The sequence below is a fragment of the Mesorhizobium sp. B2-7-2 genome (assembly GCF_006440775.1).
Lineage (GTDB): Bacteria > Pseudomonadota > Alphaproteobacteria > Rhizobiales > Rhizobiaceae > Mesorhizobium.
The window spans coordinates 1-105,653 of sequence record NZ_VFTZ01000019.1; the positions used below are offsets into that span (position 1 = coordinate 1).

Genomic DNA, 105,653 nt, shown 5'->3' on the forward strand with positions numbered 1-105,653 from the left:
AGCCACTTTGGTCTTTTGTTTTCTCGCAATTCCGGACGGAAAACCGCCGCACACTTTTCCTGGAATTGCTCGGTTGCGGCGCTGCTCGCATTTGTGGCCGCCACATCCGCGCAAGCGCATAGCGGATCCTCGGCCCCGCCTCCTCCCGGCATCCAGATCCCCGGCCTGACCCACGGCCAGATGGCCGTCATCGCGCGCTATCGCGGCGAGATCCTCGACCTCGCCCAGCGCCAGACCGCGACCGACCCGACCTTCCGCCGGCTCTACAATCACGGCAATCTGCAATTCACCTATTGCCTCTGGGGCTTGATGCCGGGCAGCCTCGGCGGCGAGGAAAGCCCGTTCAACGAATGCAGCCACGCCTATCTCGCCGCCGCCAAGGCGCTGCTCACCTATATGGCCACGATGCCTTCAGCTGAACGGGGTGCGAAGGCGCTGATCTCGGACATCGATGCCGAGATGGTGCGCAGCGGCGCGTCGTGGATCCTGTGCCAGTATAGCGGCGAGGCCTTCAGCACCGGCGCGGTCGTCGAGCCCAGATGGCGCGACATCTTCTTCCACTTGCCGAGCCTTGCGGTGATCCTCGCCATGGTGGCGGCGCTCGGTGCCGCCGCATGGTCGATTGTCGGCGCGCCGCTCGCCCGCGTGCGCTAACCGGCTTCGGCCGGCTGATGTCCTCAGGATACCAGGCGACGTAACGCGGCTCGTTTTGCTCCCGCAGATCGCGTCTGGCAGCGCGATTACTTCGAACTCATCCCATAGGCGGCAAGGAACGCTTCGACCGAGGCATCGGCGTGCCGCTCAAGGTCGGCTTTCGAGCGCGGATTGCGTCCGGTGAACATGGCTTCGTTCATCGGAATCCAAAGCAGCATTCCAAAGAAATGGCTGGCCGCCAAACGGGGATCGTCGGTCTGCAACAGGCCTCGCCCTGTGAGCTTTTGAAAACAAGCCGCTACCGAGGAAAGCATGCGCTCAAAGCCTTTGTCGTACCAGCTGCGGCCAAGCTGCGGCATGCGATCGGCATTGGCAATAATCAGACGCCGGAGCCTCAGCAACTCGTCGTTCATCAGCGTGGTGACCAATCGCCGGGCAAGCTGCTGCAGGCCGCCCTCCAGGAATTTCGCTTCGGAAAGCAGCATCGTCACGGACTCGACAACGTCGTTGGTCTGGGACGCGGTGGACTCCACGACTTTGCTGAAAAGCGTCTCCTTGTCCGTGAAATGCTTGTAGACGGTCTGCTTGGAAGCGCACGCTCTGGTGGCGATCTCCTCCATGCTGGTCCCATCATAGCCGTTGGCGATGAACGCCGCCGTCGCCGCCTCAATGATTTCGCGATCCTTGCGAGCCGATCTGGTCTCACCGTCAATTTTCATAACGCCTCTCGACCGGTACTAGACGGTACGGTTCCGTCGTGATAGCCATCCGTTGCAGTACTAGACTGGCTAGTACCCGGCAACGAAGGTTCAAACTGATGACGCAAATGCTTTTCCTCAATCTGCCGGTACGCGACCTGCAGGCAGCGACCAAGTTTTATCTCGCGATCGGCGGCACGCTCAACCCACAGTTCTCGAACGACCAGGCCAGTTCGATCATGTTCTCCGAATCGATAGGAGTCATGTTGCTGACGCACCAACACTACAGCCAGTTCACAGCCCGACCGATCGGCGACGCCAAGCGCGAGAGCCAGATGCTGATCGCGCTGACCGTCGATAGCAAGGACGCGGTCAATGGGGCAATCGAGAAAGGCGTTGCGGCGGGCGGCCGCGCTGATCCCAACCCGGCGCAGGATCTCGGTTTCATGTTCAACCGCCACATTGAAGATCCGGACGGCAATGTCTGGGAGTTCCTGTGGATGAACCCCGCAGCCATGCAATAGACCATCTGTATCGCAATCCCGACGTCGGAACGACATCCGAGAAAGCGACGGGCAGCCGTCGCTCTCATGTCGGGCAATGCCTGCCATCGCCTTCGACCGATCTTGTTATCCCGATATCCGCTCAGACATCTGGCGCGCTACCGCCCTTCCGCCCAGCAATCTCGGCGAGCTGGACTCCGGAACTGTGCACCAGCCAGCCATGTTCGCTCCCGAAGCGCTTGCCTGTATCAGCCATGCGCGCGCTCGTGATGGTGGCCTTCCGGTTCGGCCATGGCGAAGGGCAAATCCTCGGTGTCGGGACCGGCCGCCAGTTGCAGCCTGGCGCTGAATTCGTGCGGTTCGGCAGGTGCGACCAGGCTCTGCAAATAATGATGGTCGCCGCCGACCGGAGACAGCGGCAGGCTTTCGACCGCACCGTCCATCCTTTCAATAGCGACGTTCGCCCGCAGGCCCTCGGCGTGACGCGACAGGCGCAGCCGCATGCGCTCGCCCTGCGGCGTGCCGACGATTTCGAGCAGCCCGCTGGCTAGCTTGCGGTCGACAAGGAACGGATCCGGCGCATGATGGTGGCCAGCTTCCGTCTCCGGCTCGGCAAAGCGCACCGTGGCAACGTCGAGTGCCGGGATGTGCGCGAAGAGCTCGGCCTTGAGCGATGCGGCGATGTTGTTCGCGGCGGCAAGCAGCAGGCCGTCATTGACCGCGATCTCGACATCGACATGCAATTTGTGGCCAAGCCAGCGGGCCTTGACGTCGGCCACCCTTTCGATCCCGGCGACATGGTCGGCGGCGTGATGAATCTCGCCGACCAGGCCGGGCTCGACGCCGTCCAGCATGCGGGTCAGCACCGAGCGCGCCGATTGCCAGACGATAGCGAAGATGGCGACGGTGATGAGCAGGCCGATGATCGGATCGGCGAGCGGAAGGCCGAGCCAGACGCCGGCCGCGCCTGCGACCACGGCAAGGCTGGTGAGGCCGTCGGTGCGGGCGTGATAGCCGTCGGCAACCAGCGCGGCGCTGTTGATCTGGCGACCGACGCGGATGCGAAAAACCGCCACCGCTTCATTGCCGAGGAAACCGATGACGCCGGCGACGGCCAACCAGCCAAGGAAACGCACCGGCTGCGGATTGAACAGGCGATTGATCGCCTCGTATCCGGCCACCAGCGCGCTGGCCAGGATGATGAGCACGATGATGATGCCGGCGAGATCTTCGACCCGGCCGAGGCCGTAGGTGAAGGCCCTTGTCGGTTTGCGGCGCACGAGTACAAAAGCGATCCAAAGCGGGATAGCGGTGGTCGCGTCGGCGACGTTGTGGATGGTGTCGGCAAGCAGGGCTACGCTACCCGAAAGCATCACGACGACAATCTGGAGCGCGGCCGTGACCGCGAGAATCACGAACGACCACTTGACCGCCCAAATGCCGCGGTCTGTGGTGGCGATGGTCGCGTCGATCACGCCATGAGTATGGCCATGCGGCCCATGATCGTCGTGGCCGTGGCCGCCATGGTCATGCCCGTGCACGCCGAAGCCGAACCAGTCGAGCGCTTTTTCCCACATCGCCGCCTCACAGATATTTGGTGAGCTGCTTCAGCTCTTTGAGCGTGTCCCTGGTCGGTTCGCCGCCTTCGACAAGGCAATGCTCCATATGGTCGTGGATCAGCTCGCGCTTGGCATTGCCGACCGCGCTTTCGACGGCGTGGAGCTGTTGCGCGAGGTCAAGGCAGGACCGACCCTGCTCGAACATGGTGAGCACGGCGGCGAGATGGCCATGCGCTCGCTTGAGCCGGGCGATGATATCGGGATGGGAGCTGTGTATCGTCATGGCAATATCCTATCCCCCAGGGTAGGATATTGCCAACAGACAGTATGCCTCGAACTCTCGAGGCTAGCCTCCTGCAGCGGCTGGACTCGCCACCCGGCCGAGCGTGGCAACTGGGCACTTTCCCCGGAATTGCCTGATGCGCCTCCGCACTGGCATAGCGTCCGGGCGGCCGGCCGGCATGGCGGCTGAAGGCGCTGAAGGTGCTGGCCGAGCCGTAGCTGACGCGCTCGGCGACCTCGCCAATGTTGCCCCCGCCGGCGCAGCCGGTTCTTGCCTGCGGGGCAGTATCTGCCGCGAAATCCCGGCTTCATGTGATCGATCGGCTGCAGCGACCGGCAGCCCCGCGGCAACCAAATGCTTGGTTTGCCGTTTATTTTAGCGGTTGCCGCCACCCACCGTGGCGCCAGCCGGCTCCAGTGGCCTGAGACCGCGCGGGGCTGAAAGGAGGCCGCAATGACACGGCCCGCAGTGGAGATAGGCGACCGGGTGGCTATCATCGCCACCGTGATCGAGCGCATCAAGGACCGCGTGATACTGAAGCTCGACGGCGACGGCCATAATTATTCGATGGCCGAGCCCAATGCCAAGGCAGGCGACAAGCTCAGACTGGAGGGCGACGTCGTGCATGTCGACGAGGATCTCGGACGCACGACCGTGCAGGTGCTGGGGCGCGTGACCGTCGACACCAACTCGGTCGAAATGGTGACGAGACGTTGCGACCTCGACCATATCGGCTCGAATGTGCCCGGCCACCCTCGCCCGCGCACCCCGCCGACGCCGCATGGGTGAAACCGGCGGCTGAGGCGCGATCCTCCTCCCCGCGAAACGGTGGATTGCTTAGTGGCGCTTGAAATACTGCACTTCGCGCTCGTGCTTTTCCGCCGCTTCGCGGGACTTGAAGGTGCCCAGATTGCGGCGCTTGCCGGTTCTGGGATCAATCTTGCGCGAATAGAGCCGGTATTCACCGGATTTCAGCTTGCGGATCATGGCGGTCTCCTTGTGAACCGGGACTTTAACCCGCCTGGGGCCTTCGCGGTTCCGAGCAGGCCATGCCGCCCGATCGTGGCCCGCCGGCAAAAAGCGCTCCTGTCGGTGAACCATTTCACGGACGGAAACGACCCAATGTTGGAAGCGACACCGTAACGACACGATTGAGTCGGATTATTTGTGTTCAAATGACTTTCGCGACGCTATGCGGATGTCGCTGAAGTGCCGGATCTGAGGAGGGTGCGATGGTTACGGCGAAGCTTCACGGCGTTGAACTCGTCAGGGGCCAGAAGTGGACGGTGCGCGTCACCGCCTACGGCACGACGCTGATCTTTCCATTCGAAGCCGAGCAATATGCGCGCTCCTATGCCGATGGCCAGGCCTTCCGCCTCGGCGTCGAGGTTGTCGAACTGAAGGATTGCGCCTGAGAGGCTGGGTCGGCGATCGCTTAATGGCCTCAAGACCCGCACAGCTGTATAGAATAGGCGCATGTCGGCTTTCGACTCGGCAAAGCAATGGGCGCGAGGGATCAAGCGCGATGTGGTGGCGCTCTGGATTGCGGCACGCGATCCGCGTGTGCCCTGGTACGCGAAAGCCACCGCGGGCGCCGTCGCTGCCTATGCGTTGAGCCCAGTCGATCTTATTCCGGACTTCATCCCCATCATCGGCTATCTGGACGACTTGGTGATCGTGCCTGTCGGCATAATGCTCGCGGTCAAGCTGGTTCCGGCCGATCTGATGCACGAATTCCGCGAAGAGGCGGTGCGACGCGAGAAGCCGGTGAGCAAGGCCGGGCTCGCCTTCATGATCGCGCTCTGGGTGCTGGCGGCGCTGGCGCTCACTTGGCTGTTCTGGCCAGAGCCGGCCTGAATGCTTCGGGCCCCGACCAGACGGCGTCGATTGCATTGGCCTGTCGCGGCCCATCTTTAGATTAGCGACATCTTGTATTTGTTGTAAATCAGGGTCATGCTTTTGGCACGCGCGAAACGACATGCGCAGTGTGCAGGGTCAAAAGGGTCAGGCGTGATGCAATTCGCAGTTTGCTACGACCACAGCGGGTTCGATCTGGCGCGGTCGATCCTCCTCGATGTCACGGTATTCCTTGCGCTGATGGCGCCATTGGCGATCGCGCGACTGATCGAGATATCGCGACAGGACGCCGCCCGGCTACAGCCCGCCTGAAGCCTGAAAGGCACGGAATTCCTAACCGTCGCGAGCGACCTTTCGAATCGGCAGGTCGCCGAGCAATGCTGAACAGTCGATCACCTCCTGGAAGTGAGCCTGCGGATCGAGCACGAGCCATGAAGCGTGGGTGTGAAGATCCTTCAGCCTGGCATTCATTTGCGCACGCGCCAGACGCTCCGCTTCGGAAGCCTGAAAAGGCTTTACGGCCTTGCGATGGTGAGGAGTCCTCGACATCGCGGCGGAAAACGCGCCGACTCCGCTTTTCGTTTCACGAAAGCGGATGACCCTCTGCGCATTGCAATGACCCGTGGGGCCAGGGCTGCCGGCACCGGGCAACGCTGCAACTGGTGCGACAAACGAGCGGAAAGTGCCGGATCGGCGGTTGGGGTAGCCCGGCTTGCCTTGGCGGTAAAAGAGTACGGCTCTTTGACAGGCAAGCCGGGCTGAAGCGCCGACCTTGGGTTTCCTTGGGGGGAGCCGGCGCAGGGACAGAGTGTCCGTTTCCCGCCGCGCCCACAATTGTTGCTGAAGTCCGATGCGCCGGCGCAATGGTCCGACCGGTTGGAAGCCGCGATGCCGCAACTCCAAGGCTGAAAAACGCGCAGACTTCCCTCGAATTGCTCCAGGCGCCCGAACGCTTAAACTCGTGTAAGACGGCCGTCTCCTTGAAGCGCTCTTTTGACGAAAAGCTCGGCGTGTTGCGCCCATTCCGCTTCCGCGACGTCATTCTCGCGAACGGACTGCCTGAAAGCTTCCCGCAGTGCCTCGAGCTCAAAAATCGACAGCCGCTGGTTTCTTTTTTGCTTTTTTTTGCCGACGTCCATACTGCGTTGCCAACAGCGTGATGAAGCCCATTGTATATGCGGCGGTTGTTCGACCCATCAACAGCTTGATCCTGACTTCTTTTGGGGGCAAATTTTTGCCGCGACGTCCGCGGTTCATGTCGGGAAAGAGCGGCCCCGGCCGCCGATATGGGCGGGGTTGCAAGCTGGGCCGCCCGAGAGGTCGCCGCTATATGTCTACATCCACAACGATCGATGAAGAGACCTGGCCAAGCCAAGGCATCAGCGATGTGGCGCTATATCCCGCGGGGCATATGCCGTTGGTCTGGAGCCGGGGCTTGATTGGTGGTTGTGTCGGCATTGCAAAAGAACCTGTAATTTCAGATGACAGCCGGCCTGCGTCTTCTCCGTCAACAGGAATGGCGCTGGCTTTGCCGCCCAGGAGAGCAAGCAGCCTCCTCGCTTGCGAATCAAAGCTCGCCCGTCGGCGTGCGCCCAAACCTGCTCTGCCATTAACCTTCCCCACGGGCACGGACCAAGGTCGGTGTCGCAATTGCCTCCCCTCACCTATACTGTCGCGGACGGGTGGGTGAATGGTGCCGATGGTTGGGAGGTATTTAACACGACCTGCACGAGTCTGGAGCGGGCTCTCTCTGGCCTGGCAGTTCGTGATCGCGGGCGGCATCGGCCTTCTGGCGGTGATGCTCGTGGTCGGGCTGTGGGTGACATCGCAGATCCGTGACGGGGTTCTGCACAATTCCGCCGCCACCACCGCGCTCTATGTCGACAGCGTGATCGCACCCTTGCTGCCCGATATGCGCAAGAGCCAGGAGCTCGACGACACCGTCAAGCGGGCGCTGGACGAGACGCTGGGCCAGGGCGCACTCGGGAAAAGGCTGGTCTCGTTCAAGCTGTGGCGGCGCGACGGAACGATCCTCTACTCCAAGGATGCCAGCCTGATCGGCAAGCAGGTCAGGCCCAACGCCAACCTCACCGCCGCTTTCGCCGGCAATGTCATGGTCAAATACAACAGGCTCGAGGACGAGGAAGACGACAAGGAGCGGTCGATGGGCGTTCCGCTGCTCGAAATCTACAACCCGGTGCGCGAGCCGTGGTCCGGCGAGGTCGTGGCTGTCAGCGAATTCTACGAATTGTCCGGCGATTTCGAGGAATCGCTCCACTCGGCCCTGCTGTGGACATGGCTGGTGGTGGCGGCCGCCACCGCCGCGGCGCTCGCCCTGCTCTCCGGCATCGTTTTCCGCGGCAGCCGCACCATCGTCACGCAGCAGGCGGCGCTCGAGGCGAAAGTTTCCGAATTGCAGACGGCCCTGGCGCAGAACTCGTCGCTGCGCCAGCGCGTTCAACGCGCCTCGCGCCGCGCCACCGCGATCAACGAGCGGTATCTGAGGCGCATCGGCGCCGACCTGCATGACGGACCGGCGCAACTGGTGGCGCTTGCCGCGCTGAGGATGGACAGCCCGGCGCTGGTCGACCCGGCCACGTCGAGCACGCTGCGCGAAGCCGAGATCGCCGGCATACACAAGACGCTCGGCGAAGCGATGCGCGAGATACGCGGCATCTGCAACGGGCTGGTGCTGCCGCAGATCGAGGCGCAGGCCATCGCTGACATTTTGCGGCTTGCGGTAGCCGAGCATGAGCGGCGCACCAGCACCAAAGTGTTGCTAACCCTGCCTGAGCGCTTGCCGGAACTCGGCACCTCGGAAAAGATCAGCGTCTATCGCTTCGTGCAGGAAGGCCTGAACAACGCCTTCCGGCATGGCAAGGGCAAGGGCCAGCAGGTCAGAGCCACGACGAAAGGCGGCAAGCTTTTGGTCGAGGTGATGGATAGCGGTCCCGGCTTCGACCCGGCCCGGAGCGAGGGCCTTGGGCTTGCGGGCCTCAGGGAACGCATCGAAAGCATAGGCGGGCAGTTCGAGACGCTGTCCGGCCCGGAAGGAACAAGACTGGTGATTGCCTTGTCTGTCGAGGAGCAACCGTGAGCACATCCATCCGCATCGCAATAGTGGACGACCACCCCCTGTTTCGCGAGGGCGTGGCGCGCAGCCTCGGCGAAATAGGCGGCTTCGAGCTTGTCGGCGAAGGCGCCAGCGCCGAGGACGCCGAAAGGCTGGCGCGCGCCAGCACGCCCGATATTCTCCTGCTCGACATCAGCATGCCAGGCGGCGGCCTCAACGCGCTCGCCGGCATCCTTTCAGCGATGCCCGAACAGAAGATCGTCATGCTCACGGTGTCGGAGACCAATGCCGACGTCGCCCAGGCGCTGAAGGCCGGCGCGCGCGGCTATGTGCTGAAAGGCGTCGGCTCCAAGGCGCTGGCCGAGATCCTGCGCGATGTCGCCAACGGCCAGAGCTATGTATCGCCGAGCCTTTCGGCCAGGCTGCTCTCCGACCTTTTGCAGCCCACCGGCAGCAAGCCTGATCCGCTCAGTCAGCTCACCGGCCGCGAGGCCGAGATTTTGAAACTGGTCGCCGAAGGATTGAGCAACAAGGAGGTGGCCGCCCGGCTGTCGCTGCAGGAGAAGACGGTCAAGCATCACATGACCAGGGTGCTCGCCAAGCTCAACGTGCGCAACCGCACCGAGGCGGCGCTGCTGATGCATGAGGCGAGGGAAAGGCACTAAGGAACTGGGGAACTGGGGAACTGGGGAACTGGGGAACTGAAGAGCCCTCTCTTCTTTAATTCTTCAATTCTTCAATTCTTCAATTCTTCAATTCTTCAATTCGTCAGTTCTTCAGTTCCTCATTTCCCCAGTTCCTCAGTTCTTCAATTCCCCAGTTCTTCAATTCTCAACCCTCACAAGTTCAGCAGGCGCGACAGGTCCTCCTCCGTCGCTTGCCGTTCGATGATGGTGCGGCCTTGCGCATCCGTCATCTCGAAACGGCCGTTCCGGACCTGCTCCTTCATACCGTTGCGATGAATGACGGTGACCTTATCGCCGTCGATCGAAAGCGTGTCGCCGGTCGCGGCGTTGGTGTAGCTATTCTTGCCGCCGGGATTGGTGTTGCCCTTGCCGCTGTTGTTGCCCGGCCCGGCATTGGGGTTGCTCCCGCCGGCATTGCTGTTGCCGTTGTCGCCCTGGCCATTGCTGTTGCCGTTGTTGCCACTATTGCCGGAATTCGAGCCGCCGGCCGATCCCGAATTGCCGCCGTTGCCGCTTCCACCACCGCCGTTCCCCCCGTTACCGCCGTTGCCGTTGCCGGCGGCGGTGGCTGCGGCAATCCTCGGCGCGCCGTCAAAGGTGATGTGCCAGGGCGCAAACGTCAGCGCCAGCGCGCTAAACACACGCAGCGCGAGCCAGGCGAGCCTGCTGAAGGGGCGGTTTCGCATATCTTCTCTTCGTTCCGGTCCCACTTCCGCATGGCTGAAGCTCCGCTCACGGCACAGACGAGGCGGAACCGGTGTCTTGACCTGGGCAAGAATTCATATCCGGCGGGGCGACGAAAGCGGCCCACGACCCTTGCCCCCACCCGTCGGACCATTTTCAGGCGCCATGGCTGACCAATGTCGCAGCGGACAGGCTTTGCCGGCGCAAAAAATTACCCCCGCACGAAGGCGGGGGCAAGGTGAGTAGCCAAGTTCTATCGCAAGACGATCAGGACCGCAGAGACGAAGCAAAAGGTGGCAACCTGATTTTGCAGCGCTGACCTTCGGTCCCTTAAGATCTAATCCGGATAAAACCTCACTCCCACAAACTCTGTCTCACAAATTCTTCAGGCGATTGAGATCGGCCATGGTGGCCCTGCGGTCGACGATGGTGCGTCCGTACTTGTCTTCCATCCTGAACCGGCCGTTCTCGATCGTCTCCTTCATTCCATTGCGGTGCGTGACCTGGATGCTGCTGCTGGTGGCCTCGACCTTGTCGCCAGTAACGGCGTTCACATGGCTATCGACATCCGCGGTGCTTGCCGCGCCGGCGCTGCTGCTCGTGCCGTTATTGCTCTTGCCGTTGTTGCCGCCGCTATTGCTGTTTCCGTTGTTGCCGCCGCTATTGCCGCCACCGTTGCCGCCGCTATTTCCGCCACCGTTCCCGCTGTTGCCGCCGCCGCTTCCGTTTCCACCACCGCCGCCGCCATGACCACCGCCGCCTTTGTCGGCATAGGCCTTGGCCACGACGAGACCATCGACGGAGAGACTGACAGGCGCGACGACAAGCGCCAACGCAGCCAGCGCTGGCAAGACTAGCCTGCAGCCCCCGCGCGATGCGCGCATTCGGTTCTCCCCATGCCAGCCCTTCAGCCCGTCGGCCAAACTACCCACCGGCAATGTCGCAGCATAAGCATCCCCAATCAGCAGCGCATAAGGAAGTGGCCCACGACCCTTGTCTTGTCCACTCGGACCTATTGTAATTTTGTTATAGGACTTAAGTCGTATTTCAACCACCGGATGCGGTCGGATGTTGCCCGCCACGGGGGTGTTTTTGCGAAGCCAACCAATCCCTTAACGAGCTGCGGGTGCCGAAGCGGTTCACCGTTTCACGGAAACGGCAAACCATCGCACGTCCTTGCTTCGAAGCAGCTCAGGATGGATTACGGCGGCGAGGCGCCGAGCCTGCCGTTTCGCGCATTTTCCGAGATTGCCCCGGTCCGAAAGATGGATTCAGGCCGGCAAAGGCACCGGCCGCCGCGCCGCGACCGCCGTGCCGAAGGCGGCGGCAATGACAGCGGCGACGCCCGCGCATTGCAAAAGGTTGAGCTTCTCATGCAGAAACAGGAAGCCGGTCAGCGCGCCGCCCGCCGGCTCCAGGCAAACCAGCATGCCGTAGACCTTGGCCGGCATGCGCGCCAGCACCAGCATTTCCAGATAGAAGGGCAGCGCGCTGGAGAACAGGCCGACCACGGCCGCGCCCGCCATGATGTGCGGGTCGGTGAGATAGGGTTGAGCGGCGCTGAAGCCGAAAGGCAGCGCCAGCATGGCGGCGATCGCCATGCCGTAGGCGGAGGTGCGCACGCCGAGCTCGGCGCCGGCCTTCTGCGCGAAGATGATGTAGAGCCCCCAGCAGGCGCCCGCTGCGAGCGCCAGCACCACCCCCAGCGGATCGAGCCCGCTTCTGGCATCGGCAAAGGGCGAGAGCAGCACGATGCCGGTTATCGCCAGCGCCACCCAGACGAGGTCGAGCAGGCGCCGGGAGCCGAGCATGGCGACGAACAGCGGCCCGGTGAATTCGAGCGCCACGCAGATGCCGAGCGGAATGCGCTGGAGCGCCGCGTAGAACAGCATGTTCATGGCACAGACCGTGATGCCATAGGCGGCGAGCCAAGGCAGGGTTTTCCGCGAGGGCAGCACCTTCCAGGGCCTCAGCACCGCCGCCAGCATCAGCGCGCCGATGGCGAGCCTCAGCATGGTCGTGCCTTCCGAGCCCAGCACCGGGAACAGCCCCTTGGCAAAGGCGGCGCCGACCTGAACCGACAGGATGGCGCCGAGCAGCCCCAGGACGGGCATTGCGCCGACGTGGGTTTCCGGCTTCGCGGTCTGCGTCGAGGTCAATCCTGGCTCCATCCCTGGTTCGGGAATGGAGATAGGGCGCGGGCACCGCGCTGTCGTGAGGCAGTGCGGGGCGGATGGTGGGACAAGAGAGTGAGGTTTATCGCTTTGGTCATCCTGGTGCGGAGCAAGGAGCGAAGCGAGCAGGCCGAGGGTCATGCCATAGCGCTAAAGCCTTGCAACGCGTATGGAGTTCTGTACCGCCGCGCTCCAAGTCGAAGGCAACGGCGTGGATCCTGGGGTCAAGCCGAGGATGACGAAGCGTTGGCGCAGGCCTCCACTCCGGCCGCAGCGCGGCCACCTCTCCCCCGCCTTTGGCGAGGGAGAGAAAATGCGCCGGCGTTATCCCGCCATGGCGAGCGGCGCGGCGCTCTTGTTGGGGATCTGGATGTCGATCTCCAGCGTCGACATGGTCGCGCCGCGGTCCATCGAGACCTGGAGGTAGTCCTGATCGATCTGCACATGCTTGGCGATGACCGCCATGATCTCCTCGCGCAGGATGGAGACGAGATCCGGCTGGCCGCGGCTCTGGCGCTCATAGGCGAGCAGCAGCTGCAGCCGCTCGCGCGCCACCGGCGCGCTGGTGCGCCGCTTGAAGAGATCGAGGATGCTCATGCGGCCCTCCTTCCGAGAAGCCGGTCGAGGAAGCCCTTGCGTTCGAAGGGGACGACCACCGGCAGGTCCTCGCCTTCCAGGCGTCTTGCCGCTTCGAGGTAAGCCTTTGCGGCACCATTGAGCGGCTCCGAGAGCGTGACGGGCGAGCCGAGATTGGAGGCCCGCAGCACATCCTGGCTTTCCGGGATGATGCCGAGCAGCGGCGTCGAGAGTATCTCCAGCACGTCGTCGATCGACAGCATCTCGCCGCGCGCGGCGCGCGCCGCGTCATAGCGCGTGACCAGCACGTGTTTTTGCACCAGCTCGCCTTGCTCGGCCTTCATGGTGCGGGCGTCGAGCAGGCCGATGATACGGTCGGAGTCGCGCACCGACGAGACTTCCGGATTGGTGACGATGACCGCCTCGTCGGCGAAGCGCATGGCGAGCTGGGCGCCGCGCTCGATGCCGGCAGGGCTGTCGCAGAAGACATAGTCGAACACCGATCGCAGCCGGGCGATGACTTCCGCCACGCCCTCTTCGGTCAGCGCGTCCTTGTCGCGCGTCTGCGAGGCGGGCAGCAGATAGAGCGTCTCCAGCCGCTTGTCGCGGATCAGCGCCTGCGAAAGCTTCGCCGTGCCCTGGATGACGTTGACGAGGTCGAACACCACGCGGCGCTCGGCACCCATGATGAGGTCGAGGTTTCTCAGGCCGACGTCGAAATCGACCAGCGCCACCTTCTTGCCTGTCCTGGCCACGGCGGCGCCGAGCGCGGCCGTCGAGGTTGTCTTGCCGACGCCCCCCTTGCCCGATGTGACCACGACTACCTTGCCCATATATCCAGCCTCCATTGGCGGTTTTTATTCTCTGGCCGTGCCAGGCACGGCGGGATCTTTCGCTTTTGGTGCATGCCGTTCTCCCAAAACCGCTGCACTTTGGGGCGACATGCACCGATAACCTTCGCACGCGAAACCGGTCCGAAGCTTGCGGCCAAGAACTCAGCCGAGCGGCACCACGCACAACGCATCATTGTCGAGGAAGGCCTGCACGGCCTTGCCGCGCGACACCCCTTCCATCTCCTCGGCCGTGGTGTACCAGCCGTCGACGGCAAGCAGCTCGGCCTCGTTCTTGCGGCAGAAAATGCGCGCCGAAATATTGCCTTCCGAGCCGGCGATCGCCCGGCCGCGCAGCGTGCCATAGACATGGATCGAGCCGCCGGCGACGATTTCCGAGCCGGACGCGACCGAGCCCAGCACGATCACGTCGCCATGCGGATGGAAGACCGACTGCCCGGAGCGGATCGGCGCCTTGATCATCAGCGTGCCGGAGGCAGGCGCCGGCACGGCGCCCTGCCCTGGCTTTTCCGGTTCGGCCTGGGCCGGCTCGATCCTGACCGCTTCCAGCCTTGCCAGTTCGGGATCCACCGGCTCATCGCCGGTCGCCTGCAGAACCTCGGCAGGCGCCGCCGCCTGGATCGTTTCCCGGGTCACCTCGGCCCGCTCCCCGGCGGCGGCCATTTCCAGCTCTTCCGCCCGCGCCTTGCGCGCGGCCCGGCCAAGCAGGCCCTCGGCGGTCGCCTCCTTGGCGCCGGCCAAGAGCGGCGGCAATTCGGACCCGAGCTCGGCGCCTTCGAGCTCGATGGCATAGACGCGGATGCCGCGCGAGCCGAGCACGCCGACAAGTGCTGCGATCTCCTCCGGCCCCGGTTGCAAGGTGTTCAAATCCAGCACCACCGGGCGCCCGTTGAAATAGCCGGGCGAATTGGCGATCCAGTGATCCAACCCCTCCAGCCAGTCGGCGATCGGCGCTTCCGGCGTCAACGTGAAAGCGACGAAGGAACGGGCGCGAAAGCGGATCGATTTGTTGTGCAAAGGGGCGGCGAAGGTCACGTCCGAGCGAATCCTTACTCAATGATTAAAGGGTGCCGGGCTAATGGTTAACAAAAGGTTAATTTCGCGGGTGGCGACCGTTAAGGATATGGCGCGGCTAAGTTTTGTGGCGGGGCGGTCACAGGCTCCGCGTGGGCGGTCGCGAATGCTGGCAGCGCCATGCGCGGACGAGTCGGGCGTGTGAAGCGGCTAATATACGCAGATATGAGCAGCGGGCATCCTCCGGACCGAGACTTTCTACTCTTTCCAAGCCAAGGGGGATGAGCATGGGCTTCAATCGGCAAGACAGCAAGCGAGCAGGCGCGACAACCGCGACAATGGCGGCGCTGATGCTGCTTGGAGGATGCATGACGCATTCGCCGAGCGGACCAGCGGTCAGCCGCGACGAATGGCTTACAACGTCCGATGCGGACAAGGTGGTCAGCGCGATGAGCGCCAAGGGAATGATGCCGGCGACCATCGACTGCCGGTTCGACAACACCGCGCCAGGCCAGGTGGCCTACCGCTCGAAATTCACCTGGAAGCAGGCGCCTGCCAACACGCGCTACCACTGGGAAGTCGGCGACCCGACCTACCTCGCAAGCAAGGACGTCGCATCCAACAGGGCTGGTCTGAGGCGGGTGTTCGCGAAGACCGTGCGGGATGCGGCGACGGGACAGAAAGTCGGCTGCTCGATCTGGGCGAGCAGCAGCTAGAGAGAAGCGACTTGCCGATTGGCGATCGAACCTCTGCACAAGTCGCGGTCGGCAGCTCAACGGCTCTCATTTGCTGCGGTTTCGCTGGCCAGACAGGAAACAAAGGCGCACGATACGATCTCGCTGGTGCGGCGAGGACAGTCCGGCTTGATCTCTTGCTGAATAGGTCGGGCTGTCCAGGAGCCTCTCCTTGGTCTTGCATGCGAACGGAGCTTTTGCTTGCGGCTGGTTTCCCGCCGGCTGCCTAGACATCGCCCATTCAAGCCACTTCCCGTTCGCCCACCCGTTCGCCCACAACAAACAGTGCTTGCTATGTTGCGCGCCCCGGCCTAAGCGCAGTGATGGCAAATGAAAAATTCGACCAGTCGGTGACGATCATCGTTGATCCGGCCGGCGGACGGGAGGCAATCGGCGATGCCGCCGCCTGCCTGGATTTCCTGCTTCGAAGATGGCGCGGCAAGCGAAGCGACAAGCACCGTGCAGCCATTCAGGCCTGCACGGATGTAAATAGCGGGCGCCGACCGGCTTCATTCGCGCGCAAGGCGTTCATAGCGGCCGCCCGCGAGGCGGCCATTCTTGTGACGCCTTAAGGCTGCTCGCGCGGTCTGAAATTCTTGCTTTCGATGTCGATGATCTCGCCGCAATTTTCACACTCCATCTGGGTGTGAGTGCGTATCCAGCCCACACGCGTTTTCGCCTGGTGATGGCACCGCGGGCACTCCACATCGATTTCGAAGTGATCGGACTCTCGTTGTGTCATTGCGGTTCCAAGGCCGGCCTGCCTAACGCGACATCATCGGTTGTCAGCGCTCCCCTCCCGCTCGTCTTCCGGATCCACCACTTTCTCTTTCGCCACCTTGGCCGCGAGCTTCGCCTCTTTCTTTGCCGCCTTCGCCTGATCGCGTTTGCTGCGCTCGTATCGGTAGTTGGGTTTCATCGCCATGGTGTTTCTTCCGGTTTAGGCAATTTGCGCCTTGGGATTGGACATGCCCAGGAGCGGGAAAGACAGTTCGCGAGACACAAGGCCCAAAATAAGAGGCACTTGTCAGGTGGCCATCATGTCAAATGAGGCGATTGCGTTCTGCGATCTGACGTGCCCGCCGCAAGGTGCCGTCAGTGTCGGCGAGCTTGCGCCTTGCTGCCTCGTCCTTCCTGACCGTCAGCCGCGCGGATATGATGGTTGAGGACCTGACGATCGGCTTGATCACGGCGGACGGCGTCTCGGGGGTTTTCATGGAACGCATCGGCATTATCCTTTCTTGTAGCAGCCAGGGCTAAGGCTATTCGCGGCTGCGCGCTTTCCCTACGACATTGGCTTCCTGCCTATCGGAAGCCGGAAGCCGTGAGCGTGTAGGAGTTTCGGCGCTCGCGCGCATATGCTTTGCTGGCGGCATCCTGGATGGAGCTGCGCAAGGCGTCGAATGCCGAAAGGTATGCCATCTCGGCCGTTTCCTTGCTCCCAGCATCGCCAAATGTCCCAAGGACCTCGACCTCGACGAAGAAGCGGACCTGGAACATACCGTCATGGCCAATGAAGCAGACGGCGCGGCGCGTTTGATCGAAACTCCGGCTGGGATTTGGAAAGGCGAGCGTCATGGGTGGCCCACCCGTGTTTCAGCGTATTCAGCTGCTGCCGGCCGGGTGCTATTCCATTCCTTTCGAGCCTCGACGTTGCGACGGTTGAGATCCAGCATGCTCGTCGTCGCATGCGCACGTGTCAGCCCGACCATCGGTGCGCCGTCGACATGCGCCGGAATTCCAGTGAAGACATGGTAGACGGTCCAAGAATGATCCACTTCGACGCGGCGGCCGTATTGACGATCCCTGAAGGCGTGGCCCGACCAGCTTCTGGTGTTTGGCGAACAGCCGGATACGGCCTTGTGGCCCGCCTCGGTCTCGCCGTTGGCCATGGACCTGTTCATACCTGTCTTTCCTCGCCTTCCTGCGCGGCGATAATCTCCGAATAAAGCGCCGCGCCGTCAGCTTCGGAGATCGTGACCGCATCCGGCCACTGCGGCATGTTCAGCGTCCTCGCCAGAAGCCGCGCAATCTCGATTGCATCCTCGAGACCCGTTGCCAGCACCGTCTCGCGGCCGATGACGGCATGCGCGTCATCGCTGACGCGCGTGCGATAGAATTCGATCACGACCTTCATCGAAACCAGCGCAATGGCATCGAGCCCTTCGCGCTGAGGCCGGCGCCTTGATTGAACAGGCTCTCAGGCCTGGTCGGAATTCTTCCCTGCTTCCGCGTCCTCATCTCGCGATTGGAGCGCTGCCGTCTCTTGGCCATGTCCGAACGTCCTTTCGATCAGCATCAGGCCAGGGTCCGAGGCCGGGGTTCCGGCCGATTCCAGCCTGTCCTCGGTCACCACGCGCTCATGCGGTTCGGTGTCGCTGCGGATGCGGTATTGCGGCGAGTTTTCTTTTGGCGGCAGCGTGCCGGTGACGTGGTAGACCTCCGCGGTCAACGTCCGGAAATCTCCCTTCAGACGGACCGCCTGTCCGATGTCGAACAAGCGCGGCGGGGCGCCGTGCCGTATCGGCCGTGTGTTGCGCTGCATAAGGCTTGTCATGATTGTCTCCGGTCGTCTTCGAGCGCCGCCTCGAGAGAGGCCGGTTGATGCTTTTTACCGTGCGAACCATTGTGCGGAGGATCGCCGGCAGGTGAATGAAAGAGGCCGCGTCGCGGGAAAGGCCCCTCCAGGCCTCCTCGTCGAGATCGGTAAGATACCCTGCGGTCGCGGCGCGCCTGAAGCGCGACAGCACCAAGGAGAGCCGAAGCAGACGACGACGGTGGACGCAATGCGAATGGCCACGATTGCAGCTTTCCCGTGAAAACATGCTAGGATGGACTTCCGCGTTATTTCAGTCGAACCGCTGGAACGATTTGCGGTGCTGCCAGTACATCCGTGGTCAGCGCCCTGCGTCGTTCCAGGGTTCAAACGAGCAAGCTGCCGCGCCGGACCGGCGCAACGCTTCGCTATCGAAAATTCGGAAAGGATTGGCGCGGCTCCGACGGGGCGAAAGCCAAACTCAACCAAATCAACACTTTTTGTATGCGCCTCAATTGCGCTCAAAGCAAGACTTACGCGCCTGATATTTTTTTCCCGGGTAAATAGAAATCTCAGGTCCGGGCCTGAAACAGCGGTAAATCGATTTGCGGGCGCTGACCTAGTTCCTGAAATCTTCCGATTATTTTACCGAAGCATTTTTGGGCTTCCCGGCAGTTAGCGGCGACCGGGAGGAATGCAAGCATGACAAACCGCTACGCACTGACGATGGATAAGCCGAACAGCTGGACCGTTTTCGACGTCTTTAGCGGCCAACCTGCCGAATTCAAGCAGAAGCCGACAGTCGCGCGCTGCTTCGCGGCAACGCGGCGCTTCACCTACTCGCACTGGCGGCGCGGGCCGCCGTCGAAGGGCTGGTAGGTGTTGTCCTGCGGATCGTAGGAGCGGTAGCGGCTGAAGCAATCGTCGACGTGGGCGGCCGAGATCTGCCGGCCCTGTGCCCGCACGGCCCCAGCCTCGGGCGAGATCTCTTCCGGCGGGCCGCCATAGGTGGTGGCGTAGCCGTCGCCCGACGGGGCGTAGCCTTCCATCTCGGCCTGGTCGTCGCTCGTCTGATCATCGGCCGCGGCGGTTTGCCGATCGTTCCCGACGGCTTGGCCATCCCGGCCTTGCCGATCGTTTGAGCCGGTCGAGGCGGTGGGGTCGCCCATCGGATCGTAATAGGGTGAGATGCAGGGGCGCAGCTCGCCGCTGTAGGAGCGGTAGCTGTTTTCCGCCGGACGGTAGCTGCGATAGCGTGCCGAGCACCATTGCAGATGGGCCACGGGCAATTGCTGCTGGGCCTGCTCATCGGCCGGAGCCGGTTGGGAAGGCTGGATCGCGTCAGGCTCGGCTGCGGGCTGGTTCGGCTGAGCGGTCGTGGGCTGCAACTGCTGCGGCTGCGCGGGTGCTGTTGGAGCCGCGAGCGTCGCCGTCTGCACTGCGCTGTCGGTCTTGGCCGGCTCGCCCCCTGGGGCGGGCGCGACGGCAGCCTGCTGGGCAGGAATGCGCTGAAGATTCTGCTTTTGCGGATCGACCGGCTGAGCGTCCTTGGTCCAGAGCTCGGAAACGCCGATCGCAGGCGTCAGCTGGCGCACCGGCTTGGCAGCGAGTAGCCAGGTGGCGAAGGCGAGCCCGCTGGCGAACACGGCAAGGGTCAGCACGAAGCCGCCGACGATACCCAATAAAGCCTTCATGCCGCGCTCCTTTAGTCCCCGCTGATAGAATGCGGAGCGTGGAATCCGGTTCCCACAGGAAGAGGGCGATGTTGCGACCCGGTGGTAACAAACGAACGGCCCCGCGTGCTCCGGGGAGGAGCACGCGGGGCTTCGAGAGGATCGCTAGGTGAACCCAGCTGGGGACTAGGCAGCTAAGGACTTTACGATGATCCAAACGGATCGATGACAGTGTCGCCCCTTTGGCAAGACGCCGCATCGTGCAAACAGAGGAATAAACGCAGGTCGTTCACATGGCAGTCCCAACGCCTCGGACCGATGTTTGTCGCAGCCGGCGGCCACAAACTCCCGTCGGTCAGGCCCGGCAACCGGCTGATTGTCCCCAACGAGACGGCCGGGCCGCGCTTGAGCGACCTGCGGGCGCTCAGCAGTCCGCCACCACCTCGCTGTAGCTCCTCGCCTTCCCGTCCTGGCCGCGAATGCGCCAAGTCTGGCCGTCCCGCCCTTCGATATGGCTCGCTGCCAGCGGCACCTTGCCGCCGCCGTCCGGCAGGTCGATGACGTAGGTCGGGTTACAGATGCCGGAGAGCCGCCGGCGCAACTCCGCGACCAGCGCCTGGCCTTGGGCAATCGTCGTGCGGCGGTGCGCCATGCCGCGCGCGAGGTCGCCGTGATGCAGGTAATAGGGTTTTACGCCGAGACGGTACATCAGCTCGAGGCAGAGCTCCTCCAGCACCTCGACCGTGTCGTTGACGCCTTTGAGGAGAACGCTCTGGTTGAGCAGCACGAAACCCGCCAGGCGCATCGTGCGGCAGGCCGCCTCGGCTGCGGCGGTGAGCTCGCGCGGATGGTTGAAGTGCGTGACCACCGTCACCATCAGCCGGCCCTGCAGCGCCTCGATCATACCGGGCGTGACGCGCGACGGCAGCACCACCGGCACGCGGGTGTGGACGCGCAACAGCCTGAGATGGGGGATCGCCTCCAGCCGGGCGCGGATATCGGCCAGCGCCTTGTCCGGCAGCGACAGCGGATCGCCACCGGTCAGGATCACCTCGCGGATTTCCGGGTGCCCGGCTATGTAGGCCAGCGCCGGCTCCAGCGCTTCGCTGGTGTAGCCGCGGCCGATCGAGGTCAGCGATTCCTTACGGAAGCAGAAGCGGCAATAGACCGCGCATTGATAGGTCGGGAACAAAAGCACGCGGTCGGCATGGCGGTGCGTCAGGCGCGGCACCGGGCCGAAGGCATGATCGCCGATCGGGTCGTCGAGCTCGCCTTCGGTGGCGACGAGCTCGCCCGGCGACGGGATCACCTGGGCGCGGATCGGATCGTTGGGGTCGCTCCAGTCGATCAGGTCGAGATAGGGTTTGGGCACGCGCACCTTGTGCGCCGCCGCGGCTTCTTGCATGACGGCGCGCTCGGCGGCCGAAAGCGGCAGGGAAGCGAGGTCGCGGACATGGCGCACGCCGGCGCGGACTTCGGCTTGCCAGGCGGCGTCGGGGGCGGCCGGTTGTTTGAGATCGGTGGTCATTGCGGTTCTCTGGTTCGCCGTCCCTATCGGCCGGATGGTCGATGCGGTCAACCGCATACCGCGTTGGGAATTTGGAGCACCCTCACCGCTCGAATGGCTGGAAAGGCGTTGAGCGGCGAAGCTTGCGTTCCTTCGCGCAACCGTCGTCGCCTGACTCACTCTCGACTTTCGCGGCAATCGACCAGCGCCGTCTTTTCAGGCAATCTCGTGCCAACGGCGATCATGGGGAGATGGTCTGCCGGCGAGGGAGGGTTGTCATGACCAAGACGCAGGCGCTGCCGCGCTATGAGGATGCCGTTGCGCAATTCCGCATCGAGGACGAGATCGCGCGCCTTCATGGCGATCCGGCGACCGGCATCAACGCCTATGTCGAATGCTGCGGCCGCTATACCGGCGACAACCGGCTGGCGCTGCGCGCGATCTCGGCTGCCGGTGAATTGCGCGAATACTCCTTCGACGATCTGGCCGACATGGCGGGCCGCGTCGCCACCTTGCTCAAAAGTCTCGGCGTCGGTCCCGGCGACGTCGTCGCCGGCATGCTGCCGCGCATCCCTGAACTGGTGGCGCTGATCCTCGGCACATGGCGGGTCGGCGCGGTCTACCAGCCGCTGTTCACCGCTTTCGGGCCGAAGGCTATCGAGCATCGCCTGAGCTACAGCAAGGCGAAGCTGGTGGTGACCAACCCCGCAAACCGCGCCAAGCTCGACGAGGTGGAAAACCATCCGCGCATCGCCACCATTCTTGGGCCCGGCGACACGCTGCCCGCCGGCGACGTCGATTTCCGCGCGGCGCTCGCGGCTGCCTCCCCCGACTGCCAACCGGTCATGCGCAAGGGCACCGACCTGTTCATGATGATGTCGACCTCCGGCACGACCGGGCACCCAAAGGGCGTGCCGGTGCCGCTCAGCGCACTGCTGGCCTTCGGCGCCTATATGCGTGACGCGATCGGGCTTCGGCCCGACGACATCTTCTGGAACATCGCCGATCCCGGCTGGGCCTATGGGCTCTACTACGCCATCACCGGGCCTTTGCAGCTCGGCATCGCCACCACCTTCTACGAAGGCGCCTTCAACGCCAAATCGACCTACGACCTCATCGAGCGTCTGGGCGTCACCAGCCTGGCCGGCTCGCCGACAGCCTATCGCCTGCTGATGGCGGAAGGGCCCGAGGCGGCCGCCCGCGTCAAGGGCAGGCTGCGCGTGGTGAGCAGCGCCGGCGAGCCGCTCAATCCGGAGGTGATCCGCTGGTTCGACGCGCATCTTGCAGCGCCGATCCACGATCATTACGGCCAGACCGAGAACGGCATGATGGTCAACAATTATCATGGTCTGGCGCATACGGTCCGCGCCGGCTCGGCCGGCTTTGCCATGCCCGGCTACCGCATGGTGGTGCTGGACGAGGCAGGCAACGAGCTCGGCCCCAACCAGCCTGGCGTGCTGGCGGTCGATATCGCCAGATCGCCGCTGCGCTGGTTCGACGGCTACCACCAGGCGGATACGCCGGCGATCGCCGGCGGCTACTACCGCACCGGCGACACGGTGGAATACGAGCCGGACGGCTCGGTCTCCTTCATCGGCCGGGCCGACGACGTCATCACCTCGTCCGGCTACCGCATCGGACCGTTCGATGTCGAAAGCGCGCTGATCGAGCATCCGGCGGTCAACGAGGCGGCGGTCGTCGGCGTGCCCGATCCGCAGCGCACCGAGATCGTCAAGGCGTTCGTGGTGCTGGCGCCCGCCTTCAAGGGCAGCGAGGCGCTGGCCGAGGAACTCGCCCAGCATGTGAAGCAGCGGCTTTCGGCGCACTCCTATCCGCGCGAGGTCGAGTTCGTCAGCGAACTGCCGAAGACACCGAGCGGCAAGATCCAGCGGTTCCTGCTGAGGAAGGCCGAGGTGGAGAAGCTCAAGGCGGAATAAAGATTTGGCTCTCCATGATTTCCGCCACGCAAAAGCCGCCAAGTCGGGCGATGGCTCCCAAGGGCTTTGATCGCTAATTGGGGTTGCAGCATGCGGTTGGTCTTGACGCTTCTCATTGCGCTGGCGGGCAGCGCGGCATATGCCGCCTCGCCGGAAGACGATTATATCGCCGCGCGCGACAAGGCGATCGCCGATATCACCGCGCAGGAAAGCGCCAATACGGCGATCGAAACCATCGATGCCCAGAACGACAAGGCGCTGGCCGACCTCCAGCAGCGCCTCGCCGCCATTCTCGGGCCGCTTTCCGTCAAGGATTTCCCGGCGACCGGCACCTTCAATGTTCAAAGCCTCAACGCCTCCGATATCGGCTACGGCATGCTGGACGGGCTGCGATATGCGCAGAGCGACGACGGCCCAAGCATTGTCGCCTCGACGCGCGGGTTGACCGAGCGCTGGCTCAAGTCCAAATCGAGCGAGGCGGAAGCGGATTTCAAGCTGCCCGCCGACATCGGCGCGGCGTTGAAGCTCGACAGTTTCTACACCCAGGCCATCGGCAGCGACGCGGCATTCTCGGGCACGCTCGACTTTTCGCTGAAAAAGCCCGACGGCGCCGATGCGGTGGTCGCGCGGCTCGGTGGCTGGACCCAGGATGTGGGACCGATCTATGATCAGCACCTCGTCGTGGCAGTCGTGAAAGGCGACCGCGTGCTGATCGCCGAGGCACCCGCCTCGCCCGCCGTGCCGAAGATCGCGGCTTGCGATTCAATCTGGGCAGCCGCCGACGCCGCCGCGCAGAAAGCCCAGCAGGCCGATCAGGGCTCGGACCAGGACGATCCGCAGGCGTCCGATCCCGCCAACGCCGCCTGGGAAAAGGGTGATGCCGACTACCGCGCCTGCATGGCCCAGCGCCTGCCCGGCGACCCGTCCTTCCCGGCGCTGCTCAAGCAGGCGCAGGACCTTGCCGACGACATGGCTGGGAAATAGTCCGCCAGGGCAATTCCAGGAAAGCGCAGCGGCTCTCGAAGTGGAACGGCTTCAAAACACGGAGATAGAGCGGGCCGGCGCTGTCGAAGCCGAGCCGCTCGAAATCCTCAGCCTCCGTTCGCCCGCATGTTGCGCCGAGAAACGCGCCGTGCGACGGGGCGCGCCGCTTCCGCGATGATCCCGTTGGTTTGAGGCGCGGCATCCTTGCGCGACCTTGCGTCGGTCACCCGATGCAGGCGCTCGTAAGGCAGCAATTCCCGGATGCGGGCGTTGAGCGCTTCGACTTCGGCGTGCAAATCCTCGCATTCCTGCTTCTGGATATCGAGCTGGATCTGCTCCGACGCCTGCTGCAGCGAAAGCCGTGAGAAATTGGTGCTGACCTCGGACAGGTTCTTCTTGTCGGCTTCGCTCTCGTCCTTGAGAACGGCGAGCCTTTTCTCGGCAATCTGGCGTTCGGTGACGGCGTCGTTCAGCTGCGCCTTTAGCCTGGTGATCTCGGCCGTGGCTTCGCCATTGTCGGTCGAGACCTTGTCCAGACGCGACTGCAGGTCCTGGATCTCGGCACGCAAACCGCGCATTTCCGCCTGGCTGCGTGCCAATTCGGCGGTGCTGTCGCTCTCGGCGATCCGCGCCGCCTCGGTTGTTTCGGCAAGCCTGGCCTGCGCTGCCTCGAGGGCTTTCTGCAGCCGGGTTTCTTCCTTTTCGTGGTTGCCGATTTGAGCCATCAGCTCGGCGATATGGGCGGTTTCGCTGGCGTGGGTTGCCGCGAACTCGTCGAACTTGTGCCGGGCCTCCGCCTCGCGCTTTTGCGCCTGCTCCAGATCGACAGAAAGGCCGACCTGCTTTTCGCGCAGCAGCTTGTTCTCGGCGCCGCGCCTGTCGACTTCGACGGTCTTGGCCGTCAGGGCTTTGACGATCTCGCCGAACTCCGTCTCGCGCCTGGCGGTCTCATTGCCCATCTCCACCAGCTCCAGGCGCACCGCCGCAAGGGCCGAGCGCAGCTGTTCCCGGTCCTGGACGAGGTTCGCCTCGCGCTGCTGCCACGCTTCGGCCGCGCCGTCGCGTTCGCGCTGCCGGCGGGCGGCGTCAAGCAATTGTTCCGACAACGTTTTGTGTTCGGCGGTGAGAGCGAGGTTTGCCAGCTCCAGCTCGTTGGAGCGCAACACGTCGCGATGGAAGACGTTGAGGACTTCGCGCGTCATGTGATGCGCAGTGGCGATCTCCGCCAGCTTTGCCTCGATCTCCTGCAGATGACCCTGCCCGTCCCGGAAAAGCCCGGTGACGGCCTCCAGGGCGGCCAGCCGCGTCTGGGTATGCGGCGTCAGCCGCGATGCCGTTGCGTCGGACGGCTCTTCGGCCGGCGGATTCTCGTCGCTTGCCACCAGTTCCCGGCCGGCGACGGCATCGTCTTCCGACGGCGGCTGTTCGTCATCTTTGAGAACGTCCTCGAACGCCTCCGCCAGATCCGATTGGAGTTCCTGAAATTCCTTATCGACGTCCTCGGCCCGCTTGATCAGAGACTTGAAATTCATCACGGCACATCCCTTACGCTCGACGACACATCTTTTACGCTCGCCCCCGGGCGTACTTAACGAATTGCTAATCTATCGCGTTACCTTCCGTTCGGGAAGCCTATGCAAAGGAAACCATAATTAAGGTTATCGCCGGTCCCAACCTTATGCGGATCCGCCCTAGGTGGTCCCTTCTTCGGTTCCTAACATATGTTAGTTTTCTCTCTGGGTAGGTGTTGAAAGCATGCGCAGCAGAAGGGAAAGACAGCGAGCTGCTTGTCATCATTCACATGAGCGATGCGAAGACTTCTGGACGGAAAAAAGAAGCTCCCGCCGTATAAATTTTCTCTTCCTCGGCCGCCCATGATCGATCGAGTGGAGTTGCTTGCGCGAGCATCGGGTTGCCGTGCCTCTATGGGAGTCGACGCGGGAGGCGGATCGGCCGACCTCCCGCGTCGATGCATCAACTCTTGATGTCGATGCGCTTGACCTGCGACTGCGCCTTCTCGCTCTTCGGCAAGGTGACGGTCAGCACGCCATTCTTGAAGCGGGCATCCGCCTCGTCTTCCTTGACCTCGTAGCCGACCGGGATGCGGCGCTCGAAGCGGCCGTAATAGCGCTCGGAGAACTGCCTATCCTTGTCCTCCGTCTCGGAGCGCTTCTCGCCTCTCAGCGTCAGCACGCCGTCGTCGAGCAGGACCTCGATGTCTTTCTGTTCGAGGCCCGGCACCTCGGCCATCACCTTGATCTCCTTCTCGCCGTTGGAGATCTCGACGCTCGGCCAACCGGCGCCGAGGGAGGAGACCCCGCCAAAAGACGGCAACCGGCTGTCGAAGCCGCGGAAAACGTCGTCAAACAGGCGGTTCACCTCGCGATGCAGCGACAGGAACGGATCGCGCTCACCGTCACACTCATGGTTTGCTCCTTTCTGTTCATCGGCTCGAAAAGCTCCTACGCGCCGGGCAGTGCCCGGCGCATAGCGCGGATGCGCTCACAAGAAGCCCTCAGGCGGCGTGCTTCTCGGCTTCGATCTTCTTTGTCGTGCCTTTGAGCGTTGCCTTGTCGGCTGCGATCTCGATCCGCCGCGGTTTCATCTCTTCCGGGATTTCGCGCTTCAGATCGATCGTCAGCAGCCCATTGACCAAGCTGGCGCCAACGACCTTGACGTGGTCGGCAAGCTCGAAGCGGCGCTGGAATGCACGGCCGGCGATGCCACGATGCAGGTACTCGCCCTTGTCCTCGCCGGCTTTCTGGCCAGAGACCATGAGCATGTTCTGCTCCTGGGTAATGGCCAGTTCGTCCTGCGAGAACCCAGCCACCGCCATACTGATGCGGTAGTCGTCTTCCGCGGTCTTGGCGATGTCGTAGGGTGGCCAATTATCGACGGTCTCGATCCGGCTCGCCGTCTCGAGCGCGTTCAACATTCGATCGAAGCCGATGCTCGACCGGAACAGGGGACTGAAGTCAAACGTGGTTCTCATAGCTACATCCTCCACTGAGCAACATAGATACGAGGGGCGCCAAGGAAGCGGTGCCCCTTGACCTTGCCGGTCTCTCTCAAGCACCGGCGTAATCGATCTGGGAATTCAACACGGGCACGTCAAGGTCCCGCTCCGAAGCCGCCTTCACGGTCGTGAAAGTCAGCCCCTTCGTCTGCATGCAGGCCAGGCAAATCATGAGTTGGAGGCGGCCGCACAACCACGACCGCCTCGGGGAGCTGATCTTCAATGGATCGCGATGATCCCGTCGACGGCCCGCCATTCCGATGCCCTGATGAGCCGATGGTGGGCGACACGGACGGAATGCAAGGCGCCAGCCAGCTCGCGCTCCCAAAAGCCCAGAAAGCCCCTCAGCGCCGGGAAATCCGGGGCAAGATCATAGTCCTGCCAGACGTAGAGCTGGAGCAGGCTGGGATGGTCGGGCAGATGATAATGGATCTCGGCAGTGGTCAAGCCATAGCCATTCATCTGCAAGCGGAATTCCCTGCTGACCGCCATCGCCTTCGGGCCTTCACGCGCTCAGCCGGTCGACCACCTGCCGGTGGTCGTTATCGGCAGGGCCGCTGGGCGGCGGGGCCAGCGCATCAAGCCGGCGCAGCGCATCCATGATGTCGTCGAAGGAGACCGGCCGCTCGGTGCCCGGCGGCTGGCGCAGCGCCGGCATCGATTCCACGGCGCAAGCATCGGACGCCCAGGACGAAAGGATCGCCCGCTTTTCCCATATGTCGAGCGAGCCGTCCTCCAGCACATCCCGCGGGTGCTGAAAATGGCTGGCCGGCGACAGCAGCCAGTCGAGCGAAAGGTCTGATAGTTCGGGAGCTAGGGAAGGAATGATCGGCGAAAGCGTCTGTCGGTCCATTTCTGTCCTCCGTCTCCAAAAACTCCTTGCTTCGGGTTCCAATTTCTCAGCGGTCCCGGCGCTGCCGGGCGCCGATAATCTTGTTCAACTCAATCGCGAATTCAAGCCTCTCCGTTATCGCAGCGGTCCAATTTACCGCATGTTTTCAGCGCGCTAGCACTCAACGGTCGAGAGTGCCAAAAAATTTGCGGTACCCCCTTGAAAGTAGAAGAAGGCAAAATTAGCTCGACATGCGCGCGATGCCGAAAGGGTCGCGCGAGCCCCGCTCCGGTCCTGCCGGTCCGGAGCGGAGGAACCGTTCGCAATCTGTTTGTCCTGAAGGAGAACGATATGACGTTCCGTCCATTGCATGACCGCGTGCTCGTGCGCCGCATCGAGGCCGAAGAGAAGACGGCCGGCGGCATCATCATCCCCGACACGGCCAAGGAAAAGCCGCAGGAAGGCGAAGTCATCGCGGTCGGGCCAGGCGCCCGCGACGATAGCGGCAAGCTCGCGCCCCTCGACGTGAAGGTCGGCGACCGCATCCTGTTCGGCAAGTGGTCCGGCACCGAGATCAAGCTCAACGGCGAGGACCTGCTCATCATGAAGGAGAGCGACGTGATGGGTGTGATCGAGCAGGCCGAGACGCTGAAGAAGGCCGCCTGACCGGGGCTTCGATCGAACCGCAACCCAGTCAATGAAAGCTGCCTAAACAAGGAGTGATCCAATGGCTGCCAAGGAAGTCAAATTCCATTCCGACGCCCGCGAGCGCATGCTGCGGGGCGTCAATATCCTCGCCGACGCGGTGAAGGTGACGCTCGGTCCGAAGGGCCGCAACGTCGTCATCGACAAGTCGTTCGGCGCGCCGCGCATCACCAAGGACGGCGTCACCGTCGCCAAGGAGATCGAGCTTGAGGACAAGTTCGAGAACATGGGCGCCCAGATGGTTCGCGAAGTCGCTTCGAAGACCAGCGACCTCGCCGGCGACGGCACCACCACGGCCACCGTGCTTGCCCAGGCGATCGTTCGCGAAGGGGCCAAGGCCGTTGCGTCAGGCATGAACCCGATGGATCTCAAGCGCGGTATCGACAAGGCGGTGGATGCCGTCGTCGCCGAACTCAAGGTCAACGCCCGCAAGATCACCAGCAACGACGAGATCGCACAGGTCGGCACGATCTCGGCCAATGGCGATGCCGAGATCGGCCGCTTCCTGGCCGAGGCCATGGAAAAAGTCGGCAACGAAGGCGTCATCACGGTCGAAGAGGCCAAGACGGCCGAGACCGAATTGGAAGTCGTGGAAGGCATGCAGTTCGACCGCGGCTATCTCTCGCCCTATTTCATCACCAACCAGGACAAGATGCGCGTCGAGCTCGAAGAGCCCTATGTGCTGATCCACGAGAAGAAGCTCGGCAATCTTCAGGCCCTGCTGCCGGTGCTGGAGGCCGTGGTGCAGTCCGGCAAGCCGCTGCTGATCATCGCCGAGGATGTCGAGGGCGAGGCTCTGGCCACGCTGGTGGTCAACAAGCTGCGCGGCGGGCTTAAGGTCGCCGCCGTCAAGGCTCCGGGCTTCGGTGACCGCCGCAAGGCCATGCTGGAGGACATCGCCATCCTGACCGGCGGCACGGCCATCAGCGAGGATCTCGGCATCAAGCTGGAGAACGTCACGCTGGAGATGCTCGGCCGCGCCAAGAAGGTCGCGATCGAGAAGGAGAACACCACCATCGTCGATGGCGCCGGCAAGAAGGAGGAGATCCAGGGCCGCATCACGCAAATCAAGGCGCAGATCGAGGAGACCACCTCCGACTATGATCGCGAGAAGCTGCAGGAGCGGCTGGCCAAGCTCGCCGGCGGCGTTGCCGTGATCCGCGTCGGCGGCGCGACCGAAGTCGAGGTCAAGGAGAAGAAGGACCGCGTCGACGACGCGCTGCACGCCACGCGCGCCGCGGTAGAGGAAGGTATCCTGCCCGGCGGCGGCGTTGCCCTGCTCAGGGTGGCCAAGGCGCTCGACGCGGTCGCCGTTGACAACCCGGACCAGAGATACGGCGTCGACATCGTGCGGCGCGCGATCGAGGCTCCAGTGCGCCAGATCGCCGAGAACAGCGGGTCGGAAGGTTCGATCATCGTCGGCAAGCTGCGCGAGAAGACCGAATTCGCCTATGGCTGGAACGCCCAGACCGGCGAATATGGCGACCTCTACAAACAAGGCGTCATCGATCCCGCCAAGGTCGTGCGCACCGCGCTACAGGATGCGGCCTCGGTTGCCGGACTGCTCGTCACCACCGAGGCCATGGTGGCCGAGAAGCCGAAGAAGGAGGCCGCTCCGGCCATGCCGGCCGGCGCCGGCATGGACTTCTGAGACGCCGACGGGAGCCCGCTTCTGGCAACGGGAGCGGGCGTTTCGAAACGCACGATGGAGGCCCTTATGGATATGATGAGCGGCAATGGCTCGGTTCCGGCGCCGACGCATCCGGCAAGCGAATTCCTCGCTTATGAAGCCGAATGTCGAAGCGCATTGAAGCCGCTGCTGGCAGGCTTGCTCGACACCGCCGAATCGGCCGGATGGAACCGGCGGACCGTCGCCTCAACGCTGATGTTCCTTGCCGCACAGCACGTGTCGGCCACCGAAACATCCGCGGGCGGCTAGCGAAGATCGGCCCCCGCCTCCAGGGCGGGGCCCTTGTGACTGCGAACGGACGAGGATTGCCATGATTGCAGGACGATTGCGCGAATGCCTGAAAATCTTGCGATGGGAAGCTGCCGACGTCGCCGAGGAGCTCGGCTGGCCCAGAAACGACGTGACGCGCTGGCTCGAGGGGCGCGCGCCGGTGCCACTGGCGGTCGCCGCCTGGATCGAGGCCCTCGCCAAGGCACACAAGGTGCTGCCCCCGCCGCGCCTTAACCGGCAGAATTCAGCGATGCACGCGCCGGCAGGCCCGGTGGTTGTGCAGGCGTTCAACGGCATAGGCCAGCCGCGGCCGCGCGGCGTCGTCCTGCAACCGCCCTACCCGCGCCGACATGTGCTGGCCGGGACGACTGGCCTTCGTCCGGGCGCCATGAGCATGCACCTGAATGAGGGTTCTGACCATGAACCACGGCCGCTTTGAAGACCCTGTTACCATTCTTGTCGGAATGGGTTTGCCGGTCCGGCTCGAAACCGTGATGGAAGCCTATGCCCTGCTGTAGGATTGGCCGGCCGCGAGCAGGAGCAGCGCGCATGCGATCGCGCTCAATTCCTGCAAAGCCGGCATTGCCGGCGAAATCGACGCGGAAACAGTGCGGGCAACCCTTGTTGCTTTCGCCCGCCGCCACGATATCCTGGCGCCGGACATGGTTTCGCTGGCGCCTGCGGCGCTGGCAGGGAGCGCATCCACAAGCGACAATGGCTGAAGATTTGAAAACCGGCGCGTGCTGGCGCGGCGGACGACGCAACGAGCGCAGGAATTCTGAATGACGACTGACACCAAGACCACGGAAACCAGGACATTCGAGGCGGACGTCTCGCGGCTGCTGCATATGATGGTGCACTCGGTCTATTCGGACCGAGACGTTTTCCTGCGCGAGCTGATCTCCAATGCGGCGGATGCCTGCGAGAGGCTGCGCTTCGAGGCGGTGAGCCGGCCCGAGTTGCTGGGTGACGATGCCAAGCCGCGCATCACGATTACCGCCAATCCGGACAACAAGGAGCTTTCGGTCGAGGACAACGGCATCGGCATGAGCCGCGACGAGATGGCGGAGGCGCTGGGCACGATCGCGCGCTCCGGCACCCGCGCCTTCATGGAGCGCGTCGAAGCCGGCAAGGCGGCGGAAGACACGCAGCTCATCGGCCAGTTCGGCGTCGGGTTTTATTCGGCCTTCATGGTCGCAGACCGTGTCGACGTCATCAGCCGCCAGGCCGGCAGCAATGAGGCTTTCCGCTGGTCGTCCGACGGCAAGGGCACCTACGAGATCGCGCCGGCGCCGCTCGAGGCAGCACCCAAGCGCGGCACGCGCGTCGTGCTGCATCTGATGGAAGACGCCTCTTCCTACACCACGCCTTACCGGCTCGAGGGGCTGGCGAAGTCGCAGTCGGGCCATGTGCCGGTGCCGATCACGTTCGTCGAGAAACCCGGCGCCGAACCGCGCGACATCGCCGACGGCACGGCGCTTTGGGTGCGGCAAAAGAGCGAGATCAAGCCGGAGGAATATACCGACTTCTACCGCAGCATCGCCGGCCAGTATGACGAGCCGGCTTCCACGATCCATTTCCGCGCCGAGGGCCGGCAGGAATACAGCGTGCTCGCCTTCGTGCCGGGATCGCGGCCGTTCGACCTGTTTGACCAGGACCGCAAGGGGCGCATGAAGCTCTATGTGCGGCGCGTCTTCATCACCGACGAAGCCGATCTGCTGCCGCGCTACCTGCGCTTCGTGCGCGGCCTGGTCGATTCCGCCGACCTGCCGCTCAATGTCTCGCGCGAGATGATCCAGGAGAGCCCGTTGCTCGCAGCGATCCGCAAGGGCGTGACCAACCGCGTTCTCGGCGACCTCGCCAAGACGGCCGAAAACGATGCCGAAGCCTACGCCAAAATCTGGGAAAATTTCGGCATCGTGCTGAAGGAAGGGCTCTATGAGGATTACGAGCGACGCGAGCAGCTGCTGAAGCTTGCCCGCTTCCGTTCGACGACCTCAGGCGAAGGCTGGCGCAGCCTTGCCGACTATGTCGCAGCGATGAAGGAAGGTCAGAAAGCGATCTTCTTCATGGCCGGTGACGATCGCGCCCGTCTCGAAGCCTCGCCGCAGCTCGAAGGTTTTCGCGCACGCGGCATCGAGGTGCTGCTCCTCACCGATCCCGTCGACAGCTTCTGGGTGACGATGGCGCCGGAATTCGACGGCAAGCCGTTCAAGTCGGTGACGCAGGGCGCGGCAGAGCTCGCCGATATCGCGCTGCCCGAAGATGCGGCGAAGCCCGACGCGGAGACGTCGTCGGATATCGCCGCCTTCCTGGCTTTCGTGAAGACGACGCTCGGCGAGGAGGTGTCGGATGTGAAAGCCTCCGACCGGCTGACGGAAAGCGCCGTCTGTCTCGTCGCGCCCGAGCATGGCCCGGATCGCCAGTTCGAGCGCCTGCTCAACGCCGCCGGCCGGCTCGACAAGGCGGCCAAGCCGATCCTCGAGATCAACCCGCGCCACGAGCGCGTGGCGGCGCTGGCAAAGCTCGGCGACGACGAGAAGGCGTTCAAGGAAGACGCCGCGCATCTGCTTTACGACGAGGCACGCGTGCTCGACGGCGACAAGCCGGCCGACGCCAAGGCGTTCTCGGCGCGGCTTGCGCGGCTGATCGATCGCGAGCTAGCGAGGGGGTAAGCGCCGGCGCTCGCCCGACAGGGGGAATGCGCCGCCGCCAATTGCGTAGGGTCTCGCCCTACCCTCTCAGCCCCGGCGCTTCCTGGCCGGTGCGGGCGACATATTCGGTGTAGCCGCCGCCATAAGTGTGGATGCCGTCGGGCGTCAGCTCCAGCACGCGGTTCGACAGCGCCGCCAGGAAATGGCGGTCGTGCGAGACGAAGAGCATCGTGCCTTCATATTGCGACAGCGCCTCGATCAGCATCTGCTTGGTGGTTATGTCGAGATGGTTGGTCGGCTCGTCGAGCACCAGCAGGTTGGGCGGATCGAACAGCATCAGCGCCATCACCAGCCGCGCCTTCTCGCCGCCCGAGAGCACGCGGCATTTCTTCTCGATCTCGTCGCCGGAAAAACCGAAGCAGCCGGCCAAAGCGCGCAGCGGCGCCTGGCCTGCCTGCGGAAACGAGTCCTCCAGCGTCTGGAAGACGGTGCGCTCGCCATCGAGCAGTTCCATGGCGTGCTGGGCGAAATAGCCCATCTTGACGCTCGGGCCGCGCGCGACGGAGCCCCCGTCCGGCTCGGAGGCGCCGGCGACCAGCTTCAGAAGCGTCGACTTTCCGGCGCCGTTGACGCCCATCACGCACCAGCGCTCGCGGCGGCGGATCTGAAAATCGAGGCCCGAATAGATATTGCGGCTGCCATAGGCCTTGTGGATGCCTTTCAGCGTCGCCACGTCCTCGCCGCAGCGCGGCGCCGGCTGGAATTCGAAAGTCACCGTCTGGCGGCGCTTCGGCGGTTCGACGCGGTCGATCTTGTCGAGCTTCTTCACCCGGCTCTGCACCTGGGCCGCATGGGAAGCGCGCGCCTTGAAGCGCTCGATGAAGGCAATCTCCTTGGCCAGCATCGCCTGCTGGCGCTCGAACTGCGCCTGCAGCTGCTTGTCGGCCAGCGCGCGCTGCTCCTGGTAGAATTCGTAGTTGCCGGAATAGGAGGTCAGCGCGCCGGCGTCGATCTCGATGATCTTGGTGACGATGCGGTTCATGAACTCGCGGTCGTGCGAGGTCATCAGCAGCGCGCCGTCGTAATCCTTGAGGAATTTCTCCAGCCAGATCAGGCTTTCGAGATCGAGATGGTTCGACGGCTCGTCGAGCAGCATGACGTCGGGCCGCATCAACAGGATGCGGGCAAGCGCGACGCGCATCTTCCAGCCGCCGGAAAGTTTTGAAACGTCGCCGTCCATCATCTCCTGGCTGAAGCCGAGGCCGTCCAGCACCTCGCGCGCCCGGCCGTCGAGCGCATAGCCGTCGAGCTCCTCGAAGCGGTGCTGCAACTCGCCGTAGCGCTCGATGATCTGATCCATCTCGTCGGCGCGCTCTGGATCGCCCATCGCGTGCTCGAGCTCGCGCATCTCGGCGGCGACCGCGCTGACCGGTCCGGCGCCCTCCATGACCTCGGCGACGGCGCTCAAGCCGCTCATATCGCCGACATCCTGGCTGAAATAGCCAATGGTGACGCCGCGATCGACCGAGACCTGGCCCTCGTCGGGCTGCTCCTCACCAATGATCATTCGGAACAAGGTCGTCTTGCCGGCGCCGTTCGGACCGACAAGCCCGATCTTCTCGCCTTTCTGCAAGGCGGCCGAGGCTTCGATGAAGACGATCTGTCGGCCGTTCTGCTTGCCGATATTTTCGAGACGGATCATGGGCTCGTAGGGAGTAGGGAGTAGGGAGTAGGGAGTAGGGAGTAGGGAGTAGGGAGTAGGGCCAATAAGCGAATGCAAGGGATAAAGGAACCCCTCTTCGCTTCTCGGCCTCGACGTAACCTACTGCCTACTGCCTACTGCCTGCTCACTTCGCGTCGTGGAAGATGATGCCGACCGTGTGTCTCCGCCCCGATCGCAACCGGCTGACACCATGGCGCATGTTGACGCGATAGTGGCCTTTCGTGCCCTGAATCGGCCGGTTGTGAACCGCGAAGACCACCGCGTCACCGCGCCTCAATGGCACCACTTCGGCGCGGCTTTGCATGCGCGGGCGCTGTTCGGCGAGCACGAACTCGCCGCCGGTGAAATCCTCGCCGGGCTCGGACAAAAGGACCGCCACCTGCAGCGGAAAGGCGAGCGCGCCATAGAGGTCCTGGTGCAGGCAGTTGAAGTCGCCGGGGCCGTATTGCAGCAGAAGCGGCGTCGGCTTCACCTGGCCCTCATCGTGGCAGCGTTTCAGGAAGGCGGCGTGCTCGGCCGGATAGCGCTGGGCAACACCCATCTTCTCGTTCCAGTCGTTGGCAACGGTGGCGAGTCGCGGATAGAGCGTGGTGCGCAGGCCCTCGATCAGGTTCGGCAGCGGATATTTGAAATACCGATATTCCCCCTTGCCGAAGCCGTGGCGCGCCATCACGACGTGGCTCCGGAAATGCTCTTCATGCGGGTAGAGCGCGGCGATGTCGGCGCATTCTTCCGCCGACAGCAGGCCGGGCATGACCGCGCAGCCATGGGCGTTCAGGTCAGAGACCAGCGCGCGCCAATCTTGTGCTGCGACGCGGGATTCGGCGGAGCGGCCGGCGCGCCTGGTGTTGAGGGAATGGATGGTCATGGGTGTGCCTCCTTGCTTGCCGTCAAAGTGGAGCGAAGGATGTGCATCGGCCACCCGATTCCTGCGGAGGTGGGTGCCGGCTTTCCCTTCTCCCCTTGTGGAAGAAGGTGGCCTCGCGAAGCGAGGTCGGATGAGGGGTGCTGGAAGGAATGAGGCGGCGGCGATTTCAACCTTATCGCCAAGCTGGAACACCCCTCATCCGTCTCGGCGCTAACGCGCCGATCCACCTTCTCCCACAAGAGGAGAGGGAGAAGGTCTGCGATACATCTCCAGCTCCGGATCGAAATCCACCTTCACCGCATTGGTGAACACGCAGGTCGCCACCATGATGCCGGCGAAGGCGGTGAGGTTGACGAGCAGCGTCTCGTCGTAGCGCGCCTTGAGCGCGGCCCAGGTTTCTTCCGGGACAACATTGGCATCGGCGGCGACCGCGATGCCGAAGGAAATCAGCAGCGTCTCGTCGGCGGTCGGTTCGGTCGCTTCGGGGTCGAGCCCGTTCTCGATTAGTGCGCGGCGAAAGAAGGTCACGGGAATCTCGGCACGCATCGTTTCGGCTATCGCTTTCGACAACAGCCAGATGGCGCGGTCGTCGAGCGTGGGCTTGAGAAGGTCGCGCAGCGTGAACCATTCGGCGTAGATGCGGTGGGCGGCCGGCGAGCGAAGCAGGATGCGTTTCATGTTGGTCATGCGGCCGCGCAGCGCGAGCTCTCGGTCGTGCTCGGCGCGGATGTCGCCCGAGGCGGTCGCGTAGTCGATCGGCGAAAGATGCGCCATTGCGCTCACCCCAGCGTGGAACGAAGCGCCGGCGCGCCGCGCAGCGTGTTGGAGACGGTGCAGATGTCCTCGGCGTCCGCCATGATCCGCGCTTTCATCGCGTCATCAAGGTCGCCGGCGATCTCCAGTTTGACGATGAATGTCTCGACCCGCGAGGGCTCGTCCTTCGCCTTCTCCCCGCCGACATCCGCCCTCACCTCGCCGAGCCGGTCGGCGACGCCGAGGCGGGTGGCGGCGATGCGGGCACTGAGCACCATGCAGGCGGCTAAAGAAGCATGGAGCAGGTCGAGCGGGCTGAAGCCGGGCGCGCTGACCTGCGTGACCACATCGACCGTGCCGCCGGTCGGGGTCGTGACCGTCGGCAGGCCGCCCGGCGGCAGGACGGCGAGCGCGCCGACGTTGCGGGTTCTGATCTTGAGGTCCGCCATCGTGCTTCCTTCGTTCTGCTCAGCAGCTCGGTTGATCTGCCTTGGCGCTCAGCTGGCTCAGAGATGTTGCCAGATTACCTTGAGCGGCGATCCAATCGCCTGCTCAATCCTTCGCCGTTCCTCGGCGCAGAGGGTGGTCGCGCCAGGATTGACGACTGTAAGCGAGCACATACCGAACGCGGCAGGCCATACATAGCGGAGGTCGTTGAGCGACGTGGATTTGCTACAACAAGGCGTCACGATAGCGAGGTCGCTAAAATCCGAAACGGCTGCCTGATCCATGGCATTGCCCCACCAATCCTCCAGTTCGCTCCCGCCGAAGGCGCAGTAGACGCTTTCCGTATTCGCGCCTGCATCGAAGAAGGTCACTGCTTCCTTGTATTCGATTCCGACATGCTCGGCTTGGGGGAACAGTCCGCGAACCTAGTTGGCAGCCTTTTCCGCCGCCGTCCTATCGGGACGCCAGTATGGATCGTCAGGAACCATGTGCAGATAATTGTCGGACATAACACCTTGTGTGGCAGGGGGACCGATCGTGGCAAGTACCCTTGCGATGCCCCAACAAAAAAAGGCCCGCCGGAGCGGGCCTTTTGCAAGAAGGGCTTCGACGATTACTTCGTCAGATCGAGCGCTGCCGTCAGATCGCCCATCGGCGGCTGGTCGTGGTTGCGCAGCGCCTTGTCGCGGGCGACGATGCCAGGCAGCACAGGCAGGTCGTAGCGGGCGGTGATGAAACGCAGGATCGAGGTTGTGTCGTACTGCGTGTGATCGACCATCCCCATCTTCGCATAGGGCGAGATGATGAAAGCCGGGATGCGGTTGCCCGGGCCCCAGCGATCGGCCTTGGGCGGCGCGACATGATCCCAGAAGCCGCCATTCTCGTCATAGGTGACGACCACCAGCATATGCGCCCATTGCGGGCTCTTCTCCAGATGCGCGACGAGGTCGGCCAGGTGCTGGTCGCCGGAGGTCACGTCGGCATAGCCGGCATGTTCGTTGAGGTTGCCCTGCGGCTTGTAGAAAGAGACCGCCGGCAGCTTGCCGTCGTCGATCGCCTTGATGAACTCGGTGCCGCCGAGGCCGCCGTCCTTGATGTGCTCGGCCCGCGCGGCCGTGCCCGGCGCATAGGCCGCGAAATAGTTGAAGGGCTGGTGGTGGAACTGGAAGTTCGGCACGGGCGTCGCGTTCTTGCCGTCGAGCGCCGCCTGCCAGGCGCCCGAATACCACGCCCAGGAAATGCCCTTGAGCGACAGCAGATCGCCGATGGTGATCTCGTGCTGCGGCGGCAGCGTGGTCGGCTGTGCCGGATCGGCCAGCGCCTTGTCGCCGCCTTCGGCCGGCTTGTTGGCGCTCGGCTGGTAAGGCGGCTGCATGGTGTTGACGGCGTAGAAGTCGGGCGTGATGGCGCCGTCATTGGCGAATTTCGGCACGCCGCCCAGCGCCGAGGGCGGCGAGTTGTCGGCCGGCTTCAGCGTCACGCCATCCGGCTCGACGACGGCGATCTGGGCCTTCACCGGGCTGGTGTCGGCATTCGGATAGTAAGGCACGCAGGCGCAGGCCAGCATGAAGTGGTTGAGGAAGGAGCCGCCGAAGGCGCCCTGGAAGAAATTGTCGGCGAGCACGTATTTTTTGGCGATCGCCCACATCGGCAGGATCGAGCCGTCATAATGGCCCATCACCAGAGCGCCGGAATCGGCCCAGGCGACGAACTTGTCGTTCCGGCCGCCGTCGATCTGCATCTGCTCCTGATAGAAACGATGCCACAGATCATGGGTGATGACGCCGGTATTCTCGTTGAAGCCTTTAGGATCGTCGATGGCGAATGTCGCGTTGGGCAGATGCGCGCTCTGCGCCTCCGTTACCACCGGCGTGACGCCCTTGCCGGTCAGTCCGCCCCAGGCCGGCGGCAGTTCGGAAAGCGGCTTGCCGTCGCGATCGAGCTGGCGCGCCTGGTCGGGCGAAACGTTGGCCAGGCCGTTGGCGCCGGGGAAGCCGCCATAAAGGTTATCGAAGCTGCGGTTCTCGGCGTAGATGACGACGACGGTGTCGATCTTGTCGTAACCGGGAGGCGCCGCTTGGGCAGCGGCAGAGAGCGATGCCAGCGCCGTGGAGGCGAGGCAAAGGGAGAGAAAGGACCGGATCATTGGGAAATGCCTCGTGGCTTGGGGATGGCTGGAGGACGGCAATGCAGGAACGCAACTGCATCAATGCCCAGCTACTTCGACGCCTTGTCACCTTTGTGACAGTTCCGCCCCGGCCGAACACGGTTTCGTGAGCGGGAAGACCGGTCATCAATCCGTTGCACTCGATCCTTACGCCGCCAAAGAAACCGGGCGAAGAAATCAGGGATATCGCCGAAGACGATGGGACGTCGGAAAAATCACGCAATCGCCATTGCAGCGGCCACGATCGTCGCCTCCACCGCGCCCGCCAATACCGAGGAGCCATCCGGTGTCCATCCCGGCCCGATGACGCGCCAGGAAGCCTTCGCCCGCGCCGAGGCGCTGACGGCGCTCGGCAGGCAAATGTTCTTCGACCCTTCGCTCTCAGCCTCGGGCAAGCAGGCCTGCTCATCCTGCCACGATCCCAACCATGCTTTCGGGCCGGCCTCGGCGGCGCCGGTTGAAATGGGCGGAGCCAATCTTGACCAGCCCGGCGTTCGCGCCGTGCCGTCGCTGCGCTACCTGCAGGCGGCGCCCGCCTTCACCGAGCATTTCTACGACTCCGAGGACGAAGGCGACGAAAGCGTCGACAACGGCCCGACCGGCGGCCTGACCTGGGACGGCCGCGCCGACCACGGCAAGGACCAGGCAAGCATCCCGCTGCTGTCGTCCTTCGAGATGGGCAACAAGGACGCGGCCCAGGTGGCCGCCAGCCTGCGCAAGGCTCCCTATGCCGGCGCCTTCAAGGCGGCCTTTGGCGCCGATGTCTTCGACCATCCGCAAGACGCCTTCGACGCCGCTGTGGAAGCGCTCGGCACCTTCGAGCAGAGCAGCGCCGATTTTTATCCCTATTCCAGCCGCTACGACGCCTTCCTCGCCGGCAAGGCGCAGCTTTCCGCGCAGGAACTACGCGGCCGCATGCTGTTCGAGGACGCTGCAAAGGGCAATTGCGCGAGCTGCCATTTGAGCGAACCGGCCAATGACGGCGAGCCGCCGCAATTCACCGATTACGGCCTGATCGCGATCGCCGTCCCGCGCAACCCGGCGATTGGGGCCAACGCCGATCCCAATTATGTCGACCTTGGCTTGTGCGGTCCGCTGCGCACCGATCTCAAGGACCGCGCCGAATATTGCGGCCTGTTCAAGACGCCGACGCTGCGCAACGTTGCCTTGCGGAAAAGCTTCTTCCACAACGGCTATTTTCACACGCTGCGCGACGCGGTCGCCTTCTATGCCAGCCGCGATACGGATCCCGGGCGCTGGTATCCGAAGAATACGGACGGCACGGTCGACAAATTCGACGATCTGCCAAAGGCTTACTGGGGAAACCTCAACACAGACCCGCCCTTCAAAGGCAAAAAGCCCGGCGACAAGCCGGCGCTGACCGACGCCGAGATCGACGACATCGTCGCCTTCCTCGGCACGCTGACCGACGCCGACCAGGCCGGGCAGCAGGACAAGCCGCCAAGGCAAATCGTCAGAAGCAAGTGACCCGCTTCCAGTTGGAGCGGACTGCTATCCACCGTAAATGTGTGCCAATGTGAGCCACGTCATAGGAACGCCAAGTCGCGCCTGCTATATTGCCCGTCTCTTGACAGATGGAGTCTCCTATGAGGTTCGTCGCGGTGCAGGAGCCGCCAGGGAGCAGCTGGGCGGTGTTCGATGCGGGCAACGGCGCGCCGGCCGAATATGCCGGCCGGGTGCTTATCGGCCTGACATCGCGTGAGGCCCGCTGGTTCGCCGCCGTGGGCAACGACCACGCCGCCTGGCCGCGGTCCAGCCGACCGGCCGTACACCTGCGGCTGGTCAGCGGAGACGGTTGCCTGCCGATCCGGGAAAGGCAAACCCAGGCAGACAGTTAAGAAGGCGCACTGCCGGATTGATTCAAGGCGGCGCGCCCTTGGTTGCTGCCTCTCATTGCGCCGGCGCGTAGCGACTCACGACCATGCCGCAGGCATAGGGCTTCGAGCCGAGGAGCTTCAGCCTGCTAAAACCGCCCTTGTCGAAGATGCGGCGGCCACTGCCCAGAACGGCCGGATTGATGAAGAGCTGGAACTCGTCGACAAGGCCGGCGGCGATCAGCGCCGAGGCGAAGCCGGCGCCGCCGAACACGGCGATGTCGCCGTCCTCGCCTTGCTTCAGCGCGTTGACCTCACGCGGCAGGTCGCCGCTCACGATGCGCGTTCGTTCCCAGCGCGAGGCCCCGAGCTTATCGCTCGCCACCACCTTTTCGGCCTCGATGATGCGCTGGGCGAAGGCAAAGAAGCGGTCCTTCGGATATTTCCTCGCCGCATTGCCCCAATGGGTCAGATAGCCCTCCTCAGCCATCTTGCGGCTCAACAGGATGGTGTCGATGGTCTCGAAAATGGCGTTGAAGTCCCGCTTGAGCTCCTCGTCCCAGGCGCTGTCGTCGCCCCATTCCCAAAGCTGCCAGCGACGGTCCTCGTCGGCGCCGACAAAACCGTCGACCGACATCTGCATCTGCAGGATGAGCTTTCTCATGTCCGGTCTCCCTTGTCAGGAATTGCTGCCTGCGGCGGGCGAACGGGCGAAAGCCTGCGCCCAGGCTTCGAAGCCGGTCGGGGTGGCATTTTCGGCTGAGGGTGCTTCCAGCGCCCAGCGCTCGCCTCTGTTGAAGCTTGCCGCCGTCTCGCCCAGCGCATCGGCAAAACTCGCCGATATGCCATTGGCGACCATACCGGCCCGCGCATCGGCGAACGGCGCTTCATGGTAGGCGACATCCTTGCCGATCGCCCTGCCCAGGATCGTGGTGGCCCGTTCGAGCGTGTAGGAGCCGCCGCCGTGCAATTCGACAACGCGCCGGGCAGGGAAATGTTCGGCGCTCAATAGAGCGGCGGCGCGTTCGCCAACGTCCTTGGCGGCAATCAGCGGCATCGGCAGGTCGCCGCGGAAGGGCGAGGCGAAGACGCCGGACGCCGCCTGCTCGACGAAGCCCATGCCCTTGACGAAATTCTCCATGAAGAAGGAGGCGCGCAGATAGACGAGTTCGTCCAGACCCAGCGCGGCGAGCCGCTCCTCCATCAGCGCAGCGCCAAGCGAGGTACCCATTCTGAGATGGGCATTGAGGCCGCTGAGCAGCACGATCCGGCGCAGGCCCGCCTGGGCGATGGAGGATGCCAGCCGTGCGCCGACCTCGTCCTCAAAACGATGCAGATCGGGCGCGGTGACATCGAAGGGGATCATCACGTAAGCGCTGTCGGCACCCGAGAAGGCGGCGTCGAGCGCCGCCTGATCGTCGAGTGCGACGCCGAGGCTACGGGCGATGCCGCGTACCTCATGCCCTGCCTCGGTCAGTCTGGCCGAGACCTCGGCGCCCACTTCGCTGGTTGCGCCGACGACCACCATCGTACGCTTGACTTGCCGGTTCATATCGACCTCCTCTCGTCAAAATGATTTACTTCTGGAACCATTTGACGCAAAGCAAGAGCGATGTCAATAGTAAAGTGATTTAAAAATGGAACCATACTGATGTCGATCAAGGAACGATCCGGCTGCCCGATCAGTCTCTCGCTCGAACTGCTCGGCGACCGCTGGACGCTGCTCATCATTCGCGACCTGGCTTTCGCCGGGAAAAGGCATTTTCGCGAATTCCTGCAATCCGACGAAGGCATCTCGTCGCGCACGCTGGCCGAGCGGCTGCAGACGCTGGTCGACGAAGGCATTCTCACCCGCAGCGACGACCCGAGCCACGGGCTGAAGGCGATCTACCGGCTGACCGAGGCCGGCATCGACCTTTTGCCGGTACTGGCAACGCTCGGCGCCTGGGGCAGCAAATACCGCAAGGCCGACGATACGCTGGCCCGGGTCGCCAACGATCTGGCGGCCGGCGGTCAGCCGGCGCTTGAACGGATAAAAGAGAAGCTCAGAGCCGAGCACCAGGGATAGGTCTGTTCCGACCTCGGCGATTGGCGTGGTCCGGCTACCCCTCGCCGTCAGCGAGCCCGCCCGTGTGGGAGCGGCCCGACCGGCTCTTCGGCCGGCGGCTCGCCCGGCAGCCCCAGTCGCAACCGCTCCTCCTCGGCGAAGGTCTCGGCCTGCGCGTGAATGTCGAATACTTGCTGCGTCAGCCTGCCGCCGTCGACGACGCGCACGATCCATTGGCCATTGACGGTTTTTACGCGGACACTGTCTGGCTCGCTTGTTACCATATACAGCTCCTGCTCTTCATTCGAAGAACTGCCTATCTCCGACGCACAATACAATGTAGCGCGTCTGGAATTGCCGAAAAGCGTGGCTTATTGGTCTTTAGTGCAAGAGCACCCGCCGTTATTCGATATATTTGCGAAGTTTCGCGAATAAAAACGAGCATGGCGGCGAAGGCATGCCATTACGCCTAGGTGCAGCCGAATTCGACTTCGATATGGCGTTCGGTCTGCGAGACGATGAAGCATCGGAATTCGAAAGCGTCCGAGCGGTACCGCAGATTACACCGCGCCGCAGTTGGCGTGCGCGAGCGCGGAAGAATTCGCCGCATGGCGGCGGCCCGGCAGCCTTTGGGGGGTGATACTGGGTTCGGCGGCCGGGCCTGACCGGAGTTTGCGAGGCCGCCGGCTGCCACCAGCATGCGCTTGGGCCCAGCCAAGGACAAGAACGACCTAGGCCCTAGGACCAAAGCTGCAAGGAGGATGGTCGAGACGACAATTGCACTTGGACCGACTGGAAACAGCGTGCCGAACGCCGGCCGCGTCAAAAGCCGAAGAAATGCCGGCCGACGAGATAGCCAAGCGCCGCGACGACCAGCGGAAACAATGCCGGCGCGGCCTTGCCGAACAGCGAGGGGTTCATCTGCTTGGCCGGAGCGCTGGGTTTGGCATTGCCGAGGTTCTTGGTCATGGGCTCATTACCGGTGGGGCCAGGGTGCGTTGATATTCAGGTGATGCCGGCCTGCAAACGGCGGTTCCCTGCGCTTCCGGTGCTCGCAATTCCGGACGGAAAACCGTGACACACTTTTCCTGGAATTGCTCCAGCTGCCGGCTGAACCATTAAATTAGAGATCGCTTATTAAGTTTCCGGCAAGCCGAGCACTACAATTCGCGGCAATTTATTCCGATTGCTGGGTACGCTCGGCAAGCGCGAAGGCCTGAAGGTTGCGCGACTTGCCGGGATCCTGGTCGGCGTTCGCGATAATGGCGTGGAAGGCCGCGCGGGCAATATCCCTCTTCTTGGCGTCCGGGTGCAGTTTTCGCACCGCCTTGAGCAGGTCTTTCGGTTTCATATCGGGGGTGACGACGCGCATCAGCGTATCGCCTATGGCCTGCAATTCGCTGGCATCCATAATGATGAACCCTGCTTTAGCGCATCCAGCCTGGCATATAGGGTGCGAGCGCGTCATTTTTGTGATGCGCGCCGCGGGCTCGGAGCCGCCTCTCCAAGAATTTCGTGGCGAAGCGTCGGCCTTGACGCCGGTGAGGCGTGGGAACCCTGGCGTTGTCGCCGAGTTTAAATCCCAAGGCTAATTGCCATGGAAGACAGACCGCCAGCCGAAAACCCTGGAAGGACCCTCGTCACGGTGCTGGCAATCTGCGTTCTCATCGTCGCCCTGTTTTTTATCGGCTTCAAATGTTCGGGGCCGGACCAGGGGGCGCTGATCGTGCCGGGCGCAGTACAGCAAGGCAGCAAGTGAACGAGCACCAAGGCCCGACCAAGCTGGGGCGAGCGCCTGGCAATCCCGGAGGAGGAGTTCGCGCGGTTGCGACGCCAGGCGTCACTTTTGTGACGCGCCGTCCCATCATCCCGTTCCGCAGTCGGGCGCCTTGGCGGCGCGTTCAGAGGAGCCTTGTGGCGAAGGCGTCGAGCCGCGAATTCTCCTTATAGGCCAGCCGGACCGCCAGCGCAGCGATGGCGGCGGTGGCGGCGCCGCCGATCACATCGCTGACATAATGCGTTCCGATGAAGATCCTGGACCAGCAGATGACGAACGCAAGCACGAACAGCACCAGCGTGCGGCGCGGCAGCGTCTGCAAGGCGAAGGCTGCGACGACGGCCATGCTGGCGGTCGCGTGGTCGGACGGGAACGACCAGTCGGCGCTGGGCGCGATCAGAAGATGCGTGACGCCAGCGTCGTAAGGCCTGATCCGGTGGATGAACAACAGGATCGCCTGGTTGATCGCGAGCCCCAGCAGAAAGGAAAGGCCGGCGGACAAGCAGGCATGGCGCACATGGGTGCGGTCGGTCCTCGACCACCATTGCAGGGCCACCGCAATCACCATCAGCGGCACGCCGATTTGTGAGATGGTGATCATTACCCTATCAAGAAGCGGGCTGATGCCGGCGGCGGAGTTGATCCAGTGCGTGAGAGAAGCGTCCATTCTTGTCTGATTTCCCTGGCCTGACGTGGGGTCGATCGTTGAAACCTGCCGACGAACATCGCATTCACCAGCTCTTTGAGGTGAGCGTATGGCTAAAAGGTGCCCACGCCTTGATCGAGTGCGTCGGCGGCGTGCTGCTTTACCTCGTCACCACCGAAACCATCGCTTCCTGGGTCAACATGTTAACCCAGGAGGAACTGATCGAGGATCCCAACGACTTCATTGCCAGTCACCTGTCGCGGACGGCCGCCGAATTCTCTGTCGCGAGCAAGGAATTCTACGCCTTCTACCTGCTCAGCCACGGGCTGATTAAGCTTTTTCTGGTCGTCGGCCTGCTGCGCGGCAAGCTGTGGTCCTACCCGGCCTCGCTGGTGGCGCTCGGCGCCTTCATGGCCTATCAGATCTATCGATACTCCTATACGCATTCGCCTGGCCTGCTCGTGCTGACGATCTTCGATACGGTCGTCATGTGGCTGATCTGGCAGGAGTGGAAGACGGTGCGCCACCATATCACGCCCTGATCGCGTCCGGCCTCATTCGACTTCCGCCGGAACTTCGAATGGCAGTTCGTGCAGTCCTGCAGAATGAGGTGCAGGAGATGCTCCGCCGGCATTTTTGCCGGATCGGCGACGCCCCGGCGCTTGCCGAGCAGATTTTCCGCTCCTCGATCTCGATTGGGAGGCCCGCCAGGCTTCGCGGCGACGCTAAGGGTTCCAGTTGCTGGAAGGTCAAGCTCGATCGAAGGCTGGAGCCGCAAATTCCGCAAGATGGATCGTAGTGGCCCCGACCGCGTTCATCCGCGGGGGATGCAACCAGCCGTTTCATCGAGCAGAGGCCGCGTCATGCTCATCCAACCGATCGATTATTTCCTCGTTGCCTGGTTCGTGCTCGCGGCCGCTTCGACGCTCTATGTCGGCTTCGACCAATACCGCAACAATCCCGAGCCGGTGGTGATGAAATGGGGCTTCATCCTGGTAACGCTCTATATGGGCCCGCTCGGCCTGCTGCTTTATGTGCTGGCCGACAAGGAACCGCGCCCCGGCGAGCATGAGGCCTTCACAAAGCCCCTTTGGAAGCAGGGCGTCGGCTCGACCATCCACTGTGTCGCCGGCGACGCCACCGGGATCATCCTTGCTGCGGTCGTCACCGCCACCCTCGGCCTGCCGATGTGGCTCGACCTCATCGTCGAATATCTCGCCGGCTTTGCCTTCGGGCTGTTCATCTTCCAATCGCTGTTCATGAAATCGATGATGGGCGGCAGCTATTGGGAGAATGTGAAGAAGAGCTTCCTGCCCGAGTTCATTTCCATGAACTTCATGATGGCCGGCATGGCGCCGGTCATGAGCTTCCTGATGATGGGCCGCGACATGCGCGCCATGGAGCCCACCGAACTTCTGTTCTGGGGCGTGATGTCGCTGGGCGTCATCGCCGGCTTCACGCTGGCCTATCCCGCCAATGTCTGGCTGGTCGCGCGTGGTCTCAAGCACGGGCTGATGACCGAGCGCCCGCAACCGGCCGAAGCGAGCGGGCACGGCCATGCCCGACAGGGCCACGAACCGGCGGGCGAACAGCGCGCCGCCGGCCCTCACATGCGCTCGGATGCGACCACACCGCAAATCGCGGCACTCGGTACGGTGTCTGCGCTCGCCCTGGCGATCGGCATGGCGGCGCCTGCGAACTGGCTGAACCTCAGGCTCTCGGCCCGCGACGTCGGCGGAGTGATCATGCCGCAGGGCATGATCATGGACCGTGACACGCCGGCCGATGCCATGCGCGACATGGCGGCAGCCGATCCTCGGCTGGTGAGCGCGTCTTACGGTCTGGCTGCGAAGGGCGACCAAGACCTGCCGTTCCGCATGGAAAACGGCGTGAAGGTGTTCGAGCTGAGGCCGTCGGTGATCCGCTGGCACATCCTGCCGGACGTGACGGTCGACGCCTATGCCTATAACGGTCAGATTCCAGGCCCGCGCATCCATATCCGTCAGGGCGACCGGGTGCGCATCAACGTCACCAACGCCTTGCCGGAGGAAACAACGGTGCACTGGCATGGCCTGATCCTGCCCAATCAGATGGACGGGCCGGCCGAGATCACCCAGGCGCCGATCGAGCCCGGGCAGACCTATTCCTACGAGTTTACCGCCACCCAGCACGGCACTTACTTCTATCATCCGCACGCCAAGCCCGACCGCACCCAGGCACTCGGCCTCTATGGCGCGCTGATCATCGATCCCGCCAATCCCGCCGACGAAGTCGCCGCTGACCACGACTATGTCATCGAGCTGCAGGAATGGCTGGTCCGGGAAGGCCTGACCTATCCATCGATGCCGATGGATGGCGGCATGCCAAACTTCTTCACCATCAACGGCAAGGCCTATCCGTCGACCGATACGATCCATATGAAGGTCGGCGAGACGCTAAAGGTCCGCTTCATCGGCACCAACAACGGCTTCATACACCCGATGCACATCCATGGCGGCCCGTTCGAAGTGGTCGCCCGCGACGGCGAGACGATCCCCGCCGCCGCACGTTTTCTTGCCGATACCGTCAATGTCGGACCGGGCCAGCGATATGACGTCGTCTGGACAGCGAGGCGTCCGGGCAAGTGGCTGATTCACTGCCACATCCCGCATCACACCACGAATAACAATGCCGAGGAGAAGGGCGGCGGCGGTCTGATGGTCGTCATCGACGTTCGTTGATGAAGACCGGACCCGTCGGTCGGCCAAAGGTTTTGCGACCGGCTTGCTCCGCAATTCTTCAGACCGTCGCATTTTGACCCCAATCGGCCTCTAGCCGGCTGGAGATGCTGCGGTTCCAGCCTTCACGTTTTCTTGACAGAGGCCGGAAAAACGGGCAGCAAAGCGGGTGAGGAAGAGCATTTTTACCGTGGCATAGACCGTGGAGGGCTCTTTTTTCGTATGGACCATCGCCAAATCGGCGATTGGTGGAGGGATTGGTTAACCAACTTTGTCCATCTTTTGAATCAATCGGCAACAGACGCGTGAAGGTGCAGGGGGCACCAGCGAACTGTGATCGTGACGGGTGCCAGGTCCGCAAACCGGCATGCCGATTGAGAGTGGTCGTATGGCGTTTTTGCGTTTGAAGAACCGGGGTGACGCTCCTCAAGGGGGGGTAACTTCGAAAAAGTCTGGTCATCGTTGGGTCGTGGTGCCTGCTGTCGGCGCCGCCCTCGTGCTGTGGTCCGCCGCCACCTTGGCGGGGCTCCATTCGGTGAGCACCTCGCTGACCGCCGCTTCCAACGGATTGCCGCAAGGTCTGCTTTCGCCGCGCAACATCGCGCTTGGCGACCAGCGCCGGCAGATCGCCAACGCCTGGGCGCCGCACCTTGCCGCCCATGACGGCTACAAGGCAGGCTCGCTCACCGGCGGCTGCGACTCCGGCTGCTTCAGCCTCGCGACAAGCTTCAGGCATGACGGCCAAACTCCTGAAAAATTGAAGAAAGAAGGCCACGCTGGTAAGACGGCGCGCCTCAAGCTGCGGGCGCCCGATAGCATCGCGCACGAAAACGTGGTGGTGGCTTCGGCCGCCGGGGCCGTCGACCCCTTCGACGGCGTGGTGAAGCGCGCCGCGCTTTCGCCGCAAAAGCTTGCCGATGCCTTTGCCCGCGCCGAGAAGGCGCCGTTCCTGCTGGCCAGCCTGCCTTCGGCGAGCCGCTTTGGCGGCGCGCTGCCGGGAGCCCCGGCGGAAGCCCGCTTCGGTTCGCGGCCGGCCGAAATCGCCGGCGCTTCCGACTTGGCGCTGGCGCTCGCCAACATAGCGCCGCAGGACACGGCCGACCTTCCGACCGCCGTCGCGCTCGAAAACGCCGACGCGCCCGATGTCGCCGCCAAACCGGACAACGGCAAGGATGGCGCCTACCAGGTCGCCTCGCTGCCGCCGCAAGACGATCTGCCCGACACCATTGCCGTGCCCGGCCTTCGCCCGCGCGCCACGCTCGAACGCGCTACCGAAGCGCCCGAAGAAAATGCCGCCAGGGTGCAGAAGCCCGAAACCCCGAAGCCGCCAGTCGCCAGGGCCAAGCCGCAGCCGGCCGCCGCAGATACTGCGCAAAGCGCGCCGACGGCGGTCTCGCCGAGGAACGGCGACCAGGCCCTGCCGGGCGTGACAGGCTCGAAACCGCTCGTGACCGACTCCAAGCCAGGCAAGCGCAAGGCGCAGGCGTCCGAGATGCTCGCCTATGCCAAGCCCGACACGCCGGAGCGCGGCGGACTCGGCAGCGCGTTCCGCAACCTTTTCAACGGGCCCTCGACGGGTAATGGCGTTGCCATCTACGATATTTCGGCGAGGACCGTTTACATGCCCGACGGCTCGAAACTGGAAGCGCATTCAGGACTGGGCTCGATGGTCGACCAGCCGCGCTTCGTCAACCGCAAGAATGTCGGCCCGACGCCGCCCGACACCTACAATCTGTCGATGCGCGAGTCGCGCTTTCACGGGGTCGAGGCAATCAGGCTCACGCCGACCAGCGGCAACAACAAATACGGCCGCAACGGCCTGCTTGCGCACACCTATATGCTGCGCGGCGGCCGTGCGGAATCCAATGGCTGCGTCGTCTTCAAGGACTATCACCGCTTCCTTGCCGCCTACAAAAACGGCAAGATCAAGCGTCTCGTCGTCGTCCCGCGCCTGACAAGCTCCCCCACCCGGGTCGCCCAGGAAGGCCGCCAGGGTTAAGCCCTATCCGGCCGGCGAGCTTGTCGCCGGCACTTGCCGATCCCCACTTGCCGATCCGAAGGGCTTCGCGCCGACGCGCGCGGATGCTTGGCATTCGCTTCGATAGCGACGGGACCGCGACCTCAACCGAGGACGAACAACGACCCTTCCCAGAAGGTAGATATGGCGCAGCCCGGGCTTGCGGCAAGCCCCCGGCCATGGCGTATCAACGCTGCTCCGAAAAACGACAACGGAGCATGGAATGCGTATCTTGCTATCGACTTACGGCTCGCGCGGCGACGTCGAGCCTTTGGCGGCGCTGGGCGCGGCGTTGCAGGCGCATGGCGTCGAGGCCAGGGTGAGCGCGCCTGGCGACGAGGAGTTTGGCGCCCTTCTGGCCCGCGCCGGCGTGCCGCTGGCCCCGGCCTTCGCGCCGGTGCGCGAATGGGCGAAGGAAATGATCCACCGGTCGCGATCGGCGTCGCCCGAGGACCGGGCCAGACTCATTTCCGGCCAGGCGGCCGAGATCGTCGCCAGGCAATATGAGGCGCTGAGCGCGGCCGCCGAAGGCTGCAACGCCGTGGTGGCGTTCGGCCTCTTTCCATCCTGCGCCGCCGCGCGGCTGGTCGCGGAGCAGCGGGGCATGCGCTACATGTTGGGCACATTCTGCCCCATCTGGCTGCCGTCGCCGCACAACCGGCCGCATGAATATCCGAGCCATCCGCTGCCGGCCGGCGTGACGGACAACCGGCTCCTGTGGGAGATGGACATCCAGACCAAGAACGCCCTCTTCGGCGAGGCGATCAACGGCCATCGCGCGTCGCTGGGGTTGTCTCCGGTGCAAAATGTTCGGGACTATGTCTACGGCGATAGGGTGCTGCTCGCCTGCGACCCGACGCTGGGACCATGGCCGGGCTCGGACCTGATCGACACTGTGCAGACCGGCGCCTTCATCCTGCCGGACGAGCGGCCCCTCCCCGACGGCTCAAAGCCTTCCTCGATGCCGGCCCGCGGCCGGTCTATGTCGGCTTCGGTTCGATCGCGGTCGCCAGGGATGCCGGGGCCGCCACCATCGAAGCGATCCGCACCAAGGGCCTCCGTACGGTGCTCGCGCATGGCTGGGCAGAGTTGGGCCTCATCGACGATCGCGACGACTGTTTTGCCGTCGGCGAGATCAACCAGCAGGCGCTGTTCGGCCGCGTCGCCGCCGTCATCCATCACGGCGGCGCCGGCACGACCGCCGCCGCCGCACAGGCGGGAGCGCCGCAGGTGATCGTGCCGCAGATCGGCGACCAGCCCTATTGGGCACGACGGGTGGCCGAGCTCGGCATCGGCGCCGCGCATGACGGTCCGGTGCCGACGGCGCAGTCATTGTCGAGGGCGTTGGAGACTGCGCTGGCACCCGAGACCGGCGCCCGCGCGAGCGCTATCGCCGGCATGATCCGCACCGACGGCGCCGGGGCGGCGGCAAGGTTGCTGATTGAATTGCTGGGCCGGTCCAGCCGGTGAACTCATTGCGTCGTCAGTTCAGCCAGCGCCCTTTGTAGGGGCGCCGGCGAGACCTGGATCGGGCCTGAGAACGGGCTGTCCATGTCGACGATCAGATAGACCGCCGCGGCGACCAGCGCCCCGGAAACGAAGCAGGTGAAGACGACGGTGCCGTTGCGCGGCGCCCGGAAGCCGAAGCTGGCGAAGATCAGCGTCAGCCAGGCGACGAGCAGAACGATCAGCGATGCGGGTATGGCGCCCTCGGACTGTTCGGCCAGTATCCAGCGCTGCTCGATCAGCTTCTGCAGTTGCTGTGTCGCGGCCTGTTGTGCGGAGGTCTGCTTGGCATCCGCCGGCGTCAATCCCGCCAGGATGTCGCCGACCTGGTTGAGCAGCAGTTCCGCCAGCCTGTTCGGGACGACAGTCGTGTCGCTGTCGGCGGCAGAGGTGTCGACGACGCGCTGGACGTATGCGGTCAGCGATTGCCGGGCGCTGTCCGCTTCCGGTCCGTAATGCCGCAGCGTTCGATCAAGCAGGATGAGATCGGTGGCGAAGGTGTGGACGTTGCCGTTGATAGCCTCGAAGGTGTTCTTGGCTGAATTGATCATCAGGCCGAGCATAAGCGACGACATCACCACGAACAGGTTCGCGGCAAGCCGCACCACCGCGCTGGTGTCGTCCTGAAGGTGGTGAGCAGGGAAGCGCTCGTGCAGCATCAGGCTGACCAGCGAGGCCCCGGCCAGACAAGCAAAGATCGCTGCTCCTACAAGCACTTCGCCCATGGCTAATATTGCGCACGGGAAAGGAAGCTTGCCAATCGGCTTCGTAAGTTCGTCATTCTAGGGCGGAGCGACGCGCAGCGGAGTGAAGACCCTAGAATCCATGCCGTTACCTATGAGCATCACGGCGGTTCAGGCTGATCCTTTGTTCTGCAACGCTCTTACACCTCGGCAAGGGTCGCGGCATGGATTCTAAGAGGGTCTGCGCGCGTCGCTTCGCTCCTTGCTCCGCCCTAGAATGACGAAGTCAAAAATTCGCCACCGCAAAGCACCTTCCAATACAGTCCAAAGCCTTTATGTATGAACGTCGGGGCGGCTCCCAATCACTCACGAGGCAATTCATGACAATTCGCGCTGTCGTCTGGGGCGAGAACATCCATGAGCGGACCAATGAGGTGGTGGCCTCCATCTATCCGGAAGGCATGCACGCGACCATCGCCACGGCGCTGAACACCGACGCAGGCATATCAGCCTCGACCGCGACGCTGGAGCAGCCGGAGCACGGCCTGCCGGAAGCTCGCCTGGCGGAAACCGACGTGCTGGTCTGGTGGGGTCACAAGGACCATGGCGCGGTGGCCGACGAGGTGGTCGAGCGCGTAGCGCGCAGGGTCTTCGAAGGCATGGGGCTGATCGTGCTGCATTCCGGCCATTTCTCGAAGATCTTCAGGCGGCTGATGGGCACGCCCTGCACGCTGAAATGGCGCGAGGCCGGCGAGCGCGAGCGGCTCTGGGTAACGAGCCCCAGCCACCCGATCGCCGACGGCATCGGCGAGTTCTTCGAGCTCGAGAACGAGGAGATGTATGGCGAGCAGTTCGCCGTGCCCGAGCCGTTGGAAACCGTCTTCATCTCCTGGTTCCAAGGCGGCGAGGTGTTCCGCTCGGGCCTGACCTACCGGCGCGGCGCCGGCAATGTCTTCTACTTCCGCCCCGGACACGAAACCTATCCGACCTATCACGACGCCACCGTGCAGAAGGTGCTGCGCAATGCGGTGAAGTGGGCGCACAACCCGCAGGGATCGAAGCCCGCCATCCTCGATGCGCCGAACGTGCCGGTCGAGAAGGCGCTGGAGCCGATCGAGGAGCGCGGGCCCAAGCTGCATGCGCGGGGCGAGGCCGGCTTCCGCTAAAAAAGCGCCTCTCCGCTTCGTTTGGGATTGCGCGCAAACAGCGCCCGGGTCACATTTGCCCCGTTATTGAATCGAACCAAATCGCTCAAAGGGACAGAAAATGCGGCTTTTGATACTTGGTACCGGCTGGATGGCGCAGGAACATGCCCGCCGCTTCGGCGCGATCGAGGGCGTCGAGATCGTCGGCGCGGCCGATGTCGATGCGGCCCGCGTCGGCGAATATGCCGACGCCTACAAGATCCCGAGGCGCTTCACCTCGCTGGAGGCGGCTCTCGACTGGGGCGATTTCGACGCGGTCGCCAATGTCACGCCGGACCGCATCCATCATCCGACCACCATGGCGCTGGTCGCAGCTGGCAAACCGGTTCTGTGCGAGAAGCCGCTGGCGGAAAATTTCGGCAAGGCCAGCGAAATGGCCGATGCCGCGGAAGCCGCCGGCATCGTCAACATGGTCAACCTCACTTATCGCAATGTCGCCGCGCTGCAGAAGGCGCGCCGGATGGTGCAGGCCGGCGAGATCGGCACGGTGCGCCATGTCGAGGCGTCCTACCTGCAGAGCTGGCTGGTGTCGAAATTCTGGGGCGACTGGCGCACCGACCCGAAATGGCTGTGGCGGCTGTCGCGCGGCCACGGCTCGAACGGCGTGCTCGGCGATGTCGGCATCCACATCCTCGATTTCGCCAGCTATGGCGCGGCGCTCGATATCGACCATGTCTTCTGCAGGCTGCGCACCTTCGACAAGGCGCCGGGCAACCGCATCGGCGAGTACGAGCTCGACGCCAACGACAGTTTTGCCATGACGCTCGACTTCGCCAACGGCGCCTTCGGCGTGGTGCATGCCAGCCGCTGGGCCACCGGCCACATCAACGAGTTGCGCCTGCGCATCCATGGCGACAAGGGCGGCATCGAGGTGGTGCACAATCTCGACGGCTCGATGCTGAAGGCTTGCGTCGGCGAAAATGTCGAGAACGCCAAATGGGAAGAGCTCGACGCCGGCACGGTGCCGACCAACTACCAGCGCTTTGTCGAGGCAGTGAAGGGCGGCGTGCAGACCGAGCCGACGTTCCGCCACGCGGCCGGCTTGCAGAAGGTGCTGGATCTTGCCGTGGTGTCGGACGAGAAGCGCGCCGAGTTGAGGGCGCACGCGGACACGCAGTGAGGCCTCGCTCGACGCAGGGAAGCGTGGCGTTCTACGGCGCCCCCCTCTGGCCTGCCGGCCATCTCCCCCCACATGGGGGGAGATCGATGTCGCACCGGCTTTCGCCTATTGTTGGCGTCTAAAGAAGCGCAGCCGCGAAGCTGCCAATCTCCCCCCTTGTGGGGGAGATGTCCGGCAGGACAGAGGGGGGCGCTGTCTCGCCAGCCTAGCCATGTTTTATCGAGACCGATAAATCCCGACAGCCGCCGCAACCAGCGCCGCATTGCCATCCGCGACACTGCCGTCCGGCAATTCCTTGCCATCCTCCAGGCCTACCCGCGTCGACAACTTCCTTGCCGCCGCGCGCTCGACAAATGGCCAGACTGTGGCGTTCTCGCCATGCAGCAGGATGGAGCGACGAATGCCGGCGCGTTCCAACACCGTCTCGATGCCGTCCGCCACGGCAAAAGCTTCATCCAGCGCCTGCTCGGAAATCTCGACCAGCACGCGCAGCACCCGGCCGCCATGATCGAGGCCGACCAGGCGCTCGGCGTCGGCAATGGAAGCGAGCCCAGCTTCGATGCCGATGCCGCGCTGGCGCAGGCTTTCCATGACGACGGGCGCCGGCGTCTCGCTGAGATTGACCGAGGCATAATCGGGCAGCTCGCGCCAGCCGGAGATGGCAACCAGCGTGCGCAAATCGTCGTTCTCGATCCAGGCGCCGGTGGAGACGCCGATCAGCGTGCCTGGACAGGCGCGGCGGATTGCTGCGACCGTGCTGTCCATCGCCTCCGGCGCAAGGCTCTCTCTTCCGTCGGCGCCGCGCGCGTGCACATGCAGCTCGGCCGCACCCGCCGCGATCGAGGCTGCGGCGTCGCGCGCCATCGCGTCGGGATCGAGCGGCAATGCGGGGTGGAAGTCGGCGGCTCGGGCGCCGTTGATGCAGGCCTGGACGATCATCGTTGCGGCAATCCTGTTTCGGCTGGCCAGAGCCTAGCCCAGGATCGGATTGGTCGGAACCGGAGCGTCGAAATCTCCTGACAGGCCGCGCGCGGTCATATCCCTCTGGCCTATCGGCCAAAGGGATAGACATTCTTCGTGGCGATTGCCGAACTTCGAGAGTCCGTTATGCCGGCACGCGCTTCAGCGCCTGCGCCATGCAGTGGATGCCGCCGCCGGTCTTGGAGATCTCGCTCATGTCGACGGCCGCGACCTCGAAGCCCTGTGCCTTCAGCTTTTCGATCAGCGTCTTGCTCGACGTCGGTGCGATAACCCTATCCTTGCCGAGCGACATGAAGTTGCAACCCAGCGCCATCGTGTCCTGGAAGGGCACGTCGATGATCTCGTGGCCCTTGCCCTTCAGCCAGTCGACGATGCCGGGCTCGGTGCAGGCGAGGCAGACGGCGGTGAGCTTCTCGGCGACCGGCACCACCATCAGGTCGATGTGGACGTAATATTCGTCGATGAAGGCGAGCCGCGTCTCCCAGCCTTCCTTGTCGAACCAGGCCTGCACCTGACGCGCGCCTTCTTCCTGCGTGCGGGCGCCGCCGCAGCCGATCAGCACCACGCCCTCCTCGATGACGTTGAAATCGCCGCCCTCGAAAGTGCCGGCGGTCACCATGTCGTAGATCGGAATGCCGAGCTTTTCATAGGTGCGGATGGCGGCGTAGTTTTCGCCGCGCCGCCACCAATTGGCCATGGCGGTTATGAAGGCGCCATAGGGCGTCATGACGCTGGAATCGCGCGAATAGACCTGCATCGGCAGCTCCGGTGTCGGCTCGTGCCAGTGGATGTTGACGCCGAAATGCTCGTAGGCCGCGACAAGGTCCTTGTGCTGCGCCTGCGCGATCTGGACGTTGCAGGGCGCTTCACGCAGATGCTTTCGCGACAGCGAGCTGGTCGACAGGTGGCGCAGGAAGTTCGGCGAGCCGAGCAGCACGTCGGTCAGCACATCGGTTTCGTTGGCGAAGCCCCAGGCGGTCAGCGGCTTGGTGCCGCCATTGGGGTTGCGGCGCTGCAGCGAGAACGGCTCGGCGACGATGCGGTCATGGACGGTCATGGTGTTCTCCTCGGGATGGATTGTCGTTGGTCGTTCATGCGGTGGAGGCGGCCGGGATCCACCAGTCGCGCCCACGCGGCGTGGTGACATATTCCGGCCAGCGGAAGTTGATCGGCGGTTCGTAGTCGCAGAGCGGCGCGATCCAGTTTGAGCCGCCGACGCCGCCGCCGGTCCGCCTGACGAACTCGTCCATGGCGGCGTCGCGCGCGGCCTTGTCCTCGAGCAGGCGCAGCGCCGTCAGCGCGACCGTCTTCGCGGCGCAGGTTACCATAGGGTCGATGGTCGCCGGAATGCCGCCCAGCGCGTTCATCGCCCAGGACGGATAAGTATGGCCCGTGACCGCGCGCAGCGCTGGGCGTGCAACGTAGAAGCGCGATGTCGGCGCGTGCCAGCTCATATCGGTGTAATCGTCGGAAGTGGAATTCACCTGCGATGGCGGCAGGTCGCGGCGCAGGATTGCTTCGGCCTCTTGCGGCGAAATCAGCCGCTCCAGCTCGTCGATGAACGGGTTCTCGGTCGCCTCGCCGCCGGCATTGACCTGGACCTCGCGGGCGATCGCCCTCGCCTCTTCGTTCCAGCGCGGCGCGCCGACGGTGGACAGCGCCTGATAGGTGATGCCGGCCATGGCGTGATTGGCCAGCCCCGGACGCGACTTCGACACCCAGTGGCGCTCATGGCGGCAGCCGCTCATCGTCGCCGCGGCTTCGGCATTGCGGTCGAGAACGGCGGTCACCTGCTCGGCCATGGCAATGGTCGGCACGCGGATCATGTACTGGATTTCGGCAAGGCCGGCCGGGAGGTTGTCGGCGGTCGCCTGCCCCGCGGTCAGGATCGCCTCGCTGATCGACCAGCCGCCTTGATGCGTGAGCATGGAATCGCGCAGCGCCTTGGAGGTCATGTACATCATCATCAGCGCGTCGTTGGCGCCGGGCGCCCTGACCGCCGAATGCGCCTGCGGGATGGGTGCTGCGTCGCTGGCGCGAACCCAGTTCTCCGGTTCGTCGCAGATGAAGCGGTAGATCATCGCATAGGCGGCGCCGCAATGCGTGTCCCAGCGCGCCGTGTTGCAAAGCGGCAGCATGTAGAAGGGATGGAAGGAGATCATGCCGGCAAGGCCGTCATAATAACCCTTGGCAGCATGGATAGGCTTGGAGCCCCGCACCTTCTCGGCCGGCTCGCCGGTGAAGCGCAGCGTGCCTTTGATGCCGTGCTCCAGCATCGCCGCCTTGGTGGCCAAAAGTCCGCCGAGGCCGCCTATGCCAAGGCCTGAATGCGGATCGGTATGGCCACCCGCCTCGACGCCGAGGCCTTCACGCGGCCGTTTCACCGAAGCGGCGTCCTGGCAATTGCCGGGCACGGCGTCGTATTCGCCATACATGCCGATCACGGGGCCGTCGCCGTTGGTCCAATGGGCGCAGAAGGCCGTGGGCATGCCGCCCGAGCCTTCCTCGACCGAGAAGCCTTCGCGCTTGAGCCGATCCACATACCAGGCCGCCGACTGGTACTCGCGCCAGGCGGTCTCGCCGAAATCGAAGATGGTGCGCGTCCAGGCCGACAGTAACGGCTGGATGCCGTCGATGCAGGCAAGCGCCGTCTCCTGCGCTGAAGTCGTCACCGGTTCCTCCATGCCTTAAAGAAAGCAGTGAAGCGGCGCATCAAAAAGTGATATGTTTTCCCGGCTCGTGCAAATTCGGTTCACCTGAGGCCTCTTGCGAATACCTTCCACGCAGGCGCTGCGCGCCCTCGACAGCTTCGCCCGTCACGGCAGCGTCTGGCGCGCCGCCGACGAACTCCACCTCACCCGCAGCGCCGTCTCGCATCAGCTGCGGCTGCTCGAGCGTGACCTCGGCTTCGATCTCCTGCAGCGCATCGGCAAGGGCGTGGCGCTGACGCCGCGCGGCCAGCGCTACGCGGCCGACGTCAGAAAGGCGCTGACAGTGCTCGGCGATGCGGTGACGCAGGGCGGCGGCGCCGGCGTCGGCGGCTCCTTCGCCATCTCCTGTCCGCCGGGCTTCGCCTCAATGTTCCTGTGCACCCATATCGGCGAGTTCCAGCAGATGTATCCGGACGTCGCGCTCTCCGTGCTGACGCCACGGCGGCTCGACGATGTCAGCAATGCGGAGGCCGACGCCTTCATCGCCTTCGGCGTCGGCAATTGGCCGAACCGGGCGGTGGAACTGCTGTGCGAGGTCTCCTTCACGCCGCTCTGCAGCCCGACGCTGCTCAACAAGGTCGGCGGATTTTCCAAACCAGCCGACGTGCTGCGAGCCAACCTGCTCCATCTCAGCGACACCGAGGACTGGGCGCGCTGGCTGGCGCTGTCTAAGGTGGAAAATCCCGACACCGAGGGCGGCATCTTCTTTTCCGACATGAATCTCGTCTTTTCGGCTGCGATCGCCGGCCAGGGAATTGCGCTCGGCGACGAACTGACCGGACGCCGGGCGCTGAGCGAGGGCCGGCTGGTCAAGCCGTTCGAAGCAACCGTGCCCTCGCCGCGCGCCTATTTCCTGGTCTTCGAGCATGCCAAGGCCGGACATCCGGTGCTCAACGCCTTCAGCGACTGGCTGCGGGCGAAGCTGTCGGAGAGCAGGCTTTAGGCGGATTGAGAGCCACCGCCCTCTCCGGTCGTCATCCTCGGGCTTGACCCGAGGATCCATGCCGTGGCGTTGGCCCAAGGGTGCGGCGGGTGAGAATTCTGGACCGTTGCAACGCTCGTAGGTAACGGTATGGATTCCAGGGTCTGCGCGCGTCGCTTCGCTCCTTGCTCCGCCCTGGAATGACGACGGCACGCACGCTTTGGCTAATCGCGAACGTTCGTGAGCACGTCGAACGCTCATAAACGCTCCGGCCGCCCACCAACCCTCGCCACCCGTGAATCAAATTTGCCGATCGGGCGAAAACTATTCGGTTGCGGTGAGCCGCAGCCGTGCCTACGATTTGATCGACCGTGAGGAAAGAGGCAGAATGCAGCAACCCGGCCGGGCCGCAGAGATCAAGGCGAACGGGATAGGCAAGAGCTTCGGCTCGTTCCGGGCGCTGGATAATCTGACGCTCGATATCGGCCGCGGCGAGTTCCTGACGCTGCTTGGGCCTTCCGGCTCCGGCAAGACCACCTTCCTGATGATCCTGGCCGGCTTCGTGCAGCCGAGCGAAGGCAAGCTTTTCAGCGACGGCGTAGACATCACCAATCGGCCGGCCGAGCAGCGCGCCGCCGGCATGGTGTTCCAGGGCTACGCACTATTCCCGCATATGAGCGTGGAGCAGAACATCGCCTTCCCGCTCAAGGTGCGCAAGAAATCCACTTCCGAGATCAAAAACCGTGTCGGCGAGATGATAGAACGCGTCGGTCTCAATGGCCACGAGAAGAAGCTGCCGGCGCAGCTTTCCGGCGGCCAGCAGCAGCGTGTGGCGCTGGCCCGCGCGCTGGTGTTCGAGCCGGGCGTGCTGTTGCTCGACGAACCGTTCTCGGCGCTGGACAAGAGCCTGCGCGGCCAGATGCAGGCCGAGATGAAGCGGCTGCACCAGGAGACCGGCACCACCTTCGTCTTCGTTACGCACGACCAGAGCGAGGCGCTGGCACTGTCGTCGCGCGTCGCCATCTTCAACCACGGCAAGCTGTTGCAGGTCGGCAGGCCTGACGAGGTCTATAACCGGCCAACCAACCGGTTCGTCGCCGAGTTCCTGGGCGAGATCAACATGCTGCCGGTGAAGGGCGTGCGTCCCGCCGACAATGGCGCGACCGGGCTCTGCGAGGACCGCGCGGTCAACATGCGATGCAAGGCCGAGGCGATCAAAGGCGACGCGATCCTCGCCATCCGCCCCGAGGACATGTCGATCGCGCCGGAAGCGTTCGCCAACCAAAACGGCATTGCTGCGACGGCCGTCGCCTCGACTTATCTCGGTGCCGCGACCAAGCTTGACCTCACCACGCGCCAGGGCGCCAAGGTCACCGTCTCGGTGCCGAACGAGGTCGCGGCCGCTGCGCTGAGCAAGGGCAATTCCGTCTGGCTGACCTGGCCGGCGGAGAAGGGTTTCCTCCTTCCGGACGGAGGACAATAGAGAGCGCCGCCGCGGCCTTAATTCGCCGCCCGGCTTCCGGTTCAAAATCAACGACAACAAGGGGAACTGACATGACGAACGAAACCAAGAAACAAACGATCGAAGCCCTCGCCGAGCGGACCAGGCGCGGCGAGATCTCGCGCCGCCAGTTCGCACAGCTTGCGGGCCTCGTGCTCGCCGGCACGCCGATGCTTTTGCGCTCGACCCGCGCTCAAGCCGAGACCAAAGGGCTGGTGCTGGTGAACTGGGGCGGCGACGCCATCACGGCTTACGACGCCGCTTATGGCCAGCCCTTCACCAAGGACACCGGCATCCCTGTCAAGATGGACGGTTCCGGCCCGACCGAAGGTGCTATCGCCGCGCAGTACAAGAGCGGCGCGCCGACCTGGGACCTGGTCGACGTCGATCCGTTCTCGGCCATCACGCTCGGCGGCCAGGGCATGCTCGAGCCGATCGACTACAAGGTCGTCGACAAGAGCAAGATGCGGCCGGGCTTCGGCTGGGAATATGCCGCCTCGACCTATTTCTTCTCCTATGTGATCGCCTACGACTCGCAGAAATTCGGCTCCAACGTGCCGACCGGCATGGCCGATTTCTTCGACGTCAAGAAATTCCCGGGCAAGCGCTCGCTCTACAAATGGGGCGTGTCGAGCTGGGAAGTGGCGCTGCTGGCAGACGGTGTGGCACCCGCCTCGCTCTATCCGCTCGATCTGAAGCGCGCGCATGACAAAATCGCCGCCTTCAAGGAAAACGTCGTCTCCTATTGGGGCGGCGGCGCCGAAAGCCAGAGCGTGCTGCTCAACGGCGAGGCATCGATGGCGATCGTGTGGTCGACCCGCGCCTCGCTGATCGAGCAGGACTCCGGCGGCCAGATCAAGTTCATCTGGGACCAGGGCCTGATCTCGCCCGGGGCACTGGCGGTGCTGAAGAACAATCCCGGCGGCAAGGACGCGGCGATGAAGTTCATCGCCAGCACCCAGGATCCGCAGAAGGAGCTGGTGATGTTCGACAAGCTCGGACAGGGCCCGGCCAATCCGGCGGCCGATGCGCTGATCCCGGCCGACAAGAAGCGCATCAACCCGGTCGATCCGGACAATATGAAGAAGCAGATCCCGCTCGACATGGATTGGTACGCCAAGAATTACGGCGCCGCGCTCGACGAATACACCAAGATCATCTCGGCCTGAGAGCGGGATGCATTTTGATGGATTGGGGCATCCCGCTCTGTCTTTTTGTTGGTCGCATTTGTGCGACGCCAAGTGATTTCACTTGGCTGCAAAATGCTCTGCCGAGACTTTCTGACCGATGAGAGGCCCCCTCTCCGACAGGATGGGCGCGGCGCTGTTGATGGCGCCGCTGCTCCTGTTTCTGATCCTTGCCTACGCCTGGCCCTTCCTCGGCGTGGTGAAGTGGAGTTTTACCCTCCCAACGCCAGGCCTCGGCCAGTACCACGCCTTGCTCACCGACGACCTTGTGCAGTCGGTGTTCATCCGCACGCTGCGCATCGCGGCGATCGTCACCGTGGTCTCGGTGACCGCAGCCTATGCCATCACCGTGGTGTGGGTGCGCGGCAGTCCGGCGCAGCGCGTGCTTGCCGAGTTCTGCATCCTGGTGCCGTTCTGGATCTCGGTGCTGACGCGCGCCTTCGGCTGGGTGGCGTTGCTCTCCAATCGCGGCCTGATCAACACCTGGCTGCAATCGATCGGCTTCATCTCGGAGCCGCTGACCTTGGTGCGCAACGAGTTCGGCGTCATCGTCGGCATGTCGCATTTCCTCATCCCCTTCGCGGTGTTCCCGCTGGCATCCGCCATGCGCAGCCTGGACGAGCGCGTGCTGCTTGCGGCGCGCGGCCTGGGCTCCAGCCGCATGCGCACCTTCTGGACGGTGTTCGTGCCGATGACGCGCTCCGGCATCATCGGCTCGGCGCTGATCACCTTCGTCTTCTCGCTGGGCTTCTTCGTCACGCCGGCAATCCTCGGCGGCGGCCGCAGCGTGATGATCGCGGAGCTGATTTATCTGCGCATCTTCCAGAGCCCGGACTGGGGGCTGGGCGCGGCGATCAGCGTCGTGCTGGTGGTGTTCGTCGGCGCGCTGATGGCGCTGCTGTTCCGCTACGTCAAACCGAAGCAATTGGTGTAGCACGATGCCGACCTACCGCCCCGGCCCCGTCTCGCTGCTCCTCGCCGTGCTGGTGGCGCTCTTCCTGCTGATGCCGCTGCTTGCCGTCATCCCGGTGTCGCTGACGCCGAGCCGGATGCTGACCATGCCGACGGGTGAATTATCGCTGCGCCACTACCGTTCGCTGATCGAGGATCCGCGCTGGTTGGACTCGATCCTGCTGTCGCTCAGGATCGGCATCGTCAGCAGCGTTCTCTCGACGGCACTGGCGCTCACCTTCAGCCTCGGTGTGTGGATGTTCCAGCCGCGCTTCACCGCCGCTCTTGTCGGCTTCGTGCTGTTGCCGATGGTGGTGCCGCCGGTGGTCTCGGCGGTGACGCTCTATTTCCTGCTCACCTCGGTTTCCGGCATCACCTCCTTCTTCGGGTATGATACCTGGCTGGGCGTCGCCATGGCGCATTCGGTGATGACCGTGCCTTTCGCCACGGTGCTCATCCTGGTGTCGCTCAGCCAGCTCGACCGGCGCATCGACCTTGCCGCGCGCGGGCTCGGCGCCAGCGTGTGGGAGCGCGCGACGCGCGTCATCATGCCCAACATCAAGTTCGGCATTGTCACCGCGGCGCTGCTGTCTTTCGTGCTCTCCTGGGAGGAGATCGGCGTGACGCTGTTCATCACCTCGGTCAACGCCATCACCCTGCCGCGCCTAATGTGGATGGGCCTGCGTGATAACATCGACCCGGCGATCGCCGCGCTCTCGGTGATCCTGATCATCATCACCGTGCTGGTGCTCGCCGTGCGCAGCGTCGTCACAAGGCAGCGCGGCGCACGCTAGAGCGATGCTTCGGCGGGCGGCAAGCCACGTCGTCATCCCGAAGTGCAAGAGGCCCGCCGGAGCGGCGAGCCTCCTACGGAGCCGAAGTGGAAGCTCGGCGCCATCATGATCCGGGGGTGTGGATCGACTCGAAATTTAGCCAACAGCGCCCGACCAGGCGACTTACAAATCTGTAATCTTCGGCTGATCCAGGCCCCCGCTCATACTCAAAATCATTTACTATCAGGGGCTTGCAGCGAAAATCGGGCTTCCAAGCGTCGCCTCTCAAACAAACGTGATGAACCGCCCGGCGAGCGGTATGGCAGGAGCGGTTCAAGGAAACGTGGGCGGGTCACGACGCGGCCGCTTGCACGCAGTCTGCGCCATGGAAGCGCCGCGCCGGACGAAGGCCCCCCGGCCTCGTCCGTGCGTGCCAGTCTGTTCAGGCGGCTTGCGGCCGTCGCATTCTCTCGACAAACGCCTGCCTTGCCGGTCCGGCAAGCGGCTTGTCCATGGTCAGCAGGCCATCGAGCAGCGCCAGGAGCTCGCGCGCTGCCGAAGACTTGCAGGAATAATAGACCATCTGACGATCGCGGCGGGTTTCGACAAGGCCAAACCTGCGCAGTTTGGCCAGGTGTTGCGACAGCGCCGACTGGCTGAGTTCGACCTTGTCGGCGAGCACGCCGACCGAGAGTTCGCCCTCAGCGAGGTAGTTCATGATGAGCAGACGCTTCTCGTTGCCCATCACCGCAAGAAAGGCTGCCGCGCTTTCTGCGTTGGCGGTAAGTTTCTTGGTGACCATCGATTTCCCCATGGTTCATGCTCTTCCGAAGGCCATGGGGGCAATGGCTTCGGAGTTCCAGAGCGTTGACGGGCCTGCCCCGATTTGGACGGGACCTGCCCTGCTTCTTTTCGACCAGAACCCCTTCGTAACCCGGTTGCCACCACGTCGGGGTTGCTGGTCTCGGACAGAACGCACGGCGCTTTTCTCGACGCAAGTCAATGCAGACTCGGAAAAATTCCGTGCTGCTAATGCGTATCAGCGCAGCGCTCATTCGGCAAGAATATAACGAGGCGGGCAAAAACAGCGGTCAGCCGCAGCCGAGAAAGCAGGCCGGCCGAGGCGGCTTACCAACGAGGCCTGCGGCGATGTACCGGCGACTCACTCCCGATCTTGAAGCATGCTAATATGTTAGCCGGGGCAGAGAGGGGCCGGGCTATAGGAGGAAGCCATGACCGCTGTGCGCAACACATTCACCCCCGACGAGACGGCCATGCTTGGCCGTGTCTACGCGAACGGCAATATCGAGGGCGAGACCGCCGAACAGAAGGAAGCGCGCGCTTCGCGCATCATCGCCAATTACATGGCGGGCATCACCGACGAGGCGGAATTGATGGAGCTTTCGCGGCGGCCGCTTGGCAGATGAGCAGCGTGCGCCACCTTCGTGAGACGGCTTCACGTTAAGTTGACGTTCCGGATCGGAACCACGCGGCAAAATTTCGTGTTCCGACATATTTCGGGAGAGCTTTCGCGATGATCCAGGGATGGTTTTCCAGGCCGGTCGAAGTCGCCGTCGGCGTTTCCGGCTCTATCCGGCATATATCCAACGCGGAGCAAGCCGTCGAACTGCTGACCGGCCAATGGCGCGATGCCGGCAGCGCGCTGCATGGCGCGGCGCTGCGCGCCTGCCGCCGGGCGATCCGCGGCGACATCGCGGCGGACAACGCCAGGGAGGCCTTTATCGTCGCCGCGCGCGAGGCGCATGTGCTGGTGGAATAGAGCGTTTCAAGGCTCTTTGGTCGCGCGATTAGCGGCCCGGATCGCGCGCCAGCCGGTGCCCATGAGCCGGTCCGAACGCGGCCTGTCGCTACCTTAAGATTCTTCGGAACCTAATGCGCGGTGGTTGGTTAACGCGCGGGTTCCGCATCGCCCCGCGGACCTGCATCGGGCGCCCATCCGGCGCCGATTGCTTGCTCTAAAGACAATCACAAGAACGGAGGAAGTGATGAACGATGTCTGGTTTTCCGAACCAGTCGTGATCGATTTCCAGCCAAACGGCCAGCGCAAGGTATCAAGCTGTTTCGAGGCGATGGAATGCCTCGACCAGCGCTGGCCGGGGCCGGCGCGCGGCGGCGCCTGGCGCTCGGCAAGCCGTGTCTGCCGCGATGCGCTCGATGGCCTGCGCAGCCCGGTGGAAGCCCGCAAGACACTGCGCAAGGCGGCCAAGGTCGCCGGCCTGCTGGCGTAGCCCTCGATTTTCCATTGGCGCCCTACCAGGGCGCCGCCAAGCCCGTCGCGGTTTCCCATTGCCGCGGCGGGCTTTGTTTCAATGAGGGCGAAGCGACGACCGACGCATACTGCAGGACACCACGCATCCCGTGAGACACGTGAGAAACGCCGGCCGCGGGCTTCGGGGCTGCCTGACGGGTTCAGGCCGTTCCATTTTGGCGAGTCGGAGCCGCAACGCGAGCGCCGGTAAACGGTCGGTTCCATAGCGGCGGGCGCAAACCAGGCTTGCGCGCCTGATCAGGCGAAATCGCCAAGCACTTCGGGAAACTGGACCGCCATCGCTCCTTCATCCGCCTGCCGGGCGTAGAGCCGATGCATCTTCGTGCCGTCATATCTGGCCCGGCGGCGCTGCACGTCCTTGCCGAAAAGACCGGCAACAGCGTCGAAGCGCCGGATGATGCGCTTCATCACGCCGCGTTCGAAGGGTATGCGCTGCTCGAACGGCTTGCGCCAGGGCGTGTCCTTTGCCAGGTCGCGCCATATCCTGAGAGCTTCGAGTTCGACGCCGACCTGATTGCCCCACGGCTTGCCGCCCGCGAAATGCCTGGCCCAAGCCTGCGAGAAGCGAAATTTTCTCGCTCCAAGCGATTGCAGATTCCAGTTGGGGTGCATTGTCTGCCATTTGCCCTCGAAGACGACGTTCAGGGCATTTTGATCGTTCATCTGGCCATGAATGGCGGTCTTTCGCGTCTGCTCCAGCAGGGCGTTCTCCCGGACGGCGTTCATGTCGAAGACGACGACACCGGAATTGAAATACGGCGCTCCGGGCGCCAGCTTGAGCTTTTGCCGGTATGAAGGCCTGAAATACATGTAGTCGTCATGCGCGGCGAGCAGCGGCGCGTGCAGCCGCTGCCCGGCCAAGTCATTGATATCTCTGTTGAAGAGAACATCGCAATCCGCGTATGCGATGCGATCATACGGCTCGAAAACCGGAAACTGGTCGGCGAAAAGCCGAACGTAAGCGGCAATGCTGTGTGTTCCAAAGCGAAAGCCGAAATTGGTCATGAAATCCGTGACATCGACCAGTTCGACCTTGCCCTTAAGCAGATGACGGGCGACCTCAAAGTCCGTTTCGCTTGCGCCGGTGTAGAGCAGAAAGCCGTCGATGGGCGTGGAGACATCAATTATCCGGCGCGCCGCCAGACAGGCATACGGAAAGTAGTTGCCATCGGTCGCCAGGAAGAAACACGACTTCATTTTCCGCTAACCGCTAGCCGTCATCTCGTTGCGGTGCCTGCCACAAAATGCTTCTCGACGAAAGTCTCAATCGGGCCGGTGAGCGAGGCCGCCTCGCGCTTGATCTTATCGTCGTCCCAGCGCCACCACTGGATTGCCAGCAGCTTCGCTATGGTCTCCTCGGGGAACCGATATCTGATCAGTCGGGCTGGAGACCCGCCGACGACGGCATAAGGCGGCACATGTTTGGTCACGACGGCACCGGCGCCGACGACCGCGCCATCGCCGACCTCCACGCCCGGCAGGATCATTGCACCATTGCCGATCCAGACGTCATTGCCAACGGTGATGCCGGCCGGCTTGCCGCCTTTTGCGGTTGGCTCCGGCTGATTCAGCAACCGGCTGTAGATTGGAAATGAGGTTGCGCTCTCGGTCGGATGCTGGCCAGAGCAGATGAAAACCACACGACCGGCAACCGAGCAGAAGGCGCCGACTTGCAACGGAGCATCCTTCAAGGGGGCCAAGACTTTTCGCCATGTCACGCCGTAGGTATGGCGGCCAACGGTCACATGCTCCGGCAATCCGGAGCGCATGTCCCTTAGCCATTTGGAAAGCGCCGACATCCAGATCCCTCCCCAATACTTCTGCGACATAGTCTCGGACCGGCCGAACCATCAACCGGGAACTTCGGTCGGCGCAAGGGAGCGATCCACCGAAAACCTGTTATCCGCGCAACGACATTGGGGAAATTTCGAGTGGATTGAGGTTGCCTCTGTTGGTAGAGGGGAGCGTCTCAGACACATCTCCCATAGATCGAATGAACGACGTTTTTGGCTATATCGCCTATGGCGATAACGAGGTTTATCACTTCGGCGCGCTGCTCAGCGCGCTTAAGCTTCTGCACAATTGCCCAGGCGCCAGGATAATCGTCGCAACCGACAGGCCCGAACTCTTTCGCCCATACCCCGTTGAGACGATCGCTATAACCGCCGACCAGAAAGAGTTGATGTCTTTCGGCTGGCGCTATCATTTCGGCATCAAGGCTGCTTTCCTGATCGAGATCCTGAAGCGAGCGGACCGCCTGATCTTCATGGACTCGGACCATTATGCTTATGTCGATCCATCCAGAGGGTTCCGACAGATTTCTCCGACACGTTCTTTCATGCGTAAGTGTGAGGGCGAGCATCGGCTTTACCCGGTTCTCACAGGCAAAGGCGTCAAAATCGGAGACTACACCCTGACAGGCCGCGAACCGATGTGGCAAAGCGGAATCCTCGGCATTCATCGAGCCAATGCCGGTGCATTGACCGAGGCCTATTCCGCGATGTTGGCCGTACGCGAATTGACCAATACGGACGCACCGGAGCAGTTTTGCATCGGGGTCGCGCTCTCTCGAAATGGCTTGACTCTGAGCCGACACCGCCTCCCGGTCAGCGACTACAACACACGCGGCAAAAAGGCTTTCGCCAGCCCGCGCGTGCTGCAGTTCTTCAAGATGTACAGCGACGCTCCAATTGCCGAGCAAATAAGAAGAGCCGGCTGGTATCGCCTATGGCGAACTCCCATGGACCTATGGCGCCAGCGAGACAGGTGGTCACTCTAAACTGGCTATGAGAACTGACGGCAGGGGGGAATGTTTCGCCGGATCGAGCAGTTCTGCCATTGATTTCAGCGCTCCGACTCGGCGCCTTCGATCTCTTTCCATACCAGGGGCCAAGGGATCGGGGGCGAACTTCCCTTTCTCCTCACGTCACGTTATGCAGGCCAAATGGGTCTGAAGATTGTTGATATCATAACCAGAGCGCCGGCAATCATCGCGGCGAAGGAAGTCAGAAATGGCTTAGTGTACAAGGCTTTCGAGCATCGGGGCAAAGCGGCCGGACGCATTTTTGCAGACCGCCTGAAAGCCACTGGTGCATCGCGTGTCTGTTTTACGGTGGCGTTCAATACGCCCTGGGTCATAGATGCGCTGGCCAAGGCATGGGAAATGCACCCGCCGGGAATGACCCTGGCCGTTGTCGACAATTCGACCGATCCGGCATCGAGACAGGCAATAGAAAGCATCTGTGAGGTAAGAGGCGTACCTTACTTGGCGCTGCCGATGCGGGTGGAAAAACATCTGTCCAGATCGCACGGAACCGCGATAAACTGGGCTTATCATAACATCATACGGCACCTGGAGCCTGAGTTATTCGGCTTCATTGATCATGACTGTTTCCCGGTAGTGCCTTTTGACATCCCGGCCAAGATGAAAGGCAAGGTTGTCTACGGCAAGCTGTTCCTTCCAGGTCGAAATCATATCCACGAGCCGAAGCCGACCGATCGACACTGGAATTTATGGGCAGGCTTCTGCTTCTATCGCTTCTCCGCCACGAGCGGTCGAAAGCTGAACTTCGAACCCCGCTTGAACAAGGGGCTTGATACCGGCGGCGCAAACTGGAACGTCCTTTACTCGCATTTGGACAGGACAAGTGACGTTGCGGTAGCCATCGCGCGGGAAAACCCGATGACGATGGCGGGGGCGGTCGGGCACCATGAGATCATCGAGGAAGCGTTCTTCCACGTTGCCGGCGTATCCTACCCTGACCGACCCAGTTATCACCGCAGAACAGCCGACCATCGAAAACTCATCCGCGACTACGTCTGGAATACATATCTTGGCGGCGCGAGCGGCAGGGTAGCGGAAGACTTTTAAGCGCCGACCAGATTCGAACCTGCGACCGTCGGTTTAGACGGCCGGTGCTCAAGCCAGCTGAGCGGCGGACCGCCGGCAGACCGTTGTTACGCTGCGTGCAGCGTTGGGATAGCGCTGACATCCACGTCCCGTTCGGCATGCCAAGCATCATGAGCCGCCTGCATGCGAAGCCAGATCGCCGCGCCGTCGCCGAACATCTTTCCGAGCCGAGCCGCGACGGCCGGCGAAACCGGCTTCCTTTCGCGAGTGATATCGTAGAGCTGCTGTCGCGAAATCCCGAGCAGCCTGGCGATCTCCACCTTAGTCTTTCCAGTCGCCGGGATGATGTCCTCAAGCAGCGCTCCCGGGTGGGACGGGCAACGCTCGGCGGGACGCTTCGGCTTGTGCTCGCTCATAAATCCAACTTCCCCAGTCTGTCCGCCTCAATGATACTGTTCGAAGTCGACGCGGGCGGCGTCTTCGCCATCGAATTCAAATGTGATGCACCACGGACCGTTCACATGGACCGTATAACGGGTCGGATCGAAGCCCTTTAACGCATGAAAATCAAACCCTGGCAGGTCCATATCTTTTGGCCGCTCAGAGGCCTCAAGGCGGTCAAGCCGGACAAGGATGCGCTTGTGCATCTTGGCATCGATCTTTCCGGTTTTCCCGGTGGAGAACAGATCTGCCAGCGCTTTGCCTTTGAATGACTTGATCATGCCTAATGTAAGCAGATAGCGTACATAAATCAAGTTGGCGTAAGCAAAAAACGTACATTTGCGGTCGACAAGATTGCCAAAAATGGCGATCCCGGCAGGATTCGAACCTGCGACCATCGGCTTAGAAGGCCGGTGCTCTATCCAGCTGAGCTACGGGACCGTCGGCCGGCCGGGCCGGCTGAGGCGGGTTACGCCAGGCGACGCAAGACCGGGAGTCAATGGGTCCAGGGCGTCGTGCGGTCATAGCGGAAATTGTCCGAATAGGAAATCTGCCGGCGCTTGGTTTCCTTCGGCTCTTCCACGCGATAGGCGATCTTTTCCTTCTCGGCATAAGCCACAGCCTCTTCCTTCGTCTCGAAGGTGAGCTTCACCTGGCTCAGCATGTCGCCCGAGGTGGTGTAGCCCATCAGCGGGTCGATCTTCTTGCGCTGGGCGGGGTCGAATTCCAGCACCCAATGTCCTGTCTTGGCCTTGCCGGACTGCATCGCGGTTTTGGCTGGACTGAAAATTCGCGCGGACATGACCACCTCTTTGCCGCCCGAAGACCGGGCACCTTGTTCGGCGCGACATCAGAGCCTCCCGCAGGAGGCCTGAAATCTCGCGCCAATCCGTCATTACTGCGCAATGGCCGCGGCGGCAAGGCCGCAAGCGGCCAGGCCCCCGCCACTGCGTAGGGAACCTCGCTGCGCTGGCGACATTATCGAAAGGTCGGCCGACCGGCCCGGGCCGGCCCAACCCTGTGAGCCCATCAGAACCGGACGTTTCGCCATGACCAATGCAACCGAACACGCCGTCCTGCAGCTCGCTGTGCTTGTCGGCAGCCTGCGCGCCCAGTCCTTCAGCCGCAAGATCGCCAAGGCGCTCGCCGCCCGCGCGCCGGATTCGGTGCGCTGCCGCTTCATCGAGATCGGCGACCTGCCGCTTTACAACGAGGATCTGGATGGCGACAGCCCGCCTGCGGCGTGGGCGGCTTTCCGCGCGGCGATACGCGAATGCGACGCGGTGCTGTTCGTCACCCCGGAATACAACCGCTCGATCCCGGGCTGCCTGAAAAACGCGCTCGATGTCGGCTCTCGTCCGCCGGGCAAGAGCGTGTTCAAGGGCCTGCCAGCCGGGGTCGTCAGCGTCAGCCCGAGCAAGATCGGCGCCTTCGGTTCCAATCAGGCGCTTCGGCAGACCTTCGTCTTCCTCGACATGCCCGTGATGCAGCAGCCGGAGGCCTATATCGGCAATGTCGCGGAGCTGCTCGACGATAAGGGCGCCGTCACCAATGCCGACACCGCCGCCTTCCTCGAGAATTTCATGGCCGGCCTGGAAAGCTGGATCAGGAGGGTGCATCCCGGCGGCTCGTCCTTCGATGCCTTCATGAAGCAGCGCGAGAAGATCGCCGAGGACTATGTCAATGGCGATGCCACCTCGCTGAAGGCGATCGTCACCCACGCCGGACCGGCGACGTTCTTCTCGCCGCGAGGCGACCATCTCGAAGGCGCCGAAGCGGTCGCCGGCCGCTACGAACGCGACGCTGCAAGCTTCCACAAGGGCGGCAACACCGACCTTGAGGTGCTCCAGGCTTCGGCAAGCGGCGATCTGGCCTTCTGGAGCGGCTTGCAGCATGCCAAGGCGCGCATCGGCAAGAACGGCGAGGCGACCGAGATGACCTTGCGGGTGACGGAAGTGTTCCGACTGGAGGATGGCGCGTTCAAGCTGGTGCATCGCCACGCCGACCCGGCTCATTAGCCGGCGCTTGTAAAAATCCGCGACATAATGCCGGAGGTCTCGCGACATCCGCCTATTTCATTTGGCGCGTGAGCGGCATATGTCAGATACATGGTCGTGCCAGTTGAAGGCATGACGGCGACGATAAAGACACCAATGGACGCGGAAGCGAAAGTCTTGCCGTCGGGGGTCGGCGAGCCTGCGATACTGGAAGGCGCGATTGTCATCGGCGCGGGCGCCGCCGGGCTTGCCGCCGCTTATGCGCTGGCCAAGGCCGGTGTGGCGACGCAGGTCCTGGAACGCGAGCAACGGCTGGCCGAGCCCTGGCATCGCCGCCACGACAACCTGCACCTCAACACGCATCGCGACCTCTCCTCGCTGCCGGGCGTTTCCTTTCCGGCGGGAACGCCGGCCTTCCCGCACCGCAGCGCGGTCATCAGCCACCTCAACGATTTCGCCGAAACGCACCGGCTGCCGATCGCCTTCGGCGTCAAGGTCGACGAGATCGAATTTCGTGACGACCACTGGCTGTTGCGGACAAGCGCGGGCTTGAGGGCGGCGCGCTGCGTGGTGATCGCCAGCGGGCGCGACAGGCAACCCTTCATTCCTGCCTGGAAGGGCATGGCAGATTTTTCAGGATCGATCATCCACTCGGCCGATTTCGGCAAGGCGAGCGACTATGCCGGCAAGACGGTGCTGGTGGTCGGCGCCGGCAATTCCGGCTTCGATGCCCTCAACCACCTTTCCCGCGTCGAGACGGGCCAGATGTGGCTTTCGGCGCGCAACGGGCCTTCGCTGCTGCCCAAGCGTATCGGCAAGATCGCCGTGCACCGCTTGTCGCCGGTGATGGCGAGCCTGCCGACAAGGCTCGCGGACGCTGCCATGGCGGCTACGCAGCGCCTGGTGTTCGGGGATCTGACGAAATACGGCCTGCCCGCTGCCCCGGCGGGCGGCGCCAGCCGGCTCGGTTCCGACTATACGGCGATCGCCTCCGACGACGGCGCGGTCGAGGCCATCAAGGCCGGGCGCATCATCGTGGTGCCGCAACTGCGCGAATTCAGGCGCGACGGCGTCGTGCTGGACAATGGCCAGACGATCGCGCCCGACATCGTCATTGCCGCCACCGGCTACCGCACGGGGCTGGAGACGATGCTGGGCCGGCTCGGCGTGCTCGATGCCAAGGGCGTGCCGTTGTTCAACGGGGCCGCGAACGACCCGAAGCTGCCCGGACTCTGGTTCACCGGCATGCGGCCGAGCATTCGCGGCTGCTTTGCCAATGCAAGGATCCAGGGCGCTGCGATCGCCAGGAAGATCGCCGGCCAGCAACGCTGAGCGGCATCGCCAGTTCCGACCTCGGTTTTTATGTTGCCTTCCGGGCGTGCGCCCCCTATACGCCGCGGGACGTCGGAGTGTAGCGCAGCCTGGTAGCGCACCTGATTTGGGATCAGGGGGTCGCGTGTTCGAATCACGCCACTCCGACCATTGCCTCTTCCCCAGGACAACCCAGGGCGGCCACTTCCGGATCTGTAACGCGCAAGATCGGATGGCATTAGCCGGCGATGGGCGGGAAAAGGTGGGAAAGGCCGGGATCAGCCGCGCAAAGCCGCAGAACGCAAGGGATTGAGCGACAAGCGGCGAGACCGGAGCGAGCGGCGGCCGAAAATCGACCGCGCAACTTCAGTTGGCGCCAAAACCGGCGACCGGAGCGGCGCGCGCAAGATCAGTTGGCACTTGGACCGGGGCCGACAAAGGTCTCAACGATGCCCTTGGGAACGAAGCCGGCGAGCACGCAAAGACGCAGGCCCAGCTTGGTGCCGCTCAGAGTTTCGGACGCTTGGTCGCCTTGCCCTGCTCGGTAAAGCTCCATGTCCTGCAGGAGCTGAACGCACCGATCGGCATCAACCGTTTGGGCCGAAGCCCCGGTTGCAATGAGCAAGCCTACTGCCGAAAGCGCAATGCCGCGCATCAATCCCCCTCCTTACAGGATCGCTCAAATCGCGCCTTCGATGTCGGTCTTGGAGAAATCGTCGCCGACATAGAGCAGCCGGCAGGCCCGGTCCTTCGCCACTTCATAAGCAAAGCAGTCGCCGAAGTTGAGCGCCGCGGCGTGGATGTCTTTGCCCCATCGCGCGTAAGCCTCGGCAACACGCCGAGCCGCGCCTTCGGTGACCGGCGTAATCTCGAAGCCGAGCGCGTCGAGCAGGGATTGCACTTCCTCAGCCACGCCGCGTCGAGCGGCAACAATCAGGAGCTCGGCTACGGTTCCTGCCGATATCAGAAGTTCGTCTTCCGTTTCGAGCGCAGCGATACAGGCGTCCGCCGCTGGCTCGTCGAGGACGATGGCGATCAAGGCCGAGGTATCGACCGCGATCATTCCGGCAGGCCGTCATCGCCATAAAGGAAATCCTGGCTGCGCGCCGCAGGCGGGCCGGCACTGGCTTTCGCGGCGCCGGAGGCCCGGACGGCCTGCAGCAGGCTCCGGCGGTGCGTCCGGTCCGGCACGGACCGTAGCGGGACGAGACGCACGGCCGCGTGACCGTGGCGGGTCAGGATAATCTCATCTCCAGCCTCGGCCCGCCTCACCAGTTCGCTCAGCTGCCCCTTGGCGTCTGTCACGGATATCTGCATGACAACCCATAATGGACCTGATTTGGTCCATTAAATAGACCATTTGATGGTCCATTACAATGCCGCAGCTCGGAGAGCGGTAAACCCGCCGGGCGAGAACCCCAACACCTCGAGCCCGGCGAGCCTACAACCCGATCTGGTACGCGACCGGGACCGGGATCAACCGGCGAAGGCTGCGCTGCAAGATGGATGCCTGAAAGATTGTTCCGAAACGGGACGGCTACTCAGCCGGCTCCCACGGGTTGATCACGGACACGCCGGCCGCATAAAACGGCGCGGCATCACGCGACGCAACCTGAAAGCCTTTCGCGGCGGCGATAGCTGCCATGTACCCGTCAGGCACGGTAAATCCCTTTCCGGCGGCTCTCGCCCTTACAGCAAGACCGGCGTAGCGGCATGCCGCCTCGGCGTCGAAGGCCAGGATGCGCTGATCGAAGATTGCACAAATCCCGGCAAAGGTTTCGGCCAGCGCATTTTTCCGCCGGCCGGCCGGCATGGCTTCGATGCCGAACAGCACTTCCGCCAGCGTGATGCTGGACAGATAGAATGTCTCGGCGACCTGCTCGTCCATCCAGGCCAGGACCGCGGCGTTAGGTTGCGGTCTCATCACCTCCGAAACGACGTTGGTGTCCAGGAGGATCATTCGAATTTCAGCGGCTCAGCCGGGCTTTTCTCACGGGCTTGTTCAAGCGCTTCAACGTCCTCGTCCGTCACGCCCGCCCGGCGAGCAATGGCGGACATTAGCGTGCCCACCCTGACGCGACCCTCCGGCCGAACCGCGTCTTCCAGAATGGCACGGATTTCCGCCTCCGTGCTGCGGCCATTGATGGCCGCGCGCACGCGCAGGGCGCGATGTGTCTCTTCCGGAAGATTTCTGATCGTAACCGCTGTCATTGATATCAATCCGATCTCATTGCTATCACATAGCATAGTGGACCCTGATTGTCATGCGCAGGCAGTTCAGCCTCAAATATCGAACTCGCCCTGCCCTTCGTCCATGGCGCTCACGGTCTCGGCGGCCAAGGCGCGGGTGATCGGCGTCTTGCGTTCGAGGGCTGCGCGGTCGAGGCGTTCGACGATGCGCATGGCGGTGGCGAGGGAGCGCTCGATGCGGCGCACCAGATATTGCACCACATGCGGCTCGACCTCGACCTGGCGGTCGGCGAAGAGCTTGGTGATGACGCCGGCGAGCAAAAGGTCGTCCGGCTCGTGGATCTCGACCGTCGCCGCCGCCTTCAGCCGCGAGATGAGGTCGGGCAGCGCGACGCGCCAGGCGGAGGGGAAACGCCGCGCCGTCAAAAGCAGCGTCGAGCCCGCGCCGCGCACGGCGTTGATCAGGTGGAACAGGCCCTCCTCGTCGACCGCCGCCTTGTCGATGTCGTCGATGAGCGCCGGCCGGCTGCCGAGCCCGGCAATGTGCTCGCCGATCCGGCCGGGATCGATGGCGGCAGCATGCGTCCGATCCTGCCAGATGCGGGCGAGGTGCGTCTTGCCCGAGCCGGGCGGCCCGGCCAGCACGACCACCGGCGACGGCCAGTCCGGCCAGCGGTCGATCAGCGATGCCGCTTGCGCATTGGTGCCCGAGACGACGAGCTCGTCGCGCGAATAGCCGGTGCCGTGGCCGAGATCGAGCGGCAGCTGGCGCGGCGGGTCGGCTGGCTGAGCAGCCATTTCAGCCCCGTGTCGAGCGATGGCCGCCGCCGCGGTCGGCCGGCAAGGGCAGCGCGGGCTGAGTGCCGTTGCCCTTGTAAAGCGGCGATTCAAGATAGCGGGCGATGGCGAAGCGTACCAGCACGGCAATCGCCGCCGAGGCCGGCACGGCAATCAAAAGGCCGACGAAGCCGAACAGCGCGCCGAAGGCAAACAGCGCGAACATCAGCCATACCGGGTGCAGGCCGACGCTCTTTCCAACCAGCCGCGGCTGCAGGATGTTGCCCTCGATGAACTGGCCGACGAAGAACACGCAGGCCACGGCGACCACCATGGTCCAGTCCGGCCAGAACTGGACGAAGGCGACGCCGACGGCGAGCACCAGCCCGGTCAAGGAGCCGACATAGGGGATGAAGGAGATCAGCCCGGCGAAGAAGCCGATGAGGATGGCGAAGTTCAAGCCGGTCAGCGTCAGGCCCGTGGCATACATAGCGCCGAGCACCAGGCAGAGCGTGCCCTGCCCGCGCACGAAGCCGGCGGTGGCGGTGTTGATGTCGCGGGCAAGCGCGCGCACCGTCTCGACATGATCGCGCGGCACCCAGCCGTCGACCTCGGCCACCATGCGGTCCCAGTCGAGCAGCATGTAGAAGGCGACGACCGGGGTGACGACGAACAGGCTCACCACCGAGACCAGCGCTACGCCGGAGCTCCAGATAGAGGTGAAGACGGTGGTGAGCAGGCTGAAGCCGGAGGTGAGCAGCGAATTCAGCCCGTCGCGCAGACCGGCGGCGTTGACGCCGAAACGCTGCTCCAGCCATTTCGGGTCGAAGCTGGTGATCAGCGATTGCAGGCGGGTGAGATATTCCGGCAGCTTGCGGGCGAAATCGGCCATCTGGGTGGCCAGCACCGGCACCAGGATGACCAAGGCCAGCACCACCACGACGATGAACGCAATCAGGATCACCACGGTCGCCATCAGGCGCGAGAGGCCGAGCCGCTGCAGCCGGTCGGCGACCGGGTCGAGGAAATAGGCGAGCACCATGCCGGCGACGAAAGGCAGGAGGATGCCCGAGAAGATGTAGAGGAACAGCGCCAGCAGGACCGCCGTTGCCAGCCAGAAGAAGACCTGGCGGCGAAGCCCGCCCGAGCTGTCGTCGGCCGCGATCGCCGCGGCTTCACCGTCAGGCGCCCGTGTTGGAGCCGCCCGGCTTGCCGATGCCCGGCTTGATGTCGCCGGTCTGGGAGTTGCTCGTCCGGGAGCCTTCGCCATAGCCGCTCATATGCCTTAGCCAGGCCACGAGATAGGCCGCGGCCGAAGCCACGGTCAAGACCCCGGTCAGCAATATGAGCGCGGTCCGCAACGGGTCCAGGTGCACGGAAAAGGCAAGTTCGCCCAGCACAAGCGCCGCCAGCACGATCTGCGCGGCGGTGTTGGCCTTCGACACGAAGAGCGGCTTCACCTCGACCGGATGGCTCATCACGCTGGACAAGAGCACGGCGCAGACGATGAGCCCGTCGCGCGAGACCATGGTCACCACCAGCCACAGCGGCAGTTCGCCGGCAAAACCCATGACGACGAAGACCGAGACAAGCAGAAGCTTGTCGGCGATCGGATCGAGATAGGCGCCGAGGCTGGACGACTGGTTCCAGCGACGCGCGATGAAGCCATCGACGCCGTCGGAGATGCCGGCAACGAGGAATCCGGCGAAGGCCCAGTCCCAACGCGCCTGCAGCATGGCGAGCACCACCGCAGGCACGAGCAGCAGCCGCATGATCGTGATCATGTTGGGAAGGGTCACGTGATGTCCTATCGTGTTCTTGTAGAGAAAAAGATGAGTGAGATAGCGGGTGGGCGCAAGGGAGGACCTGCTGATCTCGCCGTGTGGGAAGATGACCGGCAGGCCAGAGGGGGCAAAGGAATGCCGACATTGGGGTTTTGGCGAGGACAGCAGTCAGCAGGCAATCTGAAAGTTGAATAGAGATTTCCCTGATATGCCAGCGGGACAGCGCCCCCCTCTGTCCTGCCGGACATCTCCCCCTCAAGGGGGGAGATTGGCGCTCGCGCCTTGCTCCCCGAAACCATTCATGCGAAGAGCCGGCAATGGAAACAAGGACGAGCCGACGATGAGCAAGGGCGACAAGGCCAAGCGCAAAAACGGGCTCACCTACGCCGAGGCTGGCGTCGACATCGATGCCGGCAATTTGATGGTCGAGAAGATCAAGCCGCTGGTGCGCGCCACGCGCCGGCCGGGCGCCGATGGCGAGATCGGCGGCTTCGGCGGACTGTTCGACCTGAAGGCCGCCGGCTTCACCGATCCGGTGCTGGTCGCCGCCAATGACGGCGTCGGCACCAAGCTCAAGATCGCCATCGATGCCGGCAAGCACGACACGATCGGCATCGATCTCGTCGCCATGTGCGTCAACGATATCGTCGTGCAGGGCGCGGAGCCGCTGTTCTTCCTCGACTATTTCGCGACCGGCAAGCTCGACCCAGACCAGGGCGCTTCAATCGTCGGCGGCATCGCGCAAGGGTGCCGGCAGGCCGGCTGCGCGCTGATCGGCGGCGAGACGGCCGAGATGCCCGGCATGTATCACGACAAGGACTACGACCTTGCGGGCTTCGCCGTGGGCGCTGCCGAGCGCGGCCAGCTGCTGCCGACCGACGACATCGTCGAAGGCGACGTGCTGCTCGGCCTTGCCTCGTCCGGCCTGCACTCCAACGGCTTTTCGCTGGTACGCCGGATCGTCGCCGCGAGCGGCCTCGGCTGGAGCGATCCGGCGCCATTCAACGAGGAGCTCAGCCTCGCCGAGGCGCTGCTCGAGCCGACGCGCATCTATGTGAAGTCGATCCTGAAAGCGATCCGCAACACGCATGGCATCAAGGCGCTGGCCCACATCACCGGCGGCGGTTTTCCCGAAAACATTCCGCGCGTTTTGCCCAAGGATTTTTCCGCCGAGCTCGACCTCGAGGCGATTGACGTGCCGCCGGTATTCTCGTGGCTGGCCAGGACCGGCGGCGTCGCGCCGGAAGAAATGATGCGCACCTTCAATTGCGGCATCGGCATGATCCTCGCCGTCGCTTCAGGCCAGGCGGCGCAGGTCGCGGCGGTGCTGCAGGAAGCCGGCGAGACGGTGACGCCGATTGGCCGCATCGTCCCGCGCCGCGACGCCGGCGTCATCTATCGGGGGTCGATCGGCCTATGAGCAGGAAACGCACGGTCGTCCTGATCTCGGGACGCGGGTCCAACATGACGGCGCTGATCGCGGCGGCCAGCGATCCAACCTATCCGGCGGAAATCGTCGGCGTCATTTCCGACCGCGCGAACGCGGCCGGCCTCGGCATCGCCCAGTCGCGCGGCATCGCCACCAAGGTCATCCAGCGCGCCGACCATCCGAGCAAGGATGCCTATGACGCCGCGCTCGACGCCGCGCTTGTCGGCTTCGGCGCCGACATCGTAGCCTTGGCCGGCTATATGCGGATCCTCGGCCGCGGTCTGGTCGAGAAATGGCAGGGGCGCATGGTCAACATCCACCCTGCCCTGTTGCCGGCCTTCAAGGGTCTGGACACGCATGCGCGAGCCATCCGCGCCGGTGTTCGCATCCATGGCTGCTCGGTGCATTTCGTCACGCCCGAGATGGATGACGGCCCGATCATCGCGCAGGCCGCCGTGCCGGTGATGGTCGGCGACAATGAGGACACGCTTGCCGCGCGGGTGCTCAAGGTGGAGCACCGGCTCTACCCGCTGGCGCTGGGTCTGGTTGCCGAAGGCAAGGCGCGCATGGAAAAGGGCCACACCGTGCTTGCCCATTTCGCCGACGACGCCGACAACGCTACCTCGGTGGTGATGGCGCCCGATCCGCTGCGCGAGGAGACCGACCTCGAGCAGCTGGCGCGGATCACGCCATAACCTTGTGGATGGTAGCAATAATTACTACCATCCTATGAGGAGATAGTTTCCATGGCAGCGGTCGAAAAAGTCAGCGTGGCGCTTTCACCAGAATTGCTTGAGATGGTCAAAGATGCCGTCGAGAGCGGGCGGTACGGCTCGGCGAGCGAGGTGATCCGCGAGGCGCTGCGTGAGTGGCGCTTGCGGCAACCTCTCCGGGAAGCCGAGGTGGAGCGACTGCGCAAAGCCTGGACCGAGGGGCTGGAAAGCGGTCCATTCGTTCCTTTCGATATAGACGATATCAAGCGGAAGGCTCGGGATCGTCTTATCGATGCCGCCAAGAAGTAATCCATGGCAGGTCTGCCGATCGTCCGCAGCCCGGCGGTTGAAAATGACTTGACCGATATCTGGCTTTCCATTGCCAAGGATAGCCCGCGCGCCGCCGATCATTTTCTCGATGCAATCGCAGAACGCATTCTACAGCTCGCTGCCTTCCCCGAATCCGGACCGCGAAGATCCGATATCGGGGCCGACACGCGTGCGCTAACCATCGGCAACTATCTCATTCTCAACAGGCTCGCAGCGGAACGGATCGATGTCGTGCGTGTCGTGCATGGCGCGCGGGATATCTCAACGCTGCTCTAGGAACTGGGCTTTGGACGTTTTCGACAGCGCGGTCCGCACCAAAGGCGATCTTGCAGGCGTCTTCGAGTACGAAGAAAGGACGGACCGCAAAGCGACACGGCCTATTTCTACCTGTATGAACCTGATGGCTCAATTATCAGCGCGATCTACGTTCGATCCGGAGTCTGGATCACCGAGGCCGACATTGCCGTCAAATGGGACAAGGATGAGCGGCACGTGGGCCTCTTCGTCTTTGTGGCGTGCTGACGGCTGCTTTCGATACCGAGACGGGAGCGAGATACGGTGGTAGGCATGGGCAGGATTTCAACGTCGAGATTCCCTGGTCCTGATCGATGCCCCTGAGACAACTTCTTATCCTCCGCCACGCCAAGTCGAGCCGGGACGATCCCAAGCTTGAGGATTTCGACCGGCCGCTAGGCCCGCGCGGCTTGAAGACGGCTCCGTTGATGGGGCGAGAGCTTGCGCGACGCGGTTGGTTGCCGGATCTGGCGCTGGTCTCGCCGGCGCTGCGCACGCGCGACACCTGGCGGCTGGTCGCGGCCGAACTGCCGAAGAACGTGCCGGCGCAATTCGCCGACGAACTCTACGAGGCGGCTGCCGGTGCGATCCTGGCGCGCGTGCGGCAGGCCAAGGCAGCGAGCCTGATAGTGATCGGCCACAATCCCGGCCTGCAGCACTTTGTGTTGCGGCTGGCCGGCCCCGGATCGGATGAGAGCGTTTTCAAGAAGATCGAAGCGAAGTTTCCGACGGCAGCTCTTGCCCGGTTCACGCTGGACGAGGATTGGGCAGATCTCGACTTCCGTGGTGCCCGACTGACGCATTTTGTTCGGCCGAAGGATTTGACGTAGCCCGAAGCCTGGCGGCCCTTAAGCAAGGCGGCGGGCAAGCCCGCCGCCTTCAATATTTTCAAAGACGAGCTCAATTGCCCCAGTTGTCCGATGGCGGACCCGGCCAATCCGCAGCGCCGGTCACGCCAGTCTTCATCTCGGTATCGACCTTCGGGGCCGGCTTGACTGTGTTGTGCTTCGGGATCGAAGCCGTGACGCTGGTGTCGGAGCCAACGGCGGCTGCCTGATTGACGCCATCGGCGCCGTAGTGGTCGCTGCCGGCGAATGCGGAGCCCATCGCGAGAAGCATTGCGACAGTGGTGAGAGCGATCCTGGTCATTTCGGTTTTCCTTGTCCGTTTGGTTTCGTCGGGCGATGGCCTTGGGAGGATGGCCCCGCTGCCGAAAAGACCCGCGGCGGCCTGGGTTTATTCCCGGCGCGTTCGCTTTTCAGCGGCCATGGCAGTATCGGATCGGACTTCGCTCAGAAAAAGACAAACGATTACAAATGGTTGTGATGACAAATACTTGTGATGCGATTCAAACCGGCGGTAGCCGGCTGCAGAAAAACAGAGCGGCGGGACAAGCCCGCCGCTTTGAAGTCTGGGAAGACCAGGCCGTTCAGCGATTGCCGAACAGATCCTGGGCCGGAGCCTGGGCCTCGGGCTTTTGGACATTCGCGTCCGACTTCTTGATCGAAGCGGTGAGCGAGGTGTCGACCGAGGCGGACGGCCGGTTGGCTTCGTTGGGGTTGTAGTGATCGGACCCGGCGAAAGCGGCGCCAGTGGCGACAAGCAGGGCTGCAGCGGTAAGAGCGATCTTGGTCATTTGGGTTACTCCAGATTCAAGGTTGTTGGTTCGAAGGTTCGCCAAGCGAACCGATTAGCGGTTGCCGAACAAGTTGTGGTCAGCGCCCGTGACGACCGGCTTCTGTGCGTCCGCGTCCGAGTTGTTCGTGGAAGCGGTGATCGAGGTGTCGACCGAAGCGGCCGACTGGCTGGCTTCGTTGCGGTTGTAGTGGTCGGACCCAGCGAAAGCGGCGCCAGTGGCGACAAGCAGGGCGGCGGCGGTGAGAGCGATCTTGGTCATTTGAGTTACTCCAGATTTGAAGTTTGTTGGTTGGAGCGGGTTAGGAGGGGCGGCGGTTAGCGGCCCCAGATGCCTTGGCCCGACTGCGGCTGGTTCTGATCAGGTGTGATGTGGAACTCGCGCTGCTCGAACTTGTCGAGCTTGCGGATCGAACCGGTGACCGTGTTGTCGACGTTGCCCGCGGGGGCCGTTACGGCCGGCTGGTTGACGTTGTCGGAACCGTAATGGTCGCTGCCGGCGAAAGCGCTGCCCGTGGCAATGAGGAAAGCAGCGGCGGCAAAAGCAATCTTGTTCATTTCAGATACTCCAGATTTCAAAAGTCGTGTCCGTCTAGTGGCGTGCCGTAATGGAAATTCGCGTCGCTCGGACCACCCCGAAATGGGTCGGCCCTGTTGCCATTTCCAATCACGAAAAGTTGTGAACCGAACCGTTCGGTTCGATCTTGAAATCGAGTGAACGACGCGGCGGCCACATTCTTGTCATTTGATATCAATCGGTTACGGGGATCGTCGCGCGATGCGGCACCTGGATAGCAGGTGCCGGTGTTCATCCTGGCTATACGAACCGTCAACATTAATTGAACCGAACGGTTCGGTTTTATCACTTGCGCGACCGAACAGGTGGCTGAGCAGACACCACGACCGGGGTGGCGGCCGTCGAGAAACCACGTTTGCCTTGCGGGCGGATCGATACTATCGGTTGCCTCGGGAACCAATTTGGACGCCGCCCGTCGCCCCTTGGCGAAGGTCGACGCCGTTGGGAGGAACAGCGACAACGATGCGGCTGCTGCTTGTCGAGGACAATCGCGAACTGGCCGATTGGCTGAGCAAGACGCTGCGCCAGGCGAGCTATGTCGTCGACGTCGTGCATGACGGCGAGGATGTCGAGCATGCTTTAGCCGCCGGGGATCACGCTTTGATCATCCTCGACCTTGCCCTGCCCGGCATGGGCGGTATGGAGGTGCTGAAAAGGCTGCGGGCACGCGGCAACCCGGTGCCGGTTATCGTGCTTACCGCCAATGCCAGCCTTGACGGCCGGGTCAAGGGCCTCAACGAAGGCGCCGACGACTATCTGGCGAAACCATTTCAGATCGAGGAGCTGGAAGCGCGCATCCGCGTGCAGCTGCGCCGCGCCAACGACCGCACCGCGCCGGTCGTTGCCTGCGGCGATCTCACTTTTGACACCAACACCAGGCTGTTCTCGCTTGCCGGCGCGACGCTGTCGCTGACGCCGCGTGAGCACGCGGTGTTGGAGCAGCTCGTCGTCAAGGCCGGTCGCACGGTGAGCAAGGCGGCGCTCTCGACTGCGATCTACGACTTCGACACCGACGCCGACCCCAGCGCCATCGAGATCTATGTGCACAGGCTGCGCAAGAAGCTCGAGGGATCGCGCGTCCAGATCGCCACCTTGCGCGGCCTGGGCTACCTGTTGCGCCACGACGATCCGGCGCCATGAAAATCGACAGGCTCCGGTTCGGCAGCCTTCGCCTGCAGTTGCTGGCCTGGGTGGTGCTGCCGCTGGCTGGGCTCGCCGCCATCAATCTGTGGACCAGCCAGCGCAATGCACTGGCGACGGCGGACCTCGTCACCGACCGCATGCTGGTCGGCTCGGCACGCGCCATCGCCGAGCAGGTGGCGATGGCCGACGGCGCGCTCGACGCCACCGTGCCGCCGGCGGCGATCGAGATGTTCGACACCGGCGACCGCGACAGCGTCTATTATCGCGTCGAGACCGCCGGCGGGCGGCTGCTGAGCGGCTATCCGGACCTGCCCGAGGCGCCGGAGCGCGGCAGCGTCGAGGCCGCCTACCGCGATCACCGGCTGCGCCTGGCAACGCTCAGCCATGCCGTGATCGGCGCCGGCACCGATTCGCCGATCAAGGTCACGGTCGGCGTCACGCTCGCCGGACATGACGCCATGGTCAAGCGCCTGTGGCTCAGCGCCTTCGCCCAGCAGCTTGCCTTGGTGGCCATTGCCGGCGTGTTCGTGCTGCTTGGCCTGCGCCGCGGCCTGGCGCCGCTGATCCGGCTGCGCGACGCCGTGCGCTCGCGAAGCCGCAGCGATCTCGATCCGGTCGAGGTCCCGGGCGCGCAGAGCGAGATCCGGCCGCTGATCGAGGCGCTCAACGCCTATATGGAGCGCGTGCGGGCGCAAATGGCGGCGCAGCGACGCTTCATCGCCAATGCCGCGCACCAGTTGCGCACGCCGCTGGCGCTGTTGTCGACGCAGGCAAGCTATGCCTTGCGCGAAACCGCGTCCGACCGGCGCCAGGAGGCGCTGGTCGCGTTGCAAGCGAGTTCCGGCAGGCTGGCGCGGCTCGCTGAACAATTGCTCACACTCTCGCGCGCCGAACCCGGCAGCCGGCGGCCGCGTGCCGATCGCATCGACCTCACCGAAGCCGCCCGCCATGTGCTGGAAGCGCAGGCGCCGGCTGCGATCAAGCGCGACATCGACCTCGGCCTCGAGGAGAACGGACCGGTGGCGGTGATCGGCGACGGCACGATGCTGCGCGAGATGATCGTCAACCTGGTCGACAACGCGCTGCGCTACACGCCGGCTGGCGGCGCGGTGACTGTCAGGCTGGCGATGGTCGATCGCGAGGGCGTGCTGACGGTGGCCGATACCGGCCCCGGCATTCCGGCCGAGGAGCGGGAGCACGTCTTCGAACGCTTCTACCGCCTCACCGGCTCGGCAGAGGAAGGCAGCGGGCTCGGCCTGGCGATCGTGCGCGAGGTGGTCGAGAATGCCGGCGGCAGCGTCACGCTGGGCGACGCCGCCGCGGGCGGGCTCAAAGTCGAGGTCCGGCTGCCCCTGGCTTAAAGGCTTACGTCAAAGTTCGGACTCTTCGTCCGGCAATTCGAGCGTACGACCCGCATAAAAAATCCGGAGGATGACCACTTTGTCATCCACGATTTCGAACGCGATCGTCGCGCGTCGGCGCCATCCTACGGTGCGTAAACCAGGTGCGATTTCGTCATGGCGCGTGCCCCGCTCCGGAAAAGTCTCAAAGTCGAGGCAATAGTCGACAATGCGCCCTACAAAACGCAAAGCGGTTGCCACGCCAGCCTTTGGCGCGAGCTCGCTCAGCAACTCGGCAATGTCTCGCTCGGCGGCAGCATGGAACCTGACCTGATATTTCATGCACCGGAGCGCGGCTTGGCGACGATCGCGTTGATGTGCTCGGAGAGATTGCGGCGCAGCTGTTCGGCCGTCAACAGCCTCTCAGGGTGGGCGCGTGCATCCTGCATCGTCGGCACGACTTCCTCGCGCAGCCAGCGTTCAATCGCCGCGTCACGGGCAGCCAACGTACGCAGGCCATCACGGATGACCTCGCTCTCGGTGGCGTATTCGCCCGAGGCAACCTTGTCTTTCACCATCTGCGCCATCTCGAGCGGCAGAGTGATCGTCAGGGGCTGGGAGTTTCGCATGACCGTCTCCTCAATGGCCCTTAATATAGCACCAGCGCATGACTTTGTCACACACCTTGGGGGAAAGCCGCACACCAAGCGTCGACACATGATGTGCGGTGATCGCTCACGCCCCCTGTTCGTTGAACGGCGCCGGGCGCCACTTTACCACATAGTTTTCGAAGCGGGTGATGATGAACTCCACCACCAGCGCCATCACCGCCAGGATGATCATGGCGGCGAAGACGCCATTGGCGTTGAAGGCGCCCTGCGCGGTGGAGATCAAAAGGCCCATGCCCTGCTTGGCGCCGAGAAACTCGCCGACGACCGCGCCGACCAGCGCGAAACCGAACGAGACATGCAGGCTGGCGAGGATCCAGCTCATCGCCGAAGGGATGATGACCGAGCGGGTGATCTGGAACGGCGAGGCGCCGAGGATCTGGGCGTTGGCAATCATCGCCCTGTCGGCCTCGCGCACGCCCTGGAAGGCGTTGGCGAAGACGACGAAGAACACCATGACAACGGCCAGCGCCACTTTGGAAGCCATGCCCAACCCGAGCGCGATGATGAACACCGAGCCGAGCACCACGCGCGGCACGGAGTTCGCGATCTTGATGTAGATCGAGAACACATCGGCCAGCAGCTTGTTGCGGCCAAGGATGATGCCCGCCACGATGCCGCCGACCGCGCCGATGGCGAAGCCGAGGAAGGTTTCCTCCAGCGTCACATAGATCTGCAGCCAGAGCGGTCCCTGCGAGGTGCCCTCGGTGATCCAGGACCAGATCTGTTCCCAGATGCCCGACGGGCTGGAGAAGAAGAACGGGTCGATGATGTTGTAGTCGGCGCAGAGTTCCCAAAGGCCGAGGAAGACGACGAGGATCGCGAGGCGCAGGCCGATGACCAGAGCATGGCGCTTGCGCAGCCGTGCCCTCGCCTGCGCTTCCGCGGCGACGATCGAGGTGGCGCGGGCTGCGGCGTGATCGGTTGGAGAGATGGCGGTCATGGCAAGTCTCCTTTCAATGGCTCGCTTGCAAGCCACGGCTTTGGCCGAGCTGCACTTCCTCACGCAGATCGTTCCAGATCACCTTGGCAATCTCGATGAATTTCGGGTCGTAGCGAATGTCGGACATGACGCGCGGGCGCGGCAGGTCGATGCGGTAGACGCTCTTCACCGTGCCCGGACCGGCGGTGAGCACATAGACCTTGTCGGCCAGCGCCACCGCTTCCTCCAGATCGTGCGTGACGAAGACGACGGATGATTTCAGCCCAGACCAGAGGTCCAGCAATTCGTCCTGCATTGCCGTGCGGGTCTGCATGTCGAGCGCGCTGAAGGGCTCGTCCATCAGCAGGATCTTGGGCTGGTTGATGAAGGTCTGGGCAAGCGCCGCACGCTTGCGCATGCCGCCCGAAAGCTGGTGCGGATAGTGCTTCTCGAACCGCGAAAGGCCGACCCGGCCGATCCAGTCGCGCGCCTTCTCATAGGCTTCTTTCTTCGGCGTGCCGCGGAAGAGCGGACCGGCGGCGACATTGTCGATGACGCTGCGCCACGGAAACAGCGCGTCGGCCTGGAAGACGAAGCCGATGTCGCGGCTGATGTCGGTGACCGGATTGCCCATGACACGGACATTGCCGGTGGTCGGACGCAACAGGCCGGTGACGAGGTTGAGCGTCGTCGACTTGCCGCAGCCGGTCGGTCCGACGACACAGGCGAACTCGCCGCGCGCCACCGTCATGGTGAAATCGCGGATCGCCGTCATCATGTGGCCGTCAGGCGTGACGAAGCGCAGCGTCACATCGTCGATGGCTATCGCGGCGTCGGCCGGCGGCGCGGCGGGAGACAGTTTCTCCGCCGCGATGGTCTGCGATTGCATGGCACACTCCTGTTGTGGTGGTGCGGGGATGGCGCGATCCGGGCCCGCGGGCCTGCTCGCCGGCATCCGGAAACACGGCCGCCGAATTGATTCAGGCGGCCGACGCAAGCTCTTGCTTTTCAAGGGCGGACGGGGTCCGTCCGCCCTTGCCTGCCGGCGCTTACTTCGCCGCGTCGACGAACTCGGTGGTATAGGTCTTCGACAGGTCGATCTGCTTGCCCTGCAGGCTCTTCGAGAAGGTCGACAGAACCTTCAGCACGGTCTGCGGTCCATCGGCCGGCATGCGACCATCCGGCGTGAACATCGCCTTGCCGCCGGCAAGGCCCTGCACGTAAAGGTCCTTGCTGCCGGCGTAATAGTCCTTCGGCATCTTGTCTGCGATCTCCTCGGCCGAATGGCCGGCGATGAACTTCATCGTTTTGACGAAAGCGTTGGCGAGCTTCTGCGCCTCGTCCTTGTGGCCGTCGAGCCAGCTAGACTGGACGTAGAAGGAGGCCGCGGGATAGTCGCCGCCCAGCGCTTCCTTGGTCTTTTCGGGCGTGCGCATGTCGACCAGGACCTTCGCCTCGCCGGTCTGGAGCAGCTTAGCGATGGTCGGCTCGGTGGTCATGCCGGCCTGGATCTGGTCCTGCTTGACGGCGGCGATGAAAGTATTGCCGGCGCCGACGGGAAGCAGCGTGTAGTCGCCCGGCTTCAGGCCGCTGCGAACCGCGAGATACTGGGTCAGGAAATCAGTCGAAGAGCCGAGGCCGGTGACGCCCAGCGTCGCGCCCTTGAAATCGGCCGGCGACTTGATCTCGGGATGCTTGGCCGAGACCAGTTCGACCTCGCCCGGCGCCTGGCTGAACTGCACGATCGACTGGATGTATTTGCCCTTCGACTGCAGGTCGACGGTGTGATCGTAGAAGCCGACGACGCCTTGCACGGCGCCGGCCAGCAACTCATTCTCGGCCTCGACGCCCGCGCGGGAGTTCACCAACTCCACGTCCAGCCCCTCATCCTTGAAGTAGCCGAGTTGCTGGGTGAGCACGGCCGGCAGATAGATCTGCTTTTCCATGCCGCCGACGATGATGGTGATCTTATCGGCTGCCGATGCCGTCGATGCGCCAGCGCCAACCATGGCAAGCGTCAGCGCCACTGAACGCAGGGCGCGTTTAGAGATGAAACGGGTCACTAGTCTTCCTCCACTGGGCGGCGCGCCGCGCCGCATTCCTCCTGCCGGCCGCTCCCAGGCCGTTCATGTGGCGACCGCCACAAAACTGTCATGGCATGGCCAAGCTTTCAGCTGGCTTTCAGCCGTATTAGCAGCCATGGAATGGAGTCCGGCGGGGTTTCCGGTCACGAGGCAGTGAAGCCCAGCACATCGCGCATGACGTATTCGCCGGGCGGCCGTCCGGCGACCCAGAGCGCAGCCGCGATGGCGCCGCGCGCGAACATCAAGCGGTCGCCGGCGGCATGCGAAAGCGTGAGCGTCTCGCCGTCGCTCAGGAAGCTGACGCTGTGCTCGCCGACGATGCTGCCGCCGCGCAGCACGGCAAAGTCGATGTCGCCCATTGGGCGCGGGCCAACCAGGCCATCGCGGGCGCGTCTCGCCACATCGTCCAACACGACGCCACGTCCTCGCGCGGCCGCCCCGCCGAGCATCAGCGCCGTCCCGGACGGCGCATCGACCTTCATGCGATGATGCGCTTCAAAAATTTCGATGTCGCAGTCGTCGGCGGCAAGCGCCCGCGCCGCCTGCTCGGTGAGGCCGGTCAGCATGTTGAGCCCGAGCGAATAGCTGCCTGAGCGGACGATGGCGACCTTCTTCGCGGCGTCGGCAATCGCCGCCAGTTCCGAGGCGCTGAAACCGGTCGAGCCAATGACCAGCGCCGGACCGCCTCGCGCCGCGCAGGCCTTGGCCAGTTCGGCGGAAGCTGTGGGCGTGGTGAAGTCGACGACCACATCGGCAAGCGCCAGCGCCTCGTCGCGTTCGACCAGCCCCTCGCCCATGCTGCCCGGCCGATGGAAGCGCGCGACGAGCTGCAGCCGCGGATCGGCCGCGACGGTTTGCGCCATCTGCCGGCCCATGCGACCGAGCGCGCCGGCGATGGCTATCCTGAGCGGCTGCGGCATGGCGATCCTGTCGAAAACTGAGTCGGAACAATCCTCTAGCACGCCGCCTTGGCAAATTGATTCAAACCGCAGCGCTGGTCTTCAGCATCATGCCGGCGATCTCCTTGACCAGCTTGGCGGCGACCAGTGCCGTCACATTGGAAACATCCTGGCGCGGATTGTATTCGACGACGTCGGCGGCGACTATTCTTTGGTCTATTGCCTGGATCAGGCCGATCACCTGACGGGTGGTGAAGCCGCCCGGCTCACGGTGGGAAATGCCGGGAGCGAAGGCCGGATCGAGAGCGTCGATGTCCATCGAGATGTAGACAGGTGTCTTGAGGTCGAGCTGCAAACCTTCCTTGAACTGCCGCATCTCCACCACCTCGACGCCGAAGCGCTTGAACTGGTCGCGATGGTGATCGTTGACGGTGCGCAGGCCGATCTGGATCAGCCGGTCGGCCAGCTTCTCCTCCATGATGCGGGCAAAGGGCGAGGTGTGCGAACGCGGATTGTCGTCATAGGCATGATAGATGTCCGGATGCGCGTCGATATGAACGATCGTCAGGCTCTGATGGCGGCGGCGAACGCCACGCAGTATGGGCCAGGAGATCGCATGATCGCCGCCGAGCGAGATCAACGGGTGACCGGCGTCGAGCGCGCGGTCGACCTCGTTCTCGATCCGCTCCCACGCATCGCCGCCTTGCCTGAAATCGATATCGCCATGATCGACGAAGCGGTCCGTCAGATCGAAGCCTGTTTCCGACCATGACGTGTAGGCATCGCTGTGAAGCTCGCGCCGGATCAGCGACGGCGCCTCGGCCGGCCCGCGCAGATAGGACGAATTCTCGTCGTGCGGAACGCCCAGAAGCGAGACCTTGGCCATGACATCCTCCCTCGTTGCCGAGACAAAGGGCCTCTATAGACGCCGGAGCTGGCAGGCGCGACGAGAGGCGCTTGGGCCAGATGGGAAGCTAGAGCATGACCCGAAAAGTGGGAACCAGTTTTCGGAGAAGATCATGCTCCACAAGGAGTTAGATCAGGATGGCAATTCAACGAAACGCCATCCTGATCTATCGCCGAACTCTTCAGCTTTCCGCAGCCACACCTTGTTGTCGTGGACGGCGGCGCCGCCATAGGGCGCCGGAGCATCGGCGCCGGTCAGCACGTTGATGCCTTCGCCGCGCTCATGCGCACTGTTCGGCCAGATGCCTTCGGCGATCACCACGCCGCGCTTCACGCCGTCGAAGAATTTTGCGTGCAGCACCACGTCGCCGCGCCGGTTGCCGACTTCGACGCGGCCGCCATTCTCGATGCCGAGCGCCGCGGCGTCTTCGGGATGGAGCAATAATTCGGGCCGGCCCTCCCTGGCCTTCGACACCGGCGTCTCGGCAAAAGTCGAGTTCAAAAAATTGCGCGCCGGCGAGGTCGCCAGCCGGAACGGATGCTCCTCGTCCGCGACCTCGATCAGCTCGACATGGTCAGGGAATTCCGGCAGCCGTCCCACCGGGCCGAACAGACCCATGCTTTTCGGCGGCCGGTTGGGCGCCGACTGCCCTGTCCAGTTGGGCCGGAAGTGGAATTTCTTGTCGGCATGGCCGAAGCCGTTGATGAAATGCGCGTCGTCGAAGCCGGGCTGCAGGTCGACCCATTTCTCAGCCTTCAGGCTGTCGAAGCTGCCGAGCCCGCGCTTGCCGAGGATGATGTCGATATGCTCGCGCTCGGTCAGGCCGAAGCCCGGACGGTCGCCGACGCCGAGCCGCTTGGCGAGCTCCTCATTGACATAGTGGTTGGTTCGCGGCCCTTCCGGCGGCTCGATCAGCTTGGGGCCGAGCGTGATGTGCTGATTGCCGCCACCTTTGTAGATGTCGTCATGCTCCAGGAACATCGTCGCCGGCAGCACGACGTCGGCGAGCTTAGCCGTGTCGGTCATGAACTGCTCATGCACGCAGGTGAACAGATCCTCGCGCAGAAAACCCTTTCTCACCAGCCGCTGCTCCGGCGCGACATTGGCCGGATTGGTGTTCTGGATCAGCATCGCCGTCACCGGCGGGCCGCCATAGAGCGCGTCGGCGGCACCGGTCAGCACCGGGCCGATGCGCGAATGATCGAGATAGCGCACCTTCGGATCGCGCATCGCGGTGCCTTCCAGCACGTCCTGGTTCAGCTGGAAGATGCCGGAGTTGGAGTGGAAGGCGCCGCCGCCCTCATACTGCCAGGCGCCGGTAACGGCGGCGATGCAGGAGACGGCATGCATGTTGACGGCGCCGTTGCGCTGGCGTGCGAAGCCGTAGCCAAGGCGGAAATAGGTCTTCTTGGTTGTGCCGACGAGCCGGGCGAATGCCTCGATCTCGGCGACGGATAGCCCGGTAATGGCGGCCGCCCATTCGGGCGTGCGCGTCCGCAGATGCTCTTCCAACCCTCGCGGATCGTCAGTGTATTTCCCGAGATAGGCGCGGTCGGCCAGCCCGTCGCGGAACAGCACATGCATGACCGCGCAGGCGAGCGCGCCGTCGGTGCCGGGCTTCAGCACCAGGCCGAGATCGGCCTGCTTCATGGTGGCGTTGTCGTAGATGTCGATGACGACGATCTTGGCCCCACGCTCCTTGCGCGCCCTGGTCGCATGGGTCATCACGTTGACTTGGGTGACCACGGCGTTGGTGCCCCAGATCACCACGCAGTCGGCCTTCGCCATCTCGCGCGGATCGGGCCCGCGCAGCGCGCCCGCCCCCATCATCCAGCCAGTCCAGGCGAGATTGGTGCAGATCGAGCCGAAAAAGCCGGAGTATTTCTTGGCGTGGCGCAGCCGCTGGATGCCGTCGCGCTGCACCAGCCCCATCGTGCCGGCATAGAAATAGGGCCAGACGGTTTCCGAGCCGTATTTCGCCTCGGCTGCGATGAATTTTTCCGCCACGAGGTCGAGGGCTGCTTCCCAGCTCGCTTCTTTCCAGGCGGCCTCGCCCTTGGCGCCGGCGCGCACCAGCGGTTTCAGCAGCCGATCGGGATGGTGGACGCGGTCGGCATAGCGCGCGACCTTGGCGCAGACGACACCCGCCGTATAGCTGTTCGCCTTGGCGCCGTGGACGCGGCCGATGCGGTTGTCATCGAGCAGCTCGACTTCGAGGGCGCAGGTGGAGGGGCAATCATGCGGACAGGCCGAATGGCCGATCCGGAGCTTGGCGTGCTGGTTCATGCGAGGTGTGTAGCGGGTTTTAGGGACGAGGTGTAGGGCCAGATGAGCTCCCCCTTCTCCCCTTGCGGGAGAAGGGGGATCGGCGTAGCGCCGAGACGGATGAGGGGTGTTCCAGCGGAGTGAGGCGTCGGCTTTCCCTGGAGCACCCCCCATCCGGCCGCTTCGCGGCCACCTTCTCCCACAAGGGGAGAAGGTGGAATCGCGCTACTCCGCGATCCCTTCCTCGTATTCCGCCGACATCGTCAGCCACTTGTCCTCGTTTTGCGCCAGCGTCTGCGCCAGTTGCGAGCGCTCCTTGGCCAGCTGCGTCGCGGTCGAGGGGTCTTTTTCGTAGACCGCCGGATTGGCAAGCTCGTCCTCGATCAGGTCGATGCGCTTGCGGATGCGGTCCATCAGCGCCTCGGTGGCGCGGATTTCGTTGGCTAAAGGCTCCAGTGCCGCACGGCGCTGGGCCGCCTCGCGGCGGCGATCGGCCTTGGACGCCTTGTCCGCCTCCTTCTGCTCACGGCGGTTGGCGGAAACGCCGGTGACCAGCGTCTTATAATCCTCCAGGTCGCCGTCATAGGGATTGACCGCGCCGTCCTTGACCAGCCAAAGCCGGTCGGCCGTCGCCTCGAGCAGGTGCCGATCGTGCGAGATCAGGATCACGGCGCCCGGAAAGTCGTTCAGCGCATGGATCAGCGATTCACGGCTGTCGATGTCGAGGTGATTGGTGGGCTCGTCGAGGATGAACAGGTTCGGCCCCTCGAAGGCCGACAACCCCATCAACAGCCGCGCCTTCTCGCCGCCGGACAGATCCTTGGCGGCGGTGTTCATCTTCTCGGTGGTAAGCCCAAACTGGGCGACACGGCCGCGCACCTTCGATTCCGGCGCCTCCGGCATCAGCCTGCGAACATGTTCGTAGGCGTTTTCCTCAGGCCTGAGATCGTCGAGCTGGTGTTGGGCAAAGATCGCCACCTTCAGCCCAGGCGCCACCGTCATCGTGCCGGCCTCCTGCTTCAGCCGGCCGGACAGAAGCTTGGCGAAGGTCGACTTGCCGTTGCCGTTGGCGCCGAGCAGCGCGATGCGGTCATCGGCATCGATGCGTAAGGTCATCTTCTTCAGGATCGGCTCACCGGGCGTATAACCGACACTGACGTTGTTGAGCGCAACGATCGGCGATGCCACCGTCTTGACCGGCTCCGGAAACGAGAATGGCCGCACCGTGTCGTTCACGATCGCAGCGATCGGCTTCATCTTTTCCAGCGCCTTGATGCGCGACTGCGCCTGCCTGGCCTTGGAGGCCTTGGCGCGAAAACGCTCGACGAAGGATTCCATATGCTTGCGGGCAGCTTCCTGCTTGATGCGGCCCTTTTCCTGCTGTTCCTTTTGCTCGGTGTACTGGCGCTCGAACTGGTCGTAGCCGCCGCGCCAGAAGGTCAGCTTCTTCTGATCGAGGTGGACGATGGAGTTGACGGCGCGATTGAGCAGGTCACGGTCGTGGGAGATCAGCAGAACCGTGTGCGGATATTTCGAGACGTAATTCTCCAGCCAAAGCGTGCCTTCGAGGTCGAGATAATTGGTCGGCTCGTCGAGCAGCAGAAGGTCAGGCTCGGAAAACAGCACCGCGGCCAAAGCCACGCGCATGCGCCAGCCGCCCGAGAAGGAGGAAGCCGGGCGGCGCTGCGCCGCGTCGTCGAAGCCGAGGCCGGCAAGGATGGTGGCCGCGCGGGACTCGGCCGAGTGGGCGTCGATGTCGGCCAGCCGCATGTGGATGTCGGCAATGCGGTGCGCGTCGGTCGCCGTCTTTTCCTCTTCAAGCAGCGCCGTGCGCTCAATATCGGCCTTGAGCACGATGTCGATCAGCGGCTCCTCGGTGCCGGGCGCTTCCTGCGCCACCTGGCCGATGCGGGTGCTTTTCGGCAGGCTGATCGAACCGGTCTCCGAAGGGAAATCGCCGGTGATCGCCTTGAACAGCGTGGTCTTGCCGGTGCCATTGCGGCCGACAAGGCCGGCCTTGGTGCCGGCCGGCAAGGTCAATGAAGCATGATCGAGAAGCAGCCGCCCCGCCATGCGCAGCGTAAGGTCGTTGATGATAAGCATGGCGGGCTTTTGCACGGGAGATCGGCGCTTCGCAAGAGCCAGGGCCCGGATGAGATCCGCCGCTCGCTGTCTTTGGCCGTTCAGCAAAAAACTCGAAGGACTGGAACCAGTTGCCGGCCGAAGCGTTTGGACGCCCGTGATCCGCTATCTCGCCCTGGCCTTCATCTTCTTCCAGGTCGCCACGACGACCGCGCTGGCGACGCAGGTGGTTCTGTTCGAAGACGAGACCGCTCACATTGCTCTCGCCGCTGAGCCCGCGAGCGGGCCGCAGGGCCAACCAACCTCTCCCCAAGCGGCCAAGATTGCGAACCGGCTGGAGGCGCGGGAGCCGGAACACCTGTTGATACAAATCGATTCCGGACAAGCATCCTAGGCTTCGCCTATGATTGACGAAGAGGCTGGCGGACACGCCGCCTCTACCCTGCCGGGCTGTCTCCCCCTCAAGGAAAGATTGTTCGTTCCTCCGCTTTCGCCAATCACCGGTCACACTTTGCTTGCCACGTCACAGGTTTGGCGTTGATCGCCGCTGTTGTCTCAACCTATGCTGGCGCGAGCGGCGGGGTTCGGTTCAAGCAGAGGACAGATCAGATGTCAGCCAAGACCTCGCTCCTTTCGGCCTCGCTGGCGCTCGCGATTTTCGCAATCGTCGCCGGGCTGACCATGCTTCCCACCACCCCCGCGGCCGGTGCGGCAACCATCGACTGCGCGGCAGCGAAGACGCAGGCCGACCTTGCGACCTGCACGGCCGCGAATGCCGCTTCGGCGGACGCGGGGCTCAATGCAGTCTATAAGGGGCTGGCGGGACGTCTGGCTCCCGCCGACCTGAAGCGCCTGCGCGAGGCGCAGCGCGCCTGGATCGCATTCCGCGACAAGGAATGCGCCTTCCGCACCCAGCCCTATGCCGGTGGCTCGGTTTATGCGACCCTCGTCGAGACCTGCAAGCAGGACTTGACCAAGGCGCGGCTGGCGCAGTTGCAGCACCAGTTGCAATGTCCCGAAGGCGACCTCTCCTGCGTGCCGCAAAGCGGCGCCGCGCCTGCGACGGCTGGCACCGCGCCTGCGAAACCCACCCCTGGACAGGCAAGCCGGAACGACACGCGGCCATGCGTGCAATCCGCGGGAAAGGCGAAGTCGGACCAGTATGTCTCGCAATGCGTCCAGGTGTCGCCGGCGACCAATCCGCCCTGCAACGGGCAGAACGCGTGCGGCATGATGATCGACGAGATCAAGCGCGGCTGCGCCATGATCGGCAATGACAACCCGCCCGACTTTTGTTCCGCCTACAAGAACTAAGCCGCACCCGACGTCGCTCCTGCCTGCCATGGCGATCAACATTCCCGGAGAAAGATCAACCCGTCGCAAGAAGACAACCGCAAGTTTGCCTCGTGCTCAATATTGATGCAGCAAGAGACGATACCACCAAAAAAGGCAGCAAAATCTTCTGACCCAAGCATGATGCTTATCAAAAATTGATTTCAGTTTTTATCGCAAACCTGCGACCTTGCCGATGCGCCGTGAGTCGTGAGTTGGCGCCAACGATAACTTGGTCCAAGAAAACTTGGCTCTGGCATTAGGAGCTCACGATGGGCGCGGCGATCAACGATCCACGCACGTTGCGATATGTCGCGGAAATCACGCGCAAGCTGGCGAAAATGCTCTCGCGCACGCGCTACAACATGCTCGTCTATCTTCTTGAGATGACGGCGGTCGAGGCGGAAAGCCTGGCCAACGAGCAGGACCCCAAGCGGGTCCGGCCGGCGGATCCGCCTCAGGTCCGCGGCTGAGCGCCTGCCGTAAGGCGGTCCAGAGCGTTTTACCGTTTCAAGGAAACGGTAAATCGCTCTATCTCCTTGTTTTGACGCAATTCCGGGCGGAAAGGCTACGGCGAAGTCGCCGAGCCTAACTGCTCACACTTTTCCTGGAATTGCTCAAGGACGGCGAGACATTCCAGCCTGTGCGCCTCGATTGCCGGCGGAGCGTCGCATTCGACGATGGCGCGCTCGAACCGGTCGAGCGCGTCCAGCGCCGCAAGCAGGTCGCCGGACGGCCTGCCCAGCGAAAACAGGATGCGCCGCGCCTTGACGCCATCAGCCGCATCCACTGAGCACTGCGCGGCGATCTCGCGGCGCAACGCGTCAAGGTCGGCCAGATGGTCGCGCCATAGCCATGGCGCGACATCATCTGTTGCGGGCAACATGCCTCAGGCCTTGGCCTTACGCTTGCCCTTGCTCCTGGCCGCGTCGCCGCCGGCCGGCTTGCGGCCGAGGCCGGAGGATTTGGCCAACGCCGAGCGGGTGGCCGAGTAGCTCGGCGCCACCATCGGATAGTCGGCGGGCAGGCCCCATTTCGCACGGTATTCGTCCGGCGTCAGGTTATGATCGGTCGCGAGGTGACGCTTCAACGACTTGAACTTCTTTCCGTCCTCCAGGCACACGATGTGGTCGGGGAAAACCGAGCGCTTCGGGTTGACCGCGGGCGTCTGCGCCACCGCCTCCTTGACAACGCTGCCGGTGGCGAGCCTGCGCACCGACGCGCTGACGCTGGCGATCAGATCGGGCAGGCCGGAGGCAGGGAGCGGATTGTTGCCGACATAGGCCGAGACAATGTCGGCGGTCAGTTCGATTGCAGTCTTGTCGTCGATGTTGGACAATTTTTTCACCTTCTGCTGGCCCTCAAATCGCCAGCTCTTTTTTTAAGACTTTCGTCGGTGTATCGAATTGGACCTGTCCCCCAACGGACCGTCCAGAGTCAGTAAAGCTACCAGACTCAATACCGGGCGATGTTTCTACATGGACTGGAAACGCGCAAGTTAGGAATTCTAATAGCTATAGCGAACGCTTTATAGCACCGGCTGCCCGCCTGGATGCGTAAAAAGGGCTATAGCACTTCAACCTACGGTAGGAGTTGCTGAAAAATCGAAGTTCAGGCCAAGTTCCAGTACGGCAACGGCAACCCGCCCGCCGGATGCTCGACGATGCGCGATTCGGCCACTCCATGGCAAATCGCTCATCCGGCGGCGACACCACGCCTGAGCTCGGCAGGCGGCCTCTCCGCGAGGATCTCCAGCACGCGCTTCCAGCGCGCGCAGCGGCCAAAGTCCTTCTGCTCGATGGCCTTTTCGGCCTTCATGGCCGCATAGAGCGGCGCCTCCGCGCCAAACTCCCTGACCAGCCAGTGCGCCTCCTGCCTGGCGCGGCGTTCGTCCTCGTCAACGGCCATTTTGGACATTGTGCCTGCTCTCCGTACCTTCGATGCCGACAGCAAGGCAGCTGCCAATGACGAGGACGGCGCCGGCAACCGCCGTCATCGACAGGCTTTCGCCCGAGAGCGTCAGCAGAAACGTGGAAGCGATCGGCGTCAGATAGGCGACGACCGCTATCCTGCCGCCATGGTCGAGCTTTGCCGCGCGCGACCAGAAATAATAGCCGAGCCCCATCGGGCCGGCGCCGAGATAGAGGCCGAGCAGAAGATGCGCGCCACTCGGGCGCACGACGCCATCATGCAGGCTCCAGGCAAAGGTGAGCGCGACACCGATCAGCGCCGAAGGCAGGAGCAGCCGCTCGGGCGACACCGCGAGACGGCCGACAGCGAGCGAGTAGAAGGCCATGCAGAGCGCGGAGCCGAAAGCGGCGAGATAGCCGACGAGGCTGCCGCCTTCGAACCATGCCCTGTTGGACCAAAAATGCGCGCGCCCCCCGGAGATCACCAGCGCCACGCCGACGAAACCAAGCGCCGCCGCCAGCCCGAGCAACAGCGGACGGCGCGGCCTGCCAAGCAGGATGACCGCCGCGGCGGTCATCAGCGGCCAAGTATAGGCGACAAGGTTCGCCTCGATGACCGGCGCCGAGGCGAAGCCGATATATTGCAGGACCATGGTGCCAACCAGGCCGACGAAGCCAACGAGATAGGCGAGCGCGGCATTTCCCTTCTCCCCTTGTGGGAGAAGGTGGCCTCGCGTAGCGAGGTCGGATGAGGGGTGTTCCAGGGAACGCCGACGTCTCACTTCGCTGGAACACCCCTCATCCGTCTCGGCGCTGCGCGCCGATCCACCTTCCCCCACAAGGGGGGAAGGAGAAGGGCTCGTCAGCCGGATCAGCGCGAAAACCATCGCCGCGCCGCAAAATTGCAGGAACTGCACCTGCGACACCGGATAGACGGCAAGCAAAGTCTTGCCGACCAGGGCGTTGGTCGCCCACAGCGCCACGGCGCCGAGGGCGAAGGCAAGCGCCGCGCCGAGGGCGCCGGAACGGCTTTGGCTTTCCGGCCCGACCGGCCCGAGGCTCAGCGACACTGAAGGCGGCTGACACTCGACCGGATCGTCGGTCATTACCAAGACTCCCTCGCCCCGCCGGAAACCGCCTCGGGCTGCGGCACGGGATGTTCCTCGGCATGGCGGCGGTAGGCGGGCAGTTGGTTGGTCCAGACATCCTCGGCCAGCTCGTTCACCCAGGCACGGTCATGGTCGTTGTCGGCGGCGAGGTAGAACATGCGGTTGTCGTCGACATAGGGTTTGGCGGCCGAGCGCTGGTTGAGCACCAGCGTGACGCGCTCGCCGAGCTGGATCGGCGCGGTGCGGTGGAGCACGCCGAGGAACTGGCCGAGCGTGGCGTAGTTCATCTTGTGGTCGATGCGCATGATCTTGTTGCGCGGCAGCTCGCGGCCGGATTCGAGAATCGAGCGGCCGGTCTCGGAATCGTCGCAGTAGATTTCCAGATGACCGCCGATGAGAGGATCGCTGATCGACAGCGGAATGAGCTCCGTCACCGGAACACCGTCGCAATGCCATTCGACCGCGCCATCCCTTGGGTTCATGAAGGTGACGGTCGAGCCGACGATCGACAGCGGATAGGGCTCGAGCCTGGTTCCCATCATGTCGGACAGTCTTTCCAGGCGCAGCTTGTCGTGCAAGAGCTCCTTGATCTCCGGAATATAGCGGTCGGCACCAGTGATGAAGGTGAGGTCGAGGTGCTTGTGCACGGCATGGCTGGCCTTCAGCTTCAGGGCGGCTTCCTCGATGGCGGCTAGCAGAGCGGGGTCGTAACCGTGACGATACTGGGCGACGCCGAAGCCCGACACTTTCCAGGAGGTCTCATGACCAATGATCGCCTCGCGGCTCATTGCGCAGCGCAGTTCGGGAATTGTATGGGCGTTCATTCTACTTTCTCCAAGATGGGGGCAACACTTGGTTAGCAGTCATTTAAACGTTTACCCCTGTAAATTTAGGAATGCTGATGGTAGCGTAAGCGCAGCTTAAGGTCGAAACCCCGTGCGACTGCTCAGTCAGGTCAATCTCAATTCGCTGAAAATCGTGGAGAGCGCCGCGAGGCACAGGAATTTCACGCGCGCCGGCGAAGAGCAGTTCATCACCGCTTCCGCCGTCAGCCAGCGCGTCAAGAGCCTGGAGGATCAGCTTCGCTTCAAGATCTTCGAGCGCGGCGGCAATGCCGTGTCGCTGACGCCGGAGGGCGAGACCTATGTAGCGCGCGTGCGCGAGGCGCTGGAGCGGATCGTGTCGGCCAGCATGGAGGCTACCGGCCAGTCGCAGGCGCATGTGCTGCGGATCTGCGTGCTGCCGACCTTTGCCGCGCGCTGGCTGTTTCCCAGGCTGACGGCCTTCCAGCGGCAATATCCCGACATCGAGATGCGGGTGGCGACCTCCTACGCCACGCATGAATTCTCGACCTCGGAATACGATCTCGAAATCCGATATGGCGACGGCAATTTCCCCGGCCTCGCCTCGGAGCTGCTGTTCAAGGAAGACCTGACGCCGGTCTGCAGCCGCACGCTCTTCCACGAAGTGCTGGGCGACAAGCCGCTGTCGAAGGTGACGCCGGAAGACCTGCGCTACTTCACACTGCTGCACTCCGAAACCTGCACGCAAAACTGGCAGTCGTGGCTGGGCTTTGCCGGCGCGAGCTTCGTGCTTGGCGAAACCAGGAGCGTTTATTTCGACAGCTGCATGATGTCCTACGAGGCGGCCAATGCCGGCATGGGCTTTGCCGTCGCCAACCGCGCCTATATGGCAAGCGACATCCACGCCGAACGGCTGGTGGCCCCCTTCGCGGTCCACCACCCCAACACGGCGGGCTGGTATCTCGTCAGCCCGATCAAGGCGCTGGGCGCGCGCAAGGTGCAGTTGTTCAAGCAGTGGATCATGGCCGAAGCGGCGCTGACGCAGCGCCAGCTGGACGTCGAGATCGAGAGCGTGCCAGTGCGGCGCGTGGCGATGGCGTGAAGGTTACGACGCCGAGACGCAAGTCTTCCTAATGGCACTGCACAGGGATCTTGACCGGGTCGGCTCTGTTTGCGTTGGCAGGTGGCATGCGTTGGAGATTGGCCGAAACGCCCATCGCGATCGTCATTCCAGGGCGGAGCAGGAGCGAAGCTCCGTCGCCAAAACGCGACGTCCAAATGCCCGCGAAGGCGGACCTCGGCAGAATTTCAGGATTTTCCGGTGATTTCTTCGGCGCTGCATAGCCGGCTAGCGTGATCGCACCATGACGCGAAGCGGAGACTCAGCTATCTTGTGTTGTGCGCGGGCCTGATTTTCCCGCTTGGCCGGCGCTACCCAGCTTCCTCCCAAGCAGCGCCGGCCTTCTTCGTTTCGGCCCGACGGCCGGCCCTGGCGCTATTGCTTCGGCGGGGTGCCCGGCTGATCGCCGCCGGTGGTCGATTTCGGCACAGGGTTCTTGTCGACCTTAGGGTTCTGGTTGACTTCATCGCCCGGCGCCTTGGTGGGCGGCACGCTGTTGTCGCAGGCGGCGAGCACGAGCCCTGCCGCAAGAGCCAGCAGCACAGGAAGCTTCGTCATGACGACCTCCTCTCGTTCGCTCCTTTGAGGGGCAAACGGGGCGGTGGCGGTTTGGTTGCGTTGACCGGCGGAACCAACCGATCCGAGTCCGGTTGGAATCCCGAGCCAATCGAACGCAACGAGGAAACTGATTATGGTCCGCCTTCTGCTTGCCGGCCTTTTTGCCTACACCGCGTATCGCGTTGCCGTGAGGATCATCGACGAGGTGCCTGGAGACGTCGCGCCGCTGGATATGCCGGGCGACGAGAGGCGCAATTTGCGGCGCCAGTCGGCGGCGATGGGGGTCGAGCCGAAGCGGTAGCGGCTCTTTCGGATGGGAATAGCCCTTCCGGTGAAGCGTGGATGCCTCGCAGCCCTGTCCGGCCGCTTCGCGGCCACCTCTTCCCCCCTCGCGCGGGCCGAGGAAGTTATTGCGAACAAAGCAGAAACGATGCTTGATGGGCGATGAACATCGCCGCTCGTGATTCGTCCTTCGAGGCGCCCGCCTATCTTGGCCGGCTGAACGACGAGCAGCGGCTGGCGGTGATGCATGGCGACGGCAAGGTGGCTGCGCCGCTGCTGGTGATCGCCGGCGCCGGCTCCGGCAAGACCAACACCCTGGCGCATCGCGTCGCCCATCTCATCGTCAAGGGCGCCGATCCGCGCCGCATTCTGTTGATGACCTTCTCGCGCCGCGCGGCGGCCGAGATGGCCAAGCGCGTCGAGCGCATTGCCGGCGAGGTGCTGGGGCGCGACGCGGCAATCATCGCCGACGCGCTGGCCTGGGCCGGCACGTTTCATGGCATCGGCGCGCGACTGCTGCGCGACTATGCCGAGCAGATCGGCCTCGACCCGGCCTTCACCATCCATGACCGCGAGGATTCCGCCGACCTGATGAACCTTGCGCGGCACGAGCTGGGATTCTCCAAGACCGAAAGCCGCTTTCCCACCAAAGGCACCTGCCTGCAGATCTATTCCCGGGCGGTGAATGCGCAGGTGCCGCTCGGTGAGGTGCTGGGCTCCGCCTTCCCATGGTGCGCGGCATGGGCGGACCAGCTGAAGGAGCTGTTCGCGGCCTACGTGGAGGCCAAGCAGACGCAGAACGTTCTCGATTACGACGACCTGCTGCTCTACTGGGCGCAGATGGCGGCCGAGCCGGAGATCGCGGCGCATCTCGGCGGCCGCTTCGATCATGTGCTGGTCGACGAATACCAGGACACCAACCGGCTGCAGGCCTCGATCCTTCTGGCGCTGAAGCCGGACGGCGCCGGGCTGACCGTGGTGGGCGACGACGCGCAGTCGATCTATTCCTTCCGCGCGGCGGAAGTGCGCAACATCCTCGATTTCCCAAAGCAGTTCGCGCAAGCAGCCGCGGTCATCATGCTGGAGCGCAACTACCGCTCGACCGAGACGATCCTGGCCGCCGCCAACACGGTGATCGGCGAGGCCAGCGAGCGCTTCACCAAGAACCTGTGGACCGAGCGCCGGTCGTCGCACAAGCCGCAACTGGTCAGCGTGCGCGACGAGGCCGAGCAGGCCAACTATGTGTGCCAGGCGATTCTGGCCGAGCGCGAGGCCGGCACGGCGCTGAAGGCGCAGGCGGTGCTGTTCCGCACATCGAGCCATAGCGGACCGCTGGAGGTTGAGCTGACGCGCCGCAACATCCCCTTCGTCAAGTTCGGCGGGCTGAAATTCCTCGATGCCGCGCATGTCAAGGACATGCTGGCGATGCTGCGCTTTGCCGAGAACCCGCGCGACCGCGTCGCCGGTTTTCGCGTGCTGCAGCTTATGCCGGGCATCGGCCCGTCCGCCGCCTCGCAGATCGTCGACGCCATGGCGACGTCGCTGGACGAGACGCTGGGCCTCGCCCGGTTCCGGCCGCCGCAGCGCGCCGCCCAGGACTGGCCGGTCTTCCTCGACATCTATGGCGGCTTACGCGCCGGCGCCAAATGGCCGGCCGATCTCGAGCGGATCAGGCTGTGGTACGAGCCGCATCTGGAGCGCATCCATGAGGACGCGATCACGCGCCGGGCCGACCTCCTCCAGCTTGAGCAGATCGCATCGACCTATCCGTCGCGCGAGCGCTTCCTGACCGAGCTCACCCTCGATCCGCCCGACGCCACAAGCGACCAGGCCGGCCCGCCGCATCGCGACGAGGATTATCTCATCCTGTCGACGATCCATTCGGCCAAGGGCCAGGAATGGAAGAACGTCTTCGTGCTCAACACCGTCGACGGCTGCATCCCGGCCGATCTCGGCGTCGGCACCAAGGAGGACATCGAGGAGGAGCGGCGCCTGCTCTATGTGGCGATGACCCGGGCCAAGGACAGCCTGCATCTCGTCGTGCCGCAGCGCTTTTATCCGCACAACCAGGCGGCGCGCGGCGACCGCCACGTCTATGCCTCGCGCACGCGCTTCATCCCGGCCTCGATGCTTTCGGCCTTCGAGCAGTCGTCCTGGGCGAGCGCCGCGCTCAAGGACGACCCGCGCCAGCGGCCGGGCGTCAAGGTCGATCTCGGCGCCCGCATGCGCGGCATGTGGAGATAGGCCGCCTGGCCGTTCCAGCCGACTGCAAGGCGAAGGGTCCGATTTGCCTCCGCGTTCAGCGGGGGCACGCCATCCTTGAGAAAACAGCGGCATGCGTGGAACCTCCCGCCGCAAGCCGCGTTGTGTGGCGTCCTTCCCCAGCCAGGGAGGCTCGCCGCCTCCGCAGCCAATTGACGAGGTCCAAATGCACGACAGGACGTTCTTCACTCCGGTCGCCCTCAGCGTCGGCGCCGGCCACAAGCGCATGATCGCCTCGCTGTTCGAGATGCATGACTTCCTGACCGAGTTCCCGCCGTCGCGCCGCCGCCTCAGCTATGGCGCCGCGGTGAAGGCCTGCGAGGCCGCGCGGAGTGGAGAAATCCCGGTCGAGGCCGCGCGCGATGCGCTGATCACCTTCGCGGTGACGGCAGGCATCTTGTGGCCTTCGGAGCAGCCGGTCGTCTCGGTCAAGCCGGTGGCGCGCGGCTATGGCGGCTTCGCCGCCTGAATTTTACGACAGAAGACCGCCCTCCCGGAAAGCCCGCCCTCGGTGGCGGGTTTTTCCGTGCCGTCATTCCGGCTTGGCGGCCGCCGGCGAGGCTTCTGCGATCGGCGCGACCGGCTCGGCCGCCGCGACGAAGGGATAGACGAGCTGCTGGTGATAGAGCTGCGGCACCGGCTCATCGGTGCCGTATTTTTCC

General features: G+C 63.7%; 128 protein-coding genes, 2 tRNA genes and 5 pseudogenes (1 of these 135 running past the window's edge). 59 read left to right on the plus strand and 76 right to left on the minus strand.

Going from position 1 to position 105,653, the window contains the following annotated elements:
• On the plus strand, nt 1–654 hold a 654-nt coding region (locus FJ425_RS22795; protein ID WP_210241702.1), incomplete at its 5' end, for a hypothetical protein.
• Nucleotides 655–740: 86 nt separating this feature from the next.
• On the opposite strand, the gene FJ425_RS22800 is transcribed toward FJ425_RS22795, so the two are convergent.
• Nucleotides 741–1,373 carry a TetR/AcrR family transcriptional regulator gene (locus tag FJ425_RS22800; RefSeq protein ID WP_140726240.1) on the minus strand — a complete coding sequence of 211 codons (633 nt, stop codon included), beginning with the start codon at nt 1,371–1,373 and terminating at the stop codon, nt 741–743.
• A 98-nt stretch (nt 1,374–1,471) separates the two neighbouring features.
• Here FJ425_RS22800 and FJ425_RS22805 point away from each other — a divergent pair, with 98 nt between their 5' ends.
• Nucleotides 1,472–1,876, plus strand: a complete 405-nt coding sequence (locus FJ425_RS22805; protein ID WP_140726243.1) for a VOC family protein — start codon at nt 1,472–1,474, stop codon at nt 1,874–1,876.
• Nucleotides 1,877–2,103: 227 nt separating this feature from the next.
• On the opposite strand, the gene FJ425_RS22810 is transcribed toward FJ425_RS22805, so the two are convergent.
• The 3 genes and pseudogenes from FJ425_RS22810 to FJ425_RS32125 all read right to left on the minus strand — a co-directional run.
• Nucleotides 2,104–3,432, minus strand: a complete 1,329-nt coding sequence (locus tag FJ425_RS22810; RefSeq protein WP_140726246.1) for a cation diffusion facilitator family transporter — start codon at nt 3,430–3,432, stop codon at nt 2,104–2,106.
• Between the two features lie 7 nt (nt 3,433–3,439).
• Nucleotides 3,440–3,697: a metal-sensing transcriptional repressor gene (locus FJ425_RS22815; protein ID WP_040973109.1), complete on the minus strand. Its 258-nt coding sequence runs from the start codon at nt 3,695–3,697 to the stop codon at nt 3,440–3,442.
• 151 nt (nt 3,698–3,848) lie between these two features.
• Nucleotides 3,849–3,935, minus strand: a pseudogene (locus FJ425_RS32125) (AraC family transcriptional regulator); the annotation flags it as partial.
• 215 nt (nt 3,936–4,150) lie between these two features.
• Between FJ425_RS32125 and FJ425_RS22825 the strand changes: the two are divergent.
• Nucleotides 4,151–4,486, plus strand: a complete 336-nt coding sequence (locus FJ425_RS22825; RefSeq protein WP_140726248.1) for a hypothetical protein — start codon at nt 4,151–4,153, stop codon at nt 4,484–4,486.
• 48 nt (nt 4,487–4,534) lie between these two features.
• Here the strand turns inward: FJ425_RS22825 and FJ425_RS22830 are convergent, their stop codons facing one another.
• Nucleotides 4,535–4,684: a hypothetical protein gene (locus FJ425_RS22830; protein ID WP_112100506.1), complete on the minus strand. Its 150-nt coding sequence runs from the start codon at nt 4,682–4,684 to the stop codon at nt 4,535–4,537.
• A gap of 245 nt (nt 4,685–4,929) precedes the next feature.
• On the opposite strand from FJ425_RS22830, the gene FJ425_RS22835 reads away from it, so the two are divergent.
• The 3 genes from FJ425_RS22835 (at nt 4,930) to FJ425_RS31650 (ending at nt 5,866) form a co-directional block, all read left to right on the plus strand.
• Nucleotides 4,930–5,112 carry a hypothetical protein gene (locus FJ425_RS22835; RefSeq protein ID WP_036258067.1) on the plus strand — a complete coding sequence of 61 codons (183 nt, stop codon included), beginning with the start codon at nt 4,930–4,932 and terminating at the stop codon, nt 5,110–5,112.
• 61 nt (nt 5,113–5,173) lie between these two features.
• On the plus strand, nt 5,174–5,554 hold the full coding sequence (locus FJ425_RS22840; protein WP_140726250.1) for a YkvA family protein: 381 nt from the start codon (nt 5,174–5,176) through the stop codon (nt 5,552–5,554).
• 156 nt (nt 5,555–5,710) lie between these two features.
• A complete protein-coding gene (locus FJ425_RS31650; RefSeq protein ID WP_181176019.1) occupies nt 5,711–5,866 on the plus strand; it encodes a hypothetical protein in 156 nt (51 codons plus the stop codon).
• A gap of 21 nt (nt 5,867–5,887) precedes the next feature.
• Here FJ425_RS31650 and FJ425_RS31655 read toward each other — a convergent pair whose 3' ends face one another.
• Nucleotides 5,888–6,418 carry a hypothetical protein gene (locus tag FJ425_RS31655; RefSeq protein ID WP_181176021.1) on the minus strand — a complete coding sequence of 177 codons (531 nt, stop codon included), beginning with the start codon at nt 6,416–6,418 and terminating at the stop codon, nt 5,888–5,890.
• A gap of 116 nt (nt 6,419–6,534) precedes the next feature.
• Between FJ425_RS31655 and FJ425_RS22850 the strand changes: the two genes are divergently transcribed.
• The 3 genes from FJ425_RS22850 (at nt 6,535) to FJ425_RS22860 (ending at nt 9,292) form a co-directional block, all read left to right on the plus strand.
• On the plus strand, nt 6,535–6,714 hold the full coding sequence (locus tag FJ425_RS22850; protein ID WP_140726253.1) for a hypothetical protein: 180 nt from the start codon (nt 6,535–6,537) through the stop codon (nt 6,712–6,714).
• A 539-nt stretch (nt 6,715–7,253) separates the two neighbouring features.
• Entirely contained in the window at nt 7,254–8,651 is a 1,398-nt protein-coding gene (locus tag FJ425_RS22855) for a sensor histidine kinase (protein ID WP_140726376.1), read from the plus strand.
• Nucleotides 8,648–9,292 (plus strand): response regulator transcription factor, encoded by a 645-nt coding sequence (locus tag FJ425_RS22860; RefSeq protein WP_140545005.1) that lies wholly within the window; start codon nt 8,648–8,650, stop codon nt 9,290–9,292. The genes FJ425_RS22855 and FJ425_RS22860 overlap by 4 nt, the downstream gene beginning before the upstream one ends.
• Before the next feature lie 173 nt (nt 9,293–9,465).
• Here the strand turns inward: FJ425_RS22860 and FJ425_RS22865 are convergent, their stop codons facing one another.
• The 6 genes from FJ425_RS22865 to minC form a co-directional block, all read right to left on the minus strand.
• Nucleotides 9,466–9,999: a hypothetical protein gene (locus FJ425_RS22865; RefSeq protein ID WP_140635649.1), complete on the minus strand. Its 534-nt coding sequence runs from the start codon at nt 9,997–9,999 to the stop codon at nt 9,466–9,468.
• A 372-nt stretch (nt 10,000–10,371) separates the two neighbouring features.
• The gene (locus FJ425_RS31660) at nt 10,372–10,881 is read right to left on the minus strand and encodes a hypothetical protein (RefSeq protein ID WP_181165032.1); all 510 of its coding nucleotides are present in this window, start codon (nt 10,879–10,881) and stop codon (nt 10,372–10,374) included.
• A gap of 387 nt (nt 10,882–11,268) precedes the next feature.
• Nucleotides 11,269–12,156 (minus strand): DMT family transporter, encoded by an 888-nt coding sequence (locus FJ425_RS22875; RefSeq protein WP_246673591.1) that lies wholly within the window; start codon nt 12,154–12,156, stop codon nt 11,269–11,271.
• A gap of 339 nt (nt 12,157–12,495) precedes the next feature.
• The gene (gene minE, locus FJ425_RS22880; protein WP_042638296.1) at nt 12,496–12,768 is read right to left on the minus strand and encodes a cell division topological specificity factor MinE; all 273 of its coding nucleotides are present in this window, start codon (nt 12,766–12,768) and stop codon (nt 12,496–12,498) included.
• Nucleotides 12,765–13,580: a septum site-determining protein MinD gene (gene minD, locus FJ425_RS22885; protein WP_095770099.1), complete on the minus strand. Its 816-nt coding sequence runs from the start codon at nt 13,578–13,580 to the stop codon at nt 12,765–12,767. Before minD ends, minE begins: the two co-directional genes overlap by 4 nt.
• A 162-nt stretch (nt 13,581–13,742) precedes the next feature.
• The gene (minC, locus tag FJ425_RS22890; RefSeq protein ID WP_140635653.1) at nt 13,743–14,633 is read right to left on the minus strand and encodes a septum site-determining protein MinC; all 891 of its coding nucleotides are present in this window, start codon (nt 14,631–14,633) and stop codon (nt 13,743–13,745) included.
• A 347-nt stretch (nt 14,634–14,980) separates the two neighbouring features.
• Between minC and FJ425_RS22895 the strand changes: the two genes are divergently transcribed.
• Complete coding sequence (locus FJ425_RS22895) at nt 14,981–15,328, plus strand: hypothetical protein (RefSeq protein ID WP_140635655.1); 348 nt, start codon at nt 14,981–14,983, stop codon at nt 15,326–15,328.
• Between the two features lie 341 nt (nt 15,329–15,669).
• Nucleotides 15,670–15,918: a DUF982 domain-containing protein gene (locus FJ425_RS22900; RefSeq protein WP_095770102.1), complete on the plus strand. Its 249-nt coding sequence runs from the start codon at nt 15,670–15,672 to the stop codon at nt 15,916–15,918.
• 203 nt (nt 15,919–16,121) lie between these two features.
• Here the strand turns inward: FJ425_RS22900 and FJ425_RS31665 are convergent, their stop codons facing one another.
• The 6 genes from FJ425_RS31665 to FJ425_RS22925 all read right to left on the minus strand — a co-directional run bounded on the left by FJ425_RS31665 (nt 16,122) and on the right by FJ425_RS22925 (nt 17,903).
• Nucleotides 16,122–16,271: a hypothetical protein gene (locus tag FJ425_RS31665; RefSeq protein WP_181165033.1), complete on the minus strand. Its 150-nt coding sequence runs from the start codon at nt 16,269–16,271 to the stop codon at nt 16,122–16,124.
• Nucleotides 16,272–16,389: 118 nt separating this feature from the next.
• Entirely contained in the window at nt 16,390–16,572 is a 183-nt protein-coding gene (locus FJ425_RS22905) for a hypothetical protein (RefSeq protein WP_140726257.1), read from the minus strand.
• 79 nt (nt 16,573–16,651) lie between these two features.
• Nucleotides 16,652–16,924 (minus strand): DUF1488 domain-containing protein, encoded by a 273-nt coding sequence (locus tag FJ425_RS22910; protein ID WP_140545019.1) that lies wholly within the window; start codon nt 16,922–16,924, stop codon nt 16,652–16,654.
• Nucleotides 16,921–17,238 carry a hypothetical protein gene (locus tag FJ425_RS22915; RefSeq protein ID WP_140726260.1) on the minus strand — a complete coding sequence of 106 codons (318 nt, stop codon included), beginning with the start codon at nt 17,236–17,238 and terminating at the stop codon, nt 16,921–16,923. The genes FJ425_RS22910 and FJ425_RS22915 overlap by 4 nt, the downstream gene beginning before the upstream one ends.
• Nucleotides 17,239–17,246: 8 nt before the next feature.
• Nucleotides 17,247–17,483 carry a hypothetical protein gene (locus FJ425_RS22920; RefSeq protein WP_140545023.1) on the minus strand — a complete coding sequence of 79 codons (237 nt, stop codon included), beginning with the start codon at nt 17,481–17,483 and terminating at the stop codon, nt 17,247–17,249.
• A 63-nt stretch (nt 17,484–17,546) separates the two neighbouring features.
• A complete protein-coding gene (locus FJ425_RS22925; RefSeq protein ID WP_140545034.1) occupies nt 17,547–17,903 on the minus strand; it encodes a hypothetical protein in 357 nt (118 codons plus the stop codon).
• A 681-nt stretch (nt 17,904–18,584) separates the two neighbouring features.
• Here FJ425_RS22925 and FJ425_RS31670 point away from each other — a divergent pair.
• Complete coding sequence (locus tag FJ425_RS31670) at nt 18,585–18,761, plus strand: hypothetical protein (RefSeq protein ID WP_181165034.1); 177 nt, start codon at nt 18,585–18,587, stop codon at nt 18,759–18,761.
• On the opposite strand, the gene FJ425_RS22930 is transcribed toward FJ425_RS31670, so the two are convergent.
• Both FJ425_RS22930 and FJ425_RS22935 read right to left on the minus strand, forming a co-directional pair.
• Nucleotides 18,719–19,576 carry a BA14K family protein gene (locus tag FJ425_RS22930; protein WP_140545025.1) on the minus strand — a complete coding sequence of 286 codons (858 nt, stop codon included), beginning with the start codon at nt 19,574–19,576 and terminating at the stop codon, nt 18,719–18,721. The two genes, FJ425_RS31670 and FJ425_RS22930, sit on opposite strands and share 43 nt — an antisense overlap.
• A 403-nt stretch (nt 19,577–19,979) precedes the next feature.
• On the minus strand, nt 19,980–21,083 hold the full coding sequence (locus FJ425_RS22935) for a KamA family radical SAM protein (RefSeq protein WP_140545027.1): 1,104 nt from the start codon (nt 21,081–21,083) through the stop codon (nt 19,980–19,982).
• Between the two features lie 257 nt (nt 21,084–21,340).
• Between FJ425_RS22935 and FJ425_RS22940 the strand changes: the two genes are divergently transcribed.
• Nucleotides 21,341–22,999, plus strand: coding sequence for an acyl-CoA synthetase (locus FJ425_RS22940; protein WP_140635661.1), 1,659 nt, complete (start codon nt 21,341–21,343; stop codon nt 22,997–22,999).
• Between the two features lie 90 nt (nt 23,000–23,089).
• Nucleotides 23,090–23,983 carry a hypothetical protein gene (locus FJ425_RS22945; protein ID WP_140635663.1) on the plus strand — a complete coding sequence of 298 codons (894 nt, stop codon included), beginning with the start codon at nt 23,090–23,092 and terminating at the stop codon, nt 23,981–23,983.
• Between the two features lie 107 nt (nt 23,984–24,090).
• Here FJ425_RS22945 and FJ425_RS22950 read toward each other — a convergent pair whose 3' ends face one another.
• From FJ425_RS22950 to FJ425_RS22970, 5 genes and pseudogenes are all read right to left on the minus strand, one after another.
• Nucleotides 24,091–25,515 (minus strand): hypothetical protein, encoded by a 1,425-nt coding sequence (locus tag FJ425_RS22950; RefSeq protein WP_140635665.1) that lies wholly within the window; start codon nt 25,513–25,515, stop codon nt 24,091–24,093.
• 442 nt (nt 25,516–25,957) lie between these two features.
• A pseudogene (locus tag FJ425_RS22955) lies at nt 25,958–26,401 on the minus strand (Hsp20/alpha crystallin family protein); the annotation flags it as partial.
• 97 nt (nt 26,402–26,498) lie between these two features.
• Nucleotides 26,499–26,975, minus strand: coding sequence for an Hsp20 family protein (locus FJ425_RS22960; protein ID WP_140635669.1), 477 nt, complete (start codon nt 26,973–26,975; stop codon nt 26,499–26,501).
• Between the two features lie 243 nt (nt 26,976–27,218).
• Nucleotides 27,219–27,491, minus strand: coding sequence for a protein usg (locus FJ425_RS22965; protein ID WP_140546471.1), 273 nt, complete (start codon nt 27,489–27,491; stop codon nt 27,219–27,221).
• Nucleotides 27,492–27,504: 13 nt separating this feature from the next.
• Complete coding sequence (locus tag FJ425_RS22970; protein WP_246673593.1) at nt 27,505–27,852, minus strand: hypothetical protein; 348 nt, start codon at nt 27,850–27,852, stop codon at nt 27,505–27,507.
• A 330-nt stretch (nt 27,853–28,182) separates the two neighbouring features.
• Here FJ425_RS22970 and groES point away from each other — a divergent pair, with 330 nt between their 5' ends.
• From groES to htpG, 6 genes and pseudogenes are all read left to right on the plus strand, one after another.
• Complete coding sequence (groES, locus tag FJ425_RS22975; RefSeq protein ID WP_140546472.1) at nt 28,183–28,497, plus strand: co-chaperone GroES; 315 nt, start codon at nt 28,183–28,185, stop codon at nt 28,495–28,497.
• Between the two features lie 61 nt (nt 28,498–28,558).
• Entirely contained in the window at nt 28,559–30,187 is a 1,629-nt protein-coding gene (gene groL, locus FJ425_RS22980; RefSeq protein ID WP_140635671.1) for a chaperonin GroEL, read from the plus strand.
• A 66-nt stretch (nt 30,188–30,253) separates the two neighbouring features.
• Complete coding sequence (locus FJ425_RS22985; protein WP_140635673.1) at nt 30,254–30,475, plus strand: hypothetical protein; 222 nt, start codon at nt 30,254–30,256, stop codon at nt 30,473–30,475.
• 61 nt (nt 30,476–30,536) lie between these two features.
• Complete coding sequence (locus FJ425_RS22990; protein ID WP_140635676.1) at nt 30,537–30,935, plus strand: helix-turn-helix transcriptional regulator; 399 nt, start codon at nt 30,537–30,539, stop codon at nt 30,933–30,935.
• A 91-nt stretch (nt 30,936–31,026) separates the two neighbouring features.
• Nucleotides 31,027–31,218, plus strand: a pseudogene (locus tag FJ425_RS32480) (DUF982 domain-containing protein); the annotation flags it as partial.
• Nucleotides 31,219–31,278: 60 nt separating this feature from the next.
• Complete coding sequence (htpG, locus tag FJ425_RS23000; protein WP_140635677.1) at nt 31,279–33,171, plus strand: molecular chaperone HtpG; 1,893 nt, start codon at nt 31,279–31,281, stop codon at nt 33,169–33,171.
• A gap of 58 nt (nt 33,172–33,229) precedes the next feature.
• Here htpG and FJ425_RS23005 read toward each other — a convergent pair whose 3' ends face one another.
• The 6 genes from FJ425_RS23005 to FJ425_RS23030 form a co-directional block, all read right to left on the minus strand.
• On the minus strand, nt 33,230–34,852 hold the full coding sequence (locus tag FJ425_RS23005) for an ABC-F family ATP-binding cassette domain-containing protein (RefSeq protein WP_140726266.1): 1,623 nt from the start codon (nt 34,850–34,852) through the stop codon (nt 33,230–33,232).
• Nucleotides 34,853–34,997: 145 nt separating this feature from the next.
• Entirely contained in the window at nt 34,998–35,741 is a 744-nt protein-coding gene (locus FJ425_RS23010) for a 2OG-Fe(II) oxygenase (RefSeq protein WP_140726269.1), read from the minus strand.
• Between the two features lie 210 nt (nt 35,742–35,951).
• On the minus strand, nt 35,952–36,515 hold the full coding sequence (locus FJ425_RS23015) for a hypothetical protein (protein WP_140726272.1): 564 nt from the start codon (nt 36,513–36,515) through the stop codon (nt 35,952–35,954).
• Between the two features lie 5 nt (nt 36,516–36,520).
• Complete coding sequence (locus FJ425_RS23020) at nt 36,521–36,943, minus strand: OsmC family protein (protein WP_140726276.1); 423 nt, start codon at nt 36,941–36,943, stop codon at nt 36,521–36,523.
• A gap of 57 nt (nt 36,944–37,000) precedes the next feature.
• Nucleotides 37,001–37,312 carry a hypothetical protein gene (locus FJ425_RS23025; RefSeq protein WP_140726279.1) on the minus strand — a complete coding sequence of 104 codons (312 nt, stop codon included), beginning with the start codon at nt 37,310–37,312 and terminating at the stop codon, nt 37,001–37,003.
• A gap of 242 nt (nt 37,313–37,554) precedes the next feature.
• Nucleotides 37,555–39,087 carry an acid phosphatase gene (locus tag FJ425_RS23030; RefSeq protein WP_140726282.1) on the minus strand — a complete coding sequence of 511 codons (1,533 nt, stop codon included), beginning with the start codon at nt 39,085–39,087 and terminating at the stop codon, nt 37,555–37,557.
• 219 nt (nt 39,088–39,306) lie between these two features.
• Here FJ425_RS23030 and FJ425_RS23035 point away from each other — a divergent pair, with 219 nt between their 5' ends.
• Nucleotides 39,307–40,596 carry a cytochrome c peroxidase gene (locus FJ425_RS23035; RefSeq protein WP_140726284.1) on the plus strand — a complete coding sequence of 430 codons (1,290 nt, stop codon included), beginning with the start codon at nt 39,307–39,309 and terminating at the stop codon, nt 40,594–40,596.
• A gap of 119 nt (nt 40,597–40,715) precedes the next feature.
• Nucleotides 40,716–40,967 (plus strand): hypothetical protein, encoded by a 252-nt coding sequence (locus FJ425_RS23040; RefSeq protein WP_140726287.1) that lies wholly within the window; start codon nt 40,716–40,718, stop codon nt 40,965–40,967.
• Nucleotides 40,968–41,019: 52 nt separating this feature from the next.
• Here FJ425_RS23040 and FJ425_RS23045 read toward each other — a convergent pair whose 3' ends face one another.
• The gene (locus tag FJ425_RS23045; protein WP_140726289.1) at nt 41,020–41,607 is read right to left on the minus strand and encodes a dihydrofolate reductase family protein; all 588 of its coding nucleotides are present in this window, start codon (nt 41,605–41,607) and stop codon (nt 41,020–41,022) included.
• 15 nt (nt 41,608–41,622) lie between these two features.
• Entirely contained in the window at nt 41,623–42,495 is an 873-nt protein-coding gene (locus FJ425_RS23050) for an NmrA family NAD(P)-binding protein (protein WP_140726292.1), read from the minus strand.
• 99 nt (nt 42,496–42,594) lie between these two features.
• On the opposite strand from FJ425_RS23050, the gene FJ425_RS23055 reads away from it, so the two are divergent.
• Nucleotides 42,595–43,011 carry a helix-turn-helix domain-containing protein gene (locus tag FJ425_RS23055; RefSeq protein ID WP_140726294.1) on the plus strand — a complete coding sequence of 139 codons (417 nt, stop codon included), beginning with the start codon at nt 42,595–42,597 and terminating at the stop codon, nt 43,009–43,011.
• A gap of 47 nt (nt 43,012–43,058) precedes the next feature.
• Here the strand turns inward: FJ425_RS23055 and FJ425_RS23060 are convergent, their stop codons facing one another.
• The 3 genes from FJ425_RS23060 to FJ425_RS23070 all read right to left on the minus strand — a co-directional run bounded on the left by FJ425_RS23060 (nt 43,059) and on the right by FJ425_RS23070 (nt 44,401).
• On the minus strand, nt 43,059–43,274 hold the full coding sequence (locus FJ425_RS23060; protein ID WP_140541104.1) for a hypothetical protein: 216 nt from the start codon (nt 43,272–43,274) through the stop codon (nt 43,059–43,061).
• A 538-nt stretch (nt 43,275–43,812) separates the two neighbouring features.
• Entirely contained in the window at nt 43,813–43,959 is a 147-nt protein-coding gene (locus tag FJ425_RS23065) for a hypothetical protein (RefSeq protein ID WP_140541103.1), read from the minus strand.
• Between the two features lie 208 nt (nt 43,960–44,167).
• Nucleotides 44,168–44,401, minus strand: a complete 234-nt coding sequence (locus FJ425_RS23070; RefSeq protein ID WP_095767121.1) for a hypothetical protein — start codon at nt 44,399–44,401, stop codon at nt 44,168–44,170.
• Between the two features lie 186 nt (nt 44,402–44,587).
• Here FJ425_RS23070 and FJ425_RS31675 point away from each other — a divergent pair, with 186 nt between their 5' ends.
• Entirely contained in the window at nt 44,588–44,749 is a 162-nt protein-coding gene (locus tag FJ425_RS31675; RefSeq protein WP_181176023.1) for a hypothetical protein, read from the plus strand.
• A 142-nt stretch (nt 44,750–44,891) separates the two neighbouring features.
• On the opposite strand, the gene FJ425_RS23075 is transcribed toward FJ425_RS31675, so the two are convergent.
• Nucleotides 44,892–45,434 (minus strand): phosphatase PAP2 family protein, encoded by a 543-nt coding sequence (locus FJ425_RS23075; RefSeq protein ID WP_140726296.1) that lies wholly within the window; start codon nt 45,432–45,434, stop codon nt 44,892–44,894.
• A gap of 80 nt (nt 45,435–45,514) precedes the next feature.
• Between FJ425_RS23075 and FJ425_RS23080 the strand changes: the two genes are divergently transcribed.
• From FJ425_RS23080 to FJ425_RS32130, 6 genes are all read left to right on the plus strand, one after another.
• Complete coding sequence (locus FJ425_RS23080) at nt 45,515–45,955, plus strand: DUF2127 domain-containing protein (protein WP_348643162.1); 441 nt, start codon at nt 45,515–45,517, stop codon at nt 45,953–45,955.
• 38 nt (nt 45,956–45,993) lie between these two features.
• The gene (locus FJ425_RS31680; RefSeq protein ID WP_181176024.1) at nt 45,994–46,212 is read left to right on the plus strand and encodes a hypothetical protein; all 219 of its coding nucleotides are present in this window, start codon (nt 45,994–45,996) and stop codon (nt 46,210–46,212) included.
• A gap of 64 nt (nt 46,213–46,276) precedes the next feature.
• Complete coding sequence (locus tag FJ425_RS23090; protein WP_140726303.1) at nt 46,277–48,133, plus strand: DUF4396 domain-containing protein; 1,857 nt, start codon at nt 46,277–46,279, stop codon at nt 48,131–48,133.
• A gap of 466 nt (nt 48,134–48,599) precedes the next feature.
• On the plus strand, nt 48,600–50,129 hold the full coding sequence (locus FJ425_RS23095) for a tlde1 domain-containing protein (protein ID WP_246677988.1): 1,530 nt from the start codon (nt 48,600–48,602) through the stop codon (nt 50,127–50,129).
• Between the two features lie 241 nt (nt 50,130–50,370).
• Nucleotides 50,371–51,381, plus strand: a complete 1,011-nt coding sequence (locus tag FJ425_RS23100) for a glycosyltransferase (RefSeq protein WP_246677989.1) — start codon at nt 50,371–50,373, stop codon at nt 51,379–51,381.
• Nucleotides 51,321–51,617, plus strand: a complete 297-nt coding sequence (locus FJ425_RS32130) for a nucleotide disphospho-sugar-binding domain-containing protein (RefSeq protein ID WP_348643163.1) — start codon at nt 51,321–51,323, stop codon at nt 51,615–51,617. The genes FJ425_RS23100 and FJ425_RS32130 overlap by 61 nt, the downstream gene beginning before the upstream one ends.
• A 2-nt stretch (nt 51,618–51,619) precedes the next feature.
• On the opposite strand, the gene FJ425_RS23105 is transcribed toward FJ425_RS32130, so the two are convergent.
• Nucleotides 51,620–52,378: a DUF4239 domain-containing protein gene (locus FJ425_RS23105; RefSeq protein WP_140726310.1), complete on the minus strand. Its 759-nt coding sequence runs from the start codon at nt 52,376–52,378 to the stop codon at nt 51,620–51,622.
• 338 nt (nt 52,379–52,716) lie between these two features.
• Between FJ425_RS23105 and FJ425_RS23110 the strand changes: the two genes are divergently transcribed.
• Both FJ425_RS23110 and FJ425_RS23115 read left to right on the plus strand, forming a co-directional pair.
• Nucleotides 52,717–53,502 (plus strand): ThuA domain-containing protein, encoded by a 786-nt coding sequence (locus FJ425_RS23110; RefSeq protein WP_140635711.1) that lies wholly within the window; start codon nt 52,717–52,719, stop codon nt 53,500–53,502.
• 100 nt (nt 53,503–53,602) lie between these two features.
• Nucleotides 53,603–54,661, plus strand: coding sequence for a Gfo/Idh/MocA family oxidoreductase (locus tag FJ425_RS23115; protein ID WP_140635713.1), 1,059 nt, complete (start codon nt 53,603–53,605; stop codon nt 54,659–54,661).
• Between the two features lie 216 nt (nt 54,662–54,877).
• Here FJ425_RS23115 and FJ425_RS23120 read toward each other — a convergent pair whose 3' ends face one another.
• The 3 genes from FJ425_RS23120 to FJ425_RS23130 all read right to left on the minus strand — a co-directional run bounded on the left by FJ425_RS23120 (nt 54,878) and on the right by FJ425_RS23130 (nt 58,326).
• Nucleotides 54,878–55,600: a 3-keto-5-aminohexanoate cleavage protein gene (locus FJ425_RS23120; RefSeq protein WP_140635715.1), complete on the minus strand. Its 723-nt coding sequence runs from the start codon at nt 55,598–55,600 to the stop codon at nt 54,878–54,880.
• A gap of 166 nt (nt 55,601–55,766) precedes the next feature.
• Nucleotides 55,767–56,699, minus strand: coding sequence for a dimethylarginine dimethylaminohydrolase family protein (locus FJ425_RS23125; RefSeq protein WP_140635717.1), 933 nt, complete (start codon nt 56,697–56,699; stop codon nt 55,767–55,769).
• Nucleotides 56,700–56,733: 34 nt separating this feature from the next.
• Nucleotides 56,734–58,326, minus strand: coding sequence for an amidohydrolase (locus FJ425_RS23130; RefSeq protein ID WP_181165035.1), 1,593 nt, complete (start codon nt 58,324–58,326; stop codon nt 56,734–56,736).
• A gap of 82 nt (nt 58,327–58,408) precedes the next feature.
• Here FJ425_RS23130 and FJ425_RS23135 point away from each other — a divergent pair, with 82 nt between their 5' ends.
• The 5 genes from FJ425_RS23135 (at nt 58,409) to FJ425_RS23155 (ending at nt 63,708) form a co-directional block, all read left to right on the plus strand.
• Nucleotides 58,409–59,296, plus strand: a complete 888-nt coding sequence (locus FJ425_RS23135; protein WP_140635721.1) for a LysR substrate-binding domain-containing protein — start codon at nt 58,409–58,411, stop codon at nt 59,294–59,296.
• Between the two features lie 367 nt (nt 59,297–59,663).
• On the plus strand, nt 59,664–60,758 hold the full coding sequence (locus FJ425_RS23140) for an ABC transporter ATP-binding protein (RefSeq protein WP_140635723.1): 1,095 nt from the start codon (nt 59,664–59,666) through the stop codon (nt 60,756–60,758).
• A gap of 71 nt (nt 60,759–60,829) precedes the next feature.
• Complete coding sequence (locus tag FJ425_RS23145; protein WP_140726313.1) at nt 60,830–61,945, plus strand: ABC transporter substrate-binding protein; 1,116 nt, start codon at nt 60,830–60,832, stop codon at nt 61,943–61,945.
• A 118-nt stretch (nt 61,946–62,063) separates the two neighbouring features.
• Nucleotides 62,064–62,897, plus strand: coding sequence for an ABC transporter permease (locus FJ425_RS23150; RefSeq protein WP_140541090.1), 834 nt, complete (start codon nt 62,064–62,066; stop codon nt 62,895–62,897).
• A gap of 4 nt (nt 62,898–62,901) precedes the next feature.
• On the plus strand, nt 62,902–63,708 hold the full coding sequence (locus tag FJ425_RS23155; protein ID WP_140726316.1) for an ABC transporter permease: 807 nt from the start codon (nt 62,902–62,904) through the stop codon (nt 63,706–63,708).
• A gap of 421 nt (nt 63,709–64,129) precedes the next feature.
• On the opposite strand, the gene FJ425_RS23160 is transcribed toward FJ425_RS23155, so the two are convergent.
• The gene (locus FJ425_RS23160; RefSeq protein WP_140541088.1) at nt 64,130–64,489 is read right to left on the minus strand and encodes a metalloregulator ArsR/SmtB family transcription factor; all 360 of its coding nucleotides are present in this window, start codon (nt 64,487–64,489) and stop codon (nt 64,130–64,132) included.
• 430 nt (nt 64,490–64,919) lie between these two features.
• Here FJ425_RS23160 and FJ425_RS23165 point away from each other — a divergent pair, with 430 nt between their 5' ends.
• From FJ425_RS23165 to FJ425_RS23175, 3 genes are all read left to right on the plus strand, one after another.
• Nucleotides 64,920–65,114: a hypothetical protein gene (locus FJ425_RS23165; protein WP_140541087.1), complete on the plus strand. Its 195-nt coding sequence runs from the start codon at nt 64,920–64,922 to the stop codon at nt 65,112–65,114.
• A 107-nt stretch (nt 65,115–65,221) separates the two neighbouring features.
• Nucleotides 65,222–65,467: a DUF982 domain-containing protein gene (locus FJ425_RS23170; RefSeq protein ID WP_095767103.1), complete on the plus strand. Its 246-nt coding sequence runs from the start codon at nt 65,222–65,224 to the stop codon at nt 65,465–65,467.
• Nucleotides 65,468–65,693: 226 nt separating this feature from the next.
• Nucleotides 65,694–65,936: a DUF982 domain-containing protein gene (locus FJ425_RS23175; RefSeq protein WP_095767102.1), complete on the plus strand. Its 243-nt coding sequence runs from the start codon at nt 65,694–65,696 to the stop codon at nt 65,934–65,936.
• A 278-nt stretch (nt 65,937–66,214) separates the two neighbouring features.
• Here the strand turns inward: FJ425_RS23175 and FJ425_RS23180 are convergent, their stop codons facing one another.
• Both FJ425_RS23180 and FJ425_RS32485 read right to left on the minus strand, forming a co-directional pair.
• Nucleotides 66,215–67,174, minus strand: a complete 960-nt coding sequence (locus FJ425_RS23180) for a glycosyltransferase (RefSeq protein WP_140726318.1) — start codon at nt 67,172–67,174, stop codon at nt 66,215–66,217.
• Between the two features lie 98 nt (nt 67,175–67,272).
• Nucleotides 67,273–67,512: pseudogene (locus tag FJ425_RS32485) on the minus strand (DapH/DapD/GlmU-related protein); the annotation flags it as partial.
• Nucleotides 67,513–67,970: 458 nt separating this feature from the next.
• On the opposite strand from FJ425_RS32485, the gene FJ425_RS23190 reads away from it, so the two are divergent.
• Nucleotides 67,971–68,756, plus strand: a complete 786-nt coding sequence (locus FJ425_RS23190; RefSeq protein ID WP_140541085.1) for a hypothetical protein — start codon at nt 67,971–67,973, stop codon at nt 68,754–68,756.
• 165 nt (nt 68,757–68,921) lie between these two features.
• Nucleotides 68,922–69,848, plus strand: coding sequence for a hypothetical protein (locus FJ425_RS23195; protein WP_140726321.1), 927 nt, complete (start codon nt 68,922–68,924; stop codon nt 69,846–69,848).
• An 86-nt stretch (nt 69,849–69,934) separates the two neighbouring features.
• Here the strand turns inward: FJ425_RS23195 and FJ425_RS23200 are convergent, their stop codons facing one another.
• The 4 genes from FJ425_RS23200 to FJ425_RS23215 form a co-directional block, all read right to left on the minus strand.
• Nucleotides 69,935–70,243: a HigA family addiction module antitoxin gene (locus FJ425_RS23200; protein WP_140726324.1), complete on the minus strand. Its 309-nt coding sequence runs from the start codon at nt 70,241–70,243 to the stop codon at nt 69,935–69,937.
• A 27-nt stretch (nt 70,244–70,270) separates the two neighbouring features.
• Nucleotides 70,271–70,549: a type II toxin-antitoxin system RelE/ParE family toxin gene (locus FJ425_RS23205; protein WP_140726382.1), complete on the minus strand. Its 279-nt coding sequence runs from the start codon at nt 70,547–70,549 to the stop codon at nt 70,271–70,273.
• Between the two features lie 83 nt (nt 70,550–70,632).
• Nucleotides 70,633–70,709 (minus strand) — tRNA-Arg (locus FJ425_RS23210).
• A gap of 55 nt (nt 70,710–70,764) precedes the next feature.
• The gene (locus FJ425_RS23215; protein WP_140726327.1) at nt 70,765–71,070 is read right to left on the minus strand and encodes an ETC complex I subunit; all 306 of its coding nucleotides are present in this window, start codon (nt 71,068–71,070) and stop codon (nt 70,765–70,767) included.
• A 247-nt stretch (nt 71,071–71,317) separates the two neighbouring features.
• Here FJ425_RS23215 and FJ425_RS32390 point away from each other — a divergent pair, with 247 nt between their 5' ends.
• The 3 genes from FJ425_RS32390 (at nt 71,318) to FJ425_RS23230 (ending at nt 73,747) form a co-directional block, all read left to right on the plus strand.
• Entirely contained in the window at nt 71,318–72,286 is a 969-nt protein-coding gene (locus tag FJ425_RS32390; protein ID WP_140541081.1) for an NAD(P)H-dependent oxidoreductase, read from the plus strand.
• Between the two features lie 135 nt (nt 72,287–72,421).
• Nucleotides 72,422–73,597, plus strand: a complete 1,176-nt coding sequence (locus FJ425_RS23225) for an NAD(P)/FAD-dependent oxidoreductase (RefSeq protein WP_246677991.1) — start codon at nt 72,422–72,424, stop codon at nt 73,595–73,597.
• A gap of 73 nt (nt 73,598–73,670) precedes the next feature.
• Nucleotides 73,671–73,747: transfer RNA gene (locus FJ425_RS23230), tRNA-Pro, on the plus strand.
• 238 nt (nt 73,748–73,985) lie between these two features.
• Here FJ425_RS23230 and FJ425_RS23235 read toward each other — a convergent pair.
• The 8 genes from FJ425_RS23235 to FJ425_RS23270 form a co-directional block, all read right to left on the minus strand.
• Nucleotides 73,986–74,231 carry a hypothetical protein gene (locus FJ425_RS23235; protein ID WP_140635740.1) on the minus strand — a complete coding sequence of 82 codons (246 nt, stop codon included), beginning with the start codon at nt 74,229–74,231 and terminating at the stop codon, nt 73,986–73,988.
• A 24-nt stretch (nt 74,232–74,255) separates the two neighbouring features.
• Nucleotides 74,256–74,639 carry a type II toxin-antitoxin system VapC family toxin gene (locus FJ425_RS23240; RefSeq protein WP_140726333.1) on the minus strand — a complete coding sequence of 128 codons (384 nt, stop codon included), beginning with the start codon at nt 74,637–74,639 and terminating at the stop codon, nt 74,256–74,258.
• Nucleotides 74,636–74,893 (minus strand): type II toxin-antitoxin system prevent-host-death family antitoxin, encoded by a 258-nt coding sequence (locus FJ425_RS23245; protein ID WP_140635744.1) that lies wholly within the window; start codon nt 74,891–74,893, stop codon nt 74,636–74,638. Before FJ425_RS23245 ends, FJ425_RS23240 begins: the two co-directional genes overlap by 4 nt.
• 220 nt (nt 74,894–75,113) lie before the next feature.
• Nucleotides 75,114–75,536 carry a type II toxin-antitoxin system VapC family toxin gene (locus FJ425_RS23250; protein WP_140635746.1) on the minus strand — a complete coding sequence of 141 codons (423 nt, stop codon included), beginning with the start codon at nt 75,534–75,536 and terminating at the stop codon, nt 75,114–75,116.
• Nucleotides 75,533–75,787 carry an Arc family DNA-binding protein gene (locus tag FJ425_RS23255; RefSeq protein ID WP_140635748.1) on the minus strand — a complete coding sequence of 85 codons (255 nt, stop codon included), beginning with the start codon at nt 75,785–75,787 and terminating at the stop codon, nt 75,533–75,535. Before FJ425_RS23255 ends, FJ425_RS23250 begins: the two co-directional genes overlap by 4 nt.
• A 72-nt stretch (nt 75,788–75,859) precedes the next feature.
• Nucleotides 75,860–76,564, minus strand: coding sequence for a DnaA regulatory inactivator HdaA (gene hdaA / locus FJ425_RS23260; RefSeq protein ID WP_140635750.1), 705 nt, complete (start codon nt 76,562–76,564; stop codon nt 75,860–75,862).
• Nucleotide 76,565: 1 nt separating this feature from the next.
• Nucleotides 76,566–77,813, minus strand: a complete 1,248-nt coding sequence (locus FJ425_RS23265) for an AI-2E family transporter (protein WP_246676254.1) — start codon at nt 77,811–77,813, stop codon at nt 76,566–76,568.
• The gene (locus FJ425_RS23270) at nt 77,725–78,342 is read right to left on the minus strand and encodes a CDP-alcohol phosphatidyltransferase family protein (protein ID WP_140540992.1); all 618 of its coding nucleotides are present in this window, start codon (nt 78,340–78,342) and stop codon (nt 77,725–77,727) included. Before FJ425_RS23270 ends, FJ425_RS23265 begins: the two co-directional genes overlap by 89 nt.
• Nucleotides 78,343–78,667: 325 nt before the next feature.
• Between FJ425_RS23270 and purM the strand changes: the two genes are divergently transcribed.
• From purM to FJ425_RS23305, 5 genes are all read left to right on the plus strand, one after another.
• The gene (gene purM / locus FJ425_RS23280) at nt 78,668–79,747 is read left to right on the plus strand and encodes a phosphoribosylformylglycinamidine cyclo-ligase (RefSeq protein ID WP_140540990.1); all 1,080 of its coding nucleotides are present in this window, start codon (nt 78,668–78,670) and stop codon (nt 79,745–79,747) included.
• Nucleotides 79,744–80,451 (plus strand): phosphoribosylglycinamide formyltransferase, encoded by a 708-nt coding sequence (gene purN, locus FJ425_RS23285; RefSeq protein ID WP_140540988.1) that lies wholly within the window; start codon nt 79,744–79,746, stop codon nt 80,449–80,451. Before purM ends, purN begins: the two co-directional genes overlap by 4 nt.
• 51 nt (nt 80,452–80,502) lie before the next feature.
• Nucleotides 80,503–80,778: a type II toxin-antitoxin system ParD family antitoxin gene (locus FJ425_RS23290; RefSeq protein WP_140540986.1), complete on the plus strand. Its 276-nt coding sequence runs from the start codon at nt 80,503–80,505 to the stop codon at nt 80,776–80,778.
• 3 nt (nt 80,779–80,781) lie between these two features.
• Complete coding sequence (locus FJ425_RS23295) at nt 80,782–81,075, plus strand: type II toxin-antitoxin system RelE/ParE family toxin (RefSeq protein ID WP_140540984.1); 294 nt, start codon at nt 80,782–80,784, stop codon at nt 81,073–81,075.
• Nucleotides 81,076–81,407: 332 nt separating this feature from the next.
• A complete protein-coding gene (locus FJ425_RS23305; protein WP_140635756.1) occupies nt 81,408–81,923 on the plus strand; it encodes a histidine phosphatase family protein in 516 nt (171 codons plus the stop codon).
• A gap of 70 nt (nt 81,924–81,993) precedes the next feature.
• On the opposite strand, the gene FJ425_RS23310 is transcribed toward FJ425_RS23305, so the two are convergent.
• The 4 genes from FJ425_RS23310 to FJ425_RS23325 all read right to left on the minus strand — a co-directional run bounded on the left by FJ425_RS23310 (nt 81,994) and on the right by FJ425_RS23325 (nt 83,286).
• Nucleotides 81,994–82,242 carry a DUF680 domain-containing protein gene (locus FJ425_RS23310; protein WP_140635758.1) on the minus strand — a complete coding sequence of 83 codons (249 nt, stop codon included), beginning with the start codon at nt 82,240–82,242 and terminating at the stop codon, nt 81,994–81,996.
• 280 nt (nt 82,243–82,522) lie between these two features.
• Nucleotides 82,523–82,729: a DUF680 domain-containing protein gene (locus FJ425_RS23315; protein WP_140726339.1), complete on the minus strand. Its 207-nt coding sequence runs from the start codon at nt 82,727–82,729 to the stop codon at nt 82,523–82,525.
• A 54-nt stretch (nt 82,730–82,783) separates the two neighbouring features.
• Nucleotides 82,784–82,990, minus strand: coding sequence for a DUF680 domain-containing protein (locus tag FJ425_RS23320; RefSeq protein WP_140726341.1), 207 nt, complete (start codon nt 82,988–82,990; stop codon nt 82,784–82,786).
• Nucleotides 82,991–83,046: 56 nt separating this feature from the next.
• Nucleotides 83,047–83,286 carry a DUF680 domain-containing protein gene (locus tag FJ425_RS23325; RefSeq protein ID WP_095767085.1) on the minus strand — a complete coding sequence of 80 codons (240 nt, stop codon included), beginning with the start codon at nt 83,284–83,286 and terminating at the stop codon, nt 83,047–83,049.
• Between the two features lie 481 nt (nt 83,287–83,767).
• Between FJ425_RS23325 and FJ425_RS23330 the strand changes: the two genes are divergently transcribed.
• Together FJ425_RS23330 and FJ425_RS23335 are read left to right on the plus strand one after the other, a co-directional pair.
• Complete coding sequence (locus FJ425_RS23330) at nt 83,768–84,445, plus strand: response regulator (RefSeq protein ID WP_140726344.1); 678 nt, start codon at nt 83,768–83,770, stop codon at nt 84,443–84,445.
• Nucleotides 84,442–85,809 carry a sensor histidine kinase gene (locus FJ425_RS23335; RefSeq protein WP_140540970.1) on the plus strand — a complete coding sequence of 456 codons (1,368 nt, stop codon included), beginning with the start codon at nt 84,442–84,444 and terminating at the stop codon, nt 85,807–85,809. Before FJ425_RS23330 ends, FJ425_RS23335 begins: the two co-directional genes overlap by 4 nt.
• Before the next feature lie 9 nt (nt 85,810–85,818).
• Here the strand turns inward: FJ425_RS23335 and FJ425_RS23340 are convergent, their stop codons facing one another.
• The 9 genes and pseudogenes from FJ425_RS23340 to FJ425_RS23380 form a co-directional block, all read right to left on the minus strand.
• Nucleotides 85,819–86,130: a type II toxin-antitoxin system RelE/ParE family toxin gene (locus FJ425_RS23340; protein WP_140726347.1), complete on the minus strand. Its 312-nt coding sequence runs from the start codon at nt 86,128–86,130 to the stop codon at nt 85,819–85,821.
• A complete protein-coding gene (locus FJ425_RS23345; RefSeq protein WP_140540966.1) occupies nt 86,127–86,417 on the minus strand; it encodes a type II toxin-antitoxin system ParD family antitoxin in 291 nt (96 codons plus the stop codon). Before FJ425_RS23345 ends, FJ425_RS23340 begins: the two co-directional genes overlap by 4 nt.
• A 106-nt stretch (nt 86,418–86,523) precedes the next feature.
• The gene (locus tag FJ425_RS23350) at nt 86,524–87,399 is read right to left on the minus strand and encodes an ABC transporter permease (RefSeq protein WP_140540964.1); all 876 of its coding nucleotides are present in this window, start codon (nt 87,397–87,399) and stop codon (nt 86,524–86,526) included.
• Nucleotides 87,400–87,412: 13 nt separating this feature from the next.
• On the minus strand, nt 87,413–88,267 hold the full coding sequence (locus FJ425_RS23355; RefSeq protein WP_140540962.1) for an ABC transporter ATP-binding protein: 855 nt from the start codon (nt 88,265–88,267) through the stop codon (nt 87,413–87,415).
• A 160-nt stretch (nt 88,268–88,427) separates the two neighbouring features.
• Entirely contained in the window at nt 88,428–89,387 is a 960-nt protein-coding gene (locus tag FJ425_RS23360; protein WP_246676260.1) for an ABC transporter substrate-binding protein, read from the minus strand.
• Nucleotides 89,388–89,605: 218 nt separating this feature from the next.
• Nucleotides 89,606–90,382: a 4-hydroxy-tetrahydrodipicolinate reductase gene (dapB, locus tag FJ425_RS23365; RefSeq protein WP_140726350.1), complete on the minus strand. Its 777-nt coding sequence runs from the start codon at nt 90,380–90,382 to the stop codon at nt 89,606–89,608.
• Nucleotides 90,383–90,443: 61 nt separating this feature from the next.
• Nucleotides 90,444–91,262, minus strand: a pseudogene (gene speB / locus FJ425_RS23370) (agmatinase); the annotation flags it as partial.
• Nucleotides 91,263–91,400: 138 nt separating this feature from the next.
• Entirely contained in the window at nt 91,401–93,554 is a 2,154-nt protein-coding gene (locus FJ425_RS23375; protein WP_140726356.1) for a molybdopterin oxidoreductase family protein, read from the minus strand.
• A gap of 204 nt (nt 93,555–93,758) precedes the next feature.
• A complete protein-coding gene (locus tag FJ425_RS23380) occupies nt 93,759–95,636 on the minus strand; it encodes an ABC-F family ATP-binding cassette domain-containing protein (RefSeq protein ID WP_140726359.1) in 1,878 nt (625 codons plus the stop codon).
• Between the two features lie 136 nt (nt 95,637–95,772).
• On the opposite strand from FJ425_RS23380, the gene FJ425_RS23385 reads away from it, so the two are divergent.
• The 3 genes from FJ425_RS23385 (at nt 95,773) to FJ425_RS23395 (ending at nt 97,420) form a co-directional block, all read left to right on the plus strand.
• The gene (locus tag FJ425_RS23385) at nt 95,773–96,009 is read left to right on the plus strand and encodes a hypothetical protein (protein WP_140540950.1); all 237 of its coding nucleotides are present in this window, start codon (nt 95,773–95,775) and stop codon (nt 96,007–96,009) included.
• Nucleotides 96,010–96,224: 215 nt separating this feature from the next.
• On the plus strand, nt 96,225–96,929 hold the full coding sequence (locus FJ425_RS23390) for a lysozyme inhibitor LprI family protein (RefSeq protein ID WP_140726361.1): 705 nt from the start codon (nt 96,225–96,227) through the stop codon (nt 96,927–96,929).
• A 290-nt stretch (nt 96,930–97,219) separates the two neighbouring features.
• Entirely contained in the window at nt 97,220–97,420 is a 201-nt protein-coding gene (locus tag FJ425_RS23395) for a hypothetical protein (protein ID WP_140635780.1), read from the plus strand.
• 95 nt (nt 97,421–97,515) lie between these two features.
• On the opposite strand, the gene FJ425_RS23400 is transcribed toward FJ425_RS23395, so the two are convergent.
• The 5 genes from FJ425_RS23400 to FJ425_RS23425 form a co-directional block, all read right to left on the minus strand.
• Nucleotides 97,516–97,833 (minus strand): hypothetical protein, encoded by a 318-nt coding sequence (locus FJ425_RS23400; protein WP_140726364.1) that lies wholly within the window; start codon nt 97,831–97,833, stop codon nt 97,516–97,518.
• Nucleotides 97,834–97,836: 3 nt separating this feature from the next.
• Complete coding sequence (locus tag FJ425_RS23405) at nt 97,837–98,286, minus strand: MucR family transcriptional regulator (RefSeq protein WP_095767194.1); 450 nt, start codon at nt 98,284–98,286, stop codon at nt 97,837–97,839.
• Nucleotides 98,287–98,642: 356 nt separating this feature from the next.
• Entirely contained in the window at nt 98,643–98,864 is a 222-nt protein-coding gene (locus tag FJ425_RS23410; protein ID WP_246673600.1) for a hypothetical protein, read from the minus strand.
• Nucleotides 98,845–99,963 carry a DMT family transporter gene (locus FJ425_RS23415; protein ID WP_140635782.1) on the minus strand — a complete coding sequence of 373 codons (1,119 nt, stop codon included), beginning with the start codon at nt 99,961–99,963 and terminating at the stop codon, nt 98,845–98,847. Before FJ425_RS23415 ends, FJ425_RS23410 begins: the two co-directional genes overlap by 20 nt.
• A complete protein-coding gene (locus tag FJ425_RS23425; RefSeq protein ID WP_181165038.1) occupies nt 99,963–100,790 on the minus strand; it encodes a hypothetical protein in 828 nt (275 codons plus the stop codon). Before FJ425_RS23425 ends, FJ425_RS23415 begins: the two co-directional genes overlap by 1 nt.
• A gap of 112 nt (nt 100,791–100,902) precedes the next feature.
• Here FJ425_RS23425 and FJ425_RS23430 point away from each other — a divergent pair, with 112 nt between their 5' ends.
• Nucleotides 100,903–101,871: a LysR substrate-binding domain-containing protein gene (locus tag FJ425_RS23430; RefSeq protein ID WP_140726367.1), complete on the plus strand. Its 969-nt coding sequence runs from the start codon at nt 100,903–100,905 to the stop codon at nt 101,869–101,871.
• 393 nt (nt 101,872–102,264) lie between these two features.
• Here FJ425_RS23430 and FJ425_RS23435 read toward each other — a convergent pair whose 3' ends face one another.
• The gene (locus FJ425_RS23435; RefSeq protein WP_140635786.1) at nt 102,265–102,447 is read right to left on the minus strand and encodes a hypothetical protein; all 183 of its coding nucleotides are present in this window, start codon (nt 102,445–102,447) and stop codon (nt 102,265–102,267) included.
• A 133-nt stretch (nt 102,448–102,580) separates the two neighbouring features.
• On the opposite strand from FJ425_RS23435, the gene FJ425_RS31690 reads away from it, so the two are divergent.
• The 3 genes from FJ425_RS31690 (at nt 102,581) to FJ425_RS23445 (ending at nt 105,460) form a co-directional block, all read left to right on the plus strand.
• Nucleotides 102,581–102,748, plus strand: coding sequence for a hypothetical protein (locus FJ425_RS31690; protein WP_181165039.1), 168 nt, complete (start codon nt 102,581–102,583; stop codon nt 102,746–102,748).
• Between the two features lie 143 nt (nt 102,749–102,891).
• Nucleotides 102,892–104,973, plus strand: a complete 2,082-nt coding sequence (locus FJ425_RS23440; protein ID WP_140635788.1) for an ATP-dependent helicase — start codon at nt 102,892–102,894, stop codon at nt 104,971–104,973.
• A gap of 184 nt (nt 104,974–105,157) precedes the next feature.
• Complete coding sequence (locus tag FJ425_RS23445; protein ID WP_140540935.1) at nt 105,158–105,460, plus strand: DUF982 domain-containing protein; 303 nt, start codon at nt 105,158–105,160, stop codon at nt 105,458–105,460.
• Nucleotides 105,461–105,523: 63 nt separating this feature from the next.
• On the opposite strand, the gene FJ425_RS23450 is transcribed toward FJ425_RS23445, so the two are convergent.
• Nucleotides 105,524–105,653, minus strand: partial view of a sterol desaturase family protein gene (locus tag FJ425_RS23450; protein ID WP_140635790.1) — the end only. The gene runs 686 nt beyond the window's last position; only the last 130 of its 816 coding nucleotides appear in the window; its start codon lies beyond the right edge, outside the window; its stop codon occupies nt 105,524–105,526.

Bases quoted from the DNA above. Each gene is read 5' to 3' on its own strand.
- FJ425_RS22865 (WP_140635649.1), bottom strand. From the start codon at position 9,999: ATGCGAAACCGCCCCTTCAGCAGGCTCGCCTGGCTCGCGCTGCGTGTG.
- FJ425_RS23045 (WP_140726289.1), bottom strand. From the start codon at position 41,607: ATGAGAAAGCTCATCCTGCAGATGCAGATGTCGGTCGACGGTTTTGTC.
- FJ425_RS23305 (WP_140635756.1), top strand. From the start codon at position 81,408: ATGCCCCTGAGACAACTTCTTATCCTCCGCCACGCCAAGTCGAGCCGG.
- FJ425_RS23175 (WP_095767102.1), top strand. From the start codon at position 65,694: ATGAACGATGTCTGGTTTTCCGAACCAGTCGTGATCGATTTCCAGCCA.
- FJ425_RS23195 (WP_140726321.1), top strand. From the start codon at position 68,922: ATGGGTCTGAAGATTGTTGATATCATAACCAGAGCGCCGGCAATCATC.
- FJ425_RS23325 (WP_095767085.1), bottom strand. From the start codon at position 83,286: ATGAACAAGATTGCTTTTGCCGCCGCTGCTTTCCTCATTGCCACGGGC.
- FJ425_RS23295 (WP_140540984.1), top strand. From the start codon at position 80,782: ATGGCAGGTCTGCCGATCGTCCGCAGCCCGGCGGTTGAAAATGACTTG.
- FJ425_RS23340 (WP_140726347.1), bottom strand. From the start codon at position 86,130: ATGAAATATCAGGTCAGGTTCCATGCTGCCGCCGAGCGAGACATTGCC.
- FJ425_RS23070 (WP_095767121.1), bottom strand. From the start codon at position 44,401: ATGGATGCCAGCGAATTGCAGGCCATAGGCGATACGCTGATGCGCGTC.
- FJ425_RS23110 (WP_140635711.1), top strand. From the start codon at position 52,717: ATGACAATTCGCGCTGTCGTCTGGGGCGAGAACATCCATGAGCGGACC.
- FJ425_RS22910 (WP_140545019.1), bottom strand. From the start codon at position 16,924: ATGACGCTCGCCTTTCCAAATCCCAGCCGGAGTTTCGATCAAACGCGC.
- FJ425_RS23105 (WP_140726310.1), bottom strand. From the start codon at position 52,378: ATGGGCGAAGTGCTTGTAGGAGCAGCGATCTTTGCTTGTCTGGCCGGG.
- groES (WP_140546472.1), top strand. From the start codon at position 28,183: ATGACGTTCCGTCCATTGCATGACCGCGTGCTCGTGCGCCGCATCGAG.
- FJ425_RS23010 (WP_140726269.1), bottom strand. From the start codon at position 35,741: ATGACCATCCATTCCCTCAACACCAGGCGCGCCGGCCGCTCCGCCGAA.
- FJ425_RS22805 (WP_140726243.1), top strand. From the start codon at position 1,472: ATGACGCAAATGCTTTTCCTCAATCTGCCGGTACGCGACCTGCAGGCA.
- FJ425_RS23130 (WP_181165035.1), bottom strand. From the start codon at position 58,326: ATGGAGGAACCGGTGACGACTTCAGCGCAGGAGACGGCGCTTGCCTGC.
- purN (WP_140540988.1), top strand. From the start codon at position 79,744: ATGAGCAGGAAACGCACGGTCGTCCTGATCTCGGGACGCGGGTCCAAC.
- FJ425_RS22915 (WP_140726260.1), bottom strand. From the start codon at position 17,238: ATGGCCAACGGCGAGACCGAGGCGGGCCACAAGGCCGTATCCGGCTGT.
- FJ425_RS22965 (WP_140546471.1), bottom strand. From the start codon at position 27,491: ATGGCGGTCAGCAGGGAATTCCGCTTGCAGATGAATGGCTATGGCTTG.
- FJ425_RS23100 (WP_246677989.1), top strand. From the start codon at position 50,371: ATGCGTATCTTGCTATCGACTTACGGCTCGCGCGGCGACGTCGAGCCT.
- FJ425_RS22990 (WP_140635676.1), top strand. From the start codon at position 30,537: ATGATTGCAGGACGATTGCGCGAATGCCTGAAAATCTTGCGATGGGAA.
- FJ425_RS22960 (WP_140635669.1), bottom strand. From the start codon at position 26,975: ATGAGAACCACGTTTGACTTCAGTCCCCTGTTCCGGTCGAGCATCGGC.
- FJ425_RS23020 (WP_140726276.1), bottom strand. From the start codon at position 36,943: ATGGCGGACCTCAAGATCAGAACCCGCAACGTCGGCGCGCTCGCCGTC.
- FJ425_RS22950 (WP_140635665.1), bottom strand. From the start codon at position 25,515: ATGAATTTCAAGTCTCTGATCAAGCGGGCCGAGGACGTCGATAAGGAA.
- FJ425_RS23155 (WP_140726316.1), top strand. From the start codon at position 62,902: ATGCCGACCTACCGCCCCGGCCCCGTCTCGCTGCTCCTCGCCGTGCTG.
- FJ425_RS23350 (WP_140540964.1), bottom strand. From the start codon at position 87,399: ATGACCGCCATCTCTCCAACCGATCACGCCGCAGCCCGCGCCACCTCG.
- FJ425_RS22855 (WP_140726376.1), top strand. From the start codon at position 7,254: ATGGTTGGGAGGTATTTAACACGACCTGCACGAGTCTGGAGCGGGCTC.
- FJ425_RS22815 (WP_040973109.1), bottom strand. From the start codon at position 3,697: ATGACGATACACAGCTCCCATCCCGATATCATCGCCCGGCTCAAGCGA.
- FJ425_RS23040 (WP_140726287.1), top strand. From the start codon at position 40,716: ATGAGGTTCGTCGCGGTGCAGGAGCCGCCAGGGAGCAGCTGGGCGGTG.
- FJ425_RS23395 (WP_140635780.1), top strand. From the start codon at position 97,220: ATGGGCGCGGCGATCAACGATCCACGCACGTTGCGATATGTCGCGGAA.
- FJ425_RS22900 (WP_095770102.1), top strand. From the start codon at position 15,670: ATGGCAAATGAAAAATTCGACCAGTCGGTGACGATCATCGTTGATCCG.
- FJ425_RS23225 (WP_246677991.1), top strand. From the start codon at position 72,422: ATGGACGCGGAAGCGAAAGTCTTGCCGTCGGGGGTCGGCGAGCCTGCG.
- FJ425_RS23390 (WP_140726361.1), top strand. From the start codon at position 96,225: ATGTCAGCCAAGACCTCGCTCCTTTCGGCCTCGCTGGCGCTCGCGATT.
- FJ425_RS22830 (WP_112100506.1), bottom strand. From the start codon at position 4,684: ATGATCCGCAAGCTGAAATCCGGTGAATACCGGCTCTATTCGCGCAAG.
- FJ425_RS23055 (WP_140726294.1), top strand. From the start codon at position 42,595: ATGTCGATCAAGGAACGATCCGGCTGCCCGATCAGTCTCTCGCTCGAA.
- FJ425_RS22920 (WP_140545023.1), bottom strand. From the start codon at position 17,483: ATGAAGGTCGTGATCGAATTCTATCGCACGCGCGTCAGCGATGACGCG.
- FJ425_RS23440 (WP_140635788.1), top strand. From the start codon at position 102,892: ATGAACATCGCCGCTCGTGATTCGTCCTTCGAGGCGCCCGCCTATCTT.
- FJ425_RS23320 (WP_140726341.1), bottom strand. From the start codon at position 82,990: ATGACCAAGATCGCTCTCACCGCCGCCGCCCTGCTTGTCGCCACTGGC.
- FJ425_RS22800 (WP_140726240.1), bottom strand. From the start codon at position 1,373: ATGAAAATTGACGGTGAGACCAGATCGGCTCGCAAGGATCGCGAAATC.
- groL (WP_140635671.1), top strand. From the start codon at position 28,559: ATGGCTGCCAAGGAAGTCAAATTCCATTCCGACGCCCGCGAGCGCATG.
- FJ425_RS22840 (WP_140726250.1), top strand. From the start codon at position 5,174: ATGTCGGCTTTCGACTCGGCAAAGCAATGGGCGCGAGGGATCAAGCGC.
- FJ425_RS23355 (WP_140540962.1), bottom strand. From the start codon at position 88,267: ATGCAATCGCAGACCATCGCGGCGGAGAAACTGTCTCCCGCCGCGCCG.
- htpG (WP_140635677.1), top strand. From the start codon at position 31,279: ATGACGACTGACACCAAGACCACGGAAACCAGGACATTCGAGGCGGAC.
- FJ425_RS23345 (WP_140540966.1), bottom strand. From the start codon at position 86,417: ATGCGAAACTCCCAGCCCCTGACGATCACTCTGCCGCTCGAGATGGCG.
- FJ425_RS23115 (WP_140635713.1), top strand. From the start codon at position 53,603: ATGCGGCTTTTGATACTTGGTACCGGCTGGATGGCGCAGGAACATGCC.
- FJ425_RS23125 (WP_140635717.1), bottom strand. From the start codon at position 56,699: ATGACCGTCCATGACCGCATCGTCGCCGAGCCGTTCTCGCTGCAGCGC.
- FJ425_RS22945 (WP_140635663.1), top strand. From the start codon at position 23,090: ATGCGGTTGGTCTTGACGCTTCTCATTGCGCTGGCGGGCAGCGCGGCA.
- FJ425_RS22810 (WP_140726246.1), bottom strand. From the start codon at position 3,432: ATGTGGGAAAAAGCGCTCGACTGGTTCGGCTTCGGCGTGCACGGGCAT.
- FJ425_RS23030 (WP_140726282.1), bottom strand. From the start codon at position 39,087: ATGATCCGGTCCTTTCTCTCCCTTTGCCTCGCCTCCACGGCGCTGGCA.
- FJ425_RS22905 (WP_140726257.1), bottom strand. From the start codon at position 16,572: ATGCGTTCCATGAAAACCCCCGAGACGCCGTCCGCCGTGATCAAGCCG.
- FJ425_RS23380 (WP_140726359.1), bottom strand. From the start codon at position 95,636: ATGCTTATCATCAACGACCTTACGCTGCGCATGGCGGGGCGGCTGCTT.
- FJ425_RS22985 (WP_140635673.1), top strand. From the start codon at position 30,254: ATGGATATGATGAGCGGCAATGGCTCGGTTCCGGCGCCGACGCATCCG.
- FJ425_RS23140 (WP_140635723.1), top strand. From the start codon at position 59,664: ATGCAGCAACCCGGCCGGGCCGCAGAGATCAAGGCGAACGGGATAGGC.
- FJ425_RS23170 (WP_095767103.1), top strand. From the start codon at position 65,222: ATGATCCAGGGATGGTTTTCCAGGCCGGTCGAAGTCGCCGTCGGCGTT.
- FJ425_RS31670 (WP_181165034.1), top strand. From the start codon at position 18,585: ATGACAAACCGCTACGCACTGACGATGGATAAGCCGAACAGCTGGACC.
- FJ425_RS31650 (WP_181176019.1), top strand. From the start codon at position 5,711: ATGCAATTCGCAGTTTGCTACGACCACAGCGGGTTCGATCTGGCGCGG.
- FJ425_RS23235 (WP_140635740.1), bottom strand. From the start codon at position 74,231: ATGCGCGGCATTGCGCTTTCGGCAGTAGGCTTGCTCATTGCAACCGGG.
- FJ425_RS22925 (WP_140545034.1), bottom strand. From the start codon at position 17,903: ATGACAAGCCTTATGCAGCGCAACACACGGCCGATACGGCACGGCGCC.
- FJ425_RS23360 (WP_246676260.1), bottom strand. From the start codon at position 89,387: ATGGTTGGCGCTGGCGCATCGACGGCATCGGCAGCCGATAAGATCACC.
- FJ425_RS23315 (WP_140726339.1), bottom strand. From the start codon at position 82,729: ATGACCAAGATCGCTCTTACCGCTGCAGCCCTGCTTGTCGCCACTGGC.
- FJ425_RS23400 (WP_140726364.1), bottom strand. From the start codon at position 97,833: ATGTTGCCCGCAACAGATGATGTCGCGCCATGGCTATGGCGCGACCAT.
- FJ425_RS23445 (WP_140540935.1), top strand. From the start codon at position 105,158: ATGCACGACAGGACGTTCTTCACTCCGGTCGCCCTCAGCGTCGGCGCC.
- FJ425_RS23215 (WP_140726327.1), bottom strand. From the start codon at position 71,070: ATGTCCGCGCGAATTTTCAGTCCAGCCAAAACCGCGATGCAGTCCGGC.
- dapB (WP_140726350.1), bottom strand. From the start codon at position 90,382: ATGCCGCAGCCGCTCAGGATAGCCATCGCCGGCGCGCTCGGTCGCATG.
- FJ425_RS23335 (WP_140540970.1), top strand. From the start codon at position 84,442: ATGAAAATCGACAGGCTCCGGTTCGGCAGCCTTCGCCTGCAGTTGCTG.
- FJ425_RS23165 (WP_140541087.1), top strand. From the start codon at position 64,920: ATGACCGCTGTGCGCAACACATTCACCCCCGACGAGACGGCCATGCTT.
- FJ425_RS23375 (WP_140726356.1), bottom strand. From the start codon at position 93,554: ATGAACCAGCACGCCAAGCTCCGGATCGGCCATTCGGCCTGTCCGCAT.
- minD (WP_095770099.1), bottom strand. From the start codon at position 13,580: ATGGGCAAGGTAGTCGTGGTCACATCGGGCAAGGGGGGCGTCGGCAAG.
- FJ425_RS22825 (WP_140726248.1), top strand. From the start codon at position 4,151: ATGACACGGCCCGCAGTGGAGATAGGCGACCGGGTGGCTATCATCGCC.
- FJ425_RS23190 (WP_140541085.1), top strand. From the start codon at position 67,971: ATGAACGACGTTTTTGGCTATATCGCCTATGGCGATAACGAGGTTTAT.
- FJ425_RS23250 (WP_140635746.1), bottom strand. From the start codon at position 75,536: ATGATCCTCCTGGACACCAACGTCGTTTCGGAGGTGATGAGACCGCAA.
- FJ425_RS22935 (WP_140545027.1), bottom strand. From the start codon at position 21,083: ATGACCACCGATCTCAAACAACCGGCCGCCCCCGACGCCGCCTGGCAA.
- FJ425_RS23035 (WP_140726284.1), top strand. From the start codon at position 39,307: ATGGGACGTCGGAAAAATCACGCAATCGCCATTGCAGCGGCCACGATC.
- FJ425_RS23245 (WP_140635744.1), bottom strand. From the start codon at position 74,893: ATGCAGATATCCGTGACAGACGCCAAGGGGCAGCTGAGCGAACTGGTG.
- FJ425_RS23065 (WP_140541103.1), bottom strand. From the start codon at position 43,959: ATGACCAAGAACCTCGGCAATGCCAAACCCAGCGCTCCGGCCAAGCAG.
- FJ425_RS23200 (WP_140726324.1), bottom strand. From the start codon at position 70,243: ATGAGCGAGCACAAGCCGAAGCGTCCCGCCGAGCGTTGCCCGTCCCAC.
- FJ425_RS23075 (WP_140726296.1), bottom strand. From the start codon at position 45,434: ATGGACGCTTCTCTCACGCACTGGATCAACTCCGCCGCCGGCATCAGC.
- FJ425_RS23310 (WP_140635758.1), bottom strand. From the start codon at position 82,242: ATGACCAGGATCGCTCTCACCACTGTCGCAATGCTTCTCGCGATGGGC.
- FJ425_RS31690 (WP_181165039.1), top strand. From the start codon at position 102,581: ATGGTCCGCCTTCTGCTTGCCGGCCTTTTTGCCTACACCGCGTATCGC.
- FJ425_RS23290 (WP_140540986.1), top strand. From the start codon at position 80,503: ATGGCAGCGGTCGAAAAAGTCAGCGTGGCGCTTTCACCAGAATTGCTT.
- FJ425_RS23330 (WP_140726344.1), top strand. From the start codon at position 83,768: ATGCGGCTGCTGCTTGTCGAGGACAATCGCGAACTGGCCGATTGGCTG.
- FJ425_RS23255 (WP_140635748.1), bottom strand. From the start codon at position 75,787: ATGACAGCGGTTACGATCAGAAATCTTCCGGAAGAGACACATCGCGCC.
- FJ425_RS23410 (WP_246673600.1), bottom strand. From the start codon at position 98,864: ATGTCCAAAATGGCCGTTGACGAGGACGAACGCCGCGCCAGGCAGGAG.
- FJ425_RS22895 (WP_140635655.1), top strand. From the start codon at position 14,981: ATGACGCATTCGCCGAGCGGACCAGCGGTCAGCCGCGACGAATGGCTT.
- FJ425_RS22930 (WP_140545025.1), bottom strand. From the start codon at position 19,576: ATGAAGGCTTTATTGGGTATCGTCGGCGGCTTCGTGCTGACCCTTGCC.
- FJ425_RS31660 (WP_181165032.1), bottom strand. From the start codon at position 10,881: ATGCGCGCATCGCGCGGGGGCTGCAGGCTAGTCTTGCCAGCGCTGGCT.
- FJ425_RS22835 (WP_036258067.1), top strand. From the start codon at position 4,930: ATGGTTACGGCGAAGCTTCACGGCGTTGAACTCGTCAGGGGCCAGAAG.
- FJ425_RS23425 (WP_181165038.1), bottom strand. From the start codon at position 100,790: ATGAACGCCCATACAATTCCCGAACTGCGCTGCGCAATGAGCCGCGAG.
- FJ425_RS23160 (WP_140541088.1), bottom strand. From the start codon at position 64,489: ATGGTCACCAAGAAACTTACCGCCAACGCAGAAAGCGCGGCAGCCTTT.
- FJ425_RS23090 (WP_140726303.1), top strand. From the start codon at position 46,277: ATGCTCATCCAACCGATCGATTATTTCCTCGTTGCCTGGTTCGTGCTC.
- FJ425_RS23145 (WP_140726313.1), top strand. From the start codon at position 60,830: ATGACGAACGAAACCAAGAAACAAACGATCGAAGCCCTCGCCGAGCGG.
- FJ425_RS23265 (WP_246676254.1), bottom strand. From the start codon at position 77,813: ATGGCGAAGGCTCCCGGACGAGCAACTCCCAGACCGGCGACATCAAGC.
- FJ425_RS23415 (WP_140635782.1), bottom strand. From the start codon at position 99,963: ATGACCGACGATCCGGTCGAGTGTCAGCCGCCTTCAGTGTCGCTGAGC.
- FJ425_RS32390 (WP_140541081.1), top strand. From the start codon at position 71,318: ATGACCAATGCAACCGAACACGCCGTCCTGCAGCTCGCTGTGCTTGTC.
- FJ425_RS23205 (WP_140726382.1), bottom strand. From the start codon at position 70,549: ATGATCAAGTCATTCAAAGGCAAAGCGCTGGCAGATCTGTTCTCCACC.
- FJ425_RS22940 (WP_140635661.1), top strand. From the start codon at position 21,341: ATGACCAAGACGCAGGCGCTGCCGCGCTATGAGGATGCCGTTGCGCAA.
- FJ425_RS22970 (WP_246673593.1), bottom strand. From the start codon at position 27,852: ATGGACCGACAGACGCTTTCGCCGATCATTCCTTCCCTAGCTCCCGAA.
- hdaA (WP_140635750.1), bottom strand. From the start codon at position 76,564: ATGGCTGCTCAGCCAGCCGACCCGCCGCGCCAGCTGCCGCTCGATCTC.
- FJ425_RS23060 (WP_140541104.1), bottom strand. From the start codon at position 43,274: ATGGTAACAAGCGAGCCAGACAGTGTCCGCGTAAAAACCGTCAATGGC.
- FJ425_RS23240 (WP_140726333.1), bottom strand. From the start codon at position 74,639: ATGATCGCGGTCGATACCTCGGCCTTGATCGCCATCGTCCTCGACGAG.
- purM (WP_140540990.1), top strand. From the start codon at position 78,668: ATGAGCAAGGGCGACAAGGCCAAGCGCAAAAACGGGCTCACCTACGCC.
- FJ425_RS23150 (WP_140541090.1), top strand. From the start codon at position 62,064: ATGAGAGGCCCCCTCTCCGACAGGATGGGCGCGGCGCTGTTGATGGCG.
- FJ425_RS23435 (WP_140635786.1), bottom strand. From the start codon at position 102,447: ATGACGAAGCTTCCTGTGCTGCTGGCTCTTGCGGCAGGGCTCGTGCTC.
- FJ425_RS23015 (WP_140726272.1), bottom strand. From the start codon at position 36,515: ATGGCGCATCTTTCGCCGATCGACTACGCGACCGCCTCGGGCGACATC.
- FJ425_RS23120 (WP_140635715.1), bottom strand. From the start codon at position 55,600: ATGATCGTCCAGGCCTGCATCAACGGCGCCCGAGCCGCCGACTTCCAC.
- FJ425_RS23050 (WP_140726292.1), bottom strand. From the start codon at position 42,495: ATGAACCGGCAAGTCAAGCGTACGATGGTGGTCGTCGGCGCAACCAGC.
- minE (WP_042638296.1), bottom strand. From the start codon at position 12,768: ATGAGCATCCTCGATCTCTTCAAGCGGCGCACCAGCGCGCCGGTGGCG.
- FJ425_RS31665 (WP_181165033.1), bottom strand. From the start codon at position 16,271: ATGGCGATGAAACCCAACTACCGATACGAGCGCAGCAAACGCGATCAG.
- FJ425_RS31680 (WP_181176024.1), top strand. From the start codon at position 45,994: ATGGCAGTTCGTGCAGTCCTGCAGAATGAGGTGCAGGAGATGCTCCGC.
- FJ425_RS23180 (WP_140726318.1), bottom strand. From the start codon at position 67,174: ATGAAGTCGTGTTTCTTCCTGGCGACCGATGGCAACTACTTTCCGTAT.
- FJ425_RS23005 (WP_140726266.1), bottom strand. From the start codon at position 34,852: ATGATCCGTCTCGAAAATATCGGCAAGCAGAACGGCCGACAGATCGTC.
- FJ425_RS31675 (WP_181176023.1), top strand. From the start codon at position 44,588: ATGGAAGACAGACCGCCAGCCGAAAACCCTGGAAGGACCCTCGTCACG.